This window comes from Pseudactinotalea sp. HY160 (assembly GCF_009372055.1).
GTDB lineage: Bacteria > Actinomycetota > Actinomycetes > Actinomycetales > Beutenbergiaceae > HY158.
This window is the reverse complement of record NZ_WHMT01000002.1, coordinates 114,783-229,316: the sequence shown is the minus strand read 5'-3', so window position 1 is coordinate 229,316 and position 114,534 is coordinate 114,783. Positions and strand designations below refer to the sequence as shown.

The 114,534-nt window shown below is 71.9% G+C and carries 95 protein-coding genes, 3 tRNA genes and 2 riboswitches (2 of these 100 running past the window's edge); of the genes, 59 read left to right on the top strand and 39 right to left on the bottom strand.

Annotated features, from left to right (window positions below):
* On the bottom strand, positions 1–2,419 hold the 5' portion of the coding sequence (hrpA, locus tag GCG21_RS03650; RefSeq protein ID WP_370517248.1) for an ATP-dependent RNA helicase HrpA. It extends 1,943 nt beyond the left edge of the window; only the first 2,419 of its 4,362 coding nucleotides appear in the window; it begins with the start codon at positions 2,417–2,419; its stop codon lies beyond the left edge, outside the window.
* Positions 2,420–2,534: 115 nt separating this feature from the next.
* On the opposite strand from hrpA, the gene GCG21_RS03645 reads away from it, so the two are divergent.
* Together GCG21_RS03645 and GCG21_RS03640 are read left to right on the top strand one after the other, a co-directional pair.
* Positions 2,535–3,212 (top strand): response regulator transcription factor, encoded by a 678-nt coding sequence (locus tag GCG21_RS03645; RefSeq protein ID WP_152817897.1) that lies wholly within the window; start codon positions 2,535–2,537, stop codon positions 3,210–3,212.
* Positions 3,209–4,357, top strand: coding sequence for a cell wall metabolism sensor histidine kinase WalK (locus tag GCG21_RS03640; protein WP_152817896.1), 1,149 nt, complete (start codon positions 3,209–3,211; stop codon positions 4,355–4,357). The genes GCG21_RS03645 and GCG21_RS03640 overlap by 4 nt, the downstream gene beginning before the upstream one ends.
* Here the strand turns inward: GCG21_RS03640 and GCG21_RS03635 are convergent.
* The 3 genes from GCG21_RS03635 to GCG21_RS03625 are packed head-to-tail and all read right to left on the bottom strand — an operon-like array spanning position 4,347 to position 7,545.
* Positions 4,347–5,015, bottom strand: coding sequence for an ABC transporter ATP-binding protein (locus GCG21_RS03635; RefSeq protein ID WP_152817895.1), 669 nt, complete (start codon positions 5,013–5,015; stop codon positions 4,347–4,349). The genes GCG21_RS03640 and GCG21_RS03635 overlap by 11 nt on opposite strands.
* Positions 5,016–5,028: 13 nt before the next feature.
* Positions 5,029–6,204 carry an FtsX-like permease family protein gene (locus tag GCG21_RS03630; protein ID WP_152817894.1) on the bottom strand — a complete coding sequence of 392 codons (1,176 nt, stop codon included), beginning with the start codon at positions 6,202–6,204 and terminating at the stop codon, positions 5,029–5,031.
* 9 nt (positions 6,205–6,213) lie between these two features.
* Positions 6,214–7,545, bottom strand: coding sequence for an ABC transporter permease (locus GCG21_RS03625; protein WP_152817893.1), 1,332 nt, complete (start codon positions 7,543–7,545; stop codon positions 6,214–6,216).
* 313 nt (positions 7,546–7,858) lie between these two features.
* Between GCG21_RS03625 and GCG21_RS03620 the strand changes: the two genes are divergently transcribed.
* Both GCG21_RS03620 and GCG21_RS03615 read left to right on the top strand, forming a co-directional pair.
* Positions 7,859–9,316 carry a basic amino acid/polyamine antiporter gene (locus GCG21_RS03620; protein WP_227993101.1) on the top strand — a complete coding sequence of 486 codons (1,458 nt, stop codon included), beginning with the start codon at positions 7,859–7,861 and terminating at the stop codon, positions 9,314–9,316.
* 28 nt (positions 9,317–9,344) lie between these two features.
* Entirely contained in the window at positions 9,345–10,598 is a 1,254-nt protein-coding gene (locus GCG21_RS03615) for an arginine deiminase (protein ID WP_152817892.1), read from the top strand.
* 128 nt (positions 10,599–10,726) lie between these two features.
* Here GCG21_RS03615 and GCG21_RS03610 read toward each other — a convergent pair whose 3' ends face one another.
* A complete protein-coding gene (locus GCG21_RS03610) occupies positions 10,727–11,410 on the bottom strand; it encodes a trimeric intracellular cation channel family protein (protein WP_370517247.1) in 684 nt (227 codons plus the stop codon).
* Between the two features lie 82 nt (positions 11,411–11,492).
* Complete coding sequence (locus tag GCG21_RS03605; protein ID WP_194164915.1) at positions 11,493–12,341, bottom strand: hypothetical protein; 849 nt, start codon at positions 12,339–12,341, stop codon at positions 11,493–11,495.
* A gap of 451 nt (positions 12,342–12,792) precedes the next feature.
* On the opposite strand from GCG21_RS03605, the gene GCG21_RS16110 reads away from it, so the two are divergent.
* The 5 genes from GCG21_RS16110 to GCG21_RS16960 all read left to right on the top strand — a co-directional run bounded on the left by GCG21_RS16110 (position 12,793) and on the right by GCG21_RS16960 (position 14,512).
* Complete coding sequence (locus GCG21_RS16110; RefSeq protein ID WP_194164914.1) at positions 12,793–13,026, top strand: heavy-metal-associated domain-containing protein; 234 nt, start codon at positions 12,793–12,795, stop codon at positions 13,024–13,026.
* 121 nt (positions 13,027–13,147) lie between these two features.
* Positions 13,148–13,366, top strand: coding sequence for a DUF2945 domain-containing protein (locus tag GCG21_RS03595; protein WP_152817888.1), 219 nt, complete (start codon positions 13,148–13,150; stop codon positions 13,364–13,366).
* Between the two features lie 148 nt (positions 13,367–13,514).
* Positions 13,515–13,578, top strand: a riboswitch (guanidine-III (ykkC-III) riboswitch).
* Positions 13,579–13,589: 11 nt separating this feature from the next.
* Positions 13,590–13,904, top strand: coding sequence for a multidrug efflux SMR transporter (locus GCG21_RS03590; RefSeq protein ID WP_152817887.1), 315 nt, complete (start codon positions 13,590–13,592; stop codon positions 13,902–13,904).
* 97 nt (positions 13,905–14,001) lie between these two features.
* Positions 14,002–14,250 carry a type II toxin-antitoxin system Phd/YefM family antitoxin gene (locus GCG21_RS03585; RefSeq protein WP_152817886.1) on the top strand — a complete coding sequence of 83 codons (249 nt, stop codon included), beginning with the start codon at positions 14,002–14,004 and terminating at the stop codon, positions 14,248–14,250.
* A gap of 4 nt (positions 14,251–14,254) precedes the next feature.
* A complete protein-coding gene (locus GCG21_RS16960; RefSeq protein WP_370517246.1) occupies positions 14,255–14,512 on the top strand; it encodes a type II toxin-antitoxin system RelE/ParE family toxin in 258 nt (85 codons plus the stop codon).
* A gap of 75 nt (positions 14,513–14,587) precedes the next feature.
* Here GCG21_RS16960 and GCG21_RS03575 read toward each other — a convergent pair whose 3' ends face one another.
* Entirely contained in the window at positions 14,588–16,024 is a 1,437-nt protein-coding gene (locus tag GCG21_RS03575; RefSeq protein ID WP_152817884.1) for an aspartate ammonia-lyase, read from the bottom strand.
* 111 nt (positions 16,025–16,135) lie between these two features.
* Entirely contained in the window at positions 16,136–17,218 is a 1,083-nt protein-coding gene (locus GCG21_RS03570; protein ID WP_152817883.1) for an enoyl-CoA hydratase/isomerase family protein, read from the bottom strand.
* Positions 17,219–17,409: 191 nt separating this feature from the next.
* Between GCG21_RS03570 and GCG21_RS03565 the strand changes: the two genes are divergently transcribed.
* The 4 genes from GCG21_RS03565 (at position 17,410) to metE (ending at position 21,766) form a co-directional block, all read left to right on the top strand.
* Positions 17,410–17,670: a type II toxin-antitoxin system Phd/YefM family antitoxin gene (locus tag GCG21_RS03565; protein ID WP_152817882.1), complete on the top strand. Its 261-nt coding sequence runs from the start codon at positions 17,410–17,412 to the stop codon at positions 17,668–17,670.
* Positions 17,671–17,687: 17 nt separating this feature from the next.
* On the top strand, positions 17,688–18,095 hold the full coding sequence (locus GCG21_RS03560) for a type II toxin-antitoxin system VapC family toxin (RefSeq protein WP_370517245.1): 408 nt from the start codon (positions 17,688–17,690) through the stop codon (positions 18,093–18,095).
* Between the two features lie 127 nt (positions 18,096–18,222).
* Positions 18,223–18,315: riboswitch (SAM riboswitch) on the top strand.
* Positions 18,316–18,364: 49 nt separating this feature from the next.
* Entirely contained in the window at positions 18,365–19,318 is a 954-nt protein-coding gene (locus GCG21_RS03555; RefSeq protein ID WP_152817881.1) for a methylenetetrahydrofolate reductase, read from the top strand.
* Positions 19,319–19,414: 96 nt separating this feature from the next.
* A complete protein-coding gene (gene metE / locus GCG21_RS03550) occupies positions 19,415–21,766 on the top strand; it encodes a 5-methyltetrahydropteroyltriglutamate--homocysteine S-methyltransferase (protein WP_152817880.1) in 2,352 nt (783 codons plus the stop codon).
* Positions 21,767–22,037: 271 nt separating this feature from the next.
* Here the strand turns inward: metE and GCG21_RS03545 are convergent, their stop codons facing one another.
* Positions 22,038–22,679 (bottom strand): YigZ family protein, encoded by a 642-nt coding sequence (locus tag GCG21_RS03545; RefSeq protein WP_152817879.1) that lies wholly within the window; start codon positions 22,677–22,679, stop codon positions 22,038–22,040.
* Positions 22,680–22,845: 166 nt separating this feature from the next.
* On the opposite strand from GCG21_RS03545, the gene GCG21_RS03540 reads away from it, so the two are divergent.
* Entirely contained in the window at positions 22,846–23,937 is a 1,092-nt protein-coding gene (locus GCG21_RS03540; RefSeq protein ID WP_152817878.1) for an HNH endonuclease family protein, read from the top strand.
* Positions 23,843–26,278 carry a TM0106 family RecB-like putative nuclease gene (locus tag GCG21_RS03535; protein WP_152817877.1) on the top strand — a complete coding sequence of 812 codons (2,436 nt, stop codon included), beginning with the start codon at positions 23,843–23,845 and terminating at the stop codon, positions 26,276–26,278. Before GCG21_RS03540 ends, GCG21_RS03535 begins: the two co-directional genes overlap by 95 nt.
* Before the next feature lie 71 nt (positions 26,279–26,349).
* Here GCG21_RS03535 and GCG21_RS03530 read toward each other — a convergent pair whose 3' ends face one another.
* The gene (locus GCG21_RS03530) at positions 26,350–26,619 is read right to left on the bottom strand and encodes a YtxH domain-containing protein (RefSeq protein WP_152817876.1); all 270 of its coding nucleotides are present in this window, start codon (positions 26,617–26,619) and stop codon (positions 26,350–26,352) included.
* 88 nt (positions 26,620–26,707) lie between these two features.
* Here GCG21_RS03530 and GCG21_RS03525 point away from each other — a divergent pair, with 88 nt between their 5' ends.
* The 9 genes from GCG21_RS03525 (at position 26,708) to glp (ending at position 38,359) form a co-directional block, all read left to right on the top strand.
* Positions 26,708–27,772 (top strand): VIT1/CCC1 transporter family protein, encoded by a 1,065-nt coding sequence (locus GCG21_RS03525; RefSeq protein ID WP_370517244.1) that lies wholly within the window; start codon positions 26,708–26,710, stop codon positions 27,770–27,772.
* A gap of 200 nt (positions 27,773–27,972) precedes the next feature.
* The gene (locus GCG21_RS03520; protein WP_227993090.1) at positions 27,973–29,199 is read left to right on the top strand and encodes an MFS transporter; all 1,227 of its coding nucleotides are present in this window, start codon (positions 27,973–27,975) and stop codon (positions 29,197–29,199) included.
* A complete protein-coding gene (locus tag GCG21_RS03515) occupies positions 29,196–32,939 on the top strand; it encodes a nitrate reductase subunit alpha (RefSeq protein ID WP_152817873.1) in 3,744 nt (1,247 codons plus the stop codon). The genes GCG21_RS03520 and GCG21_RS03515 overlap by 4 nt, the downstream gene beginning before the upstream one ends.
* Positions 32,940–32,965: 26 nt before the next feature.
* A complete protein-coding gene (narH, locus tag GCG21_RS03510) occupies positions 32,966–34,558 on the top strand; it encodes a nitrate reductase subunit beta (protein WP_152817872.1) in 1,593 nt (530 codons plus the stop codon).
* Complete coding sequence (gene narJ / locus GCG21_RS03505) at positions 34,555–35,379, top strand: nitrate reductase molybdenum cofactor assembly chaperone (RefSeq protein WP_152817871.1); 825 nt, start codon at positions 34,555–34,557, stop codon at positions 35,377–35,379. Before narH ends, narJ begins: the two co-directional genes overlap by 4 nt.
* The gene (gene narI, locus GCG21_RS03500; RefSeq protein WP_152817870.1) at positions 35,376–36,095 is read left to right on the top strand and encodes a respiratory nitrate reductase subunit gamma; all 720 of its coding nucleotides are present in this window, start codon (positions 35,376–35,378) and stop codon (positions 36,093–36,095) included. The genes narJ and narI overlap by 4 nt, the downstream gene beginning before the upstream one ends.
* A 2-nt stretch (positions 36,096–36,097) precedes the next feature.
* The gene (locus GCG21_RS03495) at positions 36,098–36,769 is read left to right on the top strand and encodes a molybdenum cofactor guanylyltransferase (RefSeq protein ID WP_152817869.1); all 672 of its coding nucleotides are present in this window, start codon (positions 36,098–36,100) and stop codon (positions 36,767–36,769) included.
* Entirely contained in the window at positions 36,766–37,074 is a 309-nt protein-coding gene (locus tag GCG21_RS16105) for a DUF6457 domain-containing protein (protein WP_227993088.1), read from the top strand. Before GCG21_RS03495 ends, GCG21_RS16105 begins: the two co-directional genes overlap by 4 nt.
* A gap of 7 nt (positions 37,075–37,081) precedes the next feature.
* Positions 37,082–38,359, top strand: coding sequence for a gephyrin-like molybdotransferase Glp (gene glp, locus GCG21_RS03490; RefSeq protein WP_152817868.1), 1,278 nt, complete (start codon positions 37,082–37,084; stop codon positions 38,357–38,359).
* Here the strand turns inward: glp and GCG21_RS16100 are convergent.
* On the bottom strand, positions 38,346–41,930 hold the full coding sequence (locus GCG21_RS16100; RefSeq protein ID WP_194164913.1) for a GH92 family glycosyl hydrolase: 3,585 nt from the start codon (positions 41,928–41,930) through the stop codon (positions 38,346–38,348). The two genes, glp and GCG21_RS16100, sit on opposite strands and share 14 nt — an antisense overlap.
* Before the next feature lie 190 nt (positions 41,931–42,120).
* The gene (gene lhgO / locus GCG21_RS03475) at positions 42,121–43,419 is read right to left on the bottom strand and encodes an L-2-hydroxyglutarate oxidase (RefSeq protein WP_370517243.1); all 1,299 of its coding nucleotides are present in this window, start codon (positions 43,417–43,419) and stop codon (positions 42,121–42,123) included.
* Between the two features lie 105 nt (positions 43,420–43,524).
* On the opposite strand from lhgO, the gene GCG21_RS03470 reads away from it, so the two are divergent.
* Positions 43,525–44,586: an ATP-binding cassette domain-containing protein gene (locus tag GCG21_RS03470; protein ID WP_152817867.1), complete on the top strand. Its 1,062-nt coding sequence runs from the start codon at positions 43,525–43,527 to the stop codon at positions 44,584–44,586.
* A 3-nt stretch (positions 44,587–44,589) separates the two neighbouring features.
* Complete coding sequence (locus tag GCG21_RS03465; RefSeq protein ID WP_152817866.1) at positions 44,590–45,429, top strand: ABC transporter permease; 840 nt, start codon at positions 44,590–44,592, stop codon at positions 45,427–45,429.
* Here the strand turns inward: GCG21_RS03465 and GCG21_RS03460 are convergent.
* The 5 genes from GCG21_RS03460 to GCG21_RS03440 are packed head-to-tail and all read right to left on the bottom strand — an operon-like array spanning position 45,404 to position 57,225.
* Complete coding sequence (locus tag GCG21_RS03460) at positions 45,404–48,508, bottom strand: BTAD domain-containing putative transcriptional regulator (protein ID WP_152817865.1); 3,105 nt, start codon at positions 48,506–48,508, stop codon at positions 45,404–45,406. The genes GCG21_RS03465 and GCG21_RS03460 overlap by 26 nt on opposite strands.
* Before the next feature lie 32 nt (positions 48,509–48,540).
* Complete coding sequence (locus GCG21_RS03455) at positions 48,541–49,608, bottom strand: App1 family protein (protein ID WP_152817864.1); 1,068 nt, start codon at positions 49,606–49,608, stop codon at positions 48,541–48,543.
* Between the two features lie 51 nt (positions 49,609–49,659).
* Positions 49,660–49,911, bottom strand: coding sequence for a zinc-ribbon domain-containing protein (locus tag GCG21_RS03450; RefSeq protein ID WP_152817863.1), 252 nt, complete (start codon positions 49,909–49,911; stop codon positions 49,660–49,662).
* A gap of 4 nt (positions 49,912–49,915) precedes the next feature.
* Positions 49,916–52,333 carry a maltose alpha-D-glucosyltransferase gene (gene treS, locus GCG21_RS03445; protein ID WP_152817862.1) on the bottom strand — a complete coding sequence of 806 codons (2,418 nt, stop codon included), beginning with the start codon at positions 52,331–52,333 and terminating at the stop codon, positions 49,916–49,918.
* A gap of 11 nt (positions 52,334–52,344) precedes the next feature.
* On the bottom strand, positions 52,345–57,225 hold the full coding sequence (locus GCG21_RS03440; RefSeq protein WP_152817861.1) for an NAD-glutamate dehydrogenase: 4,881 nt from the start codon (positions 57,223–57,225) through the stop codon (positions 52,345–52,347).
* A 100-nt stretch (positions 57,226–57,325) separates the two neighbouring features.
* On the opposite strand from GCG21_RS03440, the gene deoD reads away from it, so the two are divergent.
* A complete protein-coding gene (deoD, locus tag GCG21_RS03435; protein ID WP_152817860.1) occupies positions 57,326–58,075 on the top strand; it encodes a purine-nucleoside phosphorylase in 750 nt (249 codons plus the stop codon).
* Between the two features lie 12 nt (positions 58,076–58,087).
* Here the strand turns inward: deoD and GCG21_RS03430 are convergent, their stop codons facing one another.
* The 4 genes from GCG21_RS03430 to GCG21_RS03415 form a co-directional block, all read right to left on the bottom strand.
* Entirely contained in the window at positions 58,088–59,485 is a 1,398-nt protein-coding gene (locus GCG21_RS03430) for an FAD-binding oxidoreductase (protein ID WP_152817859.1), read from the bottom strand.
* A 52-nt stretch (positions 59,486–59,537) separates the two neighbouring features.
* Positions 59,538–60,329 carry an ABC transporter ATP-binding protein gene (locus GCG21_RS03425; protein ID WP_152817858.1) on the bottom strand — a complete coding sequence of 264 codons (792 nt, stop codon included), beginning with the start codon at positions 60,327–60,329 and terminating at the stop codon, positions 59,538–59,540.
* 9 nt (positions 60,330–60,338) lie between these two features.
* Entirely contained in the window at positions 60,339–61,379 is a 1,041-nt protein-coding gene (locus tag GCG21_RS03420; protein WP_152817857.1) for an ABC transporter permease, read from the bottom strand.
* Between the two features lie 85 nt (positions 61,380–61,464).
* A complete protein-coding gene (locus GCG21_RS03415) occupies positions 61,465–62,496 on the bottom strand; it encodes an ABC transporter substrate-binding protein (RefSeq protein WP_152817856.1) in 1,032 nt (343 codons plus the stop codon).
* Positions 62,497–62,699: 203 nt separating this feature from the next.
* Here GCG21_RS03415 and GCG21_RS03410 point away from each other — a divergent pair, with 203 nt between their 5' ends.
* Positions 62,700–63,284, top strand: a complete 585-nt coding sequence (locus GCG21_RS03410; protein WP_152817855.1) for a biotin transporter BioY — start codon at positions 62,700–62,702, stop codon at positions 63,282–63,284.
* Positions 63,285–63,326: 42 nt separating this feature from the next.
* Here GCG21_RS03410 and GCG21_RS03405 read toward each other — a convergent pair whose 3' ends face one another.
* Positions 63,327–64,133 (bottom strand): MarR family winged helix-turn-helix transcriptional regulator, encoded by an 807-nt coding sequence (locus GCG21_RS03405; protein ID WP_227993085.1) that lies wholly within the window; start codon positions 64,131–64,133, stop codon positions 63,327–63,329.
* 109 nt (positions 64,134–64,242) lie between these two features.
* On the opposite strand from GCG21_RS03405, the gene GCG21_RS03400 reads away from it, so the two are divergent.
* Both GCG21_RS03400 and GCG21_RS03395 read left to right on the top strand, forming a co-directional pair.
* Complete coding sequence (locus GCG21_RS03400) at positions 64,243–66,162, top strand: ABC transporter ATP-binding protein (RefSeq protein WP_152817854.1); 1,920 nt, start codon at positions 64,243–64,245, stop codon at positions 66,160–66,162.
* 54 nt (positions 66,163–66,216) lie between these two features.
* Positions 66,217–67,911 (top strand): hypothetical protein, encoded by a 1,695-nt coding sequence (locus GCG21_RS03395; RefSeq protein WP_152817853.1) that lies wholly within the window; start codon positions 66,217–66,219, stop codon positions 67,909–67,911.
* Between the two features lie 97 nt (positions 67,912–68,008).
* On the opposite strand, the gene GCG21_RS03390 is transcribed toward GCG21_RS03395, so the two are convergent.
* The 3 genes from GCG21_RS03390 to GCG21_RS03380 all read right to left on the bottom strand — a co-directional run bounded on the left by GCG21_RS03390 (position 68,009) and on the right by GCG21_RS03380 (position 71,167).
* Positions 68,009–68,224 (bottom strand): RNA-binding S4 domain-containing protein, encoded by a 216-nt coding sequence (locus tag GCG21_RS03390; RefSeq protein WP_152817852.1) that lies wholly within the window; start codon positions 68,222–68,224, stop codon positions 68,009–68,011.
* A 9-nt stretch (positions 68,225–68,233) separates the two neighbouring features.
* Entirely contained in the window at positions 68,234–69,787 is a 1,554-nt protein-coding gene (locus tag GCG21_RS03385; protein ID WP_152817851.1) for a patatin-like phospholipase family protein, read from the bottom strand.
* A gap of 69 nt (positions 69,788–69,856) precedes the next feature.
* A complete protein-coding gene (locus GCG21_RS03380; protein ID WP_370517242.1) occupies positions 69,857–71,167 on the bottom strand; it encodes an MFS transporter in 1,311 nt (436 codons plus the stop codon).
* Between the two features lie 88 nt (positions 71,168–71,255).
* Here GCG21_RS03380 and GCG21_RS17185 point away from each other — a divergent pair, with 88 nt between their 5' ends.
* Positions 71,256–72,911, top strand: a complete 1,656-nt coding sequence (locus tag GCG21_RS17185) for a glycosyltransferase (RefSeq protein WP_152817850.1) — start codon at positions 71,256–71,258, stop codon at positions 72,909–72,911.
* Between the two features lie 58 nt (positions 72,912–72,969).
* Here GCG21_RS17185 and pgm read toward each other — a convergent pair whose 3' ends face one another.
* Complete coding sequence (gene pgm / locus GCG21_RS03370; protein ID WP_152817849.1) at positions 72,970–74,637, bottom strand: phosphoglucomutase (alpha-D-glucose-1,6-bisphosphate-dependent); 1,668 nt, start codon at positions 74,635–74,637, stop codon at positions 72,970–72,972.
* A 74-nt stretch (positions 74,638–74,711) separates the two neighbouring features.
* Between pgm and GCG21_RS03365 the strand changes: the two genes are divergently transcribed.
* Positions 74,712–75,584: a DUF5926 family protein gene (locus GCG21_RS03365; protein ID WP_227993082.1), complete on the top strand. Its 873-nt coding sequence runs from the start codon at positions 74,712–74,714 to the stop codon at positions 75,582–75,584.
* Between the two features lie 146 nt (positions 75,585–75,730).
* Complete coding sequence (locus GCG21_RS03360; protein WP_370460163.1) at positions 75,731–76,549, top strand: glycosyltransferase; 819 nt, start codon at positions 75,731–75,733, stop codon at positions 76,547–76,549.
* A gap of 108 nt (positions 76,550–76,657) precedes the next feature.
* Here GCG21_RS03360 and GCG21_RS03355 read toward each other — a convergent pair whose 3' ends face one another.
* Positions 76,658–79,282: a hypothetical protein gene (locus tag GCG21_RS03355; protein ID WP_194164912.1), complete on the bottom strand. Its 2,625-nt coding sequence runs from the start codon at positions 79,280–79,282 to the stop codon at positions 76,658–76,660.
* A 210-nt stretch (positions 79,283–79,492) separates the two neighbouring features.
* Here GCG21_RS03355 and GCG21_RS03345 point away from each other — a divergent pair, with 210 nt between their 5' ends.
* The 5 genes from GCG21_RS03345 to pheA all read left to right on the top strand — a co-directional run bounded on the left by GCG21_RS03345 (position 79,493) and on the right by pheA (position 83,069).
* The gene (locus GCG21_RS03345) at positions 79,493–80,428 is read left to right on the top strand and encodes a hypothetical protein (RefSeq protein WP_152817846.1); all 936 of its coding nucleotides are present in this window, start codon (positions 79,493–79,495) and stop codon (positions 80,426–80,428) included.
* A complete protein-coding gene (locus tag GCG21_RS03340; RefSeq protein ID WP_152817845.1) occupies positions 80,428–81,171 on the top strand; it encodes a hypothetical protein in 744 nt (247 codons plus the stop codon). Before GCG21_RS03345 ends, GCG21_RS03340 begins: the two co-directional genes overlap by 1 nt.
* A complete protein-coding gene (locus GCG21_RS03335; protein WP_152817844.1) occupies positions 81,171–81,611 on the top strand; it encodes a hypothetical protein in 441 nt (146 codons plus the stop codon). The genes GCG21_RS03340 and GCG21_RS03335 overlap by 1 nt, the downstream gene beginning before the upstream one ends.
* Positions 81,608–81,898, top strand: a complete 291-nt coding sequence (locus tag GCG21_RS03330; RefSeq protein ID WP_152817843.1) for a WXG100 family type VII secretion target — start codon at positions 81,608–81,610, stop codon at positions 81,896–81,898. The genes GCG21_RS03335 and GCG21_RS03330 overlap by 4 nt, the downstream gene beginning before the upstream one ends.
* Before the next feature lie 232 nt (positions 81,899–82,130).
* A complete protein-coding gene (pheA, locus tag GCG21_RS03325) occupies positions 82,131–83,069 on the top strand; it encodes a prephenate dehydratase (RefSeq protein ID WP_152817842.1) in 939 nt (312 codons plus the stop codon).
* Positions 83,070–83,143: 74 nt separating this feature from the next.
* Here pheA and GCG21_RS03320 read toward each other — a convergent pair whose 3' ends face one another.
* Entirely contained in the window at positions 83,144–84,349 is a 1,206-nt protein-coding gene (locus tag GCG21_RS03320) for a diacylglycerol kinase family protein (RefSeq protein ID WP_152817841.1), read from the bottom strand.
* Positions 84,350–84,506: 157 nt separating this feature from the next.
* On the opposite strand from GCG21_RS03320, the gene serS reads away from it, so the two are divergent.
* Complete coding sequence (serS, locus tag GCG21_RS03315; protein WP_370517241.1) at positions 84,507–85,778, top strand: serine--tRNA ligase; 1,272 nt, start codon at positions 84,507–84,509, stop codon at positions 85,776–85,778.
* Positions 85,775–86,800 (top strand): HAD hydrolase family protein, encoded by a 1,026-nt coding sequence (locus GCG21_RS16575; RefSeq protein WP_370517240.1) that lies wholly within the window; start codon positions 85,775–85,777, stop codon positions 86,798–86,800. The genes serS and GCG21_RS16575 overlap by 4 nt, the downstream gene beginning before the upstream one ends.
* A gap of 386 nt (positions 86,801–87,186) precedes the next feature.
* Here the strand turns inward: GCG21_RS16575 and GCG21_RS03300 are convergent, their stop codons facing one another.
* A complete protein-coding gene (locus GCG21_RS03300) occupies positions 87,187–87,924 on the bottom strand; it encodes a bacterial proteasome activator family protein (RefSeq protein WP_370517239.1) in 738 nt (245 codons plus the stop codon).
* Between the two features lie 44 nt (positions 87,925–87,968).
* Between GCG21_RS03300 and GCG21_RS03295 the strand changes: the two genes are divergently transcribed.
* Entirely contained in the window at positions 87,969–89,201 is a 1,233-nt protein-coding gene (locus tag GCG21_RS03295; RefSeq protein WP_152817840.1) for an AGE family epimerase/isomerase, read from the top strand.
* A 102-nt stretch (positions 89,202–89,303) separates the two neighbouring features.
* Here the strand turns inward: GCG21_RS03295 and GCG21_RS03290 are convergent, their stop codons facing one another.
* On the bottom strand, positions 89,304–90,287 hold the full coding sequence (locus GCG21_RS03290; RefSeq protein WP_152817839.1) for a zinc-binding dehydrogenase: 984 nt from the start codon (positions 90,285–90,287) through the stop codon (positions 89,304–89,306).
* Between the two features lie 57 nt (positions 90,288–90,344).
* Between GCG21_RS03290 and GCG21_RS03285 the strand changes: the two genes are divergently transcribed.
* Positions 90,345–90,432: transfer RNA gene (locus tag GCG21_RS03285), tRNA-Ser, on the top strand.
* A gap of 144 nt (positions 90,433–90,576) precedes the next feature.
* On the opposite strand, the gene GCG21_RS03280 is transcribed toward GCG21_RS03285, so the two are convergent.
* On the bottom strand, positions 90,577–91,521 hold the full coding sequence (locus tag GCG21_RS03280) for an NAD-dependent epimerase/dehydratase family protein (protein WP_152817838.1): 945 nt from the start codon (positions 91,519–91,521) through the stop codon (positions 90,577–90,579).
* Between the two features lie 149 nt (positions 91,522–91,670).
* Here GCG21_RS03280 and GCG21_RS03275 point away from each other — a divergent pair, with 149 nt between their 5' ends.
* The 3 genes from GCG21_RS03275 to GCG21_RS03265 all read left to right on the top strand — a co-directional run bounded on the left by GCG21_RS03275 (position 91,671) and on the right by GCG21_RS03265 (position 96,423).
* Positions 91,671–92,435: a TetR/AcrR family transcriptional regulator gene (locus GCG21_RS03275; protein WP_152817837.1), complete on the top strand. Its 765-nt coding sequence runs from the start codon at positions 91,671–91,673 to the stop codon at positions 92,433–92,435.
* 123 nt (positions 92,436–92,558) lie between these two features.
* Positions 92,559–94,775: a glycoside hydrolase family 15 protein gene (locus tag GCG21_RS16095; RefSeq protein WP_194164911.1), complete on the top strand. Its 2,217-nt coding sequence runs from the start codon at positions 92,559–92,561 to the stop codon at positions 94,773–94,775.
* Between the two features lie 133 nt (positions 94,776–94,908).
* A complete protein-coding gene (locus GCG21_RS03265) occupies positions 94,909–96,423 on the top strand; it encodes a SulP family inorganic anion transporter (RefSeq protein ID WP_152817836.1) in 1,515 nt (504 codons plus the stop codon).
* A 247-nt stretch (positions 96,424–96,670) separates the two neighbouring features.
* Here the strand turns inward: GCG21_RS03265 and GCG21_RS03260 are convergent, their stop codons facing one another.
* The gene (locus GCG21_RS03260; protein ID WP_152817835.1) at positions 96,671–98,221 is read right to left on the bottom strand and encodes an HNH endonuclease signature motif containing protein; all 1,551 of its coding nucleotides are present in this window, start codon (positions 98,219–98,221) and stop codon (positions 96,671–96,673) included.
* A gap of 555 nt (positions 98,222–98,776) precedes the next feature.
* Here GCG21_RS03260 and GCG21_RS03255 point away from each other — a divergent pair.
* From GCG21_RS03255 to GCG21_RS03210, 11 genes are all read left to right on the top strand, one after another.
* Positions 98,777–98,865, top strand: a tRNA-Ser gene (locus tag GCG21_RS03255).
* A gap of 244 nt (positions 98,866–99,109) precedes the next feature.
* Entirely contained in the window at positions 99,110–99,334 is a 225-nt protein-coding gene (locus GCG21_RS03250; protein WP_152817834.1) for a hypothetical protein, read from the top strand.
* A gap of 21 nt (positions 99,335–99,355) precedes the next feature.
* Entirely contained in the window at positions 99,356–99,499 is a 144-nt protein-coding gene (locus GCG21_RS16090) for a hypothetical protein (protein WP_194164910.1), read from the top strand.
* 110 nt (positions 99,500–99,609) lie between these two features.
* Positions 99,610–99,855, top strand: a complete 246-nt coding sequence (locus GCG21_RS03245; RefSeq protein ID WP_152818007.1) for a ribbon-helix-helix protein, CopG family — start codon at positions 99,610–99,612, stop codon at positions 99,853–99,855.
* Complete coding sequence (locus GCG21_RS03240) at positions 99,852–100,094, top strand: toxin (protein WP_370517238.1); 243 nt, start codon at positions 99,852–99,854, stop codon at positions 100,092–100,094. The genes GCG21_RS03245 and GCG21_RS03240 overlap by 4 nt, the downstream gene beginning before the upstream one ends.
* A 457-nt stretch (positions 100,095–100,551) precedes the next feature.
* The gene (locus GCG21_RS03235) at positions 100,552–101,025 is read left to right on the top strand and encodes a nucleotidyltransferase domain-containing protein (RefSeq protein WP_152817833.1); all 474 of its coding nucleotides are present in this window, start codon (positions 100,552–100,554) and stop codon (positions 101,023–101,025) included.
* A complete protein-coding gene (locus GCG21_RS03230) occupies positions 101,025–101,219 on the top strand; it encodes a hypothetical protein (protein WP_152817832.1) in 195 nt (64 codons plus the stop codon). Before GCG21_RS03235 ends, GCG21_RS03230 begins: the two co-directional genes overlap by 1 nt.
* A gap of 216 nt (positions 101,220–101,435) precedes the next feature.
* Positions 101,436–102,338, top strand: a complete 903-nt coding sequence (locus tag GCG21_RS03225; protein WP_227993077.1) for an HNH endonuclease — start codon at positions 101,436–101,438, stop codon at positions 102,336–102,338.
* 158 nt (positions 102,339–102,496) lie between these two features.
* On the top strand, positions 102,497–103,138 hold the full coding sequence (locus GCG21_RS03220; protein WP_152817831.1) for a DUF4203 domain-containing protein: 642 nt from the start codon (positions 102,497–102,499) through the stop codon (positions 103,136–103,138).
* 10 nt (positions 103,139–103,148) lie between these two features.
* On the top strand, positions 103,149–104,123 hold the full coding sequence (locus tag GCG21_RS03215; RefSeq protein ID WP_152817830.1) for a zinc-binding dehydrogenase: 975 nt from the start codon (positions 103,149–103,151) through the stop codon (positions 104,121–104,123).
* Between the two features lie 69 nt (positions 104,124–104,192).
* On the top strand, positions 104,193–105,173 hold the full coding sequence (locus GCG21_RS03210) for a bile acid:sodium symporter family protein (protein ID WP_152817829.1): 981 nt from the start codon (positions 104,193–104,195) through the stop codon (positions 105,171–105,173).
* A 19-nt stretch (positions 105,174–105,192) separates the two neighbouring features.
* Here GCG21_RS03210 and GCG21_RS03205 read toward each other — a convergent pair whose 3' ends face one another.
* The 3 genes from GCG21_RS03205 to GCG21_RS03195 form a co-directional block, all read right to left on the bottom strand.
* A complete protein-coding gene (locus tag GCG21_RS03205) occupies positions 105,193–106,506 on the bottom strand; it encodes an FtsX-like permease family protein (RefSeq protein ID WP_370517237.1) in 1,314 nt (437 codons plus the stop codon).
* Positions 106,503–107,273: an ABC transporter ATP-binding protein gene (locus GCG21_RS03200; protein ID WP_152817828.1), complete on the bottom strand. Its 771-nt coding sequence runs from the start codon at positions 107,271–107,273 to the stop codon at positions 106,503–106,505. The genes GCG21_RS03205 and GCG21_RS03200 overlap by 4 nt, the downstream gene beginning before the upstream one ends.
* Positions 107,274–107,424: 151 nt before the next feature.
* Positions 107,425–108,261, bottom strand: a complete 837-nt coding sequence (locus GCG21_RS03195; protein ID WP_152817827.1) for a hypothetical protein — start codon at positions 108,259–108,261, stop codon at positions 107,425–107,427.
* 279 nt (positions 108,262–108,540) lie between these two features.
* On the opposite strand from GCG21_RS03195, the gene GCG21_RS03190 reads away from it, so the two are divergent.
* A tRNA-Arg gene (locus GCG21_RS03190) sits at positions 108,541–108,613 on the top strand.
* A 125-nt stretch (positions 108,614–108,738) separates the two neighbouring features.
* Here the strand turns inward: GCG21_RS03190 and GCG21_RS03185 are convergent.
* From GCG21_RS03185 to GCG21_RS03175, 4 genes are all read right to left on the bottom strand, one after another.
* Positions 108,739–109,407: an RES family NAD+ phosphorylase gene (locus tag GCG21_RS03185; protein WP_194164909.1), complete on the bottom strand. Its 669-nt coding sequence runs from the start codon at positions 109,405–109,407 to the stop codon at positions 108,739–108,741.
* Positions 109,404–109,940, bottom strand: a complete 537-nt coding sequence (locus GCG21_RS16085) for a hypothetical protein (protein WP_194164908.1) — start codon at positions 109,938–109,940, stop codon at positions 109,404–109,406. The genes GCG21_RS03185 and GCG21_RS16085 overlap by 4 nt, the downstream gene beginning before the upstream one ends.
* Positions 109,941–110,019: 79 nt before the next feature.
* The gene (locus tag GCG21_RS03180) at positions 110,020–110,694 is read right to left on the bottom strand and encodes a PepSY domain-containing protein (RefSeq protein ID WP_194164907.1); all 675 of its coding nucleotides are present in this window, start codon (positions 110,692–110,694) and stop codon (positions 110,020–110,022) included.
* A 127-nt stretch (positions 110,695–110,821) separates the two neighbouring features.
* Positions 110,822–112,321 carry an MFS transporter gene (locus GCG21_RS03175; RefSeq protein WP_370517236.1) on the bottom strand — a complete coding sequence of 500 codons (1,500 nt, stop codon included), beginning with the start codon at positions 112,319–112,321 and terminating at the stop codon, positions 110,822–110,824.
* 191 nt (positions 112,322–112,512) lie between these two features.
* Here GCG21_RS03175 and GCG21_RS03170 point away from each other — a divergent pair, with 191 nt between their 5' ends.
* Both GCG21_RS03170 and glgX read left to right on the top strand, forming a co-directional pair.
* Positions 112,513–112,905 carry an STAS domain-containing protein gene (locus GCG21_RS03170; protein WP_152817824.1) on the top strand — a complete coding sequence of 131 codons (393 nt, stop codon included), beginning with the start codon at positions 112,513–112,515 and terminating at the stop codon, positions 112,903–112,905.
* 80 nt (positions 112,906–112,985) lie between these two features.
* Positions 112,986–114,534 carry the 5' portion of a glycogen debranching protein GlgX gene (gene glgX / locus GCG21_RS03165; RefSeq protein ID WP_152817823.1) on the top strand. The gene runs 557 nt beyond the window's last position, so 1,549 of the gene's 2,106 nt are visible here — the first part of the coding sequence; the start codon lies at positions 112,986–112,988; its stop codon lies off the right edge, out of view.

The window sequence follows — 114,534 nt, the reverse complement described above, 5'->3', positions numbered from 1 at the left end:
GGCGAGCGAACATCTCACGGGCGAGAGCGCCGTCCACACGCGCGAGCGGAACGGGACGATCGGCCACGATCGCCACCCCGTACAGCAGCACCTTCTCGCGGGCCATCGCCGCGCCGTGCTTCGTGGACCAGTACGGCTCGGAATAGCTGCGCTTGACCAGGTGCGCGCCGAGCTCCTCGGCCCATTCGGGCTGAATGCGAGCGACCTGGCGCGCGAACAGCCGCGAGGTCTCCACGAGCTCGGCCGCCATGACCCACGCGGGCGGCTTCTTCGCCAGGTGCGAGCCCGGGAAGACGACGAACCGGGTGCCGCGGGCGCCGGCGAACTCGCGGCGGCGCTCGTCCCACGAGCCGATATGGGAGAGGAGGCCGGCGAGCAGGGCCTGATGCACCCGGTCGGGATCGGTCGCGTCGCCGCGCGCGTGCACGGTGAGCCCGAGCGGTTTGGCGAGTTGGCGCAGCTGGGCGTGGACGTCCTGCCATTCCCGGATGCGCAGGTAGTGGAGGAACTCCGACTTGACGAGGCGGCGGAACGCGCTGCCCGAGAGCGCGGCCTGCTGCTCCTTGAGGTAGTCCCAGAGCGCGAGCATCGAGAGGAAGTCCGAGGTCGGGTCGGCGAAGCGGCGATGCTTCTCGTCGGCGGCCTGCTGGTGCTCGGCCGGCCGCTCGCGCACGTCCTGCACGCTCAACCCCGACACGATGATCATCACCTCCCGCACGCAGCCGAGCCGCTCGGCCTCGACGAGCATCCGCCCGAGCCGCGGGTCGATCGGCAGCTGGGCGAGCTTGCGGCCGACGTCGGTGAGCCGGTGCGGGCCCGGCTGGTGGGGTGCCGCCTCCTCGAGCGCGCGCAGCTCCTGCAGCAGCTGCACGCCGTCGCGGATCGCCCGGGAATCGGGGGGATCGACGAAACCGAACGTCGCGATGTCCCCGAGCCCGAGGGCCGTCATCTGCAGGATGACCGAGGCGAGCGAGGTGCGCAGGATCTCCGGCTCGGTGTACTCCGGGCGGGAGTCGAAGTCGCGGCGGGAGTACAGGCGGATGCAGATGCCCGGCGCGACCCGCCCCGAGCGCCCGGAGCGCTGATTCGCGCTCGCCTGGGAGATCGGCTCGATGGGGAGGCGCTGCACCTTCGTCCGCGTGGAATAGCGGGAGATGCGCGCCGTGCCCGGGTCGACCACGTAGCGGATGCCCGGCACCGTGAGCGAGGTCTCCGCGACGTTCGTGGCGAGCACGACCCGCCGGGCGGTGTGGGCCTCGAACACGCGATGCTGCTCGGCCGCGGAGAGCCGCGCGTACAGCGGGAGCACCTCGACGGCGCCGGCCGCGTGGGCGCTCGAGCGCGCCTCGCCCGGGCGCCGGTAGCGCGGGCCGAGGTGATCGGCGAGCGCCTCGGTCGCATCGCGGATCTCGCGCTCGCCGGAGCAGAACACGAGCACGTCGCCCGGCCCGGCCGCCATGAGCTCGTCCACCGCCCGGCAGATCGCGCTCGGCTGGTCGAGGTCGTCGTCCGCCCAGGACTGCTCTCCGGCGCCGTCGCCGGCCTCGTCGTCGGCCTCGTCGGTGCCCGACTCGTCGTCGGTGTCGGGCACGAGCGGGCGGTACCGAAGCTCGACCGGGTAGGTGCGGCCGGTCACCTCGATCACCGGCGCCGGCCGGCCGGGCGGACCGAAGTGCTCGGCGAAGCGCTCGGAGTCGATCGTAGCGGAGGTGATGATCACCTTGAGGTCGGGGCGCTTGGGCAGCAGGGAACGCAGGTAGCCGAGGAGGAAGTCGATGTTGAGGGAGCGCTCGTGCGCCTCGTCGACGATGATCACCTCATAGGCCCGCAGCAGCGGGTCGCGCTGGATCTCCGCGAGCAGGATCCCGTCGGTCATGAGCTTGACGAGCGTGCCCTCGCTCACCCGATCGGTGAAGCGGACCTGATAGCCCACGGCGTCGCCGAGGTTGCCGCCGAGCTCCTCGGCGATCCGGTCGGCCACCGTGCGGGCCGCGAGCCGGCGGGGCTGGGTGTGGCCGATCGTGGCCTCGATGCCGTAGCCGAGCTCGAGGCAGATCTTCGGCAGCTGGGTGGTCTTGCCCGAGCCGGTCTCCCCGGCCACGATGACCACCTGGTTCTCCTTGATGGCGGCCGCGATGTCGTCGCGCCGGGCCGACACCGGCAGGTCCTCGGGATAGGTGACCGTCGGCAGCGCGGCGCGCCGGGCCGCGAGCACCCGTTCGCTCGGCGGCCGATGAACGGAGCGGCGGTGGACGACTCCGCCTGCTCCGCGGGTGCCGGCGCGCGGTCGTCCGCCCCGCCGCGGCCGGTTGCCGCGTCGGCCCGCCCCGCCGGCCTGGTCGCGGGGGCCGCCGGAGCCGCCGGGGCCGCCGGGCCGGGTCGGGCCCTGGTCCGCGGTGCCGTGGTCGGAGGTGCTCACAACGGGTCATTCTCGCAGGTCGCGCGGTCTGGGGACCGCGCCGAGCGGGCACGCGTAGGATGCGGGTCTCCGGCCCCAGCGCGGGGCCGCGGGTTGCCGGGGAGGAACAGACGCCATGCGCCTGCTGATCGTCGAGGACGAGATCGCGCTCTCGGAGGCGATCTCGACGGGATTTCGCGCGGGGGGCTACGAGGTCGACGTGTGCACGAACGGGGCGGAGGCCCGCGAGCGGTGCCTGGTCGAAGAGTACGATCTCATCCTCCTCGACTTGAGCCTGCCAGGTGCGGACGGGCTCGACGTACTGCGAGCACTCCGGTCGGTCGACCCCCGCACTCCCGTGCTCGTGCTGTCGGCACGGAGCCGGATCCTCGACAAGGTGGGTGCCCTCGACCTGGGCGCCAACGACTACCTGACCAAGCCGTTCCACTTCGACGAGCTGGAGGCTCGGGTGCGGAGCCTGACGCGGAGACGGTTCGAGCAGCAGGGCGTGCTCATCTCCTGTGGCGACCTCGCCTTCGACACGAAGTCACGGGTGGCGGTCGTGAACGGCGACGCCATCACCCTGACGCGGAAGGAGGCGGGGCTGCTGGAATACCTCATCCATCACCAGGACAGCGTCGTCAGCCAGGACGAACTGCTCGAGCACGTATGGGACAGCGCGGTCCCCCGCTCAAGCAACTCGGTGCGCGTCCACGTCTCCTCCCTCCGGAAGAAGGTCCGGGTCGCCCTCGGCCGCGATCCGATCCGCAACCGCGTCGGTCACGGGTACACGCTCACCGGGACCGACGCATGAGGAGGCTGACGCTCCAATGGCGCATCACCCTGCTCACGGCCGCCCTCGTGCTCGTCACCTGCGCCGTTCTCAGCCTCGCCATCGGCCGGTTCGCCTTGCTCCGATTCGACGAGGTCGGCCGGTGGTCGATCGAGATCACCCCGTTCGGCGACGAGAGCGCGACGCTCGGATTCGACCTGTCGCAGATCGCCCCGCAGATCTCCCACCAGCTCGAGGAGGCGAAGGCGGCGCTCATCCTGCAGAGTGCGGCCCTGACCGTCGTCGTGGCGCTGTGCGCGATCGTCGCCACCTACTTTCTCGCTGGCAGGACGCTGCGCCCGCTGCGCCGGATCGCCTCCCGCATGACTCAGATCGAGGCCCAGAACCTGTCCGAGCCGCTCGAGCAGCCGGAGCGGGAGGACGAGATCTCCGAGATGATCCATTCCTTCAACGGGATGCTCACCCGGCTCGAGGGCGCCTTCGCCGCGCAGCGGCAGTTCTCTGCCAGTGCGGCGCACGAGCTGCGGACGCCGCTGGCCGTCATGCGAACCAAGCTCGAGGTGCTCCAGCGCACCGGCGGGACCGTCCGGCCCGACGACCTCACCCGAACCTTCGGGGAGCAGATCGACCGGCTCGCCCACCTCGTCGAGCTGCTGCTGGAGATGACCGAGCTGCAGGCCGTCGAGCGGAGCGACCGGGTGGAGCTGCACGCCCTCGCCGACGAGGTGCTGTGCGACCTCGCCGAGGTGGCCGCGAAGCGGGGCGTGTCGCTGTCGCAGTCACCGGAGCGTTGCACCGTTCCAGGCAGCGATACCTTGCTGTACCGGGCGATCTACAACCTCGTGGAGAACGGCATCAAGCACGGCGGGCCCCATGGCGCCGTCCATATCGAGGTGCGGGCCGAGGTGGTGACCGCGGTGGTGTCGATATCCGACCGTGGCGGCGGGGTCGACCGCGCGAAGTGGGACGCACTGTTCACGCCGTTCTTCCGCGTCGATTCCGGCCGCCCTCGGCGCATGGGTGGTGCGGGTCTCGGTCTCGCGCTCGTCAAGGAGATCGCCGAGGTGCACCGCGGCGTCGTGCGCGTGGCCCGCAGCTCACCGGCGGGCACGACCGTCGAGCTGACACTTCCGCGGCCGGCCGGCGACGCCGAGGTCACCCGCTGACGGCCGTGGCGCGCACCGGTCGCCGCTCGGTGATCGCGGCCTTGCCGCCCCGGAGCCTGATCACGACATCCGCCCGCTTCGCGATGCGGCTGCTGTGGGTGACGACGACGACGCACTTGTTGTTGCGGTGCGCGGCCTCCTCGAGGATGTCGACGATGCCGTCGGCCGTGGCCTCGTCCAGGTTCCCGGTAGGCTCGTCGGCCAGGATGACGGGAGCATTCGCCGCCAACGCCCGGCCGATGGCGACCCGTTGCTGCTGCCCGCCGGAGAGCTTGAGGATGCTCCTGCGAGTCTCCGCCGGCGTCAGCCCCAGCCCGAGGAGGATCTGATCGGATGCGCCCTTGTTCACCAGCCGGATGTTCTCCAGCGGCGTGAGGTAGTCGATGAGGTTGTAGCTCTGGAAGACGAGCGACACGTGCTCGCGCCGATGGCGCGCGTACCCGGTGATCCTGATGTCCTCGCCCCCGTAGCTCACCTCGCCGGTCTCCGGCTCGTCGAGTCCGGCGAGCAGCGAGAGCAGTGTCGATTTGCCGGCGCCGGACGGGCCGACGATCGCATAGAACCCGCCCTCGGCGAACGAGAGGTCGAGCCCGGCGAACACGCGCTTGCGGGGCGAGGCGTAGCTGTAGCCGACGTTCTTCATCTGCAGCATTGACATGTGGTTCCTCTTCCTAGCTGAGCTGAGACAGGATGTGTTTGGGTTTCAGGCGCAGGACGCCCATCGCCGCTCCGATGATCGAGACGATGACGATCGTTCCGAGCAGCAGGAACGAGAGGGCGACGTCGACGGCGCGCACACCGCCGAAGGCTGCGGCCGCGATCGCGGCCGGCACGAAGCTCGCGACGGCGATGATGAGCGCCTCGAGGAGGTATTGGGCGAGGATGCTCGCCCGGGCGACCCCGACGGACATCATGATGCCCACCTCGTGCCTACGCTCCTGAACCCAGAAGAACAGCACGAGCATGAGCAGCACGGTGCTCAGCAGCGACAACGCCAGCAGGATGATCGACATCATCTGCTCGGCGTCCTGCATCACGCCCATGACGTCGGCGAGGTCGTCGGCGTCGTCCTCGACCACTCGATCGTTTGCCGCCGCGAGGGTGCGTGCCCGGGCGAGCACCTCGTCGAAGTCCGCGTCCTCGGCGACCAGGACGGTCGCCTCGGTCAGGGAGCCGTCCGTCCCGGCGACCGTCTGGATCGATTGGACATCGGCGATGATGAGGTTCTCGAGCAGATCGCCCGCGGGAACGGCGCGGTCCTCGGTCCGCCCGGAGAAGAGTCCGATGAGTTCGAGGGTCGTCGTCTTCCCGTCGCCTGCTGCCAGCACCAGGTCGCCGCCGAGCTGCAGGCCGTTGTGCGCCGCGAAGTCCTCGTGGACCATGGCCACGGCGCGGTCGGCACCGGTGATGTGACGCCCCGCGCTCAGCCGGAGGGAGCCCGTTGTGAACCCGCGCGCAAGCTCGGAGGTGCCGATCCCAAGCGTCCGTGTGGTCGGGACGGGGTCGATCGTTCCCGTCTCGACGCCGTGCGCGGCCGGCTGGAGCAGCTCGAGTCCGGCGGGCGTCGTCCGTGCCCCCACGGTTCGGCTGCTGCCGGCGATCCCGTCCATCCGCTCGAGCTCTCGGGCCTCCGACTCGGCGATGACCGGCTTGTCGCCCGGCTCCGCCTCGTAGGTGAAGGTCGTCCTGGCGGCGTCGTGCATGCGGTCCACGGCCTGCCTGTTCTCGCTCAGCATCGACTGGGCTATGAGGAGGGCACCGGCCATCACCGCGAGGATCGCGAAGAGGATCGCCGTGCGGGCGCGCTTGCGGCCGACGTAGAGCCAGGCCCGTTCGATCGTGTTCACGCCGGCCCCCTATTTCATCCGCGCCAGCAGGTCCCGCGGGCGGGCCCGCAGGAGCGGCATCGACGAGACGAGCACGGCGACCACGATCACGGACAGTCCGATCAGGTACACCCACACGAGGTCGTCCAGCGTGGGCTGCACGGTGATCGTGTCGATGGTCTTGAGCGTCGCGGCGGTGTCGGCGTCCGCCGCGAGCATCCCGCCCGTCTGCGTCAGGATGTCCTGCCGCACGCTCTGCGTGGCTCGACTCGCCATCGCATCGCCGATCGCCTGGGCGACAGCGCCGCCGGTGACAGCCGCGAGCCCGAACGCCACGACCCCGACGAGCGCCAACTCGCAGACGAACTGAGCCAGCACCCGCCCGCGCCCGATGCCGACCGAGAACATGACGCCCGCCTCGCGCCTGCGCCCGTGCAGCCAGAGGAACAGGAACAGGGTGAGGATGAGGACGCTGAAGACGATCGTGACCCAGATGAGCGTGTCGACCATGCCGAGGATGCCGTCCGCCGAGGACGCGACCCCGGCGAGATCCCGGTCGCTCCTGATCACGTCCAGCCGGTTCCAATCGATGGGTAGCCGCTTCGCCTCGGCCAGCACAGTGTCCACATCGTGCCCGGGCGAGAGGGTGAAGTCCACCGCGCTGTAGAGGTGCTGGTCCTGCGTGAGTCCGTACAGGTCCCACACCGTGGCCAGGTCGGTCAGGACGATGTTCTCGAACAGGTCCTGCCGTGTGCCGGTGCCGATCACGCTCGTGCCCGAGAACGTGCCGGCGACGGTCACCGTGACGCTCGCCTCCGACCCGTACTTGTTCCCGCGGTCCAGCGCGCTCGCGGCGACGGTGAACGTGTCGCCGACGGCGAGATCGTTCAGCGTCGCGAACGCCTCGTGCACGAGCGCCTCGTGCACGTCTCCCGCGCCGATGTGCCGCCCGCTCTCAAGGGTGAGGGTCCCGAGCGCGAACTTGCTCTCCCGGGACGTGTCGCTGACTGCTTCCAGCTGCGTGAAGGTGCCGTACTTCGCAGTGAGTCGTTCGTCCTGCTCGCTGTACTGCTCCAGCGAGACCAGTTCCGCCTCGGGCAGGTTCGCCATGGCGCCCACCTGCGTCGTGGACCGCTCTACGCCGTCGATCGCCGAGATGGTGTCGATCGCTGCCTGCGGAATGATGCCCTCGCCCTTGAAGGTGTTCGCGACGTTCTCGGCGCTGCTCTGGAGACGGAAGCCGGAGCTGAACCGCTCGCTCACCGCCGCCGCCGCCGTGTTCGTGGCGTCCTTGACGGCGACCCCGGCGAACAGCGCCGTGGACATGCACAGGAAGACGGCGCCGAGGATCAGCGCCCTCACGGGACGTCTGATGACATAACGGAACGACCGGATGACCACGTCCACGGAACTGCCCCTCTCGGTTGTGGAGATCGATGGGCGAACGCCCGCGGGTCAGCGTAGGCAGGAACGCCATAAAATCTCTGTTAAGCGGGTGCCCGCGCCGGCTCGGACGTCTCGCCGAGGACGGTCGAGGCCGGCGGTCATCAGACGACCGACGATAAAACTCCCGCGCGCGGCGACCGTCGCCGCTACGCTGACGGAAGCGGGCCGATCCGCCACAGCACTGGCACATCGTCCGCCGATTTGCCACGATGCTCGAGGGAGACGCCGGATGAGTCAGGCCATCGAGGAGACCGAGGAGGTCTCCACCCCGGGGAAGATGTCGCTGCCGACCCTCACCGCGATGGTCGTGGGCAGCATGGTCGGGGCGGGCGTGTTCTCCCTGCCCGCCCGGTTCGGGGTCGCGACCGGGATCCTCGGCTCGCTCATCGCCTGGGCGATCGCCGGCGTCGGCATGCTCATGCTCGCGTTCGTGTTCCAGAACCTCGCGATCCGCAAACCGCAGCTCGATTCCGGCGTGTTCATCTACGCCAAGGCGGGCTTCGGCGACTACGCCGGCTTCAACTCGGCGATCGGCTTCTGGGCGAGCACGATCGCGGGCAACGTCTTCTACTGGGTGTTCATCGGCGCCACGCTCGGGGCGTTCTTCGGCGGCTTCGGCGACGGCGACACCGTGCTCGCGATCGGCGTCGCCTCGGTCGTCATCTGGATCTTCCACTACCTCATCGCACGCGGCGTGCGAGACGCAGCGGTCATCAACCGCATCGTCACGGTGCTCAAACTCATCCCGATCCTCGTCTTCATCGTCGTTCTCCTCATCGCTTTCGACGCGGGCGTCTTCGCCGACAACTGGCTCGCCTACGGCTACGGCGAACTCGGCGGCCTGAGCGATCAGGTACGCAACACGATGATCATCACCACCTTCGTGTTCATCGGGATCGAGGGCGCGACCGTCTACTCCCGGTACGCCAAGAAGCGGGAGGACGTGGGCAGGGCGACCGTCCTCGGCTTCCTCTCGGTGCTGTCGATCTTCGCGCTCGTCACCCTCGCCAGCTACTCGGTCATGCCCCAGCCCGAGATCGCCGGCACCCGCCAACCCTCGATGGTCGGCCTGTTCGCCTCCGTGGTCGGCGACTGGGGCGAGATCTTCATCAGCGTAGGCGTGATCATCTCGGTGCTCGGCGCCTATCTCGCCTGGACCCTCATGGCCGCCGAGGTCATGTACGTGCCGGCGCGCAGCGAGGACTTCCCCCGGTTCCTCGGCCGTGAGAACGCCCACGGCGCCCCGATCACCGCGCTCGTCGTCACCTCGCTCGCCGTGCAGGGCATGCTCGCCCTCACGCTCGTGGTCGAGGACGCGCTCAACTTCATGCTCGACCTGAGCACGAGCCTCGCCCTCATCCCCTACTTCCTCGCCGCCGCCTACGCGCTCAAACTCGGCCTGACCGGGGAGTCCTACGACGGCGTGCCCGACCGGGTCCGGCGCCGGGAGACGATCTTCGCGGGCGCCGCCACCGCCTACACGCTGTTCCTCTTCGAGGCGGCGGGCCTGAAGTTCCTCATCCTCGCCGCCGTGATCCTCGCCCCGGCCACGATCCTGTACATCAAGGCCCGCAGCGAACGGGGCCGGCGCATCTTCACACCGACCGAGATCGTGCTGCTCGTACTCATCGTCGCCGGCGGCGTCATCGGCATCGCCGGGCTCCTCACCGGCAGCATCGTGCTCTGACACCCGCCCCCACGGAAAGGCCCCATCCATGAGCGAGAATCCCGCAGCCGGCTACGGCGTCCACTCCGAGGTCGGCAGGCTCCGCAAGGTGCTCGTCGCGCGGCCGGGCCTCGCGCACCGGCGCCTGACGCCGAGCAACAACGACGACCTGCTCTTCGACGACGTCATGTGGGTCGAGAACGCCCAGCGCGACCACGCCGACTTCGTGAACAAGCTGACCAACCGCGGCGTCGAGGTGGTCGAACTCCACGACCTGCTCACCCGCACCCTCGACGTTCCCGGCGCACGCGACTGGATCCTCGACCGCAAGATTGTGGCGAACGAGGTCGGACTCGGCCTCATCGACCCGACGCGAGCGTTCCTCGAGGGCCTCGGCTCGCGGGAGCTGGCCGAGTTCCTCATCGGCGGCCTCGCCACGAACGACCTGCCGGAGGAGGTGCGCTCGCCCTATGTCGCCCTCGCCCGGGAGTCGCTCGGCGGCCGCGAGTACCTCATGCGGCCGCTGCCGAACACCCTCTACACCCGCGACACCACCTGCTGGCTGTACGGCGGCGTGACCCTCAACCCGCTCTACTGGCCGGCCCGCCACGACGAGACCCTGCTGTACAAGCTCATCTACACCTTCCACCCCGACTTCACCGGCGCCACGATCTGGTGGGGCGATCCGGAGCAGGACTGGGGCCAGGCGACGTTCGAGGGCGGAGACGTCATGCCGATCGGCAACGGCGTCGTGCTCGTGGGCATGAGTGAGCGCACCTCCCGGCAGGCGATCACTCAGGTCGCCTCCGCGCTCTTCTCCCGCGGCGCCGCCGAGCGGGTCATCGTCGCCGGCATGCCGAAGTTGCGGTCGGCCATGCACCTGGACACCGTGTTCACGTTCGTCGACCGCGACGTCGTCACCTACTTCCCCTCGATCGTCGACGGCATCCACGCCTTCTCGCTGCGGCCCGGCGACGAGGGTGGCGGCGTGCACCTGACCGACGAGGGCGACCGGCGCTTCCTCGACGTCGTCGCCGGTTCCCTCGGCCTCGACCGGTTCACCGAGGTTCCCACCGGCGGCGATGTGTACGAGTCCGAGCGCCAGCAGTGGGACAGCGGCAACAACGCCGTCGCCATCGAACCCGGGGTCGTGGTCACCTACGACCGGAACACCCGCACGAACTCGCTGCTGCGCAAGGCCGGGATCGAGGTCGTCACGATCGTCGGCGCCGAGCTCGGCCGCGGCCGCGGCGGCGGGCACTGCATGACCTGCCCGATCGTGCGCGATCCGATCGACTACTGATCCAGGCGTGTGGACGGCGCCGCGCGGCTTCGGCTCGGGCGGCGCCGGCGCGCGGGGTCGGGGAGTGCCACGCGCAGGCGCGCGCGATCGGGTGTGGGTGAGCGGTCGAGGTGACGTGATCGCCCGAGTCAGGCTGCGTCGTCCATCGGCCTGCGGCGACGCCGCAGGGACGGCGCCCTCGGGCGGGGCGGCTTCCAACCGGCGCCCGGCGGAAGCATCCAGCCGCGATGGCGGGCGAGGAGCACGAACGCGGTGCCGACCACGGTCGCGGCGAGGGAACCGAGCGTCACCGCGTCCGTGTAGGAGAACAGCACCATGACGAGCGCGGCCGCGAACGCGCACGTGGCGTACAGGGGCGTGCCCCCGAGGATTCCGGGGATGCGCCGCAGCACGACGTCTCGGGTGAAGCCGCCCCCGACCGCCGTGATCACCCCAAGCAGGATCGCGGGCATCGGCCCGAGCCCGGCTCCGAGGGCCTTCTGGGCGCCGACCGTGGCCCACAACCCCACAGCGAGGGCGTCGATGGGGGCGAACGCCCTGTCCCAGATCCGGCCCTCGATCCGGATGACGAACGCGACCCCGGCCCCCGCCAGGGCGACGAGCAGGTACCACGTGTCGGTGAGCGCGACCGGTGGACCCGCCTGCAGCAGCGTGTCGCGGATGATGCCGCCGCCGAGCCCCGACATGATCGCCAGCACCGCGAAGCCGACCGCGTCGAGCCGGTGGGCGCGGGCGAGCACACCGCCGAGGATCGCGTTGAAGAACACCCCGAGCAGGTCGAGCAGGCGGATGACGTCGTCGAGGTTCTCCACTCGGGTGGCTCCTCTGCTCCGTCCGGGGCCCGCGGCCGCGTGTGCCCCGCTCAGCCTAGTGCGGGCCCCGACTCATGCCGGTTCATGCCGGCATCGGCCGCCCATCCGGGCGGTAGCCGCCGTCCTCGCTCCATCGCCACGTGACCGGCGGGCCGATCTCCGGGCCGCCAGTCGGGCCGATGAGCCAGCGGGTGCAATCGGGCGCCCAGCCGGCGATGAGCGTCGCGGTGGACTCGTCGACGTCGATCGCGCGGGTCGCGCCGGCGAGGTAGGCCGCCACGGTGAGGTGGACGCCGTCCCACTCACCGGCGACGGCGGCCCAGTCCGGGATGACCCAGCGGCCGTCCCGGCCGGTCACCCGGTACCAGTCGTGACGCCGGGAGGCGGTCACCTCGAGCGGGTGGGCGCGGCAGAGCTCGGCCCAGACGCGTGGCGAGTCGACCTCCAGGATCCGCGCGCCGGCGGGGAGCCGGAGCTCGTGCACGGTGACGTCCTCCGTGCCGCCCGCATCCTCCTCCAGGTCGAGACCCGCGGGGGCGCCGTCCACCTCGCGGCAGCCGGCGACGCCGTCGGGGAACGACCGCCATGTGCCCGAATAGGGGGCCGGCACCTCCGCTGGATACTCGCGCCGGGCCTCCTCCTCGGCCGCGAGCGTTCCGGCCCGCCACTCACCGATCGACGTGCCTACCTCGCGGGGATCGTCGCCCCACCAGCCGAGCGTGTGCTGCTCTCCGGGGGCCGGCGCCGTCCACCAGGCCGGGGCGGCGGGGGCGGCCCAGGCGGCGATGCGGTGCAGGCCCGCCCGGAGCTGCGGCTCGGCGGCGAGCACGTCCGTCCCGTCGGGCGGCTGCCAGTACATCGCGGAACCGACGGCGGCCACGAGTGCCGCATGGAGTGCGTCCGGGTCCGGGCCGCCGGCGGGCAGCGGCACCGACTGCAGCAGCCAGCCCGGCGAGTTCGGCGAGGCCGGTCAGGCTCGGCGACACGGCGGACATCGCCGCGACCGCCGCGTTCGCCCGCCACCGCATGATCGCCCGGCCGCCGGGGACGCGGTACAGGAGCCGCAGGAGGTGGTGGAGCCGGCGCCCTCCCCGGCTGAAGGTGAGCATCGCCGTGCCGCTCGACTCCTCCCGCTCGTCGGCGCGCCAGAAGATCGACTCCCGGATCCCGTCGTCGAGGGTGCCGGCGAGTTCGAGGCACAGGCGCCGGCCGCGCGGGCCGGCCCGGAGCACGTCGGGCTGCATCTGATGGAGCGTAGCGGCCGCGCTCGTGCACACGGCCGGCGCCTTGACCCGGGTCAAGGCGCCGCGGCCGGGAATGGGTTCCACTGGTGGGTGACGCCGCCGAGACGAGAGGCAGTCGAGAGGCACCGGGAGGAAGCCATGCACACACTCACCCTGACGACCCAGCCGATGACATGCGCCGACTGCATCGCGACGATCGAGGGGGTCCTCGGCCGGGCGCCGGGCGTGCGCCACGTGTCGGTGCGGTTCTCCACGAACCAGGTGCACGTCGACTACAACGCCGACTCGATCGCCGGGAGCGAGATCGCCTGGACCCTCACCCGCCTGGGCCATCCGGTGCTGTCGGCCGTGGAGGAGCTCGCCGCCGCCTGAGCGGTCGACGGCCGGTGCGCCCGCGCGGAATCACGGGCCGCCGCGGACTCGCCGGGGACCTTCCCGCCCGGGCCCGCGCGGCGATACGGTCGAAGGGTCCCGAACTACGAGGGAGGCGATCATGAGCGAGCGTTTCGAGGTCGGCGATCACGTGCGTTGGAACTCCGAGGCGGGGCACGTGACCGGCACGATCACGAGGGTGCACACGAGCGACTTCAGCTACCGCGGGCATCGGCGTCGCGCATCCGAGGACGAGCCACAATACGAGATCGCGTCCGACCGGACCGACCACGTCGCCGCCCACAAGGGATCCGCGCTCGAGCGCATCCCACCCGAGTAGCCCCCGGCCGCAGGGTCGGTGCAGCCCACGGCGCCGCGGTCGACGGTATCCGGTGTCATCTACCCGGCCGACCACGCCCCACCGTGCCGTCCCCGCCGTGCTGCTTCACCCGACCCCTTGTCACAGGCTCGAGTTGTGCCACGATGGATGCGGAGCCGACCAGGTTCTCCGGACGAGGCTGCCGTACCCGGTGCGCGACAAGACGGCAGGTCGGGAGTTCGTCATGGCATGGACCGTTCTCATCGTCTCGGGCGCCTTCGAGGCCGTCTGGGCGACCGCCCTCGGCAAGTCGGAGGGGTTCAGCCGGCTCGTGCCGACCCTCATCTTCGCCGGCGCCCTCGTGGTGAGCATGGGAGGGCTCGCCTACGCGATGCGCACCCTGCCCACGGGGACCTCCTACGCCGTCTGGGTGGGCATCGGCGCGACGCTCACGGTCGTCTACGCGATGATCACCGGCGCCGAACCCGTGACCCTCGTGCGGCTGCTCCTCATCTGCGGCCTCGTCGGCTGCATCGTCGGGCTCAAGGCCGTGGGCTGAGGCCGGGCTCGGGCGCCTCGATCCTGCGGAGGCCCGGGCGTACGTCATGGCTCGCAGCTTCATGTACGTTTCAGCTCGTCAACTGTACAATTGGGTCATGTCTACTTCCGTCACCGCGTCCGAGGCGCGCAGGAATTTCGCCGCCACGATCCAGGCCGCCCAGCGCGGGGCGGTCATCGTCGAGCGCCGCGGAGAGCCTCAGGCGATCGTCCTCAGCCCCGCGGAGTATGAGCGGCTCATGGACGCCGCCGAGGAACTCGAAGACATCTCCGCCTTCGACGCGGCCATGGCCGAGGAGGGGCCGAATATTCCCTGGGAGCAGGTCAAGGTCGACCTCGGGTGGTAGGGCCGTGACGTATGAGATCGAGGTACGCCCAGCCGCTCTACGCGCGTTGACGAGAATCGACCACCAGGATCGAGCGCGCATCCGGGGAGCGATCGCGCTACTGGCAGCCGACCCCAGGCCGCCGGCCGCACAGGCACTGCGCGGACGGGAGGGGCTGCGCATCCGAGTCGGCGACCACCGGATCATCTACACGGTCGAGGATGATCGCCTGCTCGTCGTGGTCGTGACACTCGGCCATCGCCGACACGTGTACGACGTGTGACGTGGTCCGTGGCCGATCAACGACGACGCCCGCTCACCTTCGCGAGGTGAGCGGGCGTCGTCCATGCGCTGCTACTCAGGCGTGCGGGCGGGCGAGCCGATCGGCCTGGAGTGCGGCCTCGAGCTGCTCGGCGGTGGCGAGTTCGTCGCGCAGCACGAGGTCGACGAGGCTGGCGCCCGTGGCGAGCGCCTCCTTCGCCAGGGTCGCGGCGGCCGAATATCCGATGAGGGGCGTCAGGGCCGTGGCGAGCCCGACCGAGCGGTGCACGCGGCCGAGAAGCTGCTCCTGGTCGGCGGTGATCCCGCGTACGCACCGCTCGGTGAGGGTCCGGATGGCGCGGGTCAGCTGGGTGATCGACTCGTACAGCTTCGCGATGATCACCGGCTCGAAGGCGTTGAGCTGGAGCTGACCGCCCTCGGCGGCCATGGAGATGGTCACGTCGTTGCCGATGACCACGAAGGCGACCTGGCTCACGACCTCGGGGATGACCGGGTTCACCTTGCCCGGCATGATCGAGGAGCCCGCCTGCATCGCGGGCAACTGCACGTCGCCCAGGCCGGTCTGCGGGCCCGAGGACATGAGGCGCAGGTCGTTGCTGATCTTCGAGACCTTGACCGCCGTGCGCTTGAGCGCGCCGGACAGCTCCACGAACGAGCCCAGGTCACTCGTGGCGTTGATCATGTCGTCGGCCGAGCGCAGCTCGATGCCCGTGATCTCGCGCAGCAGCTCGGTCACGCGGGCGGTGTAGCCCGCCGGGGTGTTGATCTGGGTGCCGATCGCGGTGCCGCCGAGGTTGATCTCGGCGAGGTTCTCCCGCGCCGTGGTCACCCGGGCGCGGTCGGTCGCCAGGCCGGCGGCGAAGCCGGCGAAGGTCTGCCCGAGCGCCATGGGCACCGCATCCTGCAGCTGCGTGCGCGCCATCGTGAGCACGGTCGCGAACTCGGCCGCCTTCTCCTCGAAGGCGAGTTCGAGCGCGGACATCGCCTCGAGCAGCCGACCCGTGGCGCGGTACGCGGCGATGTGCAGCGCCGTGGGGAACACGTCGTTCGTGGACTGGCTGCGGTTGACGTCGTCGAGCGGGTGGAGCTCGTCGTAGGCGCCGAGGGGGTGGCCGAGCAGCTCGAGCGCCCGGTTCGCGATCACCTCGTTCGCGTTCATGTTGGACGACGTGCCCGCGCCCCCCTGGATGCAGTCGACGACGAACTCCTCGTGCCACCGCCCCGCGACGATCTCCTCGCACGCCTGGACGATCGCCGGGACCTTCTCCGCGCTCAGCGCGCCCAGTTCGCCGTTCGCCAGCGCGGCGGCCTTCTTGACCTCCGCGAGGGCGATGACGAGCTCGGGGATCGTGTGCGTGGGGCGGCCGGAGATCGGGAAGTTCTCGAGGGCGCGGGCCGCGTGGGCGCCGTAGTAGGCGGTCGCCGGAATCTCGACCGGGCCGAGGGAGTCGCGATCGGTTCGGGTCGCTCCCGCGGACTCGACGAGCACGGGATCTTCGGTTGCAGAGGTCATGTTTCAGCCAATCACAGTCGCGTGCAGTGCAAAAACGCAACCGCCATCATGTCAAGTTCTCGCGTGGTGGTCACGCGGAGTCCGGTTAGTGGAATGAAGATCACTGCGAGTTCAGGGCCCGACGATGCCGGCCACGAGGGCCGGGTCCACCTCGGCGAGGTCCGCGTGCTCCCAGCGCGGGGCGCGGTCCTTGTCGACGAGCAGGGCCCGGACCCCCTCGTTGAAGTCCGGCCGATCCATGAGCGCCCGCGCGATCCGCAGGTCCCGCTCGATCACGCCCTCGACGCCGCGGGTGTGTGCGGCCCGGCGCAGCGCCGCCAGGGCCACCGCGACCGAGAGCGGCGACCGGGTGTCGAGCACCTCGGCCGCGGCTCGGGCTCCGGGGTGCGGGTGGGAGCGGAGCCGGTCGCGGATGGCGACCGGGTCCTCGCCCCGGTAGCACTCGCCGATCCACGTCGCCTCGAGGAGCGGGGCGGCGGCCCCGGGTTCGGATGGTTCAGATAGTGCGGCGGGTTCCGAGGGTTCGGAGGGTTCGGATGGTTCGGACGGCTCGGCGGACACGAGCTCGGCGCGCACCTGCGCGACCGCCGCGCCGCCCGCCAGACGCGCGCACACGTCGTCCCATATCGATGCGGGAACGAGCGCATCGGCCAGGCCGAGCGCGATCGCGTCGGCGCCCGTGGCGACCTCACCGGTCATCGCCAGGTGCGTGCCGATCTCGCCGGGAGCGCGGGAGAGCGGGAAGAGGGTGCCGACGTCGGGGAACAGGCCGATCCCCGTCTCGGGCATGGCCAGGCGGGTGCGGCCGGTCACGAGCCGCAGCCCGGCGTACGCGGAGAGGCCGACGCCGGCGCCCATGACGATGCCGTCCATGAACGCGACCAGCGGCGTCGCCGGTGTGAGCAGGGATCGGATGAGCGCGTACTCGCGCTCCCAGAACGCCACCGGATCGGCGCTGCCGTCGAGGGCGCCCGCGCGGATCGATCGCACGTCGGCGCCCGCGCACAGTCCGCGCTCCCCAGCGCCGTCGAGCGCGACGGCACGGACCCGATCGTCGGCGTCGAAGCGGGCCAGGGCGGCGGAGACCTCCTCGACCATCGCCGACGACACCGCGTTGAGCGCTCGCGGCCGGTTGAGGCGGATCCGGCCCAGGTGGCCATCGGTCCAGTGGAGTACGTCGCCGTCGCCCGTCATTCCTTCAGTATCCCCCGGCGTCTGCGCGCCGGGTCGCGGTATCACCCGCCGGCTTCGGCGAGCGCGTGGGCCGTGCAGGTGCCCCGCGGCCCATGGTGACGGTCCGCTGGGAGTCCCCGTGCCGAACGACTCCCGGGGGCGATGGCGAGGTGCTCTCCCGCGATCGTGCGCAGTCGGCTACGATTGCGCACATGGCAAACGTCGCGTCCCGAGACTTGCGAAATCACACCGGTGACGTGTTGCGGCGCGTGACCGAGGGCGAGCGCATCACGGTGACACAGCACGGTCGTCCGGTGGCCGAGATCAGCCCCGCCGCCCCCACGCGGCCCGCATTCTTCTCCCGTGCCGAGCTGGCGGAGTTGCTCCTGGCCGGCCAGGCCGATCCCGCTCTCCGCGACGAGCTCTCGATCCTCGCAGGCGAGACCACCGACGACCTCGGACCGATCGCGTGATCGTGAAGCAACCCGGTGTGCCCGATCGAGACGAGCGGGGCCTGCTCGACACGAGCGTCCTGATCGCGCACGAGTCGGGGCGCCGGCTCGAGGCGTCGTCACTCCCGGAGGAGGGGTACGTCTCCGTCATCACACTCGCCGAATTGGAGGCCGGAGTCCTCGCAGCAGGCGATCAGACGATCCGGTCCCGCCGGCTGGCGACCCTGACACGGGTCTCGGCGCTCGTGGCGCTCCCGATCGACGCGGCCGCAGCGGCGCACTGGGCGCGGATGAGGGTTCGGCTGGCCGAGAGCGGACGGCGCGTCAACGTGAACGACCTGTGGATCGCCGCGGTCGCGCGGGCGAACGGACTCGCCGTCTACACACAGGATGCGGACTATGGGCCGCTCGCCGAACTGGGAGAGCTTCGCGTCGTCACCGTGTGACCGGGGTCGGCCGGCAGGGCGGCCGGTCCACCGATCCTGCCGCCCCCGGCCCGCCACCCCGATTCCAGATGGCGAGACGGTTTCGTCCATGCGCGATGGTCGCGGATCGGGCACGTACGCTCGAGACATCCCATCCAGAGCGGCGGAGAGTCCTGGCTCGCTGATGCCGCAGCAACCATCCCGTGCCCGGGGCAGGTGCTAACGCCAGGTTCGATGGAGGAATCGATGTCGACCGACGCCCGACCTGCCCGCCGCTGCCCGGGGGATCGATGAGCACCGCCGGCCTCTTCAGCGTGCCCGGGACCACGCCGCGGGTCTCCTTCGAGCTCTACCCCCCGCGCAGTCCGGCCGCGCAGGAGCGCCTCACCCGCACCGTGGCCGAGCTCGCCGCCGCGCGTCCGGACTTCTTCTCCGTGACCTACGGCGCCGCAGGCCGCACGCATGCGACCTCCCGCGGGCTCATCCGTCAGATCCTCGCCGAGACCGACGTCACCCCGATCGCCCACCTCACCTGCGTCGGGGCCAGTCGCGAGGAGCTGCGGGTGACCGTGGAGGAACTGCTCGAGGACGGCGTTCGCGACGTCCTCGCACTCCGGGGGGACCCGCCGACCGGCGGCGCGCCGTGGGAGCCGCACCCGCGCGGGCTCACCCGCGCGGCCGAACTCGTCGGCCTGCTGCGGGAGATCGAATCGGAGCGGTTCGAACTGGCCGAAGGGCAGCCCCGGCCGTTGAGCATCTCCGTGGCCGCCTACCCCGCCCGCACGTTCCAGGCGGCCCAGGGCAGCGTGCTCGCCGCGCCCCGCGACCTCGAGGCCCTCCACGCCAAGCAGGAGGCCGGGGCGGACTTCGCGATCACCCAGCTGTTCTACTCGGCGCCGGAGTACGCCGCCCACGTCGAGGCGGCCCGCGCTGCCGGGATCCGGCTGCCGATCGTGCCCGGGGTCATCCCCCTGACCGACCTGGCCCGGCTGCAGCGGCTGACCCAGCTGACCGGGGTGCCCGTTCCCGAGGCGCTCGAGCTCCGGCTGAGCGCCGCCCGGGACGCCGACGAGCAGTACCGCATCGGCCTGGCCGCGAGCATCGAACTGGTCGAGGAACTCCTCGCCGTCGGCGCACCGGGCCTCCACCTGTACACCTTCAACACCTCCCGCGCGGCCCTCGACCTCCTTCGAGGTGCGGGCCTGCGGGAACCGGCCCCGTCCACGAGCGCCGCCCACCGGTAGCCGCTCGCGCGCACCGCCCACACCCACCACCCACCGATCAGCCACTGATCGCCCACTGATCACCCACCGTTCACACCGAGTCACCGAGGTCGACGAATGTCCCAGCAGCCCCAGCCCACCACCCCGTTCCCGGCGGCCACGATCCTTGGCTACCCCCGGATCGGGCCCCGCCGCGAACTCAAGCGCGCCCTCGAATCCTTCTGGGGCGGGCGCAGCAGCGCCGAGGACCTGACCGTCACGGCCGCCGGGCTCCGGGAGGGCACGCGCCGGCGCCTCCAGGCCGCGGGCCTGAGCGAACCGGCCGCGATCCCCGCGGACTTCGCCTACTACGACCAGGTGTGGTCGGCCGCCTCCCAGCTCGGCGCGATCCCGGCCCGGTTCGCGCACCTGCGCGCCGGCGACTCCCACACGGGCGAGCTCGACCTCGCCGGCCACTTCACCGTGGCCCGCGGCGAGGGCGACCTCGCCCCCCTCGAGATGACCAAGTGGTTCGACACGAACTACCACTACCTCGTGCCCGAGATCGGCCCGGACACCGAGTTCGCGCTCGTGGCGAGCGACTCGGCGGACGCCGTCGCCGAGGGGATCGCCGCCGGCGTGGCCCAGCGCCCCGTCGTGGTCGGCCCGCTCACCTTCCTCCTGCTGGCCAAGGCAGCCGACGACGCCCCCGAGGGCTTCGCCCCGCTCTCCCGCCTCGACGACCTCGTGGCCGCCTACGCCGCCTGGCTGCGCTCCTTCGCCGCCGCCGGGGCGCAGTGGGTCCAGCTGGACGAGTCCGCCCTGGTCTCGGACACGTGGGACGCCGACCGGGCCGAGGTGCTCGCCGCCGCGGAGGAGGCCTATGCCACCCTCGCAGCGATCGAGACGACCGAACGGCCCGCGCTGTTCGTGTCCACCTCCTACGACACGCTCGGCCGGGATGCGCTCGCGGCGCTCGCCCGCACCGGGGTCGAGGCCATCGGGCTCGACCTCGTCAAGGGCGACCTGCCGGAGATCGACGCGGACCTGCGGGCCGCGCTCGCCGGCACGACGCTCGTGGCCGGCCTCGTCGACGGCCACAACGTGTGGCGCACCGACCTCGACGCCGCCCACGCGAAGCTCACCGCGCTCCGCTCGACCGCAGGGGACGGCGTCCCGGTCGCCGTGAGCACGTCGACCTCCCTGTTCCACGTGCCGCACACGACCACCGACGAGCCCGACCTGCCCGAGCAGCTGCGCAGCTGGCTCTCCTTCGCCGACGAGAAGGTGGGCGAGGTGCTCGCACTCGCCGCAGGCCCCGAGGCCGCGGCATCCGAGTTCGCCGCCGCGCGGGCCGCCCGGGACGACCGCGAGGCCGCCGCGGGCGTGCACGTGCCCGCGGTGGGGGAGCGGCTCGCGAACCTCACGGACGCCGACTTCGACCGCACCCCGTACGCGAGCCGCGTCGTCGTCCAGGATCAGACCTGGGACCTGCCGGCGCTGCCGACGACCACGATCGGCTCCTTCCCGCAGACCACGGAGCTGCGCCAGGCGCGCGCCAAGCTGCGCAAGGGCGAGATCACCGAGGCCGAGTACACCGACGAGATGCGCGCGGAGATCGGTCGCGTGATCGAGCTGCAGACCCAGCTCGGCATCGACGTGCTCGTGCACGGTGAGCCCGAGCGCAACGACATGGTGCAGTACTTCGCCGAGCACCTCGACGGTTTCGCGGTGACGCAGAACGGCTGGGTGCAGTCCTACGGTTCGCGCTGCACCCGCCCGTCGATCCTGTGGGGCGACGTGTCGCGGCCGGCGCCGATCACGACCGAGTGGTCGAGCTACGCCGACTCCCTCACGGACGCCCCGGTCAAGGGCATGCTCACCGGCCCGGTGACGATCCTCGCGTGGTCGTTCGTGCGCGACGACCAGCCGCTCGCCGAGACCGCGAACCAGGTGGCCCTCGCCCTGCGCGACGAGATCGCCGATCTCGAGACCGCCGGGATCGGCATCATCCAGGTGGACGAGCCGGCGCTGCGTGAGCTGCTGCCGCTGCGTGAGGCCGCCCAGGCCGACTACCTCGACTGGTCGGTGCGCTCGTTCCGGCTCGCGACCGCGGGCGCCGCGGACGCCACCCAGATCCACACCCACCTGTGCTATTCCGAGTTCGGCGAGGTGATCGGGGCGATCGACGGCCTCGACGCGGACGTCACCTCGATCGAGGCGGCCCGCTCGAAGATGGAGATCCTCCCGGCGATCGCCGGCTCCGGCTTCGGTCGCGGCATCGGCCCGGGCGTGTACGACATCCACTCCCCGCGCGTGCCCTCCGCCGAGGAGATCGAGGGATTGCTGACGGCGGCGCTCGCCTCCGTGGGTGAGCGGAAGCTGTGGGTCAACCCGGACTGTGGGCTCAAGACCCGCGGCTACGCCGAGACGGTCGCCTCCCTCGAGCACCTCGTCGGTGCCACGAAGGCGGTCCGGGCGCGCCTGTAGCGCCGGCCACGGGTCGCCGGCGGTGGCGCCGCGCCCCGGGGCGGGCCATCGCAGTCCGCCCCGGGGGCCCCGCTGGACCTATCGCGGTCGCCCCCCGCTGCGCCTATCGCGGTCGACCAGGGTGAAACCTGGGTTTTCCTCACCGAATCCCCGGGTTCGGCCCTGGTCGATCGCTGTAGTGCGGGTTTGGCCCTGGTCGATCGCAGGATCGACGGTTGTGCCCTGGTGGCGGGTCGGCCCGGTTGGGTTCAGCCGGCCTGCCCGGGCCGGCTCAGCGGTCGACCCAGGTGGTGCGGTGCACCCGCGTGTTCGCCGTGCCCGCGGTGAGCCCGGCGATCTGGGCGGCCAGCTCGCCCGGCTCACCCGGGGTTCCGAGCAGGAACGTGACCCGCTCCGCGTAAGCCACGTCGAGCACCGCGATCCCGCGGGCCCGCAGGTCGGCCTCGAGCCGGCCGGCGCGCACGTAGCCGTCCTCGCCCAGGGTCACCTCGACCTCGGTCACGAGTTCCCGGCGCTGAATCGGGGCGACCTCGACCGAGGCCCGCACGGAGTCCGAATAGGCGCGCACGAGCCCGCCGGCCCCGAGCAGGGTGCCACCGAACCACCGGGTCACCACGGCGACGACGTCGCGCAGTTCCGCCCCGCGGAGCACCTCGAGCATCGGGGCGCCCGCGGTGCCGGCGGGTTCGCCGTCATCGCTGCTGCGCTCCATCGAGCCCGGGTCGCCGGCGGGGCCGAGGACGAAGGCCGAGCAGTGGTGGCGGGCATCCCAGAACTCGGCGCGGGCCCGGGCGATCGCCTCCCGGGCCGCCTCCTCGGTCGCCACCCGGGTGAGGTCGCAGCGGAACCGGGACCGCTTCACCTCGATCTCTGCCGAGGCCTCCCCGGAGATCGTGCGGTACTGCCGGCTCATCGGTGGATCACCGGCGGTTCGTCGGCGGCGCGGCGTCGGTGGTCATGAACCCATTGTGCCGTGCTCGCGGGTTCCGGGACGCGGCGCGATCCCCAGGCTGCGGGGCAATCCACAGGTGCCCGTACCGGCCGCGCACCCGCCGGGGGAGGCCGCGCACACTTGCCCGATGGCGCAGGAATCCCGCTCCGGAGCGCGCACGGCCGGGACCGTGATCGCCGCGGCCCTGCTCGCCTGCGCACTCGCGCTCGTGATCCCGCGCTGGTGGATGCTCGTTCGCCCCCACGGCGTCACCCCGGTGGCGCAGGAACAGCTGGCGGTCGCGGAGGAGGCGCTCGGGCGGCTGCCCGTCGTGGTCCCGCTCGACCTCGACGACTACGAGCGGGACTTCTTCGGCCCCGCCTGGCAGGACCCGGACGGCGCGGTCTGCGATACCCGCAACCGGGTGCTCGCCGCCTGGCTCGAAGACGTGACCGTCGATCCGAGCAATCCCTGCCTCGTGGACTCGGGCTGGTTCGTGGACCCGTACACCGGCGCCATGCTCATGTTCGAGCGCGGTCCGCGGACGAGCCGGGAGGTGCAGATCGATCATCTCATCGCGCTCGCCGACGCCTGGCGCAAGGGCGCCCATGCCTGGCCGCGCGGGCGTGCGCAGCGCTTCGCCAACGACGTGAGCAACCTCATTCCCACGGACGGCGCAGCGAACCAGGCCAAGGGGGCCGCCGACGCGTCGGGCTGGCTGCCGCCCGCGCGCGGATACCGGTGCGCGTACGTGGTCCAACAGATCCTCGTCAAGGAGGCGTACGGGCTCGGCGTCAGCTCCGAGGAGGTCGGGGCGATGGGGGAGGAACTGCGCGACTGCCCGGTCGCGAGCGGCCCGACGCCCGCGCCCGTGTCGGTCGCCGGCGGGTCGGCCTCCGGCGGCGCGGCCGGGCGGCGGAGCGGGTCCGTGGGAACGTCTCGGGGCAGCTGTCGGGGCGGGTCACGGGCCACGGCCAGGAGCACGTCTCTGCGCGGGCCTCGGGCCAGGGGCGGACGTGTCTCTCGGCACGGGGGCACGCGTCGTGGTGGCGGTCGTGGTCGTGGTCGTGTCGGTCGGGCGGGATACGTTGTGTCCACTCCCCGAACCGACCCGGGACCCCAGCGGTCCGGAAAGCAGAGACACCGTGTTCGTACTCGACCAGACGCTGGTGCTCACCGCCGCCGACCTTGCGGAGGAGTGCGAGTACGGTCTCCTCCACCAGGCGGCGGCACTGCATGATCGGCTGCGGGGCGGCAATGCCGGTCGTGCTGGTGCGGCCGGCAGCGCTGGTCGTGCAGGCCGTGCTGCTGGGGCTGCTGGGGCCGGACGTGGCGGCCGGCCCGAGCGCGGCCGCACGATCGGGGAGCGGATCGGCGCCCTCGCCCGCGAGCGCCGCGACGAGGTGGCGACCCGACTCGTCGAGGAGGCGGGCGGCGCGAAGCCCGCCCTCACCCGGATCGGGCGGGCAGAACGCACCCGACGCGGCTACGTCGAACAGCAGGAACGAACGATCGCCGCGATTCGTTCGGGCGCCGCCGTCGTCGCGGGGGCCGCCTTCTTCCACGACGGACTCCAGGTGAGTGCCGACTTCCTCGTGGCCACGCTGCGGGGTCATCGGATTCAACTCGTGACCACGGCCCGGCAGACCCGGGTCAAGGACCTCGTGCGCGTCGGCGCCATCGCGGCCGCGGCCCGGGCGGCGGGCATCGTGCTCGACCCGGAGGCCGTCGTGGAATCCACCGGCCCGGCCACGACCCACGCCCTCGAGGATCTCGAGGTCGTGGCCGGGCTCCGCCGGGAGCGGCTCGAACGACTCCTCGCGACCGGCGCCGGGGCGGATGTGGGGCCCGAATGGGGCGACGAGACCTGGTGGTCCTGCGGCTACTGCTCGCCCTGTCGCCGGGGCATCGAGGAGCATCGGGACGTCCGCCTCGTCTGGGGCCTGCGCCGCCACCATCGCGCCGCCCTCCTCGGGGCGGGCATCCGCACGATCGACGAGCTGGCCGCCTCGGACGGGCCCGTGCCCCACCTCGACGATGCCGATCTCGACCGCCTCCGCGGCCAGGCCCGGCTGCAGCTCCGGCAGGAGCGGGCGGAGGCCGGCGGCGCCGACGTGACCGTGTTCGCCGAGGTGCATTCCCCCGGTGTGCTCGCGCGGCTTCCGATGCCGGATCCAGGCGACCTCTTCTTCGATTTCGAGGGGGACCCGTGGTGGCACGACGGCCGGGAGTGGGGACTCGAATACCTCTTCGGGATCAGGGAAGCCGATACGAGCGACTACGTGACCTTCTGGGCTCATTCACTCGCGGAGGAGAAGCGCGCGCTCCTGGGATTCCTCGACTATGTACGGGAGCGGCGACGGGCCCGTCCCGGGATGCACATCTACCACTACGCGTTCTACGAGCCCGCCACGCTCCGACGGCTCACGCAGCGCCACGGGGTCGGCGCGGAGGAGGTGACCGACCTGCTCGACGCCGGGGTCTTCGTGGATCTCTACGACGTGGTCAAGCACGGCGTGCACGTCTCGCAGCGCTCCTTCTCCCTCAAGAAGCTCGAACCGCTCTACATGGGCGAGGAGCTGCGCACCGACTCGGCCGTGACCGACGGGGGAGCATCGATCCTCGTCTACGAGGAGGCAACCCGCGCCAGGGAACACGGGGACGGGCAGACCTGGCGCGAACGGCTGGCCGACCTGGCCGAGTACAACGCCTACGACTGCCGCTCCACCGAACGGCTGCGTGATTGGCTGCTCGCCCATCGTGGCGACCCGGCTGAGCTGGGCGAACCGGGCGAACAGGGCGACCCGGGCGAACAGGGCGACCCGGGCGAACCGAGCGACCCGGGTGAACCGGGTGGGCCAGGCGACCCGGGTGGACCGGGTGAACCGGGTGAGTCGGTCGAACCGGGCGAACTGGGCGCGAGGGTCGAGAGGGCGGCGGTCGACGGCATGCCCGAACCCCGGCGCCTCGGGGGCGGGTCGGGGTGGGCGGCCTCCGCGTCGCGCCCGCGGATCGAGTCGGAGGAGCTGGCGCACCGTCATCGCAGCGCGACCGCCCCGGAGGAGGCCGCGGCCATCCGCGACCGGCTGCTCGGACTGGAGGGTGGGGCCGCAGTGGGGCAGGATTCGGGCCGACATTCGGGTGAGGGTTCGGATCAGCGTTCGGGCCGCGAGCCCGCCGGGGAGTCGGGTCGGAATGCGGTGCGAGACTCGGGACCGAGGCCGGCCGACGTGCTCGTCGTGGCGTTCACGTCGGAGCAGGCGGACCTCCTGCGAGATGAGCTCGCGGCGGCGGGAATGCCCTCGGTCCGGATCGAGGCGGTCGCCGAATCCGGCACCGAACCGGCCGATGCGGTGATCGTCAGCGTCGTCGCCTCGACCCTGGCCGAGGCGGCCGGCGGACCGGCCTCCATCCTCGATCGCGAGGTGTGGGAGCGCCTGGTGGGCCGGGCGCGGGAGGTGATCCGCGTCGTCCATTCGGATCAACTGCTCCAGACCATGCCACGCGAGGCCGACGCGCTCCCCGACGTCGCGGCGCTCGCGCGACTGCTCCGGCCACTCGAGACGAAACGCGAGCGGTGACGCGCGCGGGCGGGGCAGCCCGGGAGGTGACGCGGCCGGTGAGCCCAGCGGGTCCGACGCGCCGGCCGGCGTCAGCCCGCGGGCGTGTCCGGGCGGCGCGGCGGCGCCATCCCGAGGGTGTCCTTCGCGGCGTGCACGGCGCGCTCTGTGAGGGAGGCACGCTGTTCCCGGACCGTCTCGGCGATCCGCTCGCTCGCCCGGCCCCACTGCTCCTGCACGGCCGGGGTCTCCCAGGCCTGCCGCAGTGCCGCCGACATCCGATCGAACTTCTCCCGGCCTGCGCGGGTCCCGAGCACGTAGCCCACCCCCGCCCCGAGCGCGAACGTCAGCGTGGATCTCATGGTCGTCCTCCTCCTCGGCGGTGGCCGGTGTGCCGGCCCGCCCAGTGTGGCAGACGAGGCGCGCAGCGGAACTGGCAGACTAGGCACAGTGACCACGTCTTCCGTCGGGCCGAGCGCCAGTCAGATTCGCCGGTGGCGCCGTTACCTCGCCGAGGAACGGGCCGAGGCCGCGCTCTACCGGGAACTGGCGATGCGCCGTCACGGCGAGGAACGTGACATCCTGCTCCAGCTCGCCGAGGCCGAGGGCCGGCACGCGGCGCACTGGGAGGACCTGCTCGGCGTCAACATCGGCCTGCCGCTGCGCCCGAGCCTGGGCTCGCGGATGCTTACCTTCATGGCGCGCCGCTTCAACGGCGTCGTCGTGCTCACCCTCGCGCAACGGGCCGAGTCCCGGTCGGCCTACGCCGAGGACGAGCACGCCACGCCGACCATGGCGGCCGACGAGCGGATCCACGAGGAGGTCGTCCGCTCCCTCGCGGCCCGGGGCCGGCAGCGCATGTCCGGCTCGTTCCGGGCCGCCGTCTTCGGCATGAACGACGGGCTCGTCTCCAACCTCGCGCTCGTGCTCGGGGTCGGGGCCGCCGGCGTCGACACCGTCGCCATCCTCCTCGCAGGCATGGCCGGCCTGCTCGCCGGGGCCCTGTCGATGGGGGCGGGGGAGTACGTCTCCATCCGGTCGCAGCGCGAACTGCTCGCCGCCTCCAGCCCGAGCCCCACCGCGAACGAGGCGCTGCCCGGCCTCGACGTCGACGCCAACGAACTCGCCCTCGTCTACCGCGCCCGGGGGATGCCCGCGCACGAGGCGGACGCCCACGCCGAGGACGTGCTCGCCCGGCTCGACTTCGCCGGCGACCACGAGGCGGACGATCACGAGGAGATCGGCTCCGCCTGGTCGGCGGCGCTGTCCTCGTTCCTGCTGTTCTCGATGGGGGCGATCATCCCCGTGCTGCCCTACCTCGTGGGGATGACCGGCATGGCGGCCGTGGTCGTCTCGGCCGCGCTCGTGGGCCTGGCGCTGGTGATCACCGGCTCGATCGTCGGGCTGCTCTCGGGGGCGCCGCCGGCGCTGCGCGCGCTGCGGCAACTGGCGATCGGCTGGGGCGCGGCGGCGGCGACCTACGCGCTCGGGCTGCTGTTCAACTCGGGAGCCTGAGCGCGCCGTCGTGCCCGAGCGAGGCCCTGACAGCTCGCTCTGGGACCTATAGCCTAGGGCCAGGCAACAGAGCGTAACTAGCGTGAGTCCTCAGTGCTCTGATCGAGCGCGTTCCTGTTTTCCCTGGAGAGTCGATGTCCTCGAGCGGAACCACCACCCCAGACTCCACGCATTTACGCAATCGTCGCGTCGCATTAATTATGGCGACGCTCGGATTCGGTGTCAACTTCTGGGCGTGGGCGCTGCTCAGCCCGCTCGGGCCGCTCTTCGTGAGCGAGGGCATGGTCTCCAGCCCCGCCCTCATCGTCGCGGTGCCGGTGATCGTCGGCTCGCTCGGGCGGATCCCGATCGGCGCCCTGACCGACCGCTTCGGCGGCCGGGTCATGATGCCGCTGCTGTCGATCATCACGATCGTGCCCGTGCTCTTCGTGGGATTCATCGGGCAATACACCTATGGCACGCTCCTCGTCGGCGGATTCTTCCTGGGAATCGCCGGGGCGACCTTCTCGATCGGGGTGCCGTACGTCAATAGCTGGTTCCCCCCGGAAAAGCGTGGAATGGCCACGGGGGTATACGGGATCGGCATGGGCGGAACCGCGATCAGCGCATTCGTCACGGTGCCGCTGTTCAAGAACGTCGGCTCGGTCGCCCCGTTCGTGCTCGTCGCCGTCGTGCTCGCGGTCTACGCCCTGGTCGCCTGGACCATGATGCGCAACGCGCCCGCCTGGGCGCCCGCGACCAAGTCGATGATCTCCCAGCTCGCCCACGTCGCGAGGATCCGGCTCACCTGGCAGGCCTGCTACCTCTACGCGGTCGCCTTCGGCGGGTACGTGGCGTTCTCGGTGTACCTGCCGACCCTGCTCCACAACTGGTACGACGTCTCGATCGGCGACGCGTCGCTGCGGATGGCGGGCTTCGTCATCGTCGCCGTCGCGATGCGGCCCCTCGGCGGCATCCTCTCCGACCGGATCGGCGCCACGACGACCCTGCTCGTGGGGTACGCGGTCGTGGCCGTCATGGCGATCGTGGTGATCGTGCTGCACATGTGGCAGGACGCGCCCTCGCTCATCCCGGTCGGCACGGTCGGCTACATCGGGATGGCCGCGGGCCTCGGGCTCGGGTCCGGCGGGGTGTTCGCGCTCATCGCCAAGCGCTCCGATCCCGCCGACGTCGGATCCATCACGGGCTTCGTCGGCGCCGCCGGCGGCCTCGGCGGCTTCGTGCCGCCGCTCCTGCTGGGCTTCATGTGGGTCCAGCGGGGCGACTACTCCACGGGGATCGCCCTGCTCGCCATGGCCACCGTGTTCGCGATGCTCGTCGCCGTGTGGGCCGGCCAGCCGGCCGCTGCGACCGCCCGTCCCGCCCGTTCCGCCGGGGCTCCCGCCGAGGAGACCCCGGACTCTGCCGCTGAGGAGGCACTCTCATGACCACCACCGAATCGGCCGGACCCGACAACGCGTTGGTCGACGCGCTCATCGGAACCCGGAAGCTCTTCCAGCCCCGGGCGCGGATCACCGAGGACAACCGGGAGATCCACCGGCAGGGTGGCCGCGAGAGCGACGCGTTCTACCGGAACCGGTGGAGTCACGACAAGGTGGTCCGCTCGACCCACGGCGTCAACTGCACGGGCTCGTGCTCGTGGAAGGTGTACGTCAAGGACGGCATCATCACGTGGGAGTCGCAGCAGACCGACTACCCCACGGCCGGCGCCGACCTGCCCGAGTACGAACCGCGCGGCTGCCCGCGCGGGGCGTCGTTCTCCTGGTACACCTACTCGCCGACCCGGGTGCGGTACCCGTACGTCCGGGCCGAACTGCTCCGGCAGTTCCGTGAGTCGAAGAAGCGCCTCGGCGACCCCGTCGACGCCTGGGCGGCCGTCGTCGCCGATCGCGCGGGCGCGGCCCGCTACAAGGCCCAGCGAGGCAAGGGCGGCCTCGTGCGGGCCCGGTGGGAGGAGGTCACGGAGATCATCGCCGCGGCCTACGTGCACACGATCAAGGAGTACGGCCCCGACCGGATCGCGGGCTTCTCACCGATCCCGGCGATGAGCCAGATCTCCTTCTCCTCCGGTGCCCGGTTCCACCAGCTCATCGGCGGGCCGATGCTCTCGTTCTACGACTGGTACGCCGACCTGCCCCCGGCCTCCCCGCAGGTCTTCGGCGACCAGACCGACGTGCCCGAGTCGGGCGACTGGTGGAACGCGGCCTACCTGATGATGTGGGGCTCGAACGTCCCGCTCACCCGGACCCCGGATGCGCACTGGATGACCGAGGCCCGCTACCGGGGGCAGAAGGTCATCGCGGTCGCCCCGGACTACGCCGAGAACGTCAAGTTCGCCGACGAGTGGCTGCGCCCGCACCCCGGCACCGACGCGGCGCTCGCCCTCGGGATGGGTCACACCATCCTCAAGGAGTTCTACGTCGAGAACCCGAACGAGTACTTCGTCTCCTACGCCAAGCAGTACACCGACCTGCCGTTCCTCGTCGAGGTGAGCCGCGACGACGCGGGCGCCTACCGCCCGGGCAAGTTCGTGGTCGCGGCGGACCTCGACCCGGCCGCCGTGCCGGAGCAGGCGAGCGAGCACGCCGACTTCAAGCCGGTCATGATGGATACGCGCACGAACGCACCGGTCGTGCCCCCGGGCACCCTCGGGCACCGCTTCAACGACGAGGGCATCGGCCGCTGGCACCTCGACCTCGGCGGGATCGAGCCGGCGCTCAGCCTCTTCGACAGCACAGCGGGCTCTGCCGATACAGCCGATACAGCCGATACGGTCGAGATCCTCATGCCGCGTTTCGACACGACGGGTCAGGGAGGGCGTGGGGACGTCGTCCGCGGCGTTCCCGTCCGGCGTCTCGGCGAGCGGCTGGTCACCACCGTCTACGACCTCATGCTCGCCACGTTCGGCGTCGGTCGCCCGGGCATGCCCGGTGAGTGGGCGAGCGGCCTCGACGACGCCGATGCGCTCTACACCCCGGCCTGGCAGGAGGCGATCACCGGGGTGCCGGGCGGCATCTGCGCCCGCATCGGCCGGGAGTTCGCCCAGAACGCCATCGACTCGGGTGGGCGCTCCATGATCATCATGGGCGCCGGCACGAACCACTGGTTCCACTCCGACCTCATCTACCGCGCCTTCCTCACCCTCACGACCCTGTGCGGCACGCAGGGGGTCAACGGCGGCGGCTGGGCCCACTACGTCGGGCAGGAGAAGGTGCGCCCGCTCACCGGCTGGGCCCACCTGGCCAACGCGCTCGACTGGTCCCGCCCGCCCCGGCAGATGACCCAGACCACCTACTGGTACATGCACACCGACCAGTGGCGCTACGACCAGTTCGGGGCCGACACCCTCGCGGCGACGACCGGGGCCGGCTCGTTCGCCGACATGACGACCGCGGACGCGGTGGCCCTGTCGGCCCGGCTCGGCTGGCAGCCGTTCTTCCCGCAGTTCGACGTCAACCCCCTCGAGATCGCCGACCGGGCGGCCGCCGCGGAGCGCCCGACGGTCGAGTACCTCGTGGACCAGCTCAAGAGCGGCGGGATCAACTTCGCCGTCGAGGATCCGGACGCGGAGCAGAACTTCCCGCGGATCTGGTCGATCTGGCGGGCCAACACCCTCGGCTCCTCGGCCAAGGGCGACCAGTACTTCTTCAAGCACCTCCTCGGCGTGGACAACACGGTCGGCGCCGAGGAGACCGCGCCGCAGTTCCGCCCCAAGGACGTGCGCTGGCGCGAGGAGGGACCGACCGGCAAGACCGACCTCGTGCTCACCCTCGACTTCCGGATGACCACCCACACGCTCCACTCGGACATCATCCTGCCGGCGGCGACCTGGTACGAGAAATACGATCTCAACACTACGGACATGCACCCGTTCATCCACTCGTTCAACCCGGCGATCTCCACCCCGTGGCAGTCGCGCACGGACTGGCAGACGTGGGCGACGATCGCCGAGAAGTTCTCCGAACTCGCGGCCACCCACCTGGGGGTGCGCACCGACGTCGTCGCGGCGCCGCTGCAGCACGACAGCATCGGCGCGCTCGCCACGCCCCGCGGGAGGGTGCGGGACTGGAAGAAGGGCGAGTGCGAGCCGATCCCGGGCATCACCCTGCCGAACCTGGTCGAGGTGGAGCGCGACTACGCCGCGGTCTACGACAAGTACGTCTCCGTGGGCCCGCTGTTGGAGAAGCTCGGCATGACCACGAAGGGCCTCACCTTCGACGTGCGCAAGTACGTGGACGAGCTGCGCGGACTCAATGGCGTCGTCGCGAGCGGCGTGGGGGCGGGGCAGCCCCGCCTCACCGACGATCTGCACGCCTGCGAGTTCATCCTGCGGCTGTCCGGAACGACGAACGGGGAGATGGCCACCGACGGGTTCAAGACCCTCGAGAAGCGCACCGGGCACCTGATGCACGACCTCGCCGCCGAGCACGAGGGCAAGAAGATCGCCTTCTCCGACACCCAGAACGCGCCCGTGCCGGTCATCACCTCCCCGGAGTGGTCGGGATCGGAGGCCGGCGGGCGCCGGTACTCCCCGTTCACGATCAACGTCGAGCGCAAGAAGCCGTGGCACACGCTCACCGGCCGACAGCACTTCTATCTCGACCACGACTGGATGCTCGAGATGGGCGAGGAGCTGCCCGCGTTCCGGCCCCCGCTCGACATGACCGCGCTGTTCGGCGAACCCGCGATCGGCGACGGGAACGCGCAGACGGGCATCTCCGTGCGGTACCTCACCCCGCACCAGAAGTGGGCGATCCACTCGATGTACCAGGAGAACTTCTTCATGATGAACCTGTCCCGCGGGGGGCAGACCATCTGGATGAGCGTCGAGGACGCCGAGGCCGTGGGCATCGCCGACAACGACTGGATCGAGGCCACGAACCGCAACGGCGTCGTCTCGGCCCGCGCGATCGTCTCCCACCGGATGCCGAAGGGCACGGCGTTCATGTACCACGCGCAGGACCGCACGGTGAACACGCCGATCTCCGAGACGTCCGGCCAGCGGGGCGGCATCCACAACTCGCTCACCCGGATCATGCTCAAGCCGAGCCACCTGATCGGCGGCTATGCCCAGCTGGCGTTCGCATTCAACTACTACGGGCCCACGGGCAACCAGCGCGACGAGGTCACAGTGATCCGCAAGCGCACCAGCCCGGTGACCTACTGAAGCGTCGGAAGAAGGAGACTGAAGACATGCGCGTCATGGCCCAAATGGCAATGGTGATGAACCTCGACAAGTGCATCGGCTGTCACACCTGTTCCGTCACCTGCAAGCAGGCGTGGACCAACCGGACCGGGATGGAGTACGTCTGGTTCAACAACGTCGAGACCCGGCCCGGCCAGGGCTATCCCCGCGGCTACGAGGATCAGGAGAAGTGGCGCGGCGGCTGGGAGCTCGGCAAGAACGGCCGGCTCAAGCTCAAGGACGGCGGCCGCGTGGCCAAGCTGCTCAAGCTCTTCGCCAACCCCCGCCTGCCCGGCATCGAGGACTACTACGAGCCGTGGACGTACGAGTACGACAAGCTCCTCAACTCCCCCGCCCAGCAGCAGATCGTCACGGCGCCGCCGAAGTCCCTCATCACGGGGGAGCGGGTCGACATCCAGTGGTCGGGCAACTGGGACGACGACCTGGGCGGCACGTACGCGCACAAGGACAAGGACCCGATGATCCGGGGCATCGAGGACAAGGTGAAGCTCGACTTCGACAACACCTTCATGTTCTATCTGCCGCGCATCTGCGAGCACTGCCTCAACCCGACGTGCGTGGCCTCCTGCCCGACCGGCGCGATCTACAAGCGCGCCGAGGACGGCATCGTGCTGGTCGACCAGGACAAGTGCCGCGGCTGGCGCATGTGCGTCTCCGGGTGCCCGTACAAGAAGATGTACTTCAACCACCGCACGGGCAAGGCGGAGAAGTGCACGTTCTGCTATCCCCGGATCGAGAACGGCGAGCCGACCGTGTGCGCGGAGACCTGCGTGGGCCGGCTGCGCTACATCGGCCTCGTGCTCTACGACGCCGACCGCGTGACCGAGGCCGCCTCGACCCCCGACGAGCACGACCTGTACGAGGCGCAGCGCAGCCTCATCCTCGACCCGAACGACCCGGAGGTGCTCGACGCCGCCGACCGGGCCGGCATCCCCTACGACTGGGTCATGGCCGCCCAGCGCTCGCCGATCTACGCGCTCATCCACACCTACGGCGTCGCGCTCCCGCTCCACCCGGAATACCGCACCATGCCGATGGTCTGGTACATCCCGCCGCTGTCGCCGGTGGTCGACGCCGTGCAGGACACGGGCTACGACGCCGAGGACGCCGAGAACCTGTTCTCCGCGATCGACACGCTGCGGATCCCGGTGGAGTACCTGGCGAACCTGTTCACCGCCGGGCACGTGCCCACCGTCGAGCGGGTGCTCTACCGGCTCGCCGGGATGCGCTCGTACATGCGCGACATCAACCTCGGCAACGAGCCGAAGGAGGGCATCGCCAACGCCGTGGGCCTCACGGGCCGGGAGATGCAGGCGATGTACCGGCTGCTCGCCATCGCCAAATACGACGAGCGCTACGTCATCCCGGCCGCCCACTCGGAGCAGGCGCACGACATCGAGGGCAGCCACACGGACTGCCCGCTCAACGGCGAGGGCGGCCCCGGGATGTCCGAGGCCATGGGCAGCGACCCGCTCGGGGTGGGCGTCGGCGGCAAGGGCAAGGTGACCCTCCTCGCCTGGAACCCGGACGACCGGCCGGAGAAGATGTTCCCGCCGCGCCTCGGGACGGCCCCGGCATGAGCATGCTCAAGGCCCTGCTGGACCGGCGCCGCAACACCGAGCTCGCGCTGCCCGACGTCCGCGCCGCCCACGCCTGCGCCTCCTGGCTCGTGGGCTATCCGGGCGACGATCTGATCGAGCGGCTGCCGCAGCTCGGCGAGATCGCCGCGGGCCTCGACCCGCGCCTGGGCGAGCCGCTGGCACGCACGGCGCGCGCGTTGGCGAGCTCCGACGTCCTCGAGCTGCGCAGCCTCTACGTGGACACGTTCGACACGCGCCGGCGCGGCTGCCTGTTCCTCACCTACTACTCGAACGGCGACACCCGCCGGCGCGGGATGGCGCTCGTGCGGATCAAGGACACGTACCGGCGCGCCGGGCTCGAGGTGCCCGAGACCGAACTGCCCGACCACCTGACCCTCGTGCTCGAGTTCGCCGCCGGGCACGACGCGGCCGGCGGCATGAAGATCCTCACCCAGAACCGCCCCGGGGTGGAGCTGCTGCGGATGCACCTCGAGGCGATCTCCTCGCCGTGGCACGGCGCGCTCGAGGCGATCTGCGCCACGATGCCCCCGCTCGGCGACGTCGACATCGAGCAGATGGCCCAGCTCGCCGCCGACGGCCCCGAGACCGAGGAGGTCGGCCTCGACGGCTACGGGGCCGACGCCCACAACCTGCACCCCGCCTCGCGCCCGGGCCCGACGGGCTGCGGTTCCGCCACGGAGCAGCCCGGGTACGGACCCGGCACCGTGCCCGGCACCGGCCCCACCCAAGGCCGCACCGTTCCCGAGGGTATGCGCGAGTTCCCGCTCACCCCGGCCCGATCAGAAGGAGCGAGCTCATGACGACGACCTGGGAGACCATGCTGTGGGTCGCCTTCCCCTACGTGGTGCTCGCGATCTTCATCGGCGGGCACATCTGGCGGTGGCGCTCCGACCAGTTCGGCTGGACCACCCGTTCGAGCCAGATGTACGAGTCGAAGTTGCTGCGGATCGGCTCGCCGGCCTTCCACTTCGGCATCATCGGCATCTTCTTCGGCCACGTGGTCGGCCTGGGGGTCCCGAACACGTGGACCCGGGCGATCGGGCTGTCCGACCACTGGTATCACATCATGGCGATCACGATCGGGCTCGCGGCCGCGGTCGCCTGCGTCGGCGGGCTCATCCTGCTCATCTACCGCAGGCGCACCAACCGGCGCGTGTTCGGGGCCACGACGGTCATGGACAAGGCGATGTACCTGTTCCTGGCCCTCGTCATCGTGTTCGGCGTGCTCGCCACGGTCGTGCACACGGCCATCGGCACCTACGACTACCGGGAGGGGGTCTCGCTCTGGTTCCGTGAGTTCTGGAGCTTCCAGCCCGACCCGGCGCACATGACCAGCGCGCCGGTCTTCTTCCAGCTGCACGTCATCAGCGCCCTGCTCATCTTCGCGATCTGGCCGTTCACGCGCCTCGTGCACGTGTTCAGCGCGCCGATCGGCTACCTCACCCGCCCCTATATCGTCTACCGCAGCCGGGGCGCGCAGCGGGAGCGCCGGGGCTGGGAGAAGGTCGGCTTCTGACGATGCGGTGCGCGGCGGTCATCCTCGCCGGCGGCCGCGGCTCGCGGCTCGGCGGGGTGCGCAAGGCCGAACTGCGTGTGGACGGCGACGCGCTCCTCGCGTACGTCCTCGCCGCGGTCGAGGCGTGCTCGGAGCGGGTGGTGGTCGGCTTCCCCGACCTGGACGTGCCCGCGGGGGTCGTGCTCACCCGCGAGGATCCGCCCGGGTCCGGGCCCGCGGCGGGAATCGCCGCCGGGATGGCCCGGGTCGGGGCGGGCGCCGACTGGGTGCTCGTGCTCGCGTGCGACCTGCCCGGGGCGGGGGAGATCGTGCCGGAGCTCCTCGCGGCCGCCGCAGCGGCGCCGGCGCAGGTGGAGAGCATCCTCGCCCGGACCCCCTCGGCGGATCTGCCCCCCGGCGACCGGGCCGGCGATCGGGGCGGTGATCGGGCCGGCGTTCGGGCCGGTGACGTCGAGGGCCGCACCGAATGGCTCACCGGCATCCACCGAGCCGGGGCCCTGCGGCGGGTGATCGCAGCGCGCGGGGAGGGGCTGATCGACGGATCCGTGCGTCGTCTCTTCGCCTCGATGCGGCAGGCGACGATCGCGGCACCACCCGGATCCACGCGGGACGTCGACACGTGGGAGGACCATCGGTACTGGCTCGCGCGAGCCGGGGAAGGACGGGAGAGATGAGCACGAACGGCGACATGGGCAGCGACATCTGGCGGCCGTGGATCGAGCGGGCGGCCGCGGCGGCCGGGGTCGACCCGGCGTGCGTCGACGTGCCGCTCATCCACGACCTGACCAAGCAGGTCGCGCACCGGTACGACCGGCCGATGGCACCCGTGTCCTCCTTCCTCCTCGGCGTCGCGCTGGGACGCGCAGCGGGTGACGGCGGCGCCGACCAGGCCGCGCTCGCCCGGGAGCTGGTCGACCGGATCGTCGCCACCCTGCCCGAGGAGGCGGCCGACCCGGGTGCGGGCGGCGACCGGGCGTGAGCGGCCGATGACCACCCCGACCGGCACCGGCGAACGGGTTCCCTACGAGGAATACCTCGCCGGGATCCTCGCGGCCACGGGTCCGCTCCCGGCGGAGGACGTCGGGCTCGGGGATCCCCTGGCGGCGGCCGGGCTCGTGACCGCCGCGCCCGTGCGCTCGCGCTTGCCGGCCCCGGTGTTCACGAACTCGGCGATGGACGGCTTCGCCGTGCGGGCCGCGGATCTCGTCGCGGCCGCCGCCGGCGGGGAGGTCGGGGCCGCCGACGGGTCGACCGTCCGACTCGACGTGAGCGCGGACCTTCCCGCGGGCGTGCCGGCACCGCCGTGGCGGCCGGGGACCGCGGTGCGGATCATGACGGGTGCGCCGCTGCCGTCCGGCCCCGACGGTCCCGACACGGTCGTCCCGGTGGAGTTCACCGATCAGCCCCTCATGCGCGCCCCGCTGCCCGCCCGCGTGCGGATCCCCGCGGACTGGCCCGCCGGCCGCAACGTGCGCGCCCGGGGCTCCGACGTTCCGGCCGGGGCCGAGATCCTCGCGGCCGGCACCCGGCTCGACGGCGCGGCGCTCGCCGCGCTCGCGGCCGTCGGGGTGGGGTCGGTGCGCGTGCATCCGCGAGTGCGGGTGGCGATCATCGTCACGGGTGACGAGCTGGCGGCCACGGGGGCCGACCTGGCCCCGGGGCAGGTGCCCGATTCCAATGGGATCCTGCTGCGGGCCACCCTGTCCGACTTCGGTGCCGACGTGCGCCGGCACCACACCTGCAGCGACTCCCCGGAGGCCTTCGGCGCCCTGATCGACGACGCCGCGGCCGATGTCGACCTCGTGATCACGACCGGCGGGGCGTCGGTCGGCGCGCACGACGTGGCCCGGCAGGTGCTCACCACCCGGGGCGTGCGGTTCGCCGCGGTCGCGATCCAGCCCGCGAAGCCCCAGGGCTTCGGGATCGTCCGCGGCGTGCCGGTGCTCGCACTCCCGGGTAATCCGGGCGCCGTGCACGCGAGCCTGCACGCGCTCGTGCGGCCCGTGCTCGCCCGTCTCGGCGGGGTGCGCCTTCCCGCGCCGCTGCGACTGCCGGTCGCCCGGGGTTGGACGGCGCGCCCGGGCCTGCGCCAGTTCGTGCCCGTGACGATCGGGCCCGAGGGGATCTCCCCCGTCATTCCCGGCGGCGTGGCCGCCCACCGGGTGAGCTCGATGGCTCACGCCGATGGGCTGGCCAGTGTGCCGCCCGGGATGGCTCAGGTGCGCACTGGAGACATCCTCTCCGTGCTCGTCACCCGCGCCTGACCCGCGCGCGACGCAGGGCCGCGCCGCCCAGGAGCAGGCCCGCCGCGATGAGCAGTCCCGCCGTCGTCGTGACTCCGGTGACGGGGAGCGCGGGGGCGTGGCCGTCCTCCTCGGAATCCGGCCCCGGAGAGGAATCCGTCGGCCCACTCGGCCCGCTCGGTTCACCCGGGTCCGTGGGATCGGTCGGCTCACCCGGGTCCGTGGGATCGGTCGGCTCACTCGGGTCCGTGGGCTCCGTGGGATCGGTCGGTGCCGTGGGCTCCGTGGGCTCCGTGGGCTCCGTGGGGTCGGTCGGGTCCGTGGGCTCGGTGGGCTCCGTGGGGTCCGTCGGGTCCGTCGGCTCGGTCGGGTCCGTGGGGTCCGTGGGGTCCGTCGGCTCGGTCGGGTCCGTGGGCTCGGGAACATCGGTCGCCATGGCGAAGACGTGCAGCTGATTGTTCTCGGGGAACGTGACCGCCGTGATCAGCAACCCGTCGGGGGCCTCGAAGCGGTCCGTGGCGAACACGAAGGCCCGGTCCCTGTCGCCGTTTCGCCGGTCCATCCTGGCCACCACCGAATTGCCGTCGATCGGCTCATCGGTCTCGGTGGGATACATCCAGTCGCCGAAGGCGAGCGGCGCGCGGACCACGGATCCGTCGGAGAGGGTGAGTTCGACCTCGCCCCGCTGGGTGCCGTTCGTGGCGGTGCCCACGAACGAGATCGCGGTCGACTCGTGGGCCAGGGTCACCTGCTGGCCTGCCGCCGTGATCGTGTTCGGCAGCCCTGCGGGAACATCCGGCCACGTGTAGTCGAGGCCGTGCACGCTGCGCTCGGCCCCGGGGGTGAGCCCCACGTCCGCCAGCGCCTGCTGCGAGAGGCTGTTGCCCACGCTGTCGAGGTTTCCGAGCCCCGAATTGAACTCGTCGGCGCTGCCGACGGTGTTGTATGCGGCGAGCAGGCTGCCGGGGCGCGCGATGCGGATGGAGACGGGCATGGTCGCCGGGGAGCCGGTGCCCGTCGCCGACACGGTCAGGAGCGAGTATCCCTCGGCGGAGTCCGCGGGGATCTCGAGCGGGATCGATGCGTGAGCGCGACCGAAGTCGTCGAGGCTCACGTCCTCGGCGCCCAGCTCGGTTCCGGCGGGGTCGGTCACCCGAACGTCCACGCGCTCGCCACCGTCACCGAAGGATTGCACCGTGACGTCGACCTCCGCCGACGCGCCGGGCTGCGCCGTGATCTGCGGGCTCATCGTTCCGATGATCACGTCCGCGCTACCCGCGGTGAACGAGGGCGGTGCCGACGACGGGGCCGTTCCCCATTCGGCGTCGGCCTTCTGCGCGAGCGTCATCTCCACGACCCCGCCCTCGGTCCACAGGTCGCTCGGGAGATAGGTCCGATCCCATGCCTCTCCGTTGACCGTCATGCCCGAGATATAGCGCTTCCCGTCGGCCGCACCCGGGGCCTTGATCTCGATCGAGTTGGCGCCGTCGCGTTCGAAAAGCACGCGGTCGAACCGGGGGGTGTTGACGCTGACGACGTCGGTCCCGGGGGTGACCGGGTACATTCCGGTCGCCGCCCAGACGTACCAGCCGGCCATCGCGCCGAGGTCGTCGTTGCCGGGCTTGCCGTCGGGGCGGGGTTGGAACGAACTGGCGATCACGGCGTCCACCAGTTCGGAGGTGCGCCACGGTTGCCCGGTGTAGTTGTACAGCCAGGGCACGCCCAAGCCGGGCTGGTTGCCGATCCACAGGTGGTCGCTGTTTCCGCCGGCGTTGTGCTCGGACGTGAACTCGTCGAGCAGCGCGACCGTGGCGTCGTCTCCTCCGAGGGCCTGAATGAGCGCGGTCACGTTCTGAGGAACGAGCCAGGTGTACTGAACGTCGCTGCCCTCGTCGAAGCCGGCCTGCCCGAATCCGCTGCCCCCGGGCATGACGAACGCGCCTTGGGCGGTGCGGGCGGAGCTGAGCCGGGTGGCGGGGTTCAATACGTTCTGCCAGGACTGGCCGCGCTCGGCGAACTCGGTGGCCGTCGCGGACTCGCCCAGCGCCTGCGCGAACTGCCCGATCGCGAAGTCGGAGATGGCGTACTCCAGTGTGACCGAGGCCCCGACGACCTGATGGTCGCCGCGCAGCTCCTCGGTCTGCGGGGCATAGCCCAGGTCGAGGTAGGCCTCGACCCCGGGCCGCTGGCGGTAGCCGTTGCTCGCCTGGCCCGCCGTGGTGGCTCCCTTGATCATGTATTCCAGCGCTGTGTCGGTATCGAAGTCGGTGGCGCCGAAGGCGTGCATGCTTGCGATCAGGGGCGGGATGGGGTCTCCGGTCATCTGCCCGCTGTAGCTGTTGGCCACGGGCCACTTGGGGAGCCAACCGCCCTGGACGGCGTCGTTGACGAGCGACTGCGCCATGTCGGAGGCCCGATCGGGTGCGATGAGCGCTTGCAGGGCTCCGAGCGAGCGGTACGTGTCCCAACCGGCGAAGTTCGCGTACTGGGTGTGTCCGGGCTCGACCTCGTGGATGGCGTCGTCGAAGCCGATATAGCGGCCGTCGACGTCGTTGAACGTGTTGGGGAACAGGAGGGACTGGTACAGGGAGGTGTAGAACATCGTCAGGTCGTCGCTGTCCGTGCCTTCGACCTTCACGCTCCCGAGCAGGTCGAGCCAGGCGTCCCGGTTCTGCTGTTCGACGGCGTCGAAGTCCCATCCGGGGATCTCGGCGGCGAGGTTCGCCTCGGCGCCGGCGACGCTCACATAGGAGATGCCGACCTTGCTCTTCACCGTGGCCTCGGGCGCGAACGTGAACCAGGCTCCGGCGCGGCGGTCCCGCACCGACGCCCGGCCCACCTCGAGGTCGGTTCCCTCCCAGGTTCCGAACTCTTCGAAGTCCTGGTCGAACTCCATCGCGTAGTAGAGCGTGTGCTCGTTGTTCTTCCCGCAGAAGCCGCCGGTCGTGATCGATCCGGTGACCGTTCGTGTTCCCGAGACGGTCAGCTCGGCGTCGCGGACGTCGGCGAGCGACCCGCCCGCGTCGACGATGACCTGGGAGGCCTCCGCCTGCTTGGAGTAGTCGAAGCTCAACCCGCCGGCACGGGTGGCGGATACGAGGTCGACGTCGGTGCCCGCGGCGTCGAGACGCACCTGGTAGCGGCCGACCGCAGCGGTCTCGTCGTCGTGCGAGAAGTGCTCCGTCAGGTTCCAGGGCTCGTCGCCGACATCGCCCGTGACCGGCAGGATCGGCAGGTCGCCGAAGATCCAGCAGCCGGCCGAGGCGTGCGTCATGCTGAAGCCGCGGATCTGGTCGTGGCCATAGCGATAGCCGGCATACGCCCCGAGCGTGTCGGGCGAGAGCTGCATCATCCCGAAGGGCATCGACACCCCGGGAAAGTTGTTCACCTCGGTCACCGCGGCGCCGGAGGCCTCACCGGTACCGATGAGCGGGTCGACGTAGTCCAGGGGCGCCTCGACGTAGGACGCGCTCGTCGGGGGAGCGTCGATGGGTGCGGCGATCGCGCCGCCGGCGCCCACCAGACTTCCCGCCCCGACGATCGCGGCGACGGCCGCGACGCGTCGCGGCCGTGTGGTCCACGTTGAACTCATCAACTACTCCTTCGGTCGTGACGATCTGGCCGGGCACGCCATGGTGCGCCGACCTATACCAGCGTCGATGCGGTACATCAGTCATAGTGGTCCACGTCTGGCAACGTTGTCAAAGTGAGGATGTCGTCATGTCGACCGGCGGCGCGAGCGGGGAGGAGCGCCCGGCGCCGGGGCGGAGAAGTCTCCCCGCTCAGCCGGTGTGGTGGGTGGAGTCTGTGGGGCGCGTGAACTCGGCGGGGTGGGTGGCGTCGGCGGGATCGGCGGGATCGGCGGGATCGGCCGGATCGGCTGAGCCCGCGAGTCCCGCGAGGCCGGCGAGGTGCTCCCCGATCGGGAACGCGGCCGTCGCCGCGGGGGAGGGGGCGTTGAGCACGTGCACCATCCGTTCGGTGCGGGCGAGCAGGAAGTCCTCCACGAGGCGGCCGTCCGGGCGTAGTGCCTGGGCGCGGATCCCCGCCGGGAACGGCCGCAGGTCCGCCGTGCGCAGCGAGGGGGCGTAGCGGCGCACCCGGGCGGCGTAGGCGTGCTTCGACGCCGAGCCGCGGGCCTCGTTCCAGCCCACGTGAAGGTGCCGGGCCGCGAGGTGCCAGAGACCCGGATAGGTGAGGTAGTCCGCGATGTCGCGCAGGTTCACGCTCGCCTTGCCGTAGCCCTCCCGGGCGCGGCCGAGGACCGCCGAGGGCCCCACGCTCGTCCCGCCGCCGATGAGCGGGCTGATGTGGACGCCCAGGAACGGCAGCTGCGGATCGGGCACCGGGTAGACGAGCGAGCGGGCGAGGGGCGGTCCGGCCAGGCGGTGGTACTCGCCGCGGAAGGGCACGATCCGAACCCCGGGATCGAGCCCGGCCAGGCGAGCGAGCCGGTCGCTCTGCAGCCCCGCACAGGCGAGGAGCCGGCCCGCCTCGATCCGCCGCCGGCCCGTGCCGGATCCCGCGACCACCTCGACGCGGCCGGGGCGTTCGTCGACGGCCGTCACCTCCACGCCGAGCACGAGCCGGACGCCCCGGCGGACGAGGTCCATCGCCAGGCGACGGGTGAGCAGGCCGTAGTCGAGGATCCCGGTGCTCGGGATGTGCAGGGCGCACACCCCGACCAGGGCGGGTTCCCGACGCCGCAGCTCGGCGCCGTCGATGAGCTCGTGGGGCAGGCCGATCGCCGCCGCGTTCGCGGCCAACTCCTCGAGGCCGGCGACCTCGGCGGCGTCGACGGCGACGATGTGCTTTCCGCAGCGGCGCATCGGCACCCCGTGGGCCCGGGCGAACTCCTCGGTGGCGCGGGCACCGGCCAGGCAGAATCGGCTCTTGAGGCTTCCGGGCGGGTAGTACACGCCCGAATGGACGACCCCCGAGTTGTGCCCGCTCTGGTGTGCGGCGACCGAGCGCTCCTTCTCGAGCACGACGATCCGGGCGCCCGGATCGTGGCCGAGCACGGCGTGGGCCGTGGCGAGCCCGACGATCCCGCCACCGACGATGCACACGTCCGCCTGCACGGCCACCTCCTCTGCGCCGGGGCGTGCCCGCGGGCCGGCGTCGTGAAACCGGGCCGGGGCAACCGATGAAACTGCGGTGAAACCCCACGGTCGCACACTGAGGTCATGACAGCCACACCAACGAACGACCGGACATCTGCACCCGCGGTCCGTGCCCGCGGCCTCGTCAAGGCCTTCGGGAGCCACCGCGCCGTCGACGGCATCGACCTGGACATCGAGCCCGGGGAGATCTTCGGAGTGCTCGGACCCAACGGCGCCGGGAAGACGACCATGATCCGCATGCTGGCCACCCTCCTGCGCATCGACGCGGGCCGGGCCGAGATCTTCGGCGTGGATGTGGCCACCTCGGCGCATCGCGTGCGTCAGCTCATCGGGGTCACCGGTCAGTACGCCTCCGTGGACGAGGGACTGACCGCCCGGGAGAACCTGCGGCTCTTCGCCGGACTGCAGGGCCTGAGCTCGGCCCGTGCCCGGCGGGTCAGCGGCGAACTGCTCGAGGAGTTCGGGCTGTCGGAGGCCGCCGACAAGACGCTCGCGAAGTTCTCGGGCGGGATGCGCCGACGCCTCGACCTGGCCGCCAGCCTCATCACCAGGCCGCCCCTCATCTTCCTGGACGAGCCGACCACCGGGCTGGATCCGCGCACGCGAAACCAGATGTGGAGCACGATCCGCTCGCTCGTGGCGGGCGGGGCGACCGTGCTGCTCACGACCCAGTACCTGGAGGAGGCCGACGAACTGGCCGACCGGATCGCCGTGATCGACGACGGACGCCTCGTGGCCCAGGGAACCCCCGCGCAGCTCAAGGCCTCGATCGGCGGCTCGAGCCTGCAGCTCGTGCTCACCGACCCCGCCCAATCGGAGTCGGCCCGCCGGCTCGCAGGCGCGGTCATGGGAGCCGACGTCGTGCACGAGCCCCGACCGGGTGAGCTCCGCGTCGGGCTCCGGGCGGCCGACGAGGCGGCCGGGGTGCTCGTGGCCCTGCGTGAGGCCCACGTCGGCATCGACACCATGACCGTGCGGGAGCCGAGCCTCGACGAGGTCTTCCTGACGATCACCGGCTCGCCCACCCGCCCCGGATCGCCCACCCGCACCGAGTCGCCCACCCGCACCGGCCCGTCCACCCGCACCGGCCCGTCCACCCGCACCGACGTTCTCGAGGAGGTCTGAGCCATGACGACCCTGTCGACAACCGATTCCGGCCCGGCACGCACCCGGCCGCCCGTACCCACCGATTTGCCCCCGCGCGTGAGCCTGGCCGACGCGTGGAGCCAGACCCTCGGATTCGCCTCCCGCGCGATCAAGAAGATGTTCCGCAACCCGGAGCAGTTCTCGGACGTGACCGTTCAGCCGCTCCTGTTCACGGCGATGTTCGCGTTCATCTTCGGCGGGGCGATCAGCGGGGACGTGGCGAGCTACCTGCCCATCATGATCCCGGGGATCCTGGCAATGACCTGCCTGACGGCCTGCATGGCCACGGGGGTGCAACTGCGCGAGGACATGGACACCGGAGTCTTCGACCGCTTCCGCTCCCTCCCGGTCGCCCGGATCGCACCCCTGGCCGGCCCGATGGTCGCCGACCTGCTCCGTTACGCGATCGCGGGGTCGCTCACCTTCGCCGCGGGCATGGCGATGGGCTACCGCCCGGGCGGCGGCGCGGCCGGCGTGCTCGCGGCGCTCGCGCTCGTCGTGCTCACCGGGTGGTCGCTCTCGTGGGCGTTCACCTATATCGGCACCATCGCCCGGTCCGCCCAGAGCGTCCAGGGCATCTCGATGATGGTCCTGTTCCCGCTCACGTTCCTCTCGAACGCGTTCGTTCCGGTCGACACCCTGCCGGGCTGGCTCCAGGGATTCGTCCGGGTCAACCCCATCTCGCACGTGGTCTCGGCCGTGCGGGACCTGGCCAATACCGGCTCCGTCACCGCCGAGGTCGGGTGGGCGTTGCTCGGCTGCGCCGTCGTGGTGGCGATCTTCGCCCCGCTGTCGGTCAGGAGCTACCAGCGCGAGCGATGAGCCCGATCCGCTCGTGCATGAGCGGCACGAGGTCCGCGCCCCGGTGCCCGGCGAGGGCCCGCGTGGCCGCGGGCAACGCGAGCGGGTCGCGCGCGGCCACGGCGCCGGCGAGCGGCTCCCGGGCGAGCGAGGGGAGGAACCTGTTGTAGCCGAAGGCGTCCGCGAGGGCGAGCAGTCCGGCGACGTCGACCGGCTCGAGCCGGTCGTGCAGCATCCCGGCGGCGGCGAGGGCGAAGCAGACGGTCCCCAGCACGGGGAAGTCGTAGTCGCGGCGCACCGGATCCGACACCCGCCGTGCCCGTCGCACGAGGTCGTCGAAGGCGTCTTGAAAGACGTCGGGGGTGTCGGGATCGTGCCGGGTGCGCACCGCGAGCGTGGCCGCGCGCGTGACCAACGCCCACGGATCGAGGCCGTCCGGTGCGGGCAGGGAGAGGGCCCGCGCGTCGTCCCCGCGTCGCCCCACCTCGACGAGGAGGGCCCGTGCCGACGAGACCTCGCCCCGGGCGTAGGAGATCTCCGCGAGGCCGAGCAGGACGGCGACCTGGGCGCCCAGCCCGCGGCCCCGGCGCTGCTGCGCGGCGATCTCCCGCAGCGCGGACTCGGCCGCGGCCAGATCGCCCGCGGCGAGGGCGGCCGCGGCGATCACCGCCCGGCACTGGAGCACGTCCTCGACGGCCCCGAGCCGCTCGAGCACCGGCAGGGCCCGGCGGGCCTCCGCGCGGCTGGCCTCGAACTGACCGAGCTGGCCGTGCAACTGAGCCAGGATCGCGTGGTGGTTCGCGAGCAGCCACGGCGGATCCTCGGGTGCCATCCGCCCGAGCGATCGCTCGAGCGTGTGGACGGCGCCCGCGGGGTCGCCCGCGTTCTCGAGGTGCAGCGCGAGGAACGGCGCGGCGACGACGGCGGTGAGCCGGTCCGGGTCGGCGGCGAGGCCCCGGAGCCGGATCGGCACGAGGGGCGCCATCCGGCCGGGCGCATCCGCAAGCTGTCCGGCGATGCGGGTCAGGGCCGAGACGACCGGATCGCGGCCCGGCTGCCGCCGCAGGTCCGCGAGCACCCGGTGTGTCTGCGTCAGCGGGCTCGAGACCGGCAGCATCGCCCACGTGACGGCGAGGATCGACAGCCCCGCCCGGGCCTCCTCCTCGAGCTCGGGCGGGACCGATCTGCCGGTGAGGAGCCGTTCGACGGGCCCGAAGGAGTCGACGATGCGGAGGTGCTCGCCGCAGATGAGCCAGGAGGAGACGAGGGCGGCGAAGACCGGCACCGCGACGTCCATCTCGCCGCGCTCGAACGCCTCGCGGAGCACGTCGGCCAGCGTCGCCTCCTCCCGGTGGAGGGCATCGAGGACATCGAGCTGCCCGGGCCCGTACACGCCGCGCAGGTACTCACGGCAGGCGCCCGCGGCCCATGCGCGCACCGACGCGCGGGCCTCGGCGTGGCGACCCGCCCGGGCGAGGTGGCGGGCACCGTACTCGCGGATGGTCTCGAGCATGCGATAGCGCGGGAGCCCGCGTGACTCGTCGATTCCGAGGAGGGACTGGTCCACCAGCGCGGCGACCGCACCGGGCGCATCGGCACCGAGCATCGACTGCGCGGCCTCCGCGGTGAAGCCGTCGGGCCAGGCCGACAGCCGCGCGAGGGCGTCCTGCGCGCCGGCGTCGAGGAGCTGCCAGGACCAGTCGATGACCGCCTCGAGGGTGCGGTGCCGCCGGGGCGCACTGCGGTCCCCGCCCTGGAGCAGGGCGAATCGGTCGGGCAGCCTCGCGAGGATCTGGGGCACCGACATCGTCCGCACCGTCGCCGCCGCGAGTTCGATCGCCAGCGGAAGGCCGTCGAGTCGCTCGACCAGGAGCGCGACGTCGGACTCCTCGACGACGGCGCCGGGCCGGACCGCCGTCGCGCGATCCCGGAACAGCCGCGCGGCGTCGTCCGCGCCGAGGCCGCCGAGGGCATAGACGTGCTCGGCCGTGAGCCGCAGCGGCGCCCGCGAGGTCGTGAGCACCCGCAGGTCTCGCACCTGTGAGAGCAGGAACGCGACGAGGTCCGCGACGGCACCCGCGACGTGCTCGCAGTTGTCGAGTACGAGGAGGCTCGGGGCGCCCTCGAGCTGCCCGGCCACCCGTGACGGCAGGTCCGCGGGCAGGCCGCGCCTGCCGGGGCGGGAGACCGATTCGCGCATATTCAGGGCCGTGGCGACCGCCCCGACGACCTCCCCCGGCGCGGAGACGCCGGCGAGCTCGACGACGTGCACGGCCGGGCGGGTGCTCGTGGCCGCGATCTCCTGGGCCAGCCGGGTCTTGCCGAGACCGCCGGTGCCGATGATCGACACGAGCCGGGCCGTCGTGAGCATCCCCCGCACCGCCTCGAGATCCGCGCGGCGCCCGAGCAGGCTCGTGGCGGCGTGGGCGACGCCGGAGCGCACCGGCCGATCGGATGCGAGCAGCTCCCGGTGGACGGCCTGCAGCGCCGGTCCGGGGCCGGTGCCCAGGTCCTCCCTCAGCCCGCGCCGGATCGCCTCGAACCGGGCCAGCGCGGCGCCGGGGCCGCGGGTCGCCGCCAGCTCGCGCAGGAGGGCGGCCTGCAGCTCCTCGTCGCGCGGCTCGGCCGCCACGAGCTCCTCGAGGTCCCCGAGGTCGTGTCCGAACCGGCCCAGCCGCGAATCCGCCAGCGCCAGCACGCGCCGGGCACGCGGGTCGGGGCCCAGGGCCAGCGCGGCCCGGGCGTGTGCACCGGCCCGGACCGGCTCGCCGGCGGTGAGGGCCGCATCGGCCGCGCGGGCGAGCTCGGCGCGGGCGAGCACATCGACCGAGCCGGGGGCCAGCCCGAGCCGGTATCCCGCCGGGGTCCGCTCGATCACCTCCGGTGCGGTCGCGCCGCGGGCCCGCGAGACGAGGATCTGCAGCGCCTTGAGGGGATGGGCCGGAAGGTCCTCGCCCCAGACCGCCCGGATGAGCGCTGCGGAGCCGGCGCCGTCGGGATGCGCGGCCGCGAGCGCCGTCAGCAGGCTGCGGAGGCGGTCCCCGGGCACGGGGCGGCCCTGCCAGGACACCCCGCCCTCGACTCGCAGCCTGATCTCCACGCACGCAGTCTAGGTCGCCGCGGCCGGGATCCTCAGGGGGCCGTGCGCCCGGCGAGCAGCACCCGGAGCCTCGGCCCGAGGGCCACCCCGTCGGCGCCGTGGATCTCGGGCACGTCGGAGGTCGGCGGGGTCCACAGGGTGTCGAGGTTGGCGGTCGGGGTGCCGTGGGCGAGCACCTGCTGGCCGGGGGTGAGCTCGCGGATGACGATCGCGCAGACATGCTCGGGGTGATCGGCGGCGAACTCGCGGTAGATCATCGGATCGTGCTGACCGTCGTCGCCGATGAGCACCCAGGAGATGTCCGGGAACTCGCGGTGCAGGCGCCCCAGGGCGTTGCGCTTGTGCTCCTGACCGGACCGGAACCAGCCCGTGTTCGTGGGCCCCCAGTCGGTCATGAGCATCGGCCCGGCCGGGTAGGCCCCGGCGGCGAGGGAGTGGGTGAGCGCGGGGGTGATGTTCCACGCCCCGGTCGAGAGGTAGAACACCGGGGCGCCGGGGTGCTCGGCCAGGAGGTCGGAGTACATCCGGGCCATCCCGGGCACGAGCCGGCGCGCGCGCACGTGCCGCACGAACGTGTTCCACAGCGCGATGAGCGGCCGCGGCACGGACGTGATCATGACCGTGTCGTCGATGTCCGAGACGAGTCCGAAGCGTGCCCGCGCGCCGATGATCTGCACCCGGGCGGTCGCGGGCTCGGCGGCCTTGGTGAGCACCTCGACCGTGTGCCACCCCGGTGCGAGGTCGTGGCCGCGGATCGTGTGGTCGATATAGCCCGAGCGGTCGGTCTTCGTGCGGAACTCCCGCGCCCCGATCCGGATGGTCACCGGGATGTAGCCGACCGGGGCGGTGACGTAGGAGCGCCAGCCCCGCTGGTTGAACACCGCGTGCGCCAGCTCCTCGCTCGTGCTCGCCCGCTCCACGTTGGCCTCGGCGGCGAACCGCCGTCCGAGGACCACCCGGCCGAGGACGCGCACGAAGCTCTCGCTGCCGTAGCCGGTGTAGCTGATGGTGCGCGGGCGCCAGCCACGTCGGCGCAGGTAGGGAGTGAGGCGCCGGTGGACGCCGTCCTCGATCCGTGCTGCCACGTGGGTACCGGCCATGTGTGCAGGCTACCGAGTCCGGCCCGAACGGACGAACCCCGTCTCCCCGGGCTATGAGGCCGGGGCCACGCGACCGTCGTGGAGGATCTGCCGGGCGACCGGCTTCTCCAGATCCTGCGCCACGCCGCAGCCGACGCACTCGAGGCGGTAGCGGCGCGAGACCGGCACGGTCGGGATGAAGAACAGCGTCAGCTTCGTCAGGTGCTCGATCAGTCGGTGCGGCGCGGCCTGCCGGCAGCTCCAGCACACCATGGTCAGGGTCCGCAGGATCCGCAGGTACCCCTTCGAGCCGAGAATGATCACGGGATCAGGATACGGCGCGGTCGGAGGCAGCGCTCGCTGTGTCTGTCACGTCGCCAGTGTCTCCAGTGTCCGCTGTGTCCGCTGTGTCCGCTGTGTCTCCTGTCTCTCCTCCGTCCGGAGTGTCCGGCTCCTCGGCGATGAGGGCCCGGAATCCGAAGGGCCCGAGCTCGAGCACGAAGCCGCCGGCCGCATCGACGTCCCCGGCGCGGTGCCACGTGCCCAGGTCCTTCATCCACTGGCCCTCGCTCAGGTGCTCCGAGGCGATCCGAACGGTCAGCTCCCGCTCGGAGAAGTTGAACACCGAGAGCTGCACCGCCCCCACGGCCAGCCGGTTCACGAGCACGAGGAGTGCCGGGTCGCCCACGTCCGGTACCTCGAGCAGGGCGCCGGTGGCGATCCCGTGGCTCTCGCGCAGGTGCAGCATCGAGGAGAGCCGGCTGGCGAACGAGTCCGGATCCTCCAGCTGCTGCGGCAGCGCGCCGTAGAGGGAGCGGGCGCGCGGCATCCCCGCGGAGGACTCGGTCGCCGCGGGATTCCAATCCATGAGGTCGTGCGCGCCGCGCTCGATCCAGCGGGTGTCGCCGGTCCGGATGAGGTCGGCGACCTCGCCGTGGTCGAGCGGGAGGATGCCCGCCAGATCCCAGCCGGACAGCGCGAACACCCCCGGCTGGAGCGCGTTGTAGGCCGCCAGCAGGAGGTGGCCCGCCCGCAGCCGCGGCACGTCGTCGGCGGTGATCTCGGCCAGGTCCCGGTAGCCGAGGGCCGCCGCCACGACCGACAGGGTGGTCGAGGCGATGCCGTTCTGCGTGAAGACGGCGTTGTACGGTCCGGCCTCACCCGTGAGGTGATGGCGCAGTTCGGCCCGGATCTGGTCGCCGAGCTCCGCGCCGAGGAGGGTGCGGCCCTGGTAGGTGTACTCGTCGGCGCGATGGGCCGTGGCGAAGTGCACGAGTTCATAGGTGAGCTCGTCGTGGTTCTGCAGGGCGTGCACGAGCGAGGCCTGGTCGATTCCGATCTTCACGCCCTCGTGCAGCGTGAGCCGCAGGAACTCGGTGTCCCCCGTGGCGAACGCGTGGTGATAGGCGGGCCGGGTGATGAAGTCGTAGGAGAGGTCCGGCCCGGAGACCGACGTGGCCCGGATCGCGTCCACGGTGAGGTTGAGCTCCTGGAAGGTGAAGCCGCCGACCTTGCGCACCATCGACCCGATGAGCTGATTCGCGGCCACGGACAGCGGATGCCCCTCGGACCAGGCGGGGGCGGTCGCGTCGTCCTGCTCCTCCGCCTCGTCGTCCTCCTCCGCGCGCTCCACGCCGAGGAACCCGTTCGCGTCGAGCCGCAGCCCGCCCGCGCCCAGGTCGAGCAGCGAGTGCAGCGCGTCCCCCATGACCAGCCGCATCCCGGCGAAGCTCGGATCGAGCCAGTTGATCGACGGCTGACCGTCCTTGAAATAGTGCAGGTACACCCACCGGTGGGTCTGCCCGTCCGTGCCGAGCATCTCCCGGGTCGCCGACCAGTTCGTCTCCTTGACGCCGGGCTCGTAGAAGATGACCCGCTGGAGCTCGCCGATGATGTAGCCGGCCTTCTTCAGCCGCTGCTCGGTTCCCGGGTCGAGGTTGACCGAGTCGAGCCCCTCGGGCACGTCCGGCAGCAGCGACCAGGCCTCCCGCGGGATCGAGACCATGTGGTAGATCCCCGGGTAGTCGTGGTGGTTCATCTGCGCGAGCAGGAAGTCCGCGCCCTTGCCCGTGTGGCCGGGCACGATGTCGTCGATGATCGTGGCCCCGCGGGCCGCGGCGACCTCCTGCATCGACCGGAAGTCCTCCTCCGTGCCGAACAGCGGGTCGATCGTCAGCGAGATGCGATCGAAGTGGCCGTCGATGCTCGGGGTGGGGGACCAGCCGGAGATCCCCCCGGCGAGCTTGACCGGTCCCGTGTGGATGGCGCGGATGCCGATCCGGGCGAACGCGTCCCACAGGTCCTCCCCGCCGAGGGCCGCCAGGAACGACTGCCCCGGCCGGGTGATGAAGCTCAGGGGATAGGCGGTGAACCACACCGAGGCCGTGTCCACCGCACGGCGCGGGTTGGGGCGCGCGTACGGCATCGACCACATCTCCGGCTGGCCGGAGAGCTGACGGCTCAGGGTGGTGGCGTCGTGGAGCATCGACTGGTTCACGAGCCATTCCACGTACGCCTTGTTCGAGGCGACCGGGTCGAAGGGCGGATGCAGATCCCCCGCGAACGAGTGCCGGCGCCGCGCCCGGGGACGCAGCGACCGCGGCCGGGCCGGATAGAACTGCTCGTCGTAGCTGATCTCGGTCTCCACCGCCTCGGCGAGTTCCTCGGGGAGCTCGACCCCGGGAGCCGGAACCGGGATGGAATCGGTGTGCGGTTCGGGTTCGTTCCGGGTGGTGTGCTCGGTCATGTCACTCCATATCAGCGGGTCAACGAACGCAGCTTCCTCAACGCTACCGACACCGTGGCGATGCCGGGCTCATCCACGGCCGCGATCGCCTCGAGAGATTCGAGCGCGCGCGTGCTCGTCACGCCGCCGGCCTCGAGCCAGTCGGCGATCGCGGCGGTCACGGCGTCTCCGTCGGCATCGGCATCGGCCGGGATCGCGCCGCCCGCGAGCACCGAGACCGTGAGCGCGATCATCACCCCGTACAGGTCGTCCCGCAGCGCCGAGCGGGCCAGCGCCGTCCACCGGTCCCCGAGCGGGAGCGAGGACGCCTTGCCGAGCAGGTCGGCGAACCCGACCCGATCCGCGAGCGCGTAGTAGACGCGGGCCACCGTCGCCGCCGGTCGGCCGTGGGCCCGCGCGGCCTCGGCGATGTCGAGCAGCGGAACGGAGGCGAGCAGCCCCGCACCCCATTCGGCGAGCTCCGCGTCCGCGCCCGCCGCCCGGTACGCGGCGACCGCGTCGGTGTACTCGGCCAGCTCCCGGCCGCGCAGGAAGTCGGCGATGCGTGGGCGCAGCTCGGTGAGCACCGGGCCGAACGCCTCGACCTCCGCCCCGATCCGCACCCGGTCCCGGTGGTGCAGGAACCAGCGCGAGGCCCGGTCGAGGACTCGCCGGAAGTCGAGGTAGAGCCGGGTCTGCACGTCGGTGGCCACGACCGTGTCCGTGGCCTCGACCGCGGCCGTGAACTCCGTCAGCGAGAAGATCTCCCGGGCGGCGACGAACGCGCGCGCGATCTCGCCCGGCCCGGCGCCGGTCTCGTCCGCGGCCCGGTACGGGAAGGAGACCCCGCCGCGGTTGATCATCGAATTGGCCACCGCGTTGACGATGATCCGCGAGCGGAGCGGATGGTCCGCGAGGTGACCGGCGAACCGCTCCCGCACCGCCGAGGGGAAATACGACGACAGGGCGGCGGCGAACCACGGATCCGCCGCCATGTCGGTCGCCGCCAGGTCCTCCTTGAGGGCGAGCTTGACGTAGGCCATGAGCACCGCGAACTCCGGGCGCTCGAGGCCCCGGCCGTGGTCGATCCGGGTGGCGATCTCGGCGTCCTCCGGCAGGAACTCGAGGGATCGGTCCAGGTCGCCACGGGCCTCGAGGGACTGGATGAGCCGCTGATGTAGCGGCAGCATCCGGGCGGCGTTCACCCGCGAGTTGCCGAGCAGCACGTTCTGCTCGTAGTTGTCGCGGAGCACCTGGGTGGCGACCTCGTCGGTCATCGCGGCGAGCAGGTCGTTGCGCTCGGTCAGGGTCATCGCCCCCGAGCGCACGAGTTCGGTGAAGCCGATCTTGAGGTTCACCTCCTTGTCCGAGGTGCCCACGCCGGCGGAGTTGTCGATCGCGTCGGTGTTGATCCGCACCCCCGCCTGGGCCGCCTCGATCCGGCCGCGCTGGCTCACCCCCAGGTTCCCGCCCTCGACCACGACGCGGGCGCGCAGGTCGGCGCCGTCGACCCGCACCGCGTCGCCGAGCCGGTCGCCGATCTGGGCATGGGTCTCCGATCGGGCCTTGACATAGGTGCCGATCCCGCCGTTGTAGAGCAGGTCGACCGGCGCGAGCAGGCAGGCCCGGATGAGTTCGGACGGCGTCAGCTCGCCCACGTCGTCCGCGATGCCGAGCGCCGTGCGCACCTCGGGCGTGATCGGCACGGACTTGGCGGTGCGGGGGTGGATCCCGCCGCCCGCCGAGAGCAGGGAGCGGTCGTAGTCGTCCCAGGAGGAGCGGGGCAGGTGGAACAGCCGCTCCCGTTCGGCGAACCCGGTCGCCGGATCGGGGTCGGGGTCGAGGAACACGTGCCGGTGGTCGAAGGCCGCGACGAGCCGGAGATGGCGCGAGCGCAGCATGCCGTTGCCGAACACGTCCCCGCTCATGTCGCCGATCCCCACCACGGTGACGTCCTCGGACTGGATGTCCACGTCGAGCTCGCGGAAATGGCGCTTCGCCGACTCCCAGGCGCCCCGGGAGGTGATCCCCATGCCCTTGTGGTCGTAGCCGGCCGAGCCGCCGGAGGCGAAGGCGTCGTCGAGCCAGTAGTCGTAGGAGCGGGAGATCTCGTTCGCGAGATCGGAGAAGGAGGCGGTGCCCTTGTCCGCCGCCACCACGAGGTAGGGGTCGTCGCCGTCGTGGCGCACCACCCGATCCGGCGGCTCGACCCGGTCCCCGACCCGGTTGTCGGTCAGGTCGAGCAGGCCGCGGATGAACGAGGCGTACGCGCTGCGCCCCTCGGCCAGCCACGCGGCCCGGTCGCTCGCGGGCGGCAGCTGCTTGGCCACGAAGCCGCCCTTCGACCCCGTCGGGACGATGACCGCGTTCTTGACCATCTGCGCCTTGACCAGCCCGAGCACCTCGGTGCGGAAGTCCTCGCGCCGGTCGCTCCAGCGGAGCCCGCCCCGGGCCACCTCCCCGAAGCGCAGGTGCACGCCCTCGAGCTGCGGGGAGTACACCCAGATCTCGGCCATCGGATGCGGCTTCGGCAGCCCCGGCACCCGGGTGCAGTCGATCTTCGCCGACAGCCACGGCCGGCGCTGCCCGGAGGCGTCCACCCGATAGAAGTTCGTGCGCCAGGTCGCCTGCACGATGGCGACCAGCGACCGCAGGATCCGGTCGTGGTCGAGGCTGGCGACGTCGTCCAGGCGCTCGTGCAGGTCGGCCGCGAGCTCGTCCTCACGCTGCCTCCTCGACTCGCGGTCGCCCCCGAGGTCGGGGTCGAAGCGGGTGTGGAAGAGGGCCACGATGCCGGCCGCGAGGGCGGCGTTGGCGAGCAGGGCGACCTCGATGTACTCCATCGAGAACGCCGTGCCGCCCTGGCGCAGGTAGCGGCCGAGGGCCCGCAGGATCACGATGTCGCGCCAGCCGAGGCCCGCGGTGAGCACGAGCGAGTTGAGGGTGTCGTTCTCGCACGTGCCGGTCCACGTCGCGCGGAAGGCCTCCTCGAAGGCCGTGGCCTCCTCCTGCCCGCCCCAGCGGGCCGGCCGCTGCGGGTCGGCGCCGGCGGGGAGGGTGAGACCGAAGTCGGAGATGTGTCGGGTGGTGCCGTCGGCGAGGGTGAGCCGATAGGGGCGCTCGTCCACGACGTCGACCCCGAGCGCGGTGAGCACGGGCATCACCTGGGTCAGGGGGTACTCGCGGAAGGTGACCATCTTGAACCGGCGCATCCCACCCGGGTGCGCTGCGCCGTCCTCGGGCTCGCCGGCGGCGGAGCCCGGATCGCCCTCGGCGGGGGCGTAGAGGTGCAGGCGCACGTCCGAGTCGCGTTCGAGGGAGGCGAGCCGGGTGATGTCGGCGGCGGCTTCGGCCACGTCCGTGAACTCGGTGTAGGCGGTGGGGAACGCGCGCCCGTACCGGCTGAGGACGGCGGCGGCCTCGTCGTCGTCGAGCGTGTGCTGCAGGTGATCGACGAGCCGGTCCTGCCACGTGCGGATCGCGGCGGCGAGGCGATCGTTCAGGGCGCCCTCGTCGACGTCGGGCACCGGCGTGCCCTTCGGGAGCCGGACCACGAAGTGGAGCTGGGCGAGCGGGGCGTCGCTCACCTTCGTCGTGTGATCGATCGCGTCCGAGCCGAACGTCTGCCGCAGCAGCGCCTCGATCGCGAGGCGCACCGTGGTCGTGTACCGGTCGCGCGGAAGGTACACGAGCGCGGAGACGAAGCGGCCGAACTCGTCGGGACGCAGGAACACCCGCGGGCGGCGCCGCTCCGTCAGCAGCACCACCTCGCCCGCGACGGCCGCCAGGTGCTCGAGGGAGTCCTGGAACAGCTCGTCGCGCGGGTAGTTCTCGAGGACCTGGTGCAGGTCCTTGCCCGAATGGGAGGTGGGCGAGAGGTGGGAGCGGGCGAGGATCTCGGCGACCTTCGCCCCGACGATCGGGAGCTCGGTGACCGAGGAGGCGTACGCCGTCGAGGTGAACAGGCCGAGGAAGCGGCGCTCGCCGGTCACGTTCCCCGCGGCGTCGAACGTGCGCACCCCGATGTAGTCGAGGTAGGCGTCGCGGTGCACCGTCGCCCGCGAATTGGCCTTGGTGATCGTCAGGAGCCGGGCCGCGCGGGCGCTCGCGCGGGCCTCGGGGCGCAGGTGCACGACCGCCGCCGACTCCGCGTGCAGGATCCCCAGGCCGGAGCCGGCCACCGGCACGAGCACGTCCTCGCCGTCGCGCTCGGTCAGCTCGTACTCGCGGTAGCCGAGGAAGGTGAAGTGATCGTTCGCGAGCCACGCGAGGAAGTCGATCGTGGGCTCGACCGTCTCCGGCGGAACCGTGGTCGGGGCGCCGGCGCGCAGGCCGGTGACGATGTCACGGCAGGCCGCGCGCATCGCCTGCCAGTCGGTCACGGCGGCGTGGACGTCGCCGAGCACCGCGCGCATGCGCGCGCCGACCTCCTCGTGATGGGCGGCGGTCGTGAGGCGCGAGACCTCGAGATGCATCCAGGACTCCGACCGGGTGTGCTCGGTGGGGCCCGGGTGCACCCGGACCAGCTCCCCGCCCGCGTCCCGCTCGACGTCGAGGATCGGGTGCACGAGCAGGTGCAGCGAGCAGCCCAGCGCGACGACGGCCGCCGTGATCGAGTCGACGAGGAACGGGGCGTCGTCGATGCAGATGTCGACGATCGTGCGCCGCGAGGTCCAGCCGTGCTCGCTCACGGTCGGGGTGAACACGTGCACGAGGGCCTCGCCCGGCCGGCGGTGGGCGGCCAGTTCGCGCAGGGATCCCGCGGCGCCGACGAGCCCGGCGGGGGAGCGGTCGAGGAGGTCCTCGGTCGCGACGTGGGCCACGACCTGCTCCAGCAGGGGGTGCAGCCCCGGATCGAGACGCTCGGTCTCCGCGAGGAGGGCGCGTCGGCGCGCGGCGAGATCGGTACTCATGCCTCCAGGGTTGCCCATCGGGAGCCGTGCTGTCAGCTTGGTCCGCGGGTCGGGCGGGTTTTCCCGTCCGGGGGAGGCCGTCGATGCCTATGCTGGGGCGATGAGCACTCACATCGGGGCGCCCGAGGGCGCCATCGCCCCCGTCGTCCTGCTGCCCGGTGACCCGATGCGCGCGAAGTGGATCGCCGAGACCTTCCTCACCGACGCCACCTGCTACAACGAGGTGCGCGGCATGTACGGCTTCACCGGCACGTGGAACGGGCGGCGGGTCTCCGTGCAGGGCACCGGCATGGGCCAGCCCTCCGCGGCGATCTACATCACCGAGCTCATCGAGCACTATGGCGCGAGCACCCTCGTGCGGGTCGGGTCCTGCGGCGCGATGGTCGAGGACGTGCAGATCCGCGACGTTATCCTCGCCAGCGGGGCCTGCACGGATTCGGCGATGAACCGGCTGCGCTTCTCCGGCCTCGACTACGCGCCCGTGGCCGACTTCTCCCTCCTGCGTGCGGCCGCCGACGCCGCCGACGCGATGGCGGAGGTGCGTTCCCACGTCGGGCTCATCTACTCCTCCGACTCCTTCTACCCGGCCCGCCCGGAGCTGCCGAAGCGGCTCGCCGACTACGGCGTGCTCGGGGTGGAGATGGAGGCGAGCGCCCTCTACACGATCGCCGCCGGGCACGGGGCCCGGGCGCTGGCCGTGTGCACCGTGTCCGACCACCTCGTCACGGGGGCGGAGACCACCTCCGCCGAGCGCGAGCAGTCCTTCTCGGCGATGATCGAGATCGGACTGAGCGCCGCCTTCGCCAGCCAGCATCAGGCGCCGCCGACGTTCAGCGTGAGCGGCTCGTAGGGCCCGTCCCGATCACAGGATCGCGCCCGGGTTGAGGAGCCCGTGCGGGTCGAGGGCGTCCTTGACCGTCTTGTTCAGGCGCATGACGTCGGGGCCGACGTAGCCGGGCAGCCACGCCTTCTTCGTGCGGCCCACGCCGTGCTCGCCCGTGATCGTGCCGCCGAGCCCGATCGCCAGGTCCATCACCTCGCCGTAGGCCGCCTCGGCGCGCGCGGCCTGGGAGGAGTCGGCCGGATCGAACACGACGAGTGGGTGGGTGTTGCCGTCGCCGGCGTGCGCGATGACGCTGATCGTCACCCCGTTCCGGGTCGCGATCGCGTCGATGCCGGTGACGAGGGCTCCCAGCTGCGGCAGCGGCACGCCCACGTCGCCGAGCAGCAGCCGGCCCGTCCGCTCGACCGCCGGGATCGCCGCCCGTCGCGCGGCCGTGTACGCCTCGCCGGTCTCGGCGTCGTCGGTCACGAGCACCTCCGTGGCCCCGAACTCCCGGAATATCGCGGCGATCTGCTCGATCTCGCGGGTCCCGGCCTCGCCGGGCTGGTCGGACTGGGCGATGAGCATCGCCTGTGCCGCGCGGTCGAGCCCGTAGGCGTGGACGTCCTCGACGGCCTCGATCGCCGCGTGGTCCATGAACTCGAGCATCGAGGCCCGCACCGCCCCGGCGACCCGCAGGACCGCCGCGCATGCGGCCTCGAGGTCGGCGAAGGTGGCCACCGCCGTGCACGCCGGCGGGGGCGGGGGCACGAGCCGCAGCACGATCCCGGTGATGATCCCGAGGGTGCCCTCGCTGCCCACGAACAGCTTCGTCAGGGACAGCCCGGCGGCCTCCTTGAGCCGCGGCCCGCCCAGGTCGACCGCCGTGCCGTCGGCGAGCACGACGGTCAGGCCGAGCACGTAGTCGGTGGTCACGCCGTACTTGACGCAGCACAGGCCGCCGGCGTTCGTGGCCACGTTGCCGCCGATCGTGGAGAATTCGACGCTCGCCGGATCCGGCGGGTACCAGAGTCCGACCTCGGCGCAGGCCCGCTTCAGGTCGGCGTTGATCACGCCGGGTTCCACGAACGCCATCCGGGTGACCGGGTCGATCTCGAGCCCCGTCATCTCCGCCGTCGACACCACGAGGGCGCCGTCGACGGCGGACGCGCCCCCGGACAGGCCCGAACCCGCGCCGCGCGGGACGATCGCAATCCCCTCACCGGCCGCGTGGCGCACGATCTGCTGCACCTGCTCGGTGGAGCGGGGCAGCAGCACGGCCGCCGGCATGCCCGCATTCGGGTCGAGGGCGCGATCCCACCGGTGGGCCTCGCGGGCGGCGAGATCGCCCAGCACCGTGACGCCCGGCAGCGCCCGCCGAAGCGCCGCGAGTCGATCGTCGGGCCGGTCCTCGGTGCCCGCGCCGGACGTCGTCATCGGCCCCACCCTTCGTTCGGAGACGACCCGACCCTACCGGCCCCGCGGGCCGTCAGGCGAGGAGCGCCCGGTCGTCCAGGGCGGCGCCCTTGACCTTGCCGAATTCGGCCAGCAGCCCGGCCACCGTGAGCTTCTTCTTCGCCTCGTCGCCCGCGGAGAACACGATCCGGCCCTCGTGCATCATGACGAGCCGGTTGCCGAGCTCGAGGGCCTGCTCCATGTTGTGGGTGACCATGAGGGTGGTGAGGCCCTCGGCGGCGACGATCCGGGCCGTCAGCTCCGTCACGAGCTTGGCGCGCTGGGGGTCGAGGGCCGCGGTGTGCTCGTCGAGGAGCAGGATCCGCGGATGGGTGAACCCCGCCATGAGCAGCGAGAGCGCCTGCCGCTGCCCGCCCGAGAGGAGCCCGACCCGCGCCTTGAGCCGATCCTCCAGCCCGAGGTCGAGCGTGCGCAGCTCCTCGCGGAATTGGGCGCGGCGGGCCGCCGTCACGCCCCAGCGGAGCGTGCGGGGCCGGCCGCGGCGCAGCGCGAGCGCGAGGTTCTCCTCGATCGTCAGGTCGGGGGCGGTACCGGCCAGCGGGTCCTGGAACACCCGCCCCAGGAAGCGGGCCCGCTGGTACTCCCGGAGCCTGCGCACGTTCGTGCCGTCGATCTCGATCGTGCCCGAGTCGATCGGCAGCCGGCCCGAGATCGAGTTGAGGAGCGTGGACTTGCCGGCGCCGTTGGAGCCGATGATCGTGACGAAGTCGCCCTCGGCCAGGTCCAGGCTCAGCTCGCGCAGGGCCCGGCGCTCGTTGATCGTGCCGGGGAAGAAGGTCTTGGAGATCGAGTCGATGGTGAGCATGGCGTCCCCTCAGTGCTTCGAGTCCGTGGCGGCGACGTGCGACGTGCGCGCGTCCGAATCGGTCGCCGAACCGGTCCCGGAACCGGTCGCCGAACCGGTCTTCGGGCCCGTCACCGCATCGGTGCCCGGGCCGTCCGGCGCCGGCGACCCGGGTCCGGCGAAGACGACCCGCCCACCCCGGCTCCGCAGCGCAGGAAGACGCTTGAGGAAGCCCCAGCGGGGCAGCAGCAGCGCCGCGATGACGAGCAGCGCCGTCACCAGTTTCATGTCGTTCGGATTGAGCCCGACCTCGAGCGCGAGGAAGATGATGATCCGGTAGAGCGCGGCGCCGGCCACGACGGCGAGCGCGGCGATGAGGATGGTCCGCTGCCCGAACACGGCCTGGCCGAGGATGACCGAGGCGAGGCCGATGAGGATGAGCCCGATCCCCATCGAGATGTCGGCGTAGCCCTGGTACTGCGCCACGATCGCCCCGCAGAGCGCCACGAGCATGTTCGACAGCGCGAGGGTGAGGATCGAGGTGCGGTCGGTGTTGACGCCGAACGAGCGGATCATCTGCCCGTTGTTGCCGGTCGCCTGGATGGCGAGCCCGAGGTCCGTGCGGAGGAACCACGTGACGATGACGGCGAGCACGATGCCCACGCCGGCGAAGATGGCGATGCCCACGACGCCGTGGCCCAGGTAACCGCCGTCGCGCAGCGGGGAGATGAGGGTCTGCTCGCGCAACAGCGGCAGGTTGGCCTTGTCCATGATCCGCAGGTTGATCGACCACAGGGCGATCATCGTGAGGATCCCGGCGAGCAGGCCGTCGATCTTGCCCTTCGTGTGCAGCACCCCGGTGAACGCGCCCGCGAGCAGGCCCGCGCCGCCGCCCGCGAGGGTGGCGAGCACCGGGCTCTGCCCCGACGTGATCAGAGCGGCCGCCGTGGCGGCGCCGGTGGTGAAGCTTCCGTCGACGGTCAGGTCGGGGAAGTTGAGAACTCGGAACGTCAGGTACACGCCCAGTGCCATGACGCCGTAGATGAAACCGAGCTCGAGTGCTCCGATCATGACCGATCCTTCGGGTGGGGGCCCGGCCGGTGGCTGTGCCGGTCGGTGCGGGCGGCCGCGAACAGGTCGCGGCCGCCCGGGACGATTACTCGATGACCTTATCGGCCCGGTCGACCACGGAATCGGGCAGGGTGACGCCCATCCGCTCCGCCGCGGCCGGGTTGATCACGAGCTGGAGCGTCTTGAGGGTCTCGACCGGCATCGTGGCGGGGTCGGCGCCGTCGACGATCGCCACGCCCATCTCACCGGTCTGCAGACCGAGCGCCTCGTAGTCGATGCCGACGGTGGCGATGGCCCCGCCCTCGACCGTTCCGGCCTCGGCGCCGATGAGCGCGATGCCCTTGGACTCGGCCAGCTGCACGAGCGCGGCGATGCCCGAGACCACGGCGTTGTCGGTGGGCACGTAGATCGCGTCGACGTCGCCGAGGGACTCGGCGCTCTGCTGAATCTCGGAGGCGTTCGTGATCGTGGCCTCGACGATCTCCAGGCCGAGGCCGCCGGCGGCCTCCTTCGCGAGCTCCACCTGGACCTCGGAGTTCACCTCGCCGGAGGAGTAGACGATGCCGACCTTGGTGGCATCCGGCAGGATCTCCTTGAGGAGTGCGAGCTGGTCGGCGACCGGGTTGAGGTCGGAGGTGCCGGTCACGTTCGCGCCCGGTGCCTCGTTCGAGGCGACGAGGCCGGCGGCGACCGGGTCGGTCACGGCCGTGAAGAGCACGGGCACGTCCGTGAGCGCCTGCGCGGCGGCCTGGGCCGACGGGGTCGCGACGGCGAGCACGAGGTCGAGGTCGTCTCCGGCGAAGGTCGAGGCGATCGTCGTGGTGTTCGCCACATCGCCCGCGGCGTTCTGTTCGTCGAAGGTGACGGTCTCACCCTCGACGTAGCCGGCGTCGAGGAACGCCTGCTTGAAGCCGGTGGTGGCCGCGTCCAGGGCGGGGTGCTGCACGAACTGGCTGATGCCCACGGTGATCGGTGTGAGTCCGTCCCCGCCGGCGGCGTCGCCGTCGGGCGTGCCGGCGGCCTCGCCGGAGGAACCGCAGGCGGCGAGCGCCAGGGCGGCGGCTCCGAGGACACCCGTGAGCGCCAGTGCTCGGCGGCGGGGAAGTACGTTCGTCATGCTTCAATCCTTCGATCGTCATCCGAGGGTATTCGGAAGGCTCCGGACATCTTAATTGCCCGGCCGCACTTCCCGCGTTCTTCCTCGGTTCCACCCGCGTGATCTCACCTTGTGGTCGCGGGCGGCCGCGGGATGTCGTGGGTGGTCGCGGGATGTCCGTGCCACGCTGTATACCTAAGGCACCGATGGAAACGAGGATCACGATGACCACACCGACGTTGAGCGCCCCCGTCCTGGCCGAATACATCCCCGGCCGCAGGGTCCGCGCGGTCGCGCTCGTGCTGACCGGCACGATCCTGCTGACGATCGCGGGCCAGGTCGCCGTTCCGCTTCCGTTCACGCCCGTGCCGGTCTCGCTGGCCACCGGCGCCGTGGTGCTCATCGGCGCGGCGATGGGTCCGGCGCTCGGGGCGAGCAGCGTGCTGCTCTACCTCGTGGCCGGCCTCGCGGGCGCCCCGCTGTTCGCCGATCAGGCCTCCGGCTGGGCGTTCGCCTCGTTCGGCTACATCCTCGGTTACATCCCCGCCGTCGTGCTCGCCGGAATGCTCGCGCGGCGCCGCGCCGACCGCAGCGTCGGGCGCACGATCCTGCTGACGGCGCTCGCCTCCCTGGCCGTGTACGCGCTCGGTCTCCCGTGGCTCATGGCGTTCCTCGGGGTCGACCTCGGCACCGGGCTCGCCCTCGGAGTCACCCCCTTCCTCATCGGCGACGCCGTGAAGATGGCCGCCGCCGCGATCGTGCTGCCCGGGGCGTGGAAGATCGCGCAGCGGGTCCGCGGCGAGGGGTAGCCCGCCGACTCGAGCCCCGGCCGGGCCCACCCGGCCCCGCCCTCAGCACTCCTCGTCGTCGGCGTGGAGCTTGCTCAGCAGTGCGTGCAACTGCTCCCGTTCGCGCTCGGTCAGCGGGGCGAACAGGTCCGCGGCGTTCGGGCGGCGCGCGGCCAGATCCTCGTGCAGCCGCGCGCCCGCCTCGGTGAGTTCGACCGCGGTCGCCCGCCGGTCGGTCGGTGAGGGGCGGCGCTGCACGAGCCCCTTCTCGCACAGCGCGTCGACGACCTCCGTGACGGAGCGGGCGGCGATCCGCAACCGGGCCGCCAGGTCCGAGAGCCGCAACTCACCCGTGCCGCGCCCGTGCTCGCGACAGTCGCCGCCGGGGCCCGCGCCGTCCCCGCGTGCCCGGCCGAGCCCATAGCCGCGCCCCTGATGCCCGGGCCCGCCGCCCTGATGCCCAGGCTCGCCGCCATGATGTCCGGGCCCGCCGCCGTGGCGGGCGATCATGAGAAACGCCCCCGCCTGGTGTGGCGTGAGCCCGTACGGCTTGAGCGCGGCCATCCGCGCCCGCCGGAGCCGGCGGGCGGTCGCCATGACGAGCCCGGCCAGGTCGGAGCGCGCCTCACCGGCGTGATCGGGCCCGCCGGCCTCGCTGCGTGCGTCGGACCGACCGGCCTCGCTGTGTGTGTCGGACCGACCGGCCTCGCTGCGTGCGTCGGACCGACCGGCCTCGCTGTGTGCGTCGGACCGACCGGCCTCGCTGTGTGTGTCGGACCGACCGGCCTCGCTGTGTGCGTCGGACCGACCGGCCTCGCTGTGTGCGTCCGGCCGATCGGCCTCGTCCGATGTGCGGCTCGGCTCGCTCATGCCCGGCTCCTCCCGCCTGATGTCGCGCGTGTCACGCTCACCCTAGCCCATTGCCTGGTCGCCTCATAGTGAGGTAGCCTCACCAATGTTCCAGGAAGGGAGCACGCGCATGCCCAGCACCACAGATCCACGAGCCGGTCGCCCCGACGCGCCCGCGGCTCCGCCGGATGCCGGCCCCGGCCACCGGTCCCACGGCGCCGCGCGGGTGAGCGCGGCCGACCGCGAGCAGCTCGCCGAGCACCCGGTCTCGCTGCGCCGCGTCACCGCACTCTTCCGGCCCTACCGCGGGCGCGTCGCCCTCGTCACCGTGCTCATCGCGCTCACCTCGCTCGTCGGCCTCGCCACCCCGTTCCTCATCAAGCGGGCCATCGACGAGGCGATCCCCGGCCAGGACGTTCCCCTGCTCGTCGGCCTCGTCGCCGGGATGATCGGCGTCACGGTCGTCGCCGCCGTCTTCGGGATCCTGCAGACCTGGATCGCGACCGACATCGGCCAGCGGATCATGCACGCCCTGCGCACCGACGTGTTCACCCACCTGCAGCGGATGCCGCTCGGCTTCTTCACCCGCACCCGCGGCGGCGAGGTCCAGTCCCGCCTGACGAACGACATCAACGGCATGCAGTCGGTGGTGACCAACTCCGCCACCTCGATCGCCTCGAACGTGACCACCGCGGTCGGCACGGCGATCGCCATGGCCGCGCTCTCGTGGCGCCTCTCCCTGCTCAGCCTCGTCGTGCTCCCGCCCGCGATCCTCATCACCCGCAGGGTTGCCCGCATGCGCCGCCGCGTCGCCGGCGCGGCCCAGCGCTCGCTCGCCGACCTGCAGACCCAGATCGAGGAGTCCCTCTCCGCCGGCGGCGTGCAGCTGTCGAAGACCCTCGCCTCGGGCGAGCAGCTCTCGGAGAGGTTCGCTGCGACGTCCCAAGGCCTGACCGAACTCGAGGTGCAGTCCCAGGTCGCCGGCCGCTGGCGGATGGCGAGCCTGTCGATGATCTTCGGCGCGATCCCCGCGCTCATCTACCTCATCGCCGGGCTGCCGGCGACGTCGGGCGGCATGACGATCGGCACGCTCGTCGCCTTCGCCGGACTGCAGCAGAGCCTGTTCCGCCCGCTCATGGGCGTGCTCGGCGTCGGCGTGCAGGTCACCACCTCGATGGCGCTGTTCTCGCGCGTGTTCGAGTACCTCGACCTGCCGATCGAGCTGACCGACCCGGCCCACCCCGTGCCCGTGCCGCCCGGCCGCGGCCGGCTGCGCTTGGACGACGTCCGGTTCCGTTATCCGGGTGCGCTCACCGACGCGCTGGATCAGGTGGGTATGGACGTGCCGGCGGGCGCCACGGTCGGGATCGTCGGGGCCACCGGGTCGGGCAAGTCGACCCTCGCGGCGCTGCTGTCGCGCCTGCACGACCCGGACCGGGGAGCCGTGAGCATCGACGGGGTCGACCTGCGCGACCTGCGCCTGGCCGACGTGGCGAGCCTCGTCGGGGTCGTCTCCCAGGACACCTACCTGTTGCACACCTCGATCGCGGAGAACCTCCGCTACGCCCGGCCGGACGCGAGCGACGCGGACCTCGTGGCGGCCGCGCGGGCGGCCCAGATCCACGACCTCATCGTCTCCCTGCCCGAGGGGTACGACACGGTGGTCGGCTCGCGGGGCTACCGCTTCTCCGGCGGGGAGCGCCAGCGGATCGCCCTCGCCCGTACGATCCTGCGCGACCCGCGCGTGCTCGTGCTCGACGAGGCCACGAGCGCCCTCGACACCGTGACCGAACGGGCCGTCCAACGCGCGCTCGACGTCGTGAGCGCCGGCCGCACGACGGTCGTCATCGCCCACCGGCTCTCGACGATCCGCGCGGCCGATCAGATCCTCGTGTTCGATCACGGTCGAATCCTCGAGCGGGGGACCCACGACGAACTCCTCGCCGCCGCCGGCGCCTACGCCCGGCTCGTGGCGGAGGCGGAGATCGCCGGCACGGATCGCGTGCCCGATCGGGCAGTGCTCGCCGGAACCTCTGGCCGAGCCGGATAGACGAAGGTAGCGTGAGCGCCTTCATCAGCCTTGCGATGGTGGAAGGGGCCGACGATGGCGCTCACCTGGAGGAACCCCGCGAGTGGTCGCGGCCGCGGCATGATCGACACGCAGCTCGGCCCAGTCGGCCCGGAACTCGGCACGCAGTCGCGGCGCCGACCGCCGCGCGCGACGGGCGTGCTGGCCACGCTCTCTCTCCTCTCCATGCTGTTCGTGCTCGCCGGGGCATCGACGGCGACGGCCGCCTCGTCGGACATCACGAGCGCCGGCCCCCTCACGACCATCACAATCACGGACGACCTCAACTGCGCGGTCAACCACGCGGCCGACACCCGTCCGGAGTGGTACGAGGCCACCGCGTGCGGCACGCTCGTCGCGGTCGGCGGCCACCTGTACGGGCCCGCGAGTATCCCGGCGGGCGGGTCGGCCACGGGCGTGGCGGGGTACGTGGCGTTCACGCCCGTGAGCCAGTCCGGACCGACCGGCTCCGGGAGCGCGGCCTCCCCGTATGCGGTCACCACGGTCGTCGATCTGGGGGACACCGGGATCCGCCTGACCCAGACGGACAGCTACGTCGTGGGCGAGGAGACCTACCGCACCGACGTCTCCCTCGCGAGCACGAACGGACGCGCGTACTCCGCGATCGTGTACCGGGCCGGGGACTGCTACCTCCAGGACAGCGACTACGGCCGGGGCCGGATCGACTCCGGCGGAGTGCCGGTGTGCCAGGCGCGGGCCGGATCGAACAGCCCCGACCGGATCGAGGCGTTCTACCCGCTCACCGCCGGTAGCAACCACATCGAGGCGTTCTACGACGACATGTGGGCCGCGGTCGGTGCCATGACGAACCTGCCCGACACGTGCGTGTGCACCGGAGAGCACGACAATGCGGTCGCGATCAGCTGGCCCGTCGACCTCGCGGCCTCCGGGACCGCGACGACCCTGTCGAGCCTGACGATCTTCTCCCCGCTCGGGGCCACCCCGGTCCGGTTCGCGAAGACGGCCGACGACGACGCCGTGACCGTGCCCGACCAGGCGACGAGCGGCTACACGATCACCATGTCCAACGAGGGCGCCGTCGAGCGGACCCTCACGAGCATCACCGACACCCTGCCGGCCGGCTTCGCCTACGACCCGGGATCGACCATCGGTGCCACGACGACGGATCCGGCGGTCTCCGGACAGGAGATCACGTGGACCGGCACGTTCACGGTCCCGGCCGCCACCGAGGCCGGGCCAGGCACGCTCACCCTGCACTTCGGCGTGACCCTGCCGACCGTCGCGGGCACCTACACGAACTCCGTCGGCGGCACGGGCGAGGGCGTGACCGTCATCGCGGCCGACGGAACCGCGCCGATCACGATCACCGTCGCGGGCGAACCGACCGAGTCGCCCACCGAGACGCCGACGGAGACCGAGTCGCCGACCGAGCCGCCCACGGAGACGGAGTCGCCGACGGAATCGCCGACCGGGACCGAGACGCCCACGCAGTCCGAATCGCCGACGGAATCGCCGACCTCGACGGGCGGCGGGTCCGGCACGGGTGGCACGGAGGGCACGTCGACTGGCGCCTCCGGCACCTCGTCCGGCACACACGCCTCCGGCACGGCTGGGACATCCGGAACGCCGATGCCCGACACGGGCACCTCGCCCGACGCGGCGCTCATCGCGGCCGGCACGCTCCTACTCGGCGGGGCCGCGGCGATGACCCTCGCGCGGGTGCGACGCGCGCGCTCGATGGGCCGCTGACCCGGCGTAGGCGGCAACAGGCAGGGCCCCGATGGATCGCCGCCGGGGCCCTGCCCGCTGTGTGACGGTGGGTCGGGGCGTCGAATGGCGCTGCGGATCAGCCCTCGGTGCGCACCGAGTACGTCTCGCCCTCGACGCTCACCCGTGCGCCGGAGCGGACCTGCGCTCCCCGGCGGACCTCCACCGCGCCGTTGACGAGCACGTGACCGGACTCGACGAGATGGCGGGCGTGCGCGCCGTCCTGGGCGGCGCCGGCGAGCTTGAGGAGTTGCCCCAGGCGGATGGACTCATCGCGGATCGTGATCTCGGGCATGGGCTCAGCCTAGGTCGTGGCCGAGCCGGTCGGCCACGTCGGGGCGAGCTCGATCGGGTACGGGTGACGCTCCCATTCCCGCCACCAGCGGTCGGCGTCGTGCGGCAGCTCGCTGGCCGGGGCACTCTCGAGGAGCGTACGTAGGTGCAGCTTGAGCTCGCCGATGCGGAGCAGGTCGTCGTCCAGTTCCTCCGGGTCGAGGACCACCTCGTCGTCGTCCTCGGGTGGGGCGAACAGTCGATCCTCGAGCGCCCACAGCTGGCGCCGCAACTCGATCACGTCGTGCGTCGTGCTCTGTCGATGCGCACCGGCCCCGGTCATGACGTCCCGGGCGCGCAGGTACCCGTAGTCGGTCGCAATGCGGATGAGGCCCGGATCGACGGTGAGCATGTCGTGCACCTCGATGAGCGGGGCGATGACGGTCGCGCCGCGGGCGCGGGCGGCGTCGACCTGCAGCCGCTGGAGCTCATCGGGCAGGATCCCGCTGGCGGTGCGCATGATGATCGAGAGGATGTCCCGCTCCGCATAGGACTCCTCGGGTGCGGGCCCCGGCGGGCTGGAGACGATCGCGATCACCTCGTCCGCGCCCATCTCGTAGGCGATCGCGACCGGCAGGTTCTCACGCATGCCGCCGTCGACGTAGTGCTCCCGGCCGAGCTTGATCGGAGGGAAGATCCCCGGGATCGCGCAGGAGGCCGTCAGGGCGTCGACGATGTCGACCGGGCCGAGGCCGGCGAGCGGCCGGTCGTCGCGGTCGTGCAACTCCCCTCGGCCCGTGATGTAGTGCAGCTCGCCGCTCTCCAGGCTCACCGCGGTGATCCGCAGCTTGACCCGGGAGGCCGCGAGCCGTACCGGGTCGAACACCTGCGGCTCGAGCAACGCCTCGACGATCGGTCCGGGCCGGAAGGCCGAGCGCTCCCGGCCCACCCCGCGGATGATCATCTCCAGGTCGGATGTGGCCCGGGCGCCCTCCCACAGCGCCGTGAGCGTCTCGACCGGGGAGATCGTGTGGTTCTTCACGGCCACCTCGGCCGCGGGCGTACCGGCCGTGCGGGCGGTGCCGGCAGTGGCGGCGATGTCGTTGTCGGTGGGGCCGCGGCCGAAAGCGTGGCTCAGGGCGGAGGAAAGCGTCTGGGTCAGGCTCGCCCGTCCAGGCCTGGCCTGCCGCAGCGCGATCACCCGCATCCACGTGGGCAGGTGGGCACGCAGCCGGGCGTACCAGGCCAGTTCCGTGAAGATGTCGGAGGAGGAGGTCATCCCCGACCAGATCCGGTCGACCTCCGCCAGCGCCCGGCGCTGCCCCTCGTGGGTGCCATGCTGGGCCAGGGCCGCCGCGAGGATCGAGCCGGCCGAGGTGCCCGAGACGACGTCCGGGGTGATGCCCTCGACGTCGTAGAGGTAGCGCAGGGCCCCGAGCTGAAAACTGGCGCGCGCGCCGCCGCCCGAGAGCGCGAGACCGAGGACGCGCCGGTGGTCGTGGCGGTGCCGCAGGTTCGATCGGGCTCCCTCGACCGCTCCCGCTGAGGCGGTCCGGACGGTCGACAGCCAGCGCGGGACCTTCATGGTGTGAGGATAGGCGCTCCGGGGCCCGGTCGCCCAGGGGATGGCCGCTGCGCCGGCGGGCGCGCCAACTCAGTCCGCGGCCGGGCGGGCCTCGTAGTGCCGGCGGAGGGTCGGCGCGCCGGCGAGGGCGAGGAGCGCGCCGAGGACCGCCGCGGCCACGACCACGAGGTAGCCCGAGTGGGCACCGACCCGGTCGACGATCAGCCCGGACATCGAACTCCCCGCCGCGACCCCCACGCCGATCGCGGTCGAGACCCACGTGAGGCCCTCGGTCAACCGCGCCCGCGGAACGAGCTCCTGCACGAGCGAATTGCCCGCGATGATCGTGGGGGCGATCGCCAGCCCCGTCACGAGCATGACCGCGAACACCGCCACGAGGTGATGGGTCACGATGAGCAGTCCGCTGCCGAGCGCGAGCGCGCCGAGGCTGATCACGAAGCGCTTCCACACCGGGGTCACGAAGGCGTGCGTGCCGTAGAGCAGTCCCGCGACGAGCGAGCCCGCCGCCAGCGCCCCGAGGACCACCCCGGCCCACGACTTCCTCCCCAGTTCCTCGGTGTAGCCCACGGTGGCGACGTCCGCGGCCCCGAAGACCACCCCGAGGAAGACGAACACGACGCTCACGAGCAGGATCGGCGCCGACCGGATGACGCTCCGGCCCGCAGACCCCGGAGCCGCCATGCCCCGTGTGCCTGCCGTGTCTGCTGTGTCCGCCGTGTCTGCCGGCTCTGCCGTGTCCGCGGGGTCCGCTTCTGCTCTGCCCGATCCGCCCGATTCGCCGCCGCCGGCCGGTGGCTCGGTGCCGCGCTGGGCGAGGAACCAGTAGCTGCCGATCCCGGCGGCGACGATCCCGGTGACCAGCCCGAACACGGGCGAGACCTCGGTCGCGAGGAACGTGGCCACGACCGGCCCGAGCGCGAACGTCAACTCGTCGAACACGGACTCGAGCGAGTACGCGGTGTGCAGTTCCCGCGGATCCGACACGAGTGCGTTCCAGCGTGCCCGCACGAGCGCGGGCACCGAGCCCACGGCCGCCCCGGCGAGGGCGGCCGTCACGAAGAGCCACGCCGCGGGCGCGCGGATCGCCGCGAGGTAGGTCAGCGCCGTGAGGCCGAGGAGCGCGAGCGTGATCGCCGGCCGCATGACGCGCGCCTGACCGTGCCGGTCCACGAGGACCGCGAGCCGCGGGGCGCACAGCGCCTGGGCGATCGTGTACACGGCGGCCACCCCGCCGGCCACCGCGTAGCGATCGTAGGCGGAGGAGATGAGCAGCACGATCGCGATCGTGACCATCGAGATCGGCAGCCGCGCCAGCACCCCGGCCGCCGAGAAGCCCGCGGCGCCCGGATGGCGCAGAATGGTCCGGTACGGTCGAAGCACGATGTCACTCCCGACGTCATGATGGATCAGGCCGGCGGCGGGAACCCCATCTCATCGGCGGCGACCCGACCCGGAACGAGGAGGAGCGGTGCGCATCGCAGATCTTATCGCCAGTGCGTTCAAGCTGCGCGCCGTGCGCGGCGCGGGCCGGCTCGCATGGCAGGGCCACACGTGGATACCGGCCCGGGCGGCCGACCGCGTCGAGGCCTCCCGCCACTTCGCCCAGCTCTACGCCGACCACGGCTATCACGGCGACGCCGCCCGCATCTACGGGCTCGCCGCGGCCCGGGCCGGGGACTCGGCGAGCCGAACCCAGCTCGAGGCCGGCCGCGTGCTCGCCGAACTCGACGCCGGGCTCGTGCCGGCCGATCTCCCGGCGGTGCAGCGGCGCGTGCTCGGGGCGGCCGACGCGGCGCTCGCGGGCGGTGACGTCGACGTGACGGCCCGCCGCCTCACCAGCGCCCTCGCCATCGCCTTCCACCCGACCCGGCACCTGCTCACCGAGCCCTCCCCGCTGCTCGTGGACACCGAGGCGTTCCTGCGTCCCCTGCACGACAGCGTCGCACTCACCACCCTCACCTCGGACGCACCCGGCCCCGCCACGGAGCGCGCCGGCGCGCGGGAACGACCCGAGCCGACCGAGCGGCTGCTCGTGCTCGTCGCGGACCAGCCCTCGATGGTCCGGCCCATGGTGGAGCGCCATCGCGCGGCCGGGCGGGAGGTGCGCCTCATCGACCTGGGCGCGATCGAGGAGGCCGACCTCACCCTCGCGGCGCTCGTGGCGGCCCGGCTCGACCACAGCCTCACCGGCGCCCGCATCCCGGTCCCCGCGGCCCTGGCGGACTCCCTCGCCTGGGCCGACACGATCTTCGTGGAGTGGGGGCACCGCGCCCTCGTGTGGGCCAGCCTGCTCGACACCCGCCTGCCCATCGTCACCCGCGTGCGCAAATACGAGGCGATGACCCCGATGCCGCTGCTCACCGCCTGGCAGCACCTGGGCCGCTCGGTGTTCGTGGCCACCCCGATCCGCGACCTCGTGGCCGCCACCGCCCCCGGCTTCGGCTCGGACGTGCACGTCGTGCCGGACGCCGTGGACCTGCCCCGCTGGGACCGCGGCAAGCGCGCCGAGGCGGATCGAACGATCGCACTCGTCGGCTGGAACAAGGTGAGCAAGGATCCGGCGTGGGCGCTCGAGGTGCTCCGGCTCCTGCGCGAGGAGGACCCGACCTGGCGGCTGCTGCTCGTGGGCGAGACCGTCCCCGCCGATTCCGGGGCGGACCCGTACTACGAGGCGCTGACCCGGCGCATCCTGGGCTTCAAGGACGCCGTCGAGGTCACCGGCTTCACCGACGACCTCGCCGCCACCCTCACCCGGGTCGGGGTCATCCTCTCCTCGAGCCGGGTCGAGGGCCAGCACGACTCCCTCATCCAGGGCGTCGCCTCGGGCGCGCTGCCCGTCGTGCGCGACTGGCCGGACCTGGCCGCCTGGGGCGGGGCCGCGGCCGTCTACCCGGCCGAATGGGTCGTCGGGACGCCGCAGCTCGCCGCCGAACGCATCCTCACCGCCGCGCCCACCCCCGCTCGGAGCGAGGCGACCCGCCTCGCCCGGGAATGGGTGCGGCGCGAGTACGACCCGGCCGCCCTCACGGCGGCGTTCGACGGCGTGGTGCTCGACGGCGACCGGCCCGCGCGACGCACGCGACGTCGTCCACACGCTCGCCGGGCCGCCACCGACCGCACCTGACCGCCGGCCCGGCGCCCCGAGCGGAGCGGCGCGGCCGGTTCACTCGAGGCGGGCGGCGTCAGGAGAGGGAGTCGCTCACGAGCGAGCGGGCGGCCTCCTGCACCTGGGTCAGATGATCGGCGGAGGTGAAGGACTCGGCGTAGATCTTGTACACGTCCTCGGTGCCCGAGGGACGGGCGGCGAACCAGGCGGCGTCGGTCGTCACCTTGAGCCCGCCGATCGGGGCGTCGTTGCCGGGGGCGCGCACGAGCCGGCCGGTGATCGGGTCCCCCGCCAGCGAGGTCGCCGCCACGTCCTCGGGGCTGAGCCGGCCGAGGGCCGCCTTCTCCTCCCGGGTGGCCGCGGCGTCGATCCGGGCGTACCAGCTCTCGCCGTGGGCGGCGGTGAGCTCGGCGTGCCGACGCGACGGCGTCTGGCCGGTGACCGCGGTGATCTCGGCCGCGAGCAGGGCGAGCAGGATGCCGTCCTTGTCGGTGGTCCACACGGTGCCGTCCGTGCGCAGGAACGAGGCGCCGGCCGACTCCTCCCCGCCGAAGCCGATCTCGCCGGTGAGGAGCCCCGGCACGAACCACTTGAAGCCGACGGGCACCTCGACGAGGCGGCGCCCCAGGGCGGCCGCGACCCGGTCGATGAGCGCCGAGGACACGAGGGTCTTGCCCACGGCGGAGCCCTCGCCCCAGCCGGGGCGGTGGGTGAACAGGTAGTCGATCGCCACCGCGAGGTAGTGGTTCGGGTTCATCAGACCGTCGGCGGTCACGATGCCGTGCCGGTCCGCATCCGCGTCGTTGCCGGTGGCGATGTCGTAGGGTGCGGCGGCCTCGGGCCCGGCGGAGTGCATCGCCTGCACGAGCGAGGCCATCGCGTACGGGCTCGAGCAGTCCATCCGGATCTTGCCGTCCCAGTCGAGGGTCATGAACGACCATGTGGGGTCGACCCGCTCGTTCACCACGGTCAGGTCGAGCCGGTGCCGGTCGGCAATCTCGGCCCAGTACGCCACGGACGCCCCGCCGAGCGGGTCGGCACCGATCCGCACCCCCGCCTCGCGGATCGCGGCCAGGTCGAGCACCTGGCCCAGGTCGTCGACGTAGGTGAGCAGGAAGTCGTGCTTGTGCGCCTCGGCCCGGGGGTCGGCGTGCCGGGGGATGCTCGCGACGCCGGCACGCAGCAGCTCGTTCGCGCGGTCGGCGATCCAGCTCGTGGCGTCCGAACCGGCGGGGCCGCCGTCGGGCGGGTTGTACTTGAATCCGCCGTCGCGGGGCGGATTGTGCGAGGGGGTGACCACGATGCCGTCCGCCCGCCCCGGCCCCTGCGTGCGCACCCCGGCGCCGCTGCCGGCGCCGTTGTGACGCAGGATCGAGTGGGAGAGGGCCGGGGTGGGGGTGTAGCCGTCGCGGGCGTCGATGAACACCTCGACCCCGGCGGCCACGAGCACCTCGAGCGCGGTCGTGGTCGCCGGCCCGGAGAGCGCGTGCGTGTCGCGGCCCAGGTAGAGGGGGCCGTCGATGCCCTGGGTGCGCCGGTACTCCACGATCGCGGCGGTGGTGGCGAGGATATGCGCCTCGTTGAAGGCCCCGTCGAGGGAGGAGCCGCGGTGCCCGGACGTGCCGAAACTGACCCGCTGGCCCGGATCGTCCAGGTCCGGGGCGCGGTCGTAATAGGCGCCGATCACGGCGTCTGCATCGATCAGGTCCTCGGGACGCGCGGGGCTTCCGGCTCGCTCATGCATGCCCCCGATCCTGCCACCTGTGGCGCGGTCGTGGGGCGGATCCGGTCGCCGACCGCCTGCATTACAGTGCAACCATGGCAAAACGGAGCAAGAAGAGCGCCCCCAACGAGAAGGTCGCCGCGCGGCGGGCCGCCCGCAAGGCCGCGGTCGCCGCGCCGTCCCGTCCGTTCGAGGGCCTGCCCGGGGAGGTCGACTGGGTCGCGTTGCGCGAGGTCGTGCCCGCGGCGAGCGCCCGCGTGCGCACGACGGCCGCCTATGGCGGCCAGGACGTCACGATCGTCACGCTGTTGCCGATGATCTGGCCGGCGATGAAGCGTGAGGACGGCGAGGTGCTCGTCGCGCTCCAGGTCGTCACCTCCTCGCAGGATCCGTCGCGCGACGCGGCCGCGGCGCTCATCGCCGCCCTCGACCTCGACCCCGGCGAGTCGCTCCACCTGCCCGGCCTGCCCGGGCCCGGGCCGCGACTCCAGGACGTGCTCGAGCTCGATCGGCCGTTCGAGGTCACCGTGCACGACGACTTCGGCTACGCCACGACCGAGGCGTCCGACCCCCAGGTCAAGGCCGCCCTCGAGGAGTCCGCCGGATCGATCGTTCCGACAGTCAAGGTCGCGGGCGTGGACGGTGCCTACTGGTGCCGGATGGGTGAGCGCGAGTTCCTGCGCTGGGCGCGCCCCGAGCCGGAGGAGGCCCTGCTCGACGGGCTCGCCCGACTGCACGCACGGCGCGAGTCCGCGGTCTCCGACGCCGCCCGGCTCATCGGCACGTTCCGGTCGAACGGCATCGTCATGCCGGTGTGGGAGCTGGCTCCGGGGACCGAGGCCGACGAGCTCGATCTCGGTGCCTTCGAACCGAGGCTCGCGGACGCCGTCGCAGTGACCGAACCGCTCGATGCCGACGAGCGTCGCGCCCGGGCTGGACTCGTCTCCCGCCAGGTAACGCTCCGGTAAAGAGTGATCTAAATAAAACTCTAGCGGAGGTTTCGGCTCGATCTCGCGGGTTCTGGCGGGTCGGGGCGCTCCGCGCGGCGGCCGGCGGGCCGGAAACGCCGTGGACGGCGCACGGACACGCCGGACGGCGTACTAGGCTTGACGGCGTGAGCACGCAGGACCGGCCCGAATCGCAACCCCTCCGCGTCGTCCGCCGTGGACCCGTGCATGCTCGTGCCGGCCATGCCGCGGACGCCGGCCAGCGCGTGGCCGCGATCATCCCGGCCAAGGACGAACAGGACCGGGTGGCCGCGACCGTTCGTGCCGCCCGGGCGATCCCGCACGTGGACCTCGTGCTCGTCGTCGACGACGGATCGAGCGACGACACCCAGCACCGGGCCCGCGCCGCGGGGGCGGTCGTGGTGCGGCACTCGGTCAACCGCGGCAAGGCCTCCGCGATGGAGACCGGCGCCTCGGTCGTCGCGATGCGCGACAATCCGGGAGCCTCGCCGCGGATGCTGCTCTTCCTCGACGCCGACCTCGGGGAGACGGCCGTCAACGCCGCCCCGCTCGTGCCGCCGGTGCTCTCGGGGAGCGCGGACCTGTCGATCGCGACCCTGCCGCCCCAGCAGGGCGCCGGCGGCCGCGGCATCGTGACCGGATTCGCCCGGAGGTCCATTCACAACGCGACCGGCTGGTCGCCGGATCAGCCGCTCAGCGGTCAGCGCTGCCTCACCCGCGAGGCGTTCGACGCGGCGACCCCGCTCGCGCACGGCTGGGGGGTCGAGACGGGCATGACGATCGACCTGCTCATGCAGGGCTACGGCGTGGTCGAGGTGCCCTGCGACCTGCGGCACCGCCCCTCCGGGAACGACCTCGCCGGCAACCTCCACCGGGCCGCGCAGCTGCGTTCCGTCATGGCGGCCGTGACCGCCCGCAAGTTCCGGCGGTACGAACTCACCGCCTCCCGCGCGCAGCCGAGCTGAGCCGCGCCCCGCGAGCCGAGGCCCGCTCGGCGACCGAGGCCTGCGGAGGGTCCGCGGGGCGGGGGAGTCGGGGCAACCCGGTGCGCGTCCGCGCGAGCCCGGGCGAATTCAGCGCGAGGTGGAGGGACCCGAGGGGCCTGAGTGCTCCGAAGGCTCTGAGTGCTCCGAAGGCTCTGGGTGGTCTGGGTGCTCTGAGTCGTCTGGGTGGTCTGGGTGGACTGGGTCGTCTGGGTGCTCTGAGTTGCCTGAGTGATTCGGGTGGCCCGGTGTGCTCGCCGTCCCCCCGGCGTCCGGCGACTCGAGGGTGAGCATCCACGTCGCGCAGGCCGCAAGCAGCAGCGGCACCGTGATGGCGACCATGTTCGCGGGGATCGCGACGCCGGAGTCGTTCACCGCCATCCCGATCGCGCCGGCGACCCCCGAGGCCACGATCCCCGCGCCGAGCAGCGGGCTGCGCTCGCCCATGCGGCTGATCGGCGTGCCCTGGGAGAGCCAGGCGAAGCGCCCGCCGTGCGGATCGATGATCGCCCCGCGGATCGGCCGGGCGAGCACGAACACGACCGTGAGCACCCCGCAGATCGCGAGCAGAGTGAGGGGCCGGTTCCCGAACAGGATCGTCAGGTTCTGATCCAGCTTGCGCCAGATCACCGGGAAGACGTCCCCACTGAGGAGGGTCTCGAAGAACATGCCCAGGTGGGTGCGCTCCGAGGGCGGGCGGAGCCAGTCCATGAAGGAGATCGCGAGCGTGACCACGCCGGCCACGACGAGCACCCCGATCACCCGCCTCCACGTGAGCCGCACGCCGAGGGTGATGAGCGCCATGATCGCGAACGCGGGCAGCAGGGCGGGCGGGCCGCCGAAATCGGCACCCAACGCCGGGGCGCCGTCGATGATCGTGGCCACGAGGCCGACGACGGCGATGACGCCCACGGCCGCCCACCGCCGTCCGCGGCGCGCAAAGGGCTGCGCGAGGGAGATCGTCACGATGAGGATCGAGGCGGTGAACAGCGCGAAGGCCGTGTTGTTCATGCCGTAGAAGCGGCCGGCCACGAGGGCCGGACTGCCCATGATCGCCCCGATCTGGAGGGCCGCACCGAAGTAGATGTCGATCGCCAACACCCCCGCGGTCACGGCGGCGATCACGGTCGCCGAGCCGAGCACGTGCCTGCGCCACGGGCCCGCGAGCGCGACGACGGCGAGGAGTGCCATCCAGCCGAGGGTCGCGGCGGCGAGGGCCAGTCCGGGTGCGCTCGCGCGCCACCAGGGCAGCAGATCGGCGAGGAACGAGGCCACGGGCAGGGCGCTGATGGAGATCGCGGCGGTCCGCAGCACCCGCAGCACCCAGGTGCGCGGGGGCAGCCAGGCGTCCACCGAATCGTCGGCATCAGCTGATCCGCCTGAACTGCCTGAACCGCCTGATCCGGCCGAACCGCCTGAGCCGCCTGATCCGGCTGAACCGACTGACCCGGCTGCGCCGACTGAGCCGCCTGATCCGCCTGATCCGCCTGATCCGACTGATTCGACTGAACCGCCTGCGCGTTGTGCATCCAGTGCTCCCTGGGGGCCCTGTGCCCCATGGTGCGCGCCGCCGTCGGGGCCGTGCGAGCGGGAGAAGCGCTTGCGCCACCACTTGGTCATGCGGGCGATGGTCGGCCGTTTGAGCCCGAGGGCGACGACCGCGAACAGGGCCAGGTTGATGACCACCATGACGAGGAAGAAGGTGCTCGTCAGGGGGGAGGCGGCCTGCGCATGCATGTTGCGGTCGATCGCGGCGGCCACGAGCTCGGTGCTCGGCTCGTCGGACGGAAGAAGCGTGGCGGGCGCCCCGGGGAGCTCGGCCGGCAACGTCGAGCGCACCCCGAGGAGTTCGAAGATCGTCGGCTGCAGGTCGGTCGCGAGCACGAAGCCGGGCTGCCGGGTGGAGGCGGAGACGAGCTCTCCCGTGCCCCACCCCGGTCCGGAGATCGCGAGCGTGCGCAGACCCGGAGAGTCGGTGTCGGCGATCCCGGCGAGCAGGATGACCGGATCGGTGCCCGCGGCCGCGATGCCCTCGAGGATGGCCCCGACCCGCCGGTTCAGGGTGCGCACCTGGTCCGCATGGTGCTGGTCCGCGCCGCCGTAGGTGGCCTCGGTGGCCGGGCGGATACTGCCCGCGTCGATGACGAGCAGGTCCGCCGAGCTCGCCGCCCTGGAGACCTGAGCGGTGAGCCCGAACCCGGCCGCGACCCGGTCGAGGTGATTCGTGACCGTGCCATCGGCGTCGGCCAGCGCCACGGCCGCCCCCGGCCCGATCGAGGTGGCGGTGACACCGGCCCGGTCGAGCAGGGTCGAGAACGTTCCGAGCGTCGCGGTGAACTTCTGGTCGGCGACCGCACCGGCGATCTCCGGCCAGTCCGATATCCGTCCGTCGACGGGCTCGGTGAGCCCGCGGCAGCGCGAGCTCACATCGGCCGCCCGGTCACCGGCGTTGAGGGCGAGCCAGCCGTCCAGCGGGCACGTGGTGCGCCGCACCGACCGCACCACGAGGGACCCGACGCCCTCCTCGGCGAGCGACCACAGCGCCGGGGTGGTCTCCGGATCGATGTCCTCCCAGCTCAACCCGGCGGCGCCGATGACCACGACGGGGTCCGGGGTCGGCGCGGCCGCGGCGGGGGCCGGCAACGACGGCACCACCACGGCGACGATGCCCAGAAGGGCCGCGGCCGCGCGCTGGAGCAGGCGTCGGGAGATCATTCCCCACAGCCTAGGGGCCGGATATGGGGGAACCGTGCTCATCCCCGGGCCATTGTGTCGATTCGCCCGCACCGTCCGGCCCGCGTGGGCCGGCCGGCGGTGCCCAGTGCGCGATGGGCAGAACTATCCGTGGACAGTCCTGACCATTCCCGCCGTCTCGAGCTCCCGTTAGGGTATCCAGCAGAGACGTTCGGCGAGATGAGGAAGACAATGGGCGATTTCGCAGTGGTGCCGTCGATATTCGACAGCGCCGTGGACGCCGCGGGTCGGCAGGCCGGATACATGAGCGGCATTCGCTCCTATGTGGCCGAGCACACGAATCTCGGCGATGCCACGGGACTGGCGATGATGTGCCTCTCGGGCCTGTACAACAGCGCGCGGGACAACGCCGTGGCCGGCCTGGCGGACGGTGAGACCGTCGCGCAGGCGATCGAGACCAAGTCCGCGGAGACCCTGCAGGCCTACAAGGACGTGGACGAGGGGCTCGGCACCGGCTTCAACGGCATCGGCCAGGAGATGAGCGACGACTACGAGACGCCCACCATGTCGTACGGGCAGGGGGGCGGGGCGTCGTCGTCGGCCGTGGAGCTCGACCCGTTGGCCGCGCCCGATCCCGGCACCCCGCTGATGGACGCGACGGGAGGCTACGGCCGCGACGTCGCCAGCAGGTGGGCCGAGCGCGAGCTCGGCGACCCGTTCTCCGGCAGCCGACACTCGCAGGCCACCGCCGCCGACAGGACGCTCGCGAGCTGGGCCGATGCATCCGGCGGCCACCCGTTGCGGGACCGCTATGAGGCCTGGCTGCTCGGTGACGACCCGAACCGGCTCCCGGCGGCGCCGACCGGTGCCGACCAGCTGCGTGACCGGTGGAGTGAGCGGACCGACTCCTGGCACGCCGGCGGCGAGCGGGCCGTCTACAACTACGCCGGGATCGACGCCCCGCCCGCCACGTCCGATTGGGTGAACAACAACATGACCTCGCGCACGACCCGGGCCGCCGGAGACGTCTACGGCCTCTACAACTCCGCCACCGGCGCCTACGGTGCCGTGCAGGAGGCGAACACCGCCGACGACCGGGCCGATCGCATGAGCGACCTGGCCGACGGCCCGGCCACCGGCCGAGACAACGTGGATTGGGCGAACTGATGAGCATCACCATCACCGACGCCGAGGGGTTCCTCATGCCGCCGCCCGTGCTCGGGACGGACTACGGCACCGAGCTGCGATGGGCGGCGGGCCCGCTCATCGGCGGGGTCGACTGGGTCTGCGAGCAACTGCTCGGATTCTCGCCCCTGATCGAACTGACCAAGGATCTCATCGGCGACTGGGGCCTGTTCGAGTCCTCCGCCATGGCCTGGACCCAGGTCGGCCTCGCGGTGAACACCGTGGGCGAGAACTACAACCGGATGGCCTCGGACCGCTCGTCGTTCTGGACCGGTGACGCGGCCGAGGCCTACAGCTCGCGGCTGCGATCGGTGGCCGAGAACTTCTCGAGCTACGAGGAGGGCTGCGCGGCGATGGTCGAGACGAGCAACGCCCTGCGGGACCTGCTCACGACGTCCGTGGAACTGCTCTACGGCATCCTCGGATGGCTCGGCGACTGGGCCACCCGGATCGCGATCGAGGCCGCGGTGCCCGTGTTCGGGTGGATCGCCGGCGCGATCGACGGGGCGATCAACACGGTGGTCGCGCTCGACAAGTTCCGCAAGGGCATCGACGCCATCACCAAGGTCGTCAACTTCATCGAGCGGTTCTCGCACGTGATCGAGATCCTCACCAAGGTGGCCGCCGCCATCAAGACCGCGGCCACGGTCGCCACGGCCGCCCACAACATCCGCGCGGCCACCACCGCCCGTGGTGCCACCGCCAACGCCTTCGGAGTCGCCTGATGGACCCCCTGGACCGACGCCGCATCGACGACCTGCTCGCCGACATGCGTGCCGCCACGAGTCAATTGCGCGAATCCGCGGCCGAGATCCAGCGCGACCGTGAGGAGATGGCCCGCAAGAACGCGGGTAAGGACGCCGAGTACGCCCAGAAGGCCCGCGACGGGGAGTTCGGTGCCGACTGGCGCACCCTGCAGCAACGCATCGACGCCGGGATGACCACCCTGGCCGACGTGCTCTCCGGGACCGACGAGACCCCGCTCGCGGCCCGCATCCGCGACGAGGGCGCGCAGCGGCTCGCCGCCGTGACCATGGGGCTGCGGGAGCAGGACCAGCGCACCCAGGGGTCCCGGTTCGAGGGGGTCAACGAGAGCTTCGCCGGCCTCGACGCCGCCTACGAGCGGATCCTGCGACCCCACGGACAGAACGGAGCCCAGCGATGAACATCGAGGCGATCGCGGTCTCGACCGACCACCTCGCGGGGGTGGAGGCGGATGTCGACCTGTGCTTCCGCAACGTCACCGACATCCTCGAGGTGATGGAGGCCGACCTCACCCACCTCGAGCAGGACTGGACCGGGCAGGCCTCGCTCAACTACCAGCAGCGCATGCTGGAGTGGCGCCGGGGCCTCGCCGACATGGCCGGGACCCTCAACACGATCGCCCTGACGATCGCCACCGGCAACTCCGACTACACCACCACCGAGAACACCATCGTCAACGGCTGGTGAGAGGCGTACGGACGGCGCCTCCCGCCGTCCGTACGCCGTTCCGGTCGCGTAGCCCGATCGGCGGGGCGAGGTGACGGGGTGGCAGGCGGTGCGCGGGACGCCCGCGCGCCCGCGCTACAGTGCAGACAAGTAGTCGGAGTGCCGAGAGTGCTGAGAGTATTCGGAGCGCTTGGAGTACGTGGGACCGCGGTGCACCGGCAGGAGTGCCCGCACGATTCGCCGGGAGGCCGACATGGGACTGCGGTACGCCTATCTGGGGCCGGCGGGGACGTTCACCGAGGCGGCGCTCCGGCAGGTGTGGGACCCTCACGCCGACGAGGCCCTCCCGATGACCGACGTGCCGGGCGCGCTCGAGGCCGTGCGCACCGGCGCGGCCGATCGCGCGGTCGTGCCGATCGAGAACTCGATCGAGGGCGGGGTGAGCGCCACCCTCGACACCCTCGCCTCCGGGCTGCCGCTCGTGATCGTGGGCGAGGCCCTCGTGCGGGTGCAGTTCGTGCTCGCCGCGCTCCCGGGCACCACGCTCGGGCAGGTGCGCCGGATCGCCACCCACCCGCACGCGTGGGCCCAGTGCCGCCGCTGGGTGGGCGCGCACCTGCCCGGAGCCGTGCACGTGCCCGCCACCTCGACCGCGGCGGGGGGCGCCGGCCTCATCGGCGACGAGGCGGCCGGCTACGACGCCGCGATCACCGCCCCGCTCACCGCGATCGACTACGGACTCGACGTGCTCGCGGAGGACATCGGCGACAACTCCAGCGCGGTCACCCGATTCGTGGTCGCCTCCCGCCCGGGTCCGATCCTGGAGCGAACCGGGCAGGACAAGACGACCCTCATGGTCCAGCTCGCCGACAACGAGGCCGGGGCGCTGCTCACGATGCTCGAGCAGTTCGCGGCGCGTGGGGTGAACCTGAGCCGCATCGAGTCCCGGCCCGCCGGCGACGTGCTCGGCCGGTACATGTTCTCGATCGACGCCGAGGGCCACATCGACGACGAGCGGGTCGCGGCCGCGCTCGTGGGGCTGCACCGGGTGTGCCCCCGCGTGCAGTTCCTCGGCTCCTATCCGCGGGTGGACGGGCCCGGATCCGTTCCCCGGCCGGGCTTCACGGACGAGGCCTTCCGGCGCGGGCGGGACTGGGTGGCGAGCCTGCGCGAGGGCGTCCACCCGGACTGACCCGATCGCCCCCGGATCGACCCTGGATCGACCCGGGATCGACCCGGCCTGATCTGGGCCGATCTGGGCAGGGGTCAGCCGGCCGCGCTCGTGCGGCGGGTGCGCACGACGAGCGCGCCCTCCTCGAGCCAGAACTCGGCCCCGGTCACCCGACCCACGAGGTCGCCGTCGACCTGGAGCGGCTCGGGTTCCTCGAGCCGCACCGCCACCCGGCTGCCGCGCCAGAACTCGATATTCGACGCGATGGTCGGACGCGTGGAGCGGATGCCGATGCCCTGCATGATCACGGTGCCGAACAGCGAAGCCCAGCCGAACAGGCCACCGCGGGTGTCGAGGGCGGCGACGTCGAGCCGGCCGTCGTCCGGGGCGGCGTCGGGGAAGAGCACGAACCCGCCGGGCAGCTTCCCGACGTTCGCCACGAGCAGCGAGCGGAGCTTGCGGTTGTGGACCGGACCGGAGCCGATCTGCACCCCGATCTGCACCTTGCGTCCGTGCAGGTGCCGGGCGCCGACGAGGAAGTAGGCGAGCCAGCCGAGCCGGGACTTGAGCTCGTCGTCCGCCCCGGCGACCATCGCGGCATCGAACCCGACCCCCGACATGACGAGGAACGCCTCGTCGCCCGGGTGGGGACGATTGCCGCCGTCCCGGGCGGTCGACCCTCCCCGCTCGGCGGCGGGGGCGTCGTCTGAGGGAACGCCGTCCGTGAGGGGGTCGTCCGAGGGAACGCCGTCCGTGGGGGCGCGCGCCAGCTCGGGGCGCACCCACCCCAGGTCGATCCGGTGATCGGCACCGGTCAGGGCCGTGAGCATGAGCTGCTCGAGTCCGTTGACCGGCAGGTCCAGGTTGCGGGCGAACAGGTTTCCGGTGCCCATCGGGATCAGACCCATCGGCACGCCGGAGCGCGACAGGCCCGCCGCGACCTCGCGCACCGTGCCGTCGCCGCCGACCGCGATGACGACGCTCGCGCCGGCCCGGACCGCCTCGCTCGCCTGCTCGGATCCGGAGGACTCCGGGGTCGTGGTGAACCACAGCGGCTCGCCCAGGCCGGCCTCGGCCGCCGTGCGCGCCCCCAGGTCGCGGAACGCCTCGAGGGAGGAGACCTTGGTCGGATTGACGACGAACGCCGGCGGCCCGCCGGCCCGGTCGGCGGACTCCTCGCCCTCGAGCGGGCGGGCGGCGCTCGCCCGCGAACTGATCCGCCTGAGCACGAGCACACCGACGATCACCGCGATGGTCGCGGCCACCAGTGCGGCGATGCTCACCCATTGTTCCCACGCCATGCGCTCACGCTAGCGCCCGCCGCCCCGATCCATCCGGGACCACGCGGGAACCCTCACGGCGCCGCACCCGGCCCTCGGGCGGTGCCGCGCCCGGCCTTCGACGGTGCCGCGCCCGGCCTTCGACGGTGCCGCGCCCGGGGACGATACCCTCGGGAAGGTGATCGACCTCAAGGCACTTCGTGACAACCCCGACCGAGCCCGCCGGAGCCAGCTCGCCCGCGGCGCCGACCCCGAGCTCGTGGACGAGGTGCTGGCCGCGGACGAACGCCGCCGCAGCCTGCTCACCATGTTCGAGTCGCTCCGCGCGGAGCAGAAGGCGGCCTCCCGCGCGGTCGGCAAGGCGAGCGCAGAGGACCGCCCGGCGCTGCTGGCCGAGGCGAAGCGCTTCACCGAGCGGGTCAAGGCCGCCGAGTCCGAGGCCGACGCCGCCGGGGAGGAGGCCGGCGCGCTCCTGCGTTCGGTTCCGAACCTCGTGCTCGACGGGGTTCCCGCCGGCGGCGAGGACGACTTCGTGGTGCTCCGCCACGTCGGGAGCCCGCGCGACTTCGAGGCCGAGGGCTTCCCCGCGCGCGACCACCTCGACCTGGGGGAGCGGCTCGGCGCGATCGACACCGAACGCGGCGCGAAGGTGTCCGGATCGCGGTTCTACTTCCTCACCGGCATCGGGGCGCGGCTCGAGCTCGCGCTGCTCAACCTCGCGATGGACACGGCGCTCGAGCACGGGTTCACCCCGATGATCACCCCCACCCTCGTGCGCCCCGACATCATGGCCGGCACCGGCTTCCTCGGTGAGCACTCCGAGGAGATCTACCGGCTCGAGGCCGACGACCTCTACCTCGTGGGCACCTCCGAGGTCGCGCTCGCCGGCTATCACAGCGGGGAGATCATCGACCTGAGCGCCGGGCCGCGCCGGTACGCCGGCTGGTCCGCGTGCTATCGCCGCGAGGCCGGCTCCCACGGCAAGGACACCCGCGGAATCATCCGGGTGCACCAGTTCCACAAGGTGGAGATGTTCTCCTACGTGCGCGCGCAGGAGGCGGCCGCCGAGCACGCGGCCTTCCTCTCCTACGAGGAGGAGATGCTCACCGCGATGGGCCTGCCGTACCGGGTGATCGACACGGCCGCCGGCGACCTCGGCACCTCGGCCGCCCGCAAGTACGACTGCGAGGCCTGGCTGCCCACCCAGTCCCGCTACCTCGAACTCACCTCGACCTCGAACTGCACCACCTTCCAGGCCCGCCGGCTCGGGGTGCGGGAGCGCGGCGAGGACGGCACCGCGCCGGTCGCCACCGTCAACGGCACCCTCGCCACCACCCGGTGGATCGTCGCGCTGCTGGAGAACCATCAGAACGCCGACGGTTCGGTCGCCGTGCCGGACGCGCTGCGCCCCTACCTCGGCGGCCGCGAGATCTTGGAGCCGCTCACGTGACGCCCCCGTACTTCCCCGGTGCCCTGCTCACCCTCACCCCCGGCGCCGGGACCCTCGTCGCCCTCGACATCGACGGCACGATCCTCGGCCACGACGGCTCCCTCGCCCCCGAGGTCACCGCCGTGATCGACCAGCTTGTGGACGACGGCACTCACCTCGTGCTCGCAAGCGGCCGTTCGCTCACCGCCGTGCTGCCGGTGATCGAGCAGCTCGGCCTCTCCTCCGGCTGGGCCGTCTGTTCGAACGGGGCCGTGACGATCCGCTACGGCGATCGCACTCGCGGCGGAGGATCGGATCGGGCCCCGGGGGCCGACGGGGTCGGATCGGATGGTGCTCACGGGGCCGGGACGGACGGTGCCGATCGGGCCGGTGCCGACCGGGACGGTGCGCACGGAGCGGCGCGTGGCTCGATCTCGTCGATCCCGTACACGGTCGAGGACCTCGTCACCTTCGACCCGGAGCCCGCGTTGCGCAAGCTGCGCGAACACGTGCCGGACGCCCTCTATGCCGTGGAGGTCCTCGGCGAGGGGTTCATGGTCACCGAGCCGTTCCCGCTCGGGGAGCTCACCGGCCGTCAGGACGTCGTCCCCTTCGACGAGCTGAGCCGATCGGCGGCCTCGCGCGTGACCGTGCGGGCGCCCGACCTGACCGCCGCGGACTTCCACGAGCTCGTGGACCGCACCGGTCTGCACGGCGTCTCCTACGCCGTGGGCTGGACCGCGTGGCTCGACCTGAGCCCGGCGGGCGTCTCCAAGGCCTCCGCCCTCGAGGTCGTGCGGCAGCGGCTCGGGGTCGACGGCGCCTCGACGCTCGCGGCCGGCGACGGCCGCAACGACATCGACATGCTCGGCTGGGCCGGCTACGGCATCGCGATGGGCGACGCCGACGAGATCACCCGGGCCGCCGCCGACTACACCACCGGCAGCGTCGCCGAGAACGGCCTCGTGCCCGTGCTCAGCGGCCTCTACCCGGATTCATTGGGCAGCCGGCGTTCCTCGGACCCGCTGCCGGACCCGCGCTGAGCCGCACCTCTGATCTACTGAGCCGCCCCCCGATCCGGTGACGGCGCCCGCGCGGGGCGACCGGGCGTCGTCCATGCGCACGTAACGGCCCCGAGCGGCCCAGAGCGGTCCAGAGAGCGGTCACGCAACGGCCCGAGCGGCCCGGAGAGCGGTCACGCAACGGCCCGAGCGGCCCGGAGAGCGGTCACGCAACGGCCCAGAGCGGCCCAGAGAGCGGTCACGCAACGGCCCAGAGCGGCCCAGAGAGGTCATTCTCGGGGCGCCGTGGCCCCGCAGGGCTCGTCAGTGCTCGCCAGGGCTCGTCAGTGCTCGTCAGTGCTCGCCAGGGCTCGTCAGGGTTCGTCAGTGCTCCTTCAGGGGCCCGCCAGTGCTCCTTCAGGGGCCCGTCAGAGGTACTGACCCGGCCGATCCTGCCCCTGCCCGCTCTGCTCAGCCTGCCCACCCTGCCCGCTCTGCTGGCCGAGGCGACCGTGGACGGGCAGGGTCATCCCGGGCGGGAGCGCCCGGCGCATCGTCGCGAGCTGATTCTGAGCCATCATCTGCTGGGCCACGAGCGCGGTCTGGATGCCGTGGAAGAGGCCCTCGAGCCAGCCCACCAGCTGCGCCTGCGCGACCCGCAGCTCGGCGTCGGACGGGGCGGCGTCGTCCGAGAACGGCAGCGTGATTCGGTCGAGCTCGGCGGCGAGGTCCTCCGAGAGCCCGGTGCGCAGCTCGGCGACCGATCGGGCGTGCACCTCCGCGAGCCGGTCGCGGGCGGCCTCGTCGAGCGGGGCGGCCTTGACCTCCTCGAGCAGCTGCTTGAGCATCATGCCGATCCGCATGACCTTCGCCGGCTCCTCGACGGCGGCCGTCGGATCCTCGTCCGGATCGGCCATGCTCACGCCCTCAGCCGAGGCGATGACGACCTTCGGGCGGTGCCCCGGGTTCCCCGTGTTCTCCGTATTCTCCGGGTGCTCCGTGTTCTCCGTGCGGTCCTCGGCCCCCTCGCCGGGCGCGCCGGCGGGACTCGCCTGCGCGTCCGGCTCCCGTCCCCGCCCGCGACTCTGTCCGCTTCCCTGCCCGCGACTCTGGCCGCGCCCCTGACCGTGTTCCCGCCCGCTGTCGACATCCGCGTGCTCAGTCATTCCTCCATCATGCCCCATCCGTTCTCGCCGCTACGCTGTGAGGCATGACTTGGTTGAGATCGCCCGCCCATGCCCGGTGGCTGGAATCCGAATTCGATGCGCTCGTCGGCTTCGCCGCCGATGCGGCCACCCCGGAGGGCTTCGGCTACCTCGACTCCGACGGCGAGGTGGTCGCCGAACGCGGCAGCGAGCTGTACGTGACGTGCCGGATGGTGCACACCTTCGCGCTCGCGGCCCTCCTCGGCCGCCCCGGCGCCGCCACGCAGGTCGACCACGGGCTGCGGGCACTGGCGGGCCCGTTCGCGGACGGCGACCACGGCGGCTGGTTCGCCGCCATCGGCCCGGACGGCCCGCTCGACGACTCCAAGCCCGCCTACGCCCACGCCTTCGTGATCCTCGCCGCCGCGAGCGCCACCGTCGCCGGCCGCCCGGGCGCGTCCGAGCTGCTCGCGCGCGCCCTGACCGTCTCCGAACGGCGGTTCTGGCGGGAGGAGGACCGGATGGTCGTCGAATGCTGGGATCGGGCCTTCACCGAGCTTGAGGACTACCGCGGGGTCAACGCCAACATGCACACGGTCGAGGCCTACCTCGCGGCCGCCGACGCCACCGGCCACGACGTATGGCTCGACCGGGCGCTCGCGATCACGACCCGCGTGCTCGACGACTTCGCGCGCCGCACCGACTGGCGCATCCCCGAGCACTTCGACGCCGACTGGAACCCGCTGCTCGACTACAACGCCGACACGCCCGCGCACCCGTTCCGCCCGGCCGGGGCCACGATCGGGCACTGGTTCGAGTGGGCCCGCCTCGCCCTGGACGTGCGCGCCGCGCTCGAGGCGCGCGGGCGCGACTGCCCCGGCTTCCTGCTCGAGGCCGCGACCGCCCTGTTCGAGGCCGGGGTGGAGCAGGGATGGAGTGTCGACGGCGACGACGGCTTCATCTACACGGTCGACTTCTCCGGGGCGCCGCTCGTGCGCGAGCGGATGCACTGGGTGGTGGCCGAGGCCCTCGGGGCCGCCGCGGCGCTCTTCCGCCTCACCGGCGACGACCGCTACGACGCGTGGTACCAGCTGTGGTGGGAGTACACCGCCGTTCACCTGATCGACGCCGAGCACGGCTCGTGGATCCACGAGCTGTCACCGGAGAACGGGCCGAGCGCGACGGTGTGGGACGGCAAGCCCGACATCTATCACGCCGCGCAGGCCACCCTGTTCGGCCGGCTGCCGCTCGCGCCCGTGCTCGCCTCCGCGATCGAGCGGGGACTCCTCGACACCTGAGCCCGCGCTCCTGCCCCGAGCCACCGGTGCCCCGGTTGCAGGTACCGCCGGTACCCAGGTCGCCGGTGCCCGCGCCGCCGGTACCCGAGCCACAGCTCGGGCTCAGGGCAGGAGCAGCACCTTGCCGAAGACCTCCCCGGCCGCCATCGCCGCGTGCGCCCGCGCGGCCTCGGCGAGGGGGAGGCGCTCGTGTTCGAACACTCGCACCTGCCCGCGTTCGATGAGCGGGAGGACGTCGCGGCGCACGTCGGCGAGGATGCCCGCCTTCTCGTCGCGGGTCCGGTTCCGCAGCACCGTGCCGTGGATCGAGCGCCAGCCGAACAGCAGCGGGGCGAGGTTCACCTCGCCGGTCGTGCCCTTCTGCATCCCGATGATCACGAGCCGGCCGTGTTCGGCCAGCGCACTGACGTTCCGTTCGAGGTAGGCGGCGCCGACGACGTCGAGGATGACGTCGACGCCGCGCTCCCCCGTGGCCTCACGCACGAGCCGGACGAAGTCCTCGCTGCGGTGGTCGATGCCGTAGGCCCCGAGCGCGTCACAGCGCGCGGCGCGGTCCGGTCCGCCCGCCGTGGCGAAGACGACCGCGCCGGTCGCCCGCAGCCACTGGATCGCGATCGACCCCACGCCGCCGGAGCCGCCGTGCACGACCACGGTGCGGCCCGTGTTGTCCCGCGGGTCGAGGCCGCCGGGCCCGGTCAGGTTGGAGTACGCGGTGGCCACGGCCTCGGGCAGGCCGCCGGCCGCCACGACGTCGTAGCCGCCCGGCAGCACGACGAGGTCGTCGGCATGGGCGAGGCACAGCTCGGCGTACCCGCCGCCGTCCACGAGCGCGGCCACGGCCGCCCCCATGAGCGCGGGGTCGACGCCCTCGCCGGCGGCCACGACGTGCCCGGAGACCTCGAGGCCGGGCCACGGCGGCGCCCCGGCGGGCGGCGGGTGCAGACCGGCGAGCTGGAGCAGGTCCGCCCGGTTCACGCCCGCGGCCGCCACCTCGACGAGGACCTGCCCCGGCCCGGGGTCGGGGGTGGGCACATCCGCCTCGATGAGCGTGCCCGGTGCCGATTCGTCGATGATCATCGCCCGCATCCGCCCAGCCTACGCGGATGTGCGCGCGGGGCCCGCGATGGGCCACAATAAGGGCCGGGAGGGTTGACAGAGCGGCCGAATGTGACGGTCTTGAAAACCGTTGTGGGGCGACCCACCAAGGGTTCGAATCCCTTACCCTCCGCCAGTAGGAATGTCGTGGCCGTGTCGGCCGTATCGGCCGTGCCGGCCACAGCGCGCCGACGTCGGCCGCGGTGATGGAGTCGAGGGACCGACGGAGCCCAGGCGGCGGCGGGCTCGGCCTCTCACGCCAGCGAGGTCCGCGGGTGAATCACCTCTCCCGGGCCGGGACGCGCGCCGCGACGACGGCCGCGACCGTCTCCTTCCAGGGGGTGGGGTCGAGGCCGAAGACGCGGGTGGTCTCCTCGTGGTCGGCCACGAACGGCGCGTCGAACTGGTAGAGCATCTCGAGCACCTCGCGCAGCTGCGGCTGGGCGATCCCGATCGCCCGGAGGGCGGCGCGGGGGATGCGGGAGACCGTCGCGGAGTCGAGCCCGGCGGCGCGGGCGTAGTCGCCCGCGACGTCGCGGATCGAGCGGGCCGGAGCGCTCGGCACGTGCCACGCCCGGCCCCAGGCGCGCTCGTCGGCGGCGAGGGTGACGATCGTGCGGGCGATGTCGTCGATCGAGGTCCACGTGTGTGGGGCATCCGGATCCCCGACCACCCAGGCACGCCGGCCCCGGAGCACCGGGTCGAGAAGGCGCGGTCCGGCGTGGGCGCCCAGCGGCGAGGTGACCTGCGGGCCGACGTAGTCGGAGGCGCGGACCTCGAGCGCGCGGACCCGACCGGCCTCGTGGGCGCGGAGGATCTCCGTCCACATGCGGGCCCGGATCGCGCCCTTGCGGGTGGCCGGCTCGAGTGGCAGGTCGGGCGTCATCGGGCTGCGCCCCGGGGCGTAGCCGTAGAAGCTGCCCGCGACGGCGAGCACGGCGCCGCTGCTCTCGGCGGCCGCGAGGATCGCCCGATGGATCGGCGGCCATCCGCTCGACCACTGGTGATAGGGCAGGTTGATCGCGTTGACGATGACGTCGGCGCCCGCGGTCGCCGCGCGCAGCGCGTCCGCGTCCGCGGCATCGACGGTGCCCGTCGTGAGCCGGGGCCCGGTGGGGCCCCGGCCGGACCGGCTGAGGAGCCGGACGGTCTCACCCCGCTCGGCGAACAGGGCGGCGGTGGCGGATCCGATGGGTCCGGCCCCGAGAACGACGACTGTCGACATGACGACTCCCAAGATGTGAACGGTGATCTCTATTGTGAACAGTGTTCACCCGCGCTAGTGTCGCTGTCAAGAACACTGTTCACGTTTCCGCCGAGCCGTCGCAGGCCTGCACCGTCGGGCCGGCGAGGAGCCGGTCGAGAGGAGAAGCGATGTCGCAGCCGGTTCCCAGTGCGCGCGACCGCGCCCGGGCCGCGATGATCGAGGACGTCATCGCCGTGGCCCGCCGCCAGCTCGGCCGGGTCGGCGCGGCGGGCCTGTCGGTCCGCTCCGTCACCCGCGAGCTCGGGATCTCCGCCTCGGCGGTCTATCGCTACTTCTCGAGCCGGGACCATCTCCTCACCGCGCTCATCGTCGACGCCTACGAGCGCCTCGGCGCGTTCGTGATCGCGGCCGACGAGGCGGTGCCGGTCGAGGACGTCACCCGGCGCTGGGTCACGGTGTGGCTCGCCGCCCGCGACTGGGGCGTCGCGCATCCGCACGAGTACGCCCTGCTCTACGGCACCCCCGTGCTCGGCTACGCCGCCCCGCAGGACACGGTGCTCCCCGCGACCCGCGTGGTCGCCCGCCTCGGGGCGATCGTCGCCGATGCCCATCGGCTCGGTCTGCGCACCGATCCGCCCGAGGCCGTGGATCCCCCGGGCGCCGGGCTGCGCGAGGACGCCGACCGGATCCGCGCGAGCCTGCCCCGCCTCGGCCTCGACCCCGCGGAGGTGTCCGCCGAGGACGCCATCGACGTGGTGCGGGCATGGTCGGAACTCTTCGGCGCGATCTCCTTCGAGCTGTTCGGCCACTTCGTGGGCAGCATCGACCACCCCGCCGAGAATCTCGAGGCGTTGGCCCGCGCGCGGGCCGCCGTGCTCGGCCTGCCCGGCCTGCCCGGCGCTGCGGCGTCGGCCGGGACTGTTACCGTGTGAGGTGGAACACGCGCGGTGCCGCAGCCGCGAGTCCCGGGCCCGCACGGCGAGGTGCGGACCCGAGGTGAGCTGCCCGCGCCCACCCGCGCGTGCGCCGTCCACACGCCCCCGAATTCGGAAACCATGAGACGACGACTCCTCGCCGCCGTAGCCGCCCTCGCCCTGCTCGCAGGTGTCGCGCCGCAGGCGGTCGCGGCGAGCACCTACGAGGTGCAGCCGGGGCATGCGAGCGAGAACTTCGCGCTCACCGGCGGGCGGGCGGGCGCGGTCACGATCGTGACCGACGCGGCGGTGCTCGAGACGTTCGGGGCGTGGATCGCGAGCGAGTCGAGCCGGGGTGAGGTCGTCGCCTCCGTGCGCACCGACGTGACGGACCCGGGCACCCAGATCGCCCGCGCGCGCGTCGACCTGGGGGAGCGCGGCGGCACCGGCGCGGGCTGGCTCGAGTTCGACCTCGGAGTCGCCCTCGCGCCGGGCCACGAGTACACGATCGTGCTCGAGGCGCGCGGCACCGACGGCGAGGTGATCTGGCACGGGAACCGGTCGCGGGTACCCGGCGCGATCCCGAGCTGGAACTACGACCTCGAGCACTGGGGCGGCTGGGTCCAGTACGGCCGCGGCCGGGCCGCGCACCTGACGAACTGGAATCTCGCCTTCTACGTCGACGACGCGCTGAGCGAGCACGGATGCGCCGGCCTGAACGAGTGCTGGCGGCACGTGCCGGCGGCCGAGCGGCACGTGTACCCGGCGGGGCTGATCGGCGCGCCGGGTCGCCCGCACGCGCTCACGGCGTACGCGGCGACGGGTGCGTCGTATGTGCCGGGCTCGAGCGTGCTCGCACTTCCCGGCGGCCCGTGGCTGTACGCGCCGGGCGAGGGTGGGGACCCGGTCGTCGTGGCCGCGGGCGACCCGGGGGCGCTCGCTCAGATCGAGGAGAGCCGGGCGTGGCTCGCGAGCGGTTCGGTGCCGGGGCGCACCCCCGGTGACCGAGAGCTCGCCGAGCGCGCACTCCTCGACCTGCGGCTACTGTTGCAGGAGAGCGGGGCCGTCGCCGCCGCCTGGCGGAGCGCGTGGAAGTACTCGTGGCCGCGGGACTCGGCGTTCGTGGCCGTCGCCCTCGCCCGGGCCGGGCACCTGGAGGAGGCTCGGCGGATCCTCGCCTATCAGGACGCCACGCTCCGCCGGGACTGCACCGGGCGGCAGGCGAACTGCCTCGTGGGAACGTGGGATGCGCGCACCCGGCTCGACGGCTCCGGTCCGCCCGACGATCGGCCCTGGCAGCTCGACGCGAACGGCTTCGTTCCCTGGGCGGTGTGGCAGTACCTGCAGGCGCTGCCCACATCCGAGCGGGCCGCGGCGGCGGCCGAGTTCTACGACATGGTGCGGCTCGCTGCGGACGTCGCTGCGTCGTCCCTGAGCGAGGCGGGGTTGCCGCCGGCGCGGCCGGACTATTGGGAGACGAGCTACCCGGCGCCGAACCTCGGCACGGCGGCGCCCCTGCTCGCCGGGCTGCGCGCGGCGGCCGCGATCGCCGAGACCACGGGCCGGTTCGCCGATGCGGACCGCTGGTTCGCCGCCGCGGACCGGCTCGCGGCCGGGATCGAGGCCGCGTTCGGGCGGATCGGCTACCAGCGCACCATCGTCGAGGGCAGCGGGAGCGATTCGGCGATCGCGTGGCTCGCGCCGCCGTTCAATCCGGCCGACGAGTCGATGTGGGAGGCGATCGACGCGACCTGGCGCGTGCTCCTCGAGCCCACGGGCGGGGTGACCCCCGGGGCGCAGTGGCCACGGAGCGAGAGCTGGACCCCGGAGACGATGTTCTTCGCGCTCGCCTGGGCCCACGGAAAGACTCCGGAGCGGGCCGCGCAGCTCGTGGACTGGCTCGATTCGCACCGTACCGCCGTCGGGGCGTTCCCCGAGAAGGTGACGGCGGAGGGGGACCCGGCAGATGCCGCGACGCTTGCGTGGACGGCGGCGCTCACGCTGCTCACGCTCGAGGCGCTCGCTGACCCGCTGCCGACCCCGCCCGCGGGGCCCGCCCGGGAGGTGACCGGTGATCCGGCGGTGGAGCCGGCCGCGGGCACGGCCGGGGAGCCGGGCACGGCGGGCGGTGAGGGCGTCGCCGATCCCGCGGATGTGGCCGATCTGGCCGGTGCGGCCGATGTGGCGGACGCGGCCGATGCTGCGGGCGCGGACGCGGCCGGGGCCGTCTCGCCCACGGGCGCCGGGGCACGGGAGACCCGGCCCCGGGCGGGGGTGCTCCTCACCGGCCTCGTGCTCGGCGGGTTGCTCCTGGCGACGGCCGGCACGACCCTGATCCGGCGCCGCCGGCCGGACTGACTCTGATCCGGCCGCACCGGCCGAGCTGAGGGTTTCGCCGCCGGCCGGGCTGAGGGATTCGCCGCCGGGATGCCCGTGTCGTATCCTGCCCGCGACCCGGCGCGCGCTCGCGCCTCCCGCGATCTGGAGACGCATGCCCGCCGCGACCATCGCCGCCGACACCCCGGCTCAGCGCCGCTCCGTGCGGCACGTGCTCCGTACGCCCCGGCTGCTCAGGACCGAGGTGCTCGGTGGTCTGGTGGTCGCGCTCGCGCTCATCCCCGAGGCGATCGCGTTCTCGATCATCGCCGGGGTGGACCCGCGCATCGGACTGTTCGCCTCGTTCACGATGGCCGTGACGATCGCGTTCGTCGGCGGCCGCCCGGCGATGATCTCGGCGGCCACGGGCGCCGTCGCGCTCGTCATCGCCCCGCTCGTGGCGAGCCACGGGCTCGACTACCTCATCGCGACGATCCTGCTCGCCGGGGTGCTGCAGATCGTGCTCGCCGCGGTCGGGGTGGCCAAGCTCATGCGGTTCGTGCCGCGGCAGGTGATGGTCGGCTTCGTCAACGCCCTGGCGATCCTCATCTTCCTCGCCCAGGTGCCCGAGCTGCTCGGGGTGCCGTGGCTCGTGTATCCCCTCACGGCCCTCGCCCTGCTCATCATCTTCGGCCTGCCCCGGCTGACGAGGGCCGTGCCCGCCCCGCTCGTGGCGATCCTCGTGCTCACGGCCGTGACCGTGGCGGCGGGCCTGGCCGTGCCCACCGTCGGGGACAAGGGCGCGCTCCCCGACTCGCTGCCCTCGCTCGTGGTGCCCGACGTGCCGGTGAACCTGGAGACCCTGCGGGTCATCTTCCCGTACGCGATCGCGGTCGCCGTCGTGGGCCTGCTCGAGTCGCTCATGACCGCCAAGCTCGTCGACGACGTCACCGACACCCGTTCGAACAAGACCCGAGAGGCGTGGGGCCAGGGCGTGGCGAATCTGGTCACCGGCCTTTTCGGCGGCATGGGCGGCTGCGCGATGATCGGCCAGACCACGATCAACGTCAAGGCCTCGGGCGCGCGCTCGCGGATCTCCACCCTCCTCGCCGGGGTGTTCCTGCTCCTGCTCGTCGTGGCGCTCGGCGACCTCGTGGCGCTCATCCCCATGGCCGCGCTCGTGGCCACGATGATCTTCGTCTCGGTGGCGACGTTCGACTGGCACAGCATCCGGCCCTCGACTCTGCGCGCGCTGCCGAAGAGCGAGACCGCGGTCATGGTGGTGACGGTCGTGTTCACCGTGGCCACGAGCAACCTGGCCATCGGGGTGGCCGCAGGCGTGCTCACGGCCATGGTGCTCTTCGCCCGCCGGGTCGCCCACCTCGTCACGCTCGAGCGCACGATCGAGGACGACGTAGCTCGCCCGGGCGACCGGCTCGCCCGGTACGTGGTCACCGGGGAGTTGTTCTTCGCCTCGTCCAACGACCTCTACTCCCAGTTCGACTATGGGGGCGATCCGGAGCGGGTGGTCATCGACATGCGCCGCTCCCATATCTGGGACGCCTCGACCGTCGCCGCCCTCGACGCCGTCTCGACGAAGTACCTCGAGCGCGGCATCGACGTCGAGATCGTCGGCCTGAACAAGGCGAGCGAGTACATGCACACCCGCATGAGCGGCAAGCTGAGCTGAGTCGAGTTCACCGCGGCAGGGCTGCACGGTCACTGTCGCGCTGCTGCACGGGCACGGTTGCGCGCTGCGGGGGATGCTCCGGAGCCCTCAGCCCTCAGCCCTCAGCCCTCAGCCCTCAGCCCTCAGCCCTCAGCTCTCAGCTCCCAGCCCGAGTCCTCAGCTCTCAGCCGACGGCCCTCAGCCCTCAGCCGTCAGCCGTCGGCCGTCAGGCGCCAGGTAGCAGGCGCCAGGTGCTGGGTGGCGCGTGTCAGGTGGCGGCGCGTGCGTCGTCCACGCGGCGTGAGTGCTCGGGTGCGGTGATCACCAGGCCGTGACGGGTGAAGTGCCATCGGCCGTCGCGGCGGGCGATCGTGATCTCGCGCTGGTGCACGAGGTCGTGGTGGCTCCAGCACAGCAGTATCCCGTGGCCGACCGAGGTGGGGCCGTTGTGTTTGGCCCACCAGAGCGAGTGGTGGATCTCGCCGTATTCGGGTGGCTCGTGACAGCCGGGGAACTGGCAATGTCGATCTCGGGCGATGACCGCTCGGGCCTGGTTCGCGGGGAAGATCCGCTGCTCCCGGCCCACGTCGAGAACGGTCGAGGCGGGCCCGAACACGACCCTGGAGATCTGGGAGTCGCACGCGAGCCGGGAGAGTTGCCCGGGCGTGAGCGGGGTTCCGTCGGAGAAGGTCGCCGGGTCGACCCCGCGCATCCTCCGGTGGTCGAGACGGGTGGTGATGAGGTGCTCGTCGTCGGTGTCGCGGCCCCACTGCCGGGCCCACTCGGTGTCGTCGGGGCGCTCCCCGAGCGCCCCGGTGCAACCGCCTGAACGGGGCCGTGCGCTCGCGGTGGCGGCGATGAGGGCCTGGAGCGTCTCCCAGGGGACGTGCAGCGTGATCTGGGGACGGATCCGCGCCGAGGGCTGCAGGCGCCCCGAGTCGAGATCCGCCTGGGCGAGTTCGGTCAGGGCCGCGGCACGCCGTTGCCCCGGCGTGCGGTCGTCGGCCTCGCTGGCACGCCCCATGTGCGCGGTCAGGGCGGTGTCCAGGATGCGCCCGGAGGCTTCATCGAGCCAGCCCTGAAGGTGGTAGCCGTCGATCGTGTGGGCGAGGGTGACGTCCTCCTTCGCGCCGTCCTCGCGCCATGCGCGGTCGGCGGCGTCCGGGTCGGCGGCGATCGCCCACTCCTTTGCGACGGAGGTGAACGTGCCGGCGTCGAGTCGGGAGGCCGAGGTCACGAGGAACGTCTCGCCGATATCGGGGTCGGCGAGTTGCCTGCGCATCCGTTGGGTGCGGGTGCACTCGCGCACGAGCACGGCCACGTGGTCGGCCCCGATGCGCCCGTCGGTCAGGGCCTCGAGTGCGCCGGGCAGGTCGAGGTTCAAGCGGCGGGCGTTTCGCACCTGCTGGAGGCACGCGCCGCGCTGGGCCCCGGTGTGGAACTGCAGCCAGGTCGCCAACGCGCGCGACCCGTCGAGAGCCCACCTCCCGTCGGCCTCCGCCGCCGCGGTGGCGCGGGCGCGCACGGCCTCGAGGCGACGCCGGGCCTGCTCGACCTCCTCCAAGGTGTCGAGCACGGCGTCGCCGGAGGCGCCGTACCACTCCAACCGCGCCAGCGACTCGAGCTCCGCGGTGACCCGTCCGAGTCGTGCCACCGCTCGCGCATCGACCGCCACATCGTCGGGCACAGTCGTGTCGTCGAGGGGGCGGGCCGATGTGCCGCCGCCGGCCACCGTTGTGCCGCCGCGGACCACCGCTGCGTCGCCGAAGCGGGTCGGTGCCGCCTCGAGACCGGTCGCTGCCTCACTCGGGTCGGTCACCGTGCCGGGCGTGCCGGCTGTGCTCGGCGTGCTGGCTGTGCCAGTTGTGCTGGCTGTGGCGGGAGTGCTCGGTGCACCGGGCGTGCCATCGGGGGAGGTCGTCTCGCGGGCCGAATGCTCGGGTGAGGCGGGAGGGGGTGACTCCATCGACTCCATGGACTCCGTCGACACTGTGACCGCCTCCCTTCGTCTCCATCGTCCGCGTTCTACTATTCTATAGAACGCATGTTCGAGGCGCAACCCTCAGTCGAGATCCGGTCGATGTGCGATGCGCGACGTGTGACCGGGTCGACCGAGCTGACCGAGCCGATGGAGCCGATGGAGCCGATGGAGCCGACCGAGCCGACCGAGCCGATGGAGCCGACCCGGTCCGCCGGGCGTCCTCCGGCGGTCGGTGCGAGTAGGTGCGAGTAGGCGCGAATAGGCGCGATGAGGGACCGGGCGACCGGGCGCCGTCCGTAGGCTGCCGGTGTGGGGGGTTGGCAGGGCGCGCGCCGGGCGCGCTCCACCGGTTTTGCGAGCCTGCATCGGGCCGGGTACCCTGTGGGAGCACAAGGAGACGTCGCATAGCCTGGTCGAGTGCGCATCCCTGCTAAGGATGTGAGGGTTCACGCCCTCCGTGGGTTCAAATCCCACCGTCTCCGCCGCGAAGCCCCGATTCCCTCGAGGGATCGGGGTTTTCTGTTGCCATCGTGCAATGTGACGGTGGGCTTGCACGCGGGCGGGAGTGGGCGCCGGATGGCAGGGCGTGGCGGGAAGCGGTCACACAGCTGTCACGGAGATCCGCGAGAGTCGAAGGGGTGGAGGACTCGTTGGCGAGACCGGCGAAGATGCCTCGTGGGATCAGTCTGCGGGGTGATCGGTCGCGTCAGGCTCTCCGCGGATGGTGTGATCCATTTGCTCGGCGTCTACGGCATCCTCACCGACGCCCGTGCGGCGCTCACGCTCGCGCGGCCGAGAAGGTGCGCGGCACACTCGCCGCCGGCGCAAGCGCGTGCGGAGCGGCGCGTGATGATCGAGCAGGCTGAGCGCGACGCGGTGACGCCCGTGCGGTGGGCCGACTCGAAGGCGCCGGGCGCGCCTTCGACGCCGTCGAGGGTAGACGGCATGTAAAGCATCGCGATCCCCTCGTTCATGCTCGAGGCTCTCGTGGAGCGCCTCGCCGAGCTGCTGCGCCGTGGCGGGTACACGGACGTCTCCGTGGCGCGCCGCTACCAGCACGCGACGGCGGAGCGCGACCGGGCGCTGACGAAGCGGCTCGCTGAAGTGCTGGGCTAGTGCCCGCAACTGCTCCGATCCATGACCCGGGTGACCGTGTGCGCGCGGCTGCTGCGCCCGGCCGCATTCCGGTTCTTCCAGTCGCCTGGATTTCGTTATACGATTTTCGTCTGGTGAGCGACGGCGTGACGGATGAGCAGATCCAGCGGTGGGCCGACGAGGCGGAGGCCGGCTGCGACGTCGAGGAGATCAAGCGCCGCGGACGTGGACGCCCGGGCCGCGGGGCCGAGCCGATGCAGGTGATCGCTTTGCGGTTGACGACCGAGGAGCTCGCGGCGGTCGACGCATACGCGCAGCGTGAGCACCTGTCGCGCTCGGAGGCGATCCGACGGGCATTGGCCGCCTACGCCGCGTGACGGTCCACGACAGCGCGCTCAAGCACGGGGTGAGGCCCGAGGGCTCCATTCGGGCCGCAGAGCCGGCTCTGTGGATCGAGCCGCTGGAGGATGAGGGGTGGCCCCATCGCGAGTTGCGGCTCGGGTTCGACACCCCGTCTCGGCTCCTTGACACCGTCGTCCTGATGTTCCGCAGCGGCGAGGAGATCGTCATCCATGCGATGTCTGCTCGACGGCAGTACTGGGGCCTGCTCCCTTGACTTCGCCGCGGTTGACCACAGACACTCCCGGGATCCGCTTCGCGGCCTGCTTCGTCGTCTTCACCCCAGGCGCGGCGCAGTCGAGAGCCTGCTGGAAGAACCGGCACCCGCACACCTTGTCCGGGCATCGGTGCCGGGGCGGATGTATGTGCAGCCGAGCCGGATGCTCCGCAACCGGGATACCACTCAGCTCACGCACGACGTGGCCACGAAGGATGCCACCGGCCCCGCACTTGGGGCAGGGCGGCAGCAGCTCGCGCGGGCGAGCCTCGATGAACGTGACGTCCCCGGCCCCGATCCGGGCACCTGTCATCGACAGGTCGAGTTCCGTCGTTCGGAAGATCACGTCCGCGACGGGACAGTCGGCAGGGACAGGAGGTCGATTCCATGATCGGGCTCGGTTCGAGAGCGGACGGTTTCAGCACCCCGAACCAGAAGAGTCCGATAAGATCGCCTTATGAGCCTGCTGGTGGAATATCGCGACGCACGACGCGGAGAGGACGTCGCGCGACTGCGACGTGTGCTCGCGCTACGGGCGATGCTCGCGACCGGGATGAGTCAGCGGCAGGTTGCCGAGGGGCTTGGCGTGAGTCAGTCGGCGATCAGTCAGCAGCTCAAGTTCGCGCCCGCTCTGGATGGGGTGCATCCGGAGGTTCTGCTGGAGGCCGCTGCTCCGGTTCTGCGGGTGCTGGCCGAGGATCGCGGTTTCGCCGAGCTCGCTGTTTTTGGCTCGGTCTCTCGTAAGCAGGCCAGACCGGACTCGGACATCGACCTTCTGGTGAAGGCGCCGGCGAACGCGTCCTCATTCGACCTCGTCGCGCTCAAGTTGCTGCTGGAGCAAGTCCTGGATCGGTCCGTCGACCTCATCGACTATGGCGGCCTACGGCCAGGCCTCGATGAGGACATCCGCGGCGAGGCGGTGCTGCTGTGATGGAGAGGCGAGTAGCCAAGGAACTGGTCCATATTCGCGGTTGGCTGGAACGCACCGACCAGATCGTCGCCCGGGGCCGGGCGACCTACGTTGCCGATGACCTGCTCCAGGAGGCGGGAGACTCGCTGCAGCAACTCTTCGCACAGGCGGATGCTGTGATCGCCGTGCCTCCTGACGGCGTCGGCCAGAACTGACACGGAGGTGACACGGCCCAGTCTTCAGCCATGTCTACGCAGGTCACAGTGCTGCGGGTGAGATTCCCACCGTCCCGGCCGCGAAGCCCCGATTCCCTCGTGGGATCAGTCTGCATGGTGATCGTTAGGCCTCGAGTGATCGGGACTCCCGATCCCGCGATCGTCACGGCGCGCGAATCCACCACCTGACGGGCGGATCTATGCTGAGCTCTGATCATGGCGGTCCTGGAGAGTGCGGTCGAGAAGGCATTGCGCCTGCGGATCATCGACGATGTGCTCGCGCGAGCCGAGCTCAACGGCGGCTTCCTCACCCGCGAGGAACTGCTCGAGTGGCAGGTCGAGGGTGAGCGAGTGCCCGTCATCGACTTCTCGCGAGGAATCCGCAACCCCGCGAACTTCTCCTCGACGCTTGCGATCGTGCGAACGGTCGGGGGACCGTACGACGATGTCGAGTCATCCGAGGACGGGCTCTTGCACTACGCCTATCGCAAGGGTGACTCATGGGGCGGCGACAACCGCAAGCTCCGCAATGCGCTCGAGACGGGTGTGCCTCTCATCTTGTTCCGGAAGGAGATCAAGGGGATCCTCACCCCTATCGCGCCGGTCTACGTCGTGGACGATGAACCAGAGAACCGGTGCTTCATCATTGCGCTCGATGAGGCGTTCCGGTTTCTCCCCCGCGGGACCGACCTCTCCTTCGATCAGAAGCGCTATGCGCTCCGGCTCGCGAAGCAGCGGCTCCACCAACCGGCGTTCCGAACCAGGGTGCTGGTCGCCTATCAGTCCCGGTGTTCGGTCTGCGAACTCAAGCACGCCTCGTTGCTGGACGCCGCCCACATCGTCCCCGACAAGGATCCGCGTGGGCGCCCGACCGTGACCAACGGCCTGGCGATGTGCAAGATCCACCACGCTGCGTTCGATCACCACATGCTGGGGGTCTCGCCCGACTATCAGGTGCGCATCTCGGGCGCGGTTCTGACCGAGGTGGATGGCCCGATGCTCAAGCACGGCCTGCAGGAGATGGACCGTCGGGAACTCGCGCTTCCCGAACGGCGCAAGGATCATCCCGATCGTGAGTTCTTGGCCGAGCGATTCGCGGAGTTCTCGGCACGTCTCTGACGACCTCGAGCGTCACTGGCCGGATGGGTACGCCGGCCGGCTACGCCGATCGACCCGGTCCGTGACACCCGTACGATTGGCGGCAGCCGTAGGATCCGACGCAGGCCTGGACCGGCACTGCTCGGACCGGTGTCCGCAGACGAGGGAGGTTGACCACCATGACCGACGTCGTCGTGGGCGTGATCGCGCTGGTGATCGGCGTGCTGCTCTGCCTACGCGGGAGCGGCGCGATGCGGGTGCTGCTCGCTGTGTGGGGCGGGTTCTCCGGCTTCGGGTTGGGTGCTGCGCTGGCGGCCGCGCTGACGGATCAGGGGTACCTGGCCACGGCCCTGGGATGGGTCGCCGCCCTCGTGCTGGCGGTCGTGTTCGCGGCGCTCGCGTACCTGTTCTTCGCCCTCGCCGTCGTGCTCGCATTCGCCTCGATGGGGTTCGTGCTCGGCCAGACGATCGCGGCTGCCCTCGGCGCCTCGGCGCCCTGGCTGCTCATCGGCATCGGGGTCATCGGCGGCGTCGTGCTCGGACTGCTCGCGGTCGCGACGAATCTGCCCGAGCTCGTGCTCATCGTGGTCAGCGCCTTCGCCGGGGCCGGCGTCGCCGTCGCGGGGCTGATGTTGCTGCTCCACGCCCTCAGCCTCGACTCCCTCACCGACACCCAGATCCGGGTCGCCGACCAGCCCCTGTGGTACGTCGGGCAGCTCGTGCTCGCTGTCGTCGGGGTCATCGTCCAGGTACGCCACGTTCGACGACGGCAGCCGGGTACGGTTCGCCAATCCTGGGCGGCAGCCGCTCAGGCCCAGTAGCGTTCCCACCATGCGATGCGTCTACGCCGAAAGCCAGGATCCGGCCGATCCACTCGCCGGGCTCGTCGTCGGCGACCTGGAGGTGAGCGCGCCGTTCCCGGACTGGGTGCCGGTCCGCGTGAGTGCGACCTGCCTCAACCACCACGACCTGTGGAGCCTGCGCGGGGTCGGCCTGCTGCCCGACCGGCTCCCGATGATCCTCGGCACCGACGCCGCCGGCACCGATCCGGACGGTCACGCCGTGATCGTGCACTCGGTGATCTCCAGCCCGGACTGGCGCGGCGACGAGACCCTCGATCCGGCCCGCTCCCTCCTCTCCGAGGTCTACCCGGGCACGCTCGCGGAGACCGTCTGGGTGCCCCGGGGCAACCTCATCCCCCAGCCCGACTTCCTCACCGCCGTCGAGGCCGCCGCCCTGCCGACCGCCTACCTCACCGCGTATCGGCTCCTCTTCACCGCGGCGGACCTGCGCCCGGGCCAGAACGTGCTCGTCCAGGGTGCGGGCGGCGGCGTGGCCACCGCGGCGATCCTGCTGGCCCGGGCGGCCGGCCTGCGGGTCTGGGTCACGAGCCGTGACGAGGGCCGCGGGCAGCGCGCCGTCGACCTCGGCGCCCACGAGGCCTTCGCGGCCGGCGCCCGGCTCCCGGCCCGGGTCGACGCCGTGCTCGAGACCGTGGGGGAGGCCACCTGGGACCACTCCCTCAAGTCGGTCAAGCCCGGCGGCACGATCGCCGTCGCGGGCAGCACCTCCGGCGCGAACCCGCCCGCAGACCTGAGCCGCGTCTTCTTCCGGAGCGTCCGCATCCAGGGCACGACCATGGGCACGACCGGCGAGTTCGCCCGCCTCCTCGGCCTCCTCGAGGCCACCGGGACCCGCCCCCTGATCGACTCCACCCATCCGCTCGATCGCGCCCACGACGCCTTCGCACGCCTCGCGGGCGGCGAGGCATTCGGGAAGGTGGGCATCGCCGTCCATACGCCGTGACACGGGCGACTTCCACACCACGGAAGCCCGATTGGAGAACCTGGAGCGGAGGTCGCTAGCGTGGCGCCAATGAGCATTCTGCGGCGCTGGGCCGACCCGTTCATGGTGGGGATCGTCGGCATGATGATCCTCGGCCTCGTGCTGCCGATCCCCGATGGCGCGGTCGGGCCGATCCAGCGCGTGAGCGACGTCGGGATCTTCATCCTGTTCCTCCTGTACGGGGCGCGGCTGTCGACCCGCGAGGTCATCGACGGCATGCGCAACATCCGGCTGCAGGGGTCGATCCTCGCCGCGACGTTCGTCGTGTTCCCGCTGTTCGGCTGGGCGCTGCACCATGCCACGACCTCCCTGCTCGGCCCCGGGCTGGCCGCCGGGCTGCTGTACGTGTCGCTGCTGCCCTCGACCGTGCAGTCCTCGGTCGCGTTCGTGTCGGTGGCGCGTGGCAACATCGCGGGGGCGATCTGCGCCGCGACGGTCTCGAACGTGGCGGGAATGGTGCTCACGCCGCTGCTCGTGCTCTGGCTCATGGGCGCCTCGGGCTCGGTGGGCGCCGGCGGCATCACCGAGGTCCTCGTGCTCCTGCTGCTGCCGTTCGTCATCGGCCAGATCGCCCAGCGCTGGGTGGGACCGTGGGTCCGGCGCCACAAGAGGCTCACCGGGATGTGGGACAAGCTCACGATCCTGCTCATCGTGTTCGTGGCCGTGGTCACGGCGACCGCGGCCGGCGTGTGGACGAGCGTGTCGGGCTGGTCGATCGTGGCCGTGGGCGGGATCTCGATCGTGTTCGTGGCGCTCATGCTCGCCCTCACGTGGTGGGGCGGGAAGCTCCTCGGGCTCGACATCCCCGACCGGATCGCGCTGCTCATGTGCGGGTCGAAGAAGTCGATGGCGACCGGGCTGCCGATGGCGTCGGTGCTGTTCACCCCGGCGGTGGCCGGGCCGATCGCGGTGCCGCTCATCATCTTCCACCAGCTTCAGCTGATGATCTGCGCGTGGCTCGCGCGCCGGCTCGCACGGCGTGAGGACGACGCCCCGCTCGTCTCCGTATAGCGCCTCGCCCAGCGCACGGTCAGCCCGCCTGCCCGACGACCGTGCGCAGTACCCGGCCCGCGGCGGCCGCCCCGAGCAGCACGAGGGCCGTGGCGCCGAGGACGCTCGATGCGAACTGGACGAGCACGGGAATCGATGTGAGCACGCCCGTGGTCAGGGCGGGCACGAGGAACAGGCCCGAGGCGAGGGTGGCCACGCCGACCGCGGCCACGAGCGGGACCTCGATCTCCCGCATGCGGGCACGGTTCATCACCGCGGTCTCCATCCCGGCCATCGCCAGCGCCCGGTACTCGCCGCGCTGATCGATGATCCGGCCGGCCTGCATCACCCCGGTGGAGACCGCGGCCACGATCGCGGCGATCGCCAGGGTGAGGAAACCGCCGGTCGCCATGTCGCGGACCTGCGGATCCACCTCGGCGGTACCGGTGAACATCGCCAGCGCGGCGCACAGGCCGGCGATGAACGTGGCCAGGCCGACCCCGCCGACGCTGCGCCAGGCGCTCTTGGGGGAGTCGATCAGCCGCCGGGCGGCGATGAGCGACGCGGCCCCGCGGGCCCGGGCGGCCCAGGCCCTTCCGATGAGCCAGACCACGAACGGGCCGACGAGGTTGAGCGCCGCCAACCCCGCGAGCACGAACGCCACGAGGACCGCGATCCCGATCGCGACCGGGGACCTGAACACGAACGAGAACGCGAGTGCGGCGAGCGCGATCGGAACGATCCTCGTCCAGTGCAGCCCGCGCGGGCTCACCCGCGCCGCCACCCCGAGGGGCGTGATCGCGACCTTGCGCAGGCTCATCGCGGCCGAGCCGGTCGCGATGAGGACGACCGCACCGACCACCGCGGGAAGTATCCACGGCGGCACCACGAGCTCGCCGTAGGCGAACGGATCCTGCTGGAACACCACCAGCTGCACGATCGGGATGAGCGCGAAATAGCCCGCGACCCCGGCGAGTCCGCCGCTGAGGGCCTGCGCGGCCGATTCGAGCAGCGTGAGCCCGGTGACCTGGCGGGTGGTCGCCCCGGCCAGGCGCAGGGCCGCCAGTCGCTCGTCGCGGCGGGCGACCGTCAGCCGCGCGGCCGCCCCGCCGAGGGTGGCCAGCGGGATGAGCAGCAGCCCGCTCGCCGTCGCCGCGAGCGTCACGTAGAAGCCGAGGTCGGCCTCGTTCCCCTCGGCGCGCATCGCGAACGCATTCCAGCCACCGAGCACGACGAGGGAGATCGCCGTCGCCACCGCGAACGCCACGACCGCCAGGATGCCGGGAAGACACTGGGGATCCGACCCGCCCGCCGAGCGGCGCCGGAGCAGCCGCCACAACCGCAGCGTGGTCACGACGTCACGCCCTCGACCCGGGCGCCGATCGTGCCGCCGGCCGGGTCATCGCCCGGGTCATCGCCCGGACGGCGCCGATGCTCGCCGACGATCCGGCCGTCGCGCATGTGCACCGTGCGTTCGCACGTGCGCGCCACCGCGGGATCATGCGTGACGACGACGAGGCTCGCCCCCGTAGCGGCGCTCGCCCGGGCGAGGATCGCCAGCACCTCGGCGCCGGTGTGCTGATCGAGCGCGCCGGTGGGTTCGTCGGCGAAGACGACGCCGGGTGAGCCGACGAGGGCGCGCGCGATCGCGACCCGCTGGGCCTGCCCGCCCGAGAGCTCCCCGGGGCGGCGGCCCTCCATGCCGGCCAGGCCGAGATAGGCGAGCCAGCGGCGGGCGGCGCCGGTGGCCTGGGCGCGCGGCACACCGCCGAGCATGAGCGGCAACGCGGCGTTCTCGTCTGCCGGCAGCTCCGGCAGGAGCTGACCCGACTGGAACACGAACCCGAAGTCGCTTCGACGCAGAGCCGACCGGGCGCCGTCCGTCAGCGTGGCCAGGTCCCGGCCCCGCCAGCGCACCTCGCCGCTCGTGGGCACCAGGATGCCGGCGAGGCAGTGCAGGAGGGTGGTCTTGCCGGACCCGGACGGGCCCATGATCGCGACCGACTCTCGCGGCGCGATCGCGAGGGAGACACCGTCGAGCGCCGTACTGCCGGTGGCTTCGGTCGAGCCCGGATAGACCTTCGTGAGGCCGTGGGCCTGGAGGTCGGGGGAAGAGGTCATGCCTCCACGATCCGGCCCGGGGGCACCCGCGCGCATCGGACCGGCGGTGGGACCGCCGCGCGTGGATCCCCGCCCGTGGTCGGGGCCGCTCGTCATGCCCGGGTCGTAGCCCGCCGCCTGCAGACGACGTATGAGTCGCAGCCGCGCCCGATCAGGGCTGGTAGGGGCCCTGCTGCTGGGGTGGGCCCTGCTGCGGGAACTGCGGCTGCTGGAATTGCTGCGGCTGGAACTGCTGCGCGGGTCCCGGGCCGCCCGGGTACTGCGGCGCGGGGGGCTGCTTGTCGGAGCGACCCTTGCGGAGCCCGAAGATGAGCGCGATGATCGCGATGACGATCACGACCGCCACGCCGATCAGGACCCAGAGCAGCCAGCCGGGCAGCGAGCTCCCGCTCAGCTCCGCGGTCACGAACCCGCCGGAGGTGAAGGCCTCCATGCCCGAGAACGTGGCGGAGTTGCCGGAGATCTCCACGCTGCCGCCGGAGTCGACGATCGCACCGGGGAAGTTCACCGTCATGGACAGTTCGGGCTCCATCCCGCCGAGGAGGCCGCCGAGGTCCCCGAGGTCGCCCATGCCTCCGAGATCCCCCATGTCACCCATGTCGCCCATATCCGTGAGCGACGGGTCGCCGTCCATGCGGAAGGTCACCTGGTCGCCCTCGACCGTGAAGGCGTACTGGCCGTCCGTCTCGAGGTCGCTGAAGGGCACGCCCGAGGCGCTGATCTCGCAGCCGAACTTGCCGTCGACCTCGGTCTGCTCGACCGCGATGTCGACGCCGGTGTCCACGTCCGGCGAGAACTCGGAGCAGTCCATGTCCTCGGCCGTGGCCATGCCCGTCTTGTCCTGGACAGTCATGGTCATATCGACGGTCTGGTCGGAGTGCACCGTGAACTCGGCGTCCATCTTGATGCAGCTCGCGAGAAGGAACATGAGAGGGAGGGCGAGGATGGCCAAAAGGCGCCGCTTGCGGTCGTCGGTTCGTGGGCTCATGGCCGGAGCCTAGCTGAGCGGTAGCCCGGAGTCGGCTGGGAATCCTCCCCGAGTCGCGAATGTGACCCGTTCGGGAAGTGCCGCCCTGCCGGATCGGGCCACGACGGTCTGGCCGGGGGAGCGCGCTGCGTCTCCGGGCGTTCCGGCACGGTTCCGGCGCCCGCCGGGGGCCGACCCGATGCGCACTCGTGGCGGGTGTGACGAGCGCCATGGTGAAGCGGTGCCGGGCAGTTTGGTGTCGGGCCATCGAACCGGGTAGGCTCAAACGCGGTTCGACCGGCGCCCGTAGCTCAATGGATAGAGCATCTGACTACGGATCAGAAGGTTGGGGGTTCGAGTCCCTCCGGGCGCGCTTCGCTTGAGACAGCGGAAACTACGGCTCCACCCTCCGGGGTGGGGCCGTTCGCTGTTTCCGATGGCCGGGAACAGTATCGTGAGCTCGACATCTCGATCATCCGCTCGATCGACGATCGCGGCTCAGGGGCTTCGCGTGAGTACGTCGACCTTCATGAACGCGCACTGGTCGATGAGCCAGTCCAGGTCCGGTCCGGGGGTGAACAGCCGCCCGTAGTCCGCGACCACGTGCAGGTCCTGCCGAGGGACCCGGTCGCCGAAGAGGACGTAGGCGCGGTCGCTGTTGCATCGGGCAGACATCCAGACGATGCCGTCGAATCCGCCGCCGTGTGCCGCCTGGGCCCAGGGGACCGTCAGGTCGTACCGGTATGCCGACTCCGTCGTCAGTTGTTCCGGGCGGAGACCGAGCCGTCGCAACCCGGTTCCGTGAAACTTTGCGAGGCGCAGTGGGCGCCCGACCTCCAGCGCGCCGGCGACGGCCCGCTCGTACTGCTCCGGGAGTAGTCGGCCACCGCGAACCGGCAGGTCGTGGAGCAGCGACTCGCACACCGCGGCGATCTCGGTCTGGGCCGCGTACAAGACTGGAACCGGGGGATCGCCGAAGAATGAGAAGCGACCCCGTGGTTCGCCGGTCGGGTTGAACGCGGTGACGTTCCGCCCCTCCTTGGCGGTGAAGATCCGGTACAGGCGAGTGCCGGCCGGCACCTCTTCCGGGAGCGGGTCGAAGTCGGCCGGCGGGGGTGGGGTGATGGCCTGCGCCGCCGCGCCGTCGGGCCGGCGTGGGTGGCTCACCACCGCGGCGCCATGGCCGAGCGTGCAGCATCGAGGACTGCGCCGGGTGCATCCTGCAGGCGGTCCACCGGCCGGTCGTCTCCCGCGAGCCACCCCGACGGCGAGCAGAGCCACAGGAGCAGCGACTCGGCGCTCCAGTCGGCCTGATCCGCCAGGGTGAGCAGGTCCTCGATCACCGGCGAGACGTCGCGGTCGAATTGGAAACCCGGGTAGCGATACCCACCCCCACGGCGGACACCGAGGAGAGTGCCCGCTCGCCGCCGGGTCGAAGCCCAGGTGCGGTTCGGCCCGTACCCCATGCGCGCGGCCGCCTCACCGCTCGTGAGAAGCCCGAACTCATCGGCGATCTCTCGCCATGCGTTCTCCGTGGCCTGCGCTGCGCGGGCCAACTGCGGCGAGAGTTCCCGATCGGCCGCAGCCATTGCCGGTGCGAGGGACGACAGGCCCACGGCGGCATCCCGGGCCCACTCTCGGTACATCGCCAACGGGCTCCCGGAGAGGGGAACGGCGGGTTCGACATCGCGTGTGGTCATCGGGCCACCTTCCATGACGCTTATTACGCTACGTCATGGCTGTAAGAAACGTAAGAGGGGTCTCGTGGGAGTCGATCGATCAGTCGCGGTCGACCGTCACGGCGGAGGTCTCGACGTTCACGGTGACCTCCTGGTCATTGTGGAGGTCGCCGATGTCGAACTGGTACGCACGCACGCCGTCGTCCCACTCGAGCTTCCAGCTTCGGACCGGACCCTCGACCTTTCGGTGAGCGAGGTCGAGTGCCTGCTCGAACGTCATCGGGTCGTTCAGGTCGATCGCCTCCTCCTTGTCGTCGGTCGAGTCCTGCTCATGGTCGACCACCTCGCCCGTGTCGGCGTTGATGTCGACCTCATGGTCGGTGCCGTCCACGAGCGTGTTGACCTCCCAGATCCAGGCGCCGCGTGAGCTGGAGTAGTCGAGTTCGATCCCGTGCACGATGCCGTCGGCACCGATCTCCTCGCGCGAGGTGTCGAGTGCCGCCTGGGCGGACACGGAGAACTCGGTCGTGGCCAGGTCGACGTCCCGCCCGGTCGCGTCCGTAGAACTCCCGCCCGAGGCGTCCCCGGTGGCGTCGTCCGAAGCGCCGGTGGCGGGCTCGGTGGCGTCCGACGACTCGGGGCTCTGGCCGGGCGTGGCCGACGCGGTCTGCGTCGTGTCCGTGGGGGAGCCGTCACCGCTCGGGTCGGAGCAGCCGGCGAGGGCGAGGACCGCCGCCGCGGCGACGACGGGGATGCGCAGTCTGTGGGGTTTCATGGGAGGACACCTACCTTCTCCGTTGGCCCGGGCCTCCGATCGATGCCCGGTTCCCCGATACTCCATGCCGGCCCGGTGACCCGGATGAGCCGGGGATGAGAAGTCTCTCATCCCAGCCTCGGGCCGGTCAGCCGCCGGCGTCGTACTGCAGCTGACGGCGGCGGTAGCGCTCGTCGGCCAGGGCGACGACCAGGGCGAGGGTCACCACCACGATGATCCCGAGGAATCCGGCGATGAACGCCGTGGGCCAGTCGCCGATCTCGAGGATCCGGAACGCGAGCGCCGTGATGACGGCGATCCCGACCGAGGTGCCGATGCGCTGACCGGTCTGCATGATGCCGCCGGAGCTGCCCGCGTATTCGAGCGGGACGTCCGCGAGCGTGAGGGTCTGATTCGGGCTGATGACCGAGCCCTGGGCGATCCCCACGAACGCGAGGGTGAGCAGCAGCCACCATTCGCTCGCCCGGCCCTGTCCCTGGAGCCACACCACCGCCATGCTCGCCACGAGCCCGACCAGGGCGAAGTACATCCCGCCGATGACGACCTTGCGGCCGTGCCGCATCACGTTGCGCCCGCCCCAGGCGGCGGCGACCGCCGAACAGATCGCGCTCGGCAGCCCCACGAACCCGGACTCGAGCGCCGTGTGGCCCAGCCCGTCCTGCATGTACAACGCCACGAGCACCCACACGCTCGTGATCCCCATGAAGTACAGGGTGATGAGCAACGAGCCGTTGGCGAAGCTGCGCACGCGGAAGATCGCCAGGTTGACCATCGGATGTCGCCCGCGGCGCTTCTGCCGCCGCTCCCACCGCAGCCAGGCCGCCGTCAGGCCCGCCCCGGCGGGCAACGCGAGCCAGATCCAGGCGGGCGCGGTGCCGCCCTCGACGAACGGCAGCAGCACCGCCAGGACCGCGAGCCCGAGCAGGATCGCCCCGACCGGGTCGAGGTCGCGACTGCGCCGACCGCCGCTGCTCCCCGCATCGCCCCCATCGCCTCGATCCGGGTCGCCTCGATTCGGGCCGGCTCGATCGAGCAGGGGGCGCGGGAACCAGGCCAGTGCGAGCGCGATGGCGAGGATTCCGACCGGCACGTTGACGAAGAACGTCCACCGCCACCCGTCCGTGATCCCGCCGGCCTCGATGAGCAGCCCGCCGAGCAGCGGGCCCACGGCGACCGACACGCCGACCGCGCTGCCGAAGACCCCGAAGGCCCGCCCCCGCTCCGCGCCGCGGAAATGGTCCTGGATCATGCCCACGGCCTGGGGGTTGAGCAGGCCCGATCCGACCCCCTGCACGGCGCGGGCCACGTTGAGCGTCAGGGCGTCCTGGGCGAGCCCCGAGGCGACCGACGCCGCGGTGAACAGTGCCACCCCCGCGATGAACAGGGGCCCGCGCCCGTACAGGTCGCCGGCCCGCCCGGCCGTCACGAGCCCGATTCCGAAGGTGAGCGCGTACCCGGAGAGCACCCACTGCAGCTCGGACTGATCCGCCTCGAGTCCTGCCTGGATCGACGGCAGCGCCACGTTGACGATGCTCACCCCGACGAGCGACATGAACAGCGCCACCACGAGCACCGCGAGCACGCGCCACCGGCGCGGATCGGGCACGAAGTCGGATTCGGTGGGCACCCGATCGATCCTAATCACGGCCGCGTGACGGGCCCAGTTCCCGCGCTCGCGGGCCGGACCCGCGACTTTCGCATCGCACCGCCTTCTACTTACGACACGCGCGTTGGACGCGGGGGATAGTGTCCTCTCTACCCGCACGAAGCGGCCCGCCGGGGAGGGCGGAGCGACCCGACGACGAGAGTGGTGGACCGATGATCAAGCGAGACGATCACCATGCTGCACCGAGCGCCGATCCGGATTCGGCCGAGCTTCCGGCCGGTGCCGGGATCTCCGAGGCCGTGCTCGAGGCCGGCACGATCAGCCCGATCCTCAGCCGCGACCGAGCCGAGGTGGCGGGTTCGATCGACGCCACCACCGGAGACCGCATCCTGCACGATCTCATGCGGGCCGCTCGCCCGGGCGAGATCCTGCGGGTGGACCTCGCGGCGGTCGACCGCATCGACGAGGCCGGCCTCGAGATCCTCTACGCGGCCCAGCGCCAGGCCCGGATGATCGGCGGGGAGCTCATGCTCGCCGGCGTGCCCGAGCGATTCCGGGACCTGCTCGGGGAGTTCACCACGGAGGACGACCTCCCGCACCGGTGAGCGCCCGGCCCCGAGCGGTCCGGGCACCCGCACGCCCCGAACCCGGGACGGCCCGGCGCCTCGGCACGCATACTGTGCCCATGGAGATCTGGCCAGGACGCGCCTACCCGCTCGGAGCCACCTACGACGGTTCGGGCACGAATTTCGCACTCTTCACCGAGGCGGCCGAGAAGGTGGAATTGTGCCTGTTCGACGCCGACGGCGACGAGGAGCGCATCGAGCTGCCGGAGGTCGACGGCTTCGTCTGGCACGCGTTCCTCCCCGGCGTCGCCCCCGGCCAGCACTACGGCTACCGCGTGCACGGCCCCTACGATCCGGAACGCGGGCAGCGGTGCAACCCGAACAAGCTCGTGCTCGATCCGTACGCGAAGGCGATCGACGGCACGATCACCTGGGACGAATCGCTCTTCTCGTATCATTTCGGCGACGAGGACAGCCGCAACGACGCCGATTCGGCCGAGCGCATGCCCAAGTGCGTCGTCATCAATCCGTTCTTCGACTGGGGCGCCGACCGCCCCCCGAAGACCCCGTACGCCGACACGGTCATCTACGAGGCGCACGTCAAGGGCCTGACCCGGCAACACCCGGATCTGCCGGAGGAGCTGCGCGGGACCTACCTCGGGATCGGGCACCCGGTCATCATCGACTACCTGCTCGAACTCGGCGTCACCGCGATCGAGCTCATGCCCGTGCACCACTTCGTCAACGATTCCGTGCTGGTCGACAAGGGCCTGTCGAACTACTGGGGCTACAACACGCTGTCGTTCCTCGCCCCGGACGTGACGTACGTGGCGGGCTCGACGCCCGGCAGCCAGGTCACCGAGTTCAAGTCGATGGTGCGCGCCCTGCACGAGGCGGGCATCGAGGTCATCCTCGACGTCGTCTACAACCACACCGGCGAGGGCAACCATCTCGGGCCCACGCTCAACTTCCGGGGCATCGACAACGCCGCCTACTACCGGCTCGTGACGGATGACCCGCAGTACTACACGGACTACACGGGCACCGGCAACAGCCTCAACGTGCGCCACCCGCACGCCCTCCAGCTCATCATGGACTCGCTGCGCTACTGGGTCACCGAGATGCACGTCGACGGGTTCCGCTTCGACCTCGCCTCGACCCTCGCCCGCGAGCTGTACGACGTCGACCGGCTCTCGGCGTTCTTCGACCTCGTGCAGCAGGACCCGACCGTCTCCCAGGTCAAGCTCATCGCCGAGCCGTGGGACGTCGGCCCCGGCGGGTACCAGGTGGGCAACTTCCCGCCGCAGTGGACGGAGTGGAACGGCCAGTACCGCGACACGATCCGCGACTTCTGGCGGGGCACGCCCGGCACGATGGGCGAGTTCGCGGCGCGCATCACGGGCAGCGCCGACCTGTACGAGCATTCCGGACGGCGCCCGGTCGCCTCGATCAACTTCGTCACCGCCCACGACGGGTTCACCCTCGCCGACCTCGTCTCCTACAACGACAAGCACAACGAGGCCAACGGCGACGACAACACCGACGGCGCCGACGACAACAGGTCGTGGAACTGCGGCGTCGAGGGGCCGACCGACGACGAGGAGATCCGCGCGCTCCGGGCACAGCAGCAGCGCAACTTCATCGCGACCCTGTTCCTCTCCCAGGGCA

What these genes read in the sequence shown, in the direction of transcription:
- GCG21_RS03645 (WP_152817897.1), top strand. Translation starts at nt 2,535, where the DNA reads ATGCGCCTGCTGATCGTCGAGGACGAGATCGCGCTCTCGGAGGCGATC.
- GCG21_RS03640 (WP_152817896.1), top strand. Translation starts at nt 3,209, where the DNA reads ATGAGGAGGCTGACGCTCCAATGGCGCATCACCCTGCTCACGGCCGCC.
- GCG21_RS03635 (WP_152817895.1), bottom strand. Translation starts at nt 5,015, where the DNA reads ATGTCAATGCTGCAGATGAAGAACGTCGGCTACAGCTACGCCTCGCCC.
- GCG21_RS03620 (WP_227993101.1), top strand. Translation starts at nt 7,859, where the DNA reads ATGAGTCAGGCCATCGAGGAGACCGAGGAGGTCTCCACCCCGGGGAAG.
- GCG21_RS03615 (WP_152817892.1), top strand. Translation starts at nt 9,345, where the DNA reads ATGAGCGAGAATCCCGCAGCCGGCTACGGCGTCCACTCCGAGGTCGGC.
- GCG21_RS16110 (WP_194164914.1), top strand. Translation starts at nt 12,793, where the DNA reads ATGCACACACTCACCCTGACGACCCAGCCGATGACATGCGCCGACTGC.
- GCG21_RS03595 (WP_152817888.1), top strand. Translation starts at nt 13,148, where the DNA reads ATGAGCGAGCGTTTCGAGGTCGGCGATCACGTGCGTTGGAACTCCGAG.
- GCG21_RS03590 (WP_152817887.1), top strand. Translation starts at nt 13,590, where the DNA reads ATGGCATGGACCGTTCTCATCGTCTCGGGCGCCTTCGAGGCCGTCTGG.
- GCG21_RS03585 (WP_152817886.1), top strand. Translation starts at nt 14,002, where the DNA reads ATGTCTACTTCCGTCACCGCGTCCGAGGCGCGCAGGAATTTCGCCGCC.
- GCG21_RS03575 (WP_152817884.1), bottom strand. Translation starts at nt 16,024, where the DNA reads ATGACCTCTGCAACCGAAGATCCCGTGCTCGTCGAGTCCGCGGGAGCG.
- GCG21_RS03570 (WP_152817883.1), bottom strand. Translation starts at nt 17,218, where the DNA reads ATGACGGGCGACGGCGACGTACTCCACTGGACCGATGGCCACCTGGGC.
- GCG21_RS03565 (WP_152817882.1), top strand. Translation starts at nt 17,410, where the DNA reads ATGGCAAACGTCGCGTCCCGAGACTTGCGAAATCACACCGGTGACGTG.
- GCG21_RS03555 (WP_152817881.1), top strand. Translation starts at nt 18,365, where the DNA reads ATGAGCACCGCCGGCCTCTTCAGCGTGCCCGGGACCACGCCGCGGGTC.
- metE (WP_152817880.1), top strand. Translation starts at nt 19,415, where the DNA reads ATGTCCCAGCAGCCCCAGCCCACCACCCCGTTCCCGGCGGCCACGATC.
- GCG21_RS03545 (WP_152817879.1), bottom strand. Translation starts at nt 22,679, where the DNA reads ATGAGCCGGCAGTACCGCACGATCTCCGGGGAGGCCTCGGCAGAGATC.
- GCG21_RS03540 (WP_152817878.1), top strand. Translation starts at nt 22,846, where the DNA reads ATGGCGCAGGAATCCCGCTCCGGAGCGCGCACGGCCGGGACCGTGATC.
- GCG21_RS03530 (WP_152817876.1), bottom strand. Translation starts at nt 26,619, where the DNA reads ATGAGATCCACGCTGACGTTCGCGCTCGGGGCGGGGGTGGGCTACGTG.
- GCG21_RS03520 (WP_227993090.1), top strand. Translation starts at nt 27,973, where the DNA reads ATGGCGACGCTCGGATTCGGTGTCAACTTCTGGGCGTGGGCGCTGCTC.
- GCG21_RS03515 (WP_152817873.1), top strand. Translation starts at nt 29,196, where the DNA reads ATGACCACCACCGAATCGGCCGGACCCGACAACGCGTTGGTCGACGCG.
- narH (WP_152817872.1), top strand. Translation starts at nt 32,966, where the DNA reads ATGCGCGTCATGGCCCAAATGGCAATGGTGATGAACCTCGACAAGTGC.
- narJ (WP_152817871.1), top strand. Translation starts at nt 34,555, where the DNA reads ATGAGCATGCTCAAGGCCCTGCTGGACCGGCGCCGCAACACCGAGCTC.
- narI (WP_152817870.1), top strand. Translation starts at nt 35,376, where the DNA reads ATGACGACGACCTGGGAGACCATGCTGTGGGTCGCCTTCCCCTACGTG.
- GCG21_RS03495 (WP_152817869.1), top strand. Translation starts at nt 36,098, where the DNA reads ATGCGGTGCGCGGCGGTCATCCTCGCCGGCGGCCGCGGCTCGCGGCTC.
- GCG21_RS16105 (WP_227993088.1), top strand. Translation starts at nt 36,766, where the DNA reads ATGAGCACGAACGGCGACATGGGCAGCGACATCTGGCGGCCGTGGATC.
- glp (WP_152817868.1), top strand. Translation starts at nt 37,082, where the DNA reads ATGACCACCCCGACCGGCACCGGCGAACGGGTTCCCTACGAGGAATAC.
- GCG21_RS16100 (WP_194164913.1), bottom strand. Translation starts at nt 41,930, where the DNA reads ATGAGTTCAACGTGGACCACACGGCCGCGACGCGTCGCGGCCGTCGCC.
- GCG21_RS03470 (WP_152817867.1), top strand. Translation starts at nt 43,525, where the DNA reads ATGACAGCCACACCAACGAACGACCGGACATCTGCACCCGCGGTCCGT.
- GCG21_RS03465 (WP_152817866.1), top strand. Translation starts at nt 44,590, where the DNA reads ATGACGACCCTGTCGACAACCGATTCCGGCCCGGCACGCACCCGGCCG.
- GCG21_RS03455 (WP_152817864.1), bottom strand. Translation starts at nt 49,608, where the DNA reads ATGGCCGGTACCCACGTGGCAGCACGGATCGAGGACGGCGTCCACCGG.
- treS (WP_152817862.1), bottom strand. Translation starts at nt 52,333, where the DNA reads ATGACCGAGCACACCACCCGGAACGAACCCGAACCGCACACCGATTCC.
- GCG21_RS03440 (WP_152817861.1), bottom strand. Translation starts at nt 57,225, where the DNA reads ATGAGTACCGATCTCGCCGCGCGCCGACGCGCCCTCCTCGCGGAGACC.
- deoD (WP_152817860.1), top strand. Translation starts at nt 57,326, where the DNA reads ATGAGCACTCACATCGGGGCGCCCGAGGGCGCCATCGCCCCCGTCGTC.
- GCG21_RS03430 (WP_152817859.1), bottom strand. Translation starts at nt 59,485, where the DNA reads ATGACGACGTCCGGCGCGGGCACCGAGGACCGGCCCGACGATCGACTC.
- GCG21_RS03425 (WP_152817858.1), bottom strand. Translation starts at nt 60,329, where the DNA reads ATGCTCACCATCGACTCGATCTCCAAGACCTTCTTCCCCGGCACGATC.
- GCG21_RS03420 (WP_152817857.1), bottom strand. Translation starts at nt 61,379, where the DNA reads ATGATCGGAGCACTCGAGCTCGGTTTCATCTACGGCGTCATGGCACTG.
- GCG21_RS03415 (WP_152817856.1), bottom strand. Translation starts at nt 62,496, where the DNA reads ATGACGAACGTACTTCCCCGCCGCCGAGCACTGGCGCTCACGGGTGTC.
- GCG21_RS03410 (WP_152817855.1), top strand. Translation starts at nt 62,700, where the DNA reads ATGACCACACCGACGTTGAGCGCCCCCGTCCTGGCCGAATACATCCCC.
- GCG21_RS03405 (WP_227993085.1), bottom strand. Translation starts at nt 64,133, where the DNA reads ATGAGCGAGCCGAGCCGCACATCGGACGAGGCCGATCGGCCGGACGCA.
- GCG21_RS03400 (WP_152817854.1), top strand. Translation starts at nt 64,243, where the DNA reads ATGCCCAGCACCACAGATCCACGAGCCGGTCGCCCCGACGCGCCCGCG.
- GCG21_RS03395 (WP_152817853.1), top strand. Translation starts at nt 66,217, where the DNA reads ATGGCGCTCACCTGGAGGAACCCCGCGAGTGGTCGCGGCCGCGGCATG.
- GCG21_RS03390 (WP_152817852.1), bottom strand. Translation starts at nt 68,224, where the DNA reads ATGCCCGAGATCACGATCCGCGATGAGTCCATCCGCCTGGGGCAACTC.
- GCG21_RS03385 (WP_152817851.1), bottom strand. Translation starts at nt 69,787, where the DNA reads ATGAAGGTCCCGCGCTGGCTGTCGACCGTCCGGACCGCCTCAGCGGGA.
- pgm (WP_152817849.1), bottom strand. Translation starts at nt 74,637, where the DNA reads ATGCATGAGCGAGCCGGAAGCCCCGCGCGTCCCGAGGACCTGATCGAT.
- GCG21_RS03365 (WP_227993082.1), top strand. Translation starts at nt 74,712, where the DNA reads ATGGCAAAACGGAGCAAGAAGAGCGCCCCCAACGAGAAGGTCGCCGCG.
- GCG21_RS03355 (WP_194164912.1), bottom strand. Translation starts at nt 79,282, where the DNA reads ATGATCTCCCGACGCCTGCTCCAGCGCGCGGCCGCGGCCCTTCTGGGC.
- GCG21_RS03345 (WP_152817846.1), top strand. Translation starts at nt 79,493, where the DNA reads ATGGGCGATTTCGCAGTGGTGCCGTCGATATTCGACAGCGCCGTGGAC.
- GCG21_RS03340 (WP_152817845.1), top strand. Translation starts at nt 80,428, where the DNA reads ATGAGCATCACCATCACCGACGCCGAGGGGTTCCTCATGCCGCCGCCC.
- GCG21_RS03335 (WP_152817844.1), top strand. Translation starts at nt 81,171, where the DNA reads ATGGACCCCCTGGACCGACGCCGCATCGACGACCTGCTCGCCGACATG.
- GCG21_RS03330 (WP_152817843.1), top strand. Translation starts at nt 81,608, where the DNA reads ATGAACATCGAGGCGATCGCGGTCTCGACCGACCACCTCGCGGGGGTG.
- pheA (WP_152817842.1), top strand. Translation starts at nt 82,131, where the DNA reads ATGGGACTGCGGTACGCCTATCTGGGGCCGGCGGGGACGTTCACCGAG.
- GCG21_RS03320 (WP_152817841.1), bottom strand. Translation starts at nt 84,349, where the DNA reads ATGGCGTGGGAACAATGGGTGAGCATCGCCGCACTGGTGGCCGCGACC.
- GCG21_RS03300 (WP_370517239.1), bottom strand. Translation starts at nt 87,924, where the DNA reads ATGACTGAGCACGCGGATGTCGACAGCGGGCGGGAACACGGTCAGGGG.
- GCG21_RS03295 (WP_152817840.1), top strand. Translation starts at nt 87,969, where the DNA reads ATGACTTGGTTGAGATCGCCCGCCCATGCCCGGTGGCTGGAATCCGAA.
- GCG21_RS03290 (WP_152817839.1), bottom strand. Translation starts at nt 90,287, where the DNA reads ATGCGGGCGATGATCATCGACGAATCGGCACCGGGCACGCTCATCGAG.
- GCG21_RS03280 (WP_152817838.1), bottom strand. Translation starts at nt 91,521, where the DNA reads ATGTCGACAGTCGTCGTTCTCGGGGCCGGACCCATCGGATCCGCCACC.
- GCG21_RS03275 (WP_152817837.1), top strand. Translation starts at nt 91,671, where the DNA reads ATGTCGCAGCCGGTTCCCAGTGCGCGCGACCGCGCCCGGGCCGCGATG.
- GCG21_RS16095 (WP_194164911.1), top strand. Translation starts at nt 92,559, where the DNA reads ATGAGACGACGACTCCTCGCCGCCGTAGCCGCCCTCGCCCTGCTCGCA.
- GCG21_RS03265 (WP_152817836.1), top strand. Translation starts at nt 94,909, where the DNA reads ATGCCCGCCGCGACCATCGCCGCCGACACCCCGGCTCAGCGCCGCTCC.
- GCG21_RS16090 (WP_194164910.1), top strand. Translation starts at nt 99,356, where the DNA reads ATGCTCGAGGCTCTCGTGGAGCGCCTCGCCGAGCTGCTGCGCCGTGGC.
- GCG21_RS03235 (WP_152817833.1), top strand. Translation starts at nt 100,552, where the DNA reads ATGAGCCTGCTGGTGGAATATCGCGACGCACGACGCGGAGAGGACGTC.
- GCG21_RS03230 (WP_152817832.1), top strand. Translation starts at nt 101,025, where the DNA reads ATGGAGAGGCGAGTAGCCAAGGAACTGGTCCATATTCGCGGTTGGCTG.
- GCG21_RS03225 (WP_227993077.1), top strand. Translation starts at nt 101,436, where the DNA reads ATGGCGGTCCTGGAGAGTGCGGTCGAGAAGGCATTGCGCCTGCGGATC.
- GCG21_RS03220 (WP_152817831.1), top strand. Translation starts at nt 102,497, where the DNA reads ATGACCGACGTCGTCGTGGGCGTGATCGCGCTGGTGATCGGCGTGCTG.
- GCG21_RS03215 (WP_152817830.1), top strand. Translation starts at nt 103,149, where the DNA reads ATGCGATGCGTCTACGCCGAAAGCCAGGATCCGGCCGATCCACTCGCC.
- GCG21_RS03210 (WP_152817829.1), top strand. Translation starts at nt 104,193, where the DNA reads ATGAGCATTCTGCGGCGCTGGGCCGACCCGTTCATGGTGGGGATCGTC.
- GCG21_RS03200 (WP_152817828.1), bottom strand. Translation starts at nt 107,273, where the DNA reads ATGACCTCTTCCCCCGACCTCCAGGCCCACGGCCTCACGAAGGTCTAT.
- GCG21_RS03195 (WP_152817827.1), bottom strand. Translation starts at nt 108,261, where the DNA reads ATGAGCCCACGAACCGACGACCGCAAGCGGCGCCTTTTGGCCATCCTC.
- GCG21_RS16085 (WP_194164908.1), bottom strand. Translation starts at nt 109,940, where the DNA reads ATGACCACACGCGATGTCGAACCCGCCGTTCCCCTCTCCGGGAGCCCG.
- GCG21_RS03180 (WP_194164907.1), bottom strand. Translation starts at nt 110,694, where the DNA reads ATGAAACCCCACAGACTGCGCATCCCCGTCGTCGCCGCGGCGGCGGTC.
- GCG21_RS03170 (WP_152817824.1), top strand. Translation starts at nt 112,513, where the DNA reads ATGATCAAGCGAGACGATCACCATGCTGCACCGAGCGCCGATCCGGAT.